This is a genomic window from uncultured Bacillus sp. (assembly GCF_958411575.1).
Taxonomy (GTDB): domain Bacteria; phylum Bacillota; class Bacilli; order Bacillales; family Bacillaceae; genus Bacillus; species Bacillus spizizenii.
Map to the genome: position 1 here is coordinate 230,687 of NZ_CATYRA010000004.1, position 84,360 is coordinate 315,046.

Sequence of the window (84,360 nt, forward strand, 5' to 3'; positions counted from 1 at the left end):
AAAGCCTGCGGGGAATCCTTGCATATCTGCTAATGATTTATTCATTGTATCACCTTTTCTTTGCAAGATACCATCAATGTATGCCGGAGGAATAATGGAAGTGCCTATCCGAATTAAAAGGGTTTGCAAGGCGATCTGTCAGGTTGCATCCTATATCCAAATGATAGAATGTTATAAAATATGACATGTTTATATGATATTGAAAAATTCTGGTGTATCCTTGATAGATTAATGAAAAAATTATAAAAACTTTTAACATTTGCGATTCCTTATGCATCAATAATGAAAGCGTATACAATATAGATTGATTAATCAAAATTGTCTAATAATTTTAAAAAATGCTGTTGACACTGCGTCCAAAGCGGCGTAATATGAGTTCAACAAAAGATAAACGCAAGCTTCACAAGCAAAAATGATCGCAATATGATTCTGAAAAGTGAAAAAACAAACGACTTCCTTGAACAGCTCTAAGCTGTTCCGGAGACTGAATATCAAAAGCGCAGATGAGGATAAGTAGCCTTGATAAAGCTTTCCACAGAGAACCGGGTTAGCTGAGAACCGGCGAAGCTTTACAAGGTGAACTCGCCTCAGAGTGCCAGTCTGAAATGATAGTAGGACTTGGCCGGGTGAACTTGATTCACTCGTTATTAAAGCGGATAGAAATATCCATGAGACGGCCGATTTAACAGGTCGTAAACAAGGGTGGTACCGCGGAAAGAAGAGCCTTTTCGCCCCTTTTAGCTATCGCATTCACTGCGCGGCTGATTGTGGGCGGAAGGGCTTTTTTTATTGAATAATCAGCTATCAAGCTAATAAAAAAGATGATCTTTAGAGGATGAAAATCCAAAAGGAGGAACTAAAATGGGGACTAATGTACAGGTGGATTCAGCATCTGCCAAATGTACACAGACGATGAGCGGAGCGTTAATGCTGATTGAATCATTAAAGAAAGAAAAAGTAGAAATGATATTCGGTTATCCGGGCGGAGCTGTACTGCCGATCTACGATAAGCTGTACAATTCAGGAATGGTACATATCCTTCCCAGACACGAGCAAGGCGCCATTCATGCAGCGGAAGGATACGCGAGAGTTTCTGGTAAACCAGGGGTCGTTATTGCGACATCAGGTCCGGGAGCGACAAACCTTGTTACTGGACTTGCGGATGCCATGATTGATTCACTGCCTTTAGTCGTCTTTACAGGACAGGTGGCAACCTCCGTTATCGGAAGCGATGCTTTTCAGGAAGCGGACATTTTAGGAATTACAATGCCGGTTACAAAACACAGCTATCAGGTCCGCCAGCCGGAAGATCTGCCGCGCATCATTAAAGAAGCATTCCATATTGCGACAACGGGAAGACCGGGACCTGTACTAATCGATATTCCAAAAGATGTTGCAGCAATTGAAGGGGAATTCAGCTATGATCATGAGATGAATCTCCCGGGATACCAGCCGACAACAGAGCCGAATTATTTGCAGATCCGCAAGCTTGTGGAAGCCGTGAGCAGCGCAAAGAAACCGGTGATCCTGGCGGGTGCGGGCGTACTGCACGGAAAAGCGTCAGAAGAATTAAAAAATTATGTCGAGCAGCAGCAGATCCCTGTGGCACACACCCTTTTGGGGCTGGGAGGCTTTCCGGCTGACCATCCGCTTTTTCTGGGGATGGCGGGGATGCACGGTACTTACACAGCCAATATGGCCCTTCATGATTGCGATCTTTTAATCAGTATCGGCGCACGTTTTGATGACCGCGTCACAGGAAACCTGAAGCACTTTGCAAGAAACGCAAAAATTGCCCACATCGATATTGATCCGGCTGAAATCGGAAAAATCATGAAAACACAGATTCCGGTTGTCGGCGACAGCAAAGTTGTCCTGCAAGAGCTGATCAAACAAAACGGCAAACAAGGCGATTCAAGCGAATGGAAAAAACAGCTCGCCGAATGGAAAGAAGAGTACCCGCTCTGGTACGTAGATAATGAAGAAGAAGGCTTTAAACCTCAGAAATTGATTGAATATATTCATCAATTTACAAAAGGCGAGGCTATTATCGCAACGGATGTCGGCCAGCATCAAATGTGGTCAGCGCAATTCTATCCGTTCCAAAAAGCAGATAAATGGGTCACATCAGGTGGACTTGGAACGATGGGATTCGGCCTTCCGGCAGCGATCGGTGCACAGCTTGCAGATAAAGATGCTACTGTAGTCGCGGTTCTCGGAGACGGTGGTTTTCAAATGACGCTCCAAGAGCTCGATGTCATTCGCGAATTGAATCTTCCGGTCAAAGTCGTGATTTTAAATAACGCTTGTCTCGGAATGGTCAGACAGTGGCAGGAAATCTTCTATGAAGAACGCTATTCAGAATCTAAATTTGCTTCTCAGCCTGACTTCGTCAAATTGTCAGAAGCATACAGCATTAAAGGCATTAGAATTTCATCAGAAGCAGAAGCGAAAGATAAGCTGGAAGAGGCATTAACATCAAAAGAACCGGTTGTCATTGACGTGCGGGTTGCCAGAGAAGAAAAAGTATTCCCGATGGTGGCTCCGGGGAAAGGGCTGCATGAAATGGTGGGGGTGAAACCTTGAAAAGAATTATCACATTGACTGTGGTGAACCGTTCCGGCGTGTTAAACCGGATCACCGGTCTATTCACTAAAAGACATTACAACATTGAAAGCATTACAGTTGGACACACAGAAACAACCGGCGTTTCCAGAATCACCTTTGTCGTTCACGTTGAAGGAGAAAATGATGTTGAACAGTTGACGAAACAGCTCAACAAACAGATTGATGTGCTAAAAGTCACCGACATCACGAATCAATCGATTGTCCAGAGGGAACTGGCCTTAATCAAGGTCGTATCTGCACCGTCAACGAGATCAGAGATTAATGGAATCATAGAACCATTCAGAGCCTCTGTCGTTGATGTCAGCAGAGACAGCATCGTTGTTCAGGTGACAGGCGAATCTAACAAAATTGAAGCGCTTATTGAATTGTTAAAACCTTATGGCATTAAAGAAATCGCGAGAACAGGTACAACGGCTTTTGCGAGGGGAACCCAGCAAAAGGCGTCATCCAATAAAACAATATCTATTGTATAAAACATAACAAGGGAGAGATTGAAATGGTAAAAGTATATTATAACGGTGATATCAAAGAGAACGTGTTGGCTGGAAAAACAGTAGCGGTTATCGGGTACGGTTCGCAAGGTCACGCACATGCCCTGAACCTTAAAGAAAGCGGAGTTGACGTAATCGTTGGTGTTAGACAAGGAAAATCTTTCACTCAAGCCCAAGAAGATGGACATAAAGTATTTTCAGTAAAAGAAGCGGCAGCTCAAGCCGAAATCATCATGGTTCTGCTTCCGGATGAACAGCAGCAAAAAGTATACGAAGCTGAAATCAAAGATGAATTGACAGCTGGAAAATCATTGGTGTTCGCTCACGGATTTAACGTTCATTTCCATCAAATTGTTCCTCCGGCAGATGTAGATGTATTCTTGGTAGCACCTAAAGGTCCGGGTCACTTGGTAAGAAGAACATATGAGCAAGGAGCTGGCGTACCGGCATTGTTCGCGATTTATCAAGATGTGACTGGAGAAGCAAGAGACAAAGCCCTTGCATATGCAAAAGGAATCGGGGGCGCAAGAGCGGGCGTTTTGGAAACGACATTTAAAGAAGAAACAGAAACAGATTTGTTCGGTGAGCAAGCAGTTCTTTGCGGCGGATTGAGCGCGCTCGTGAAAGCTGGATTCGAAACATTAACTGAAGCAGGTTATCAGCCTGAACTTGCATACTTTGAGTGTCTTCACGAGCTGAAATTAATCGTAGACCTTATGTACGAAGAAGGCTTGGCAGGAATGAGATATTCAATATCTGACACAGCACAGTGGGGAGATTTCGTATCAGGACCTCGCGTTGTTGATGCTAAAGTCAAAGAATCTATGAAAGAAGTACTAAAAGATATCCAAAACGGTACATTCGCAAAAGAGTGGATCGTCGAAAACCAAGTAAACCGTCCTCGTTTCAACGCCATCAATGCGAGCGAGAACGAACATCAAATCGAAGTTGTTGGAAGAAAGCTTCGTGAAATGATGCCATTTGTGAAACAAGGCAAGAAGAAGGAAGCGGTGGTCTCCGTTGCGCAAAATTAATTTTTTCGACACGACGCTTCGTGATGGTGAACAGTCCCCTGGCGTGAACTTAAATACTCAGGAGAAACTTGCCATAGCAAAGCAGCTCGAAAGACTCGGGGCAGATATCATTGAAGCGGGGTTTCCCGCTTCGTCCCGAGGTGACTTTTCAGCTGTTCAGGAAATTGCAAGAACCATTAAAAATTGTTCAGTAACTGGTCTTGCCCGTTGCGTAAAAGGTGATATTGATGCTGCTTGGGAAGCGTTAAAGGACGGTGCTCACCCGAGAATTCACGTATTTATCGCCACGTCGGACATTCATTTGAAACACAAGCTGAAAATGACTCGTGAACAAGTGATTGAAAGAGCAGTGGAAATGGTGAAATACGCAAAAGAACGCTTTCCGGTTGTGCAATGGTCAGCTGAAGATGCCTGCCGGACTGAACTGCCGTTTTTAGCGGAAATCGTCGAGAAAGTCATTGACGCAGGTGCCAGTGTTATCAATCTTCCGGATACGGTCGGCTACCTGGCACCAGCGGAATACGGAAATATCTTTAAATATATGAAGGAAAACGTTCCGAACATTCACAAAGCAAAGCTTTCGGCCCACTGTCATGATGATTTGGGAATGGCAGTCGCAAACTCTCTTGCTGCCATTGAAAATGGTGCTGATCAAATCGAATGTGCTGTGAACGGAATCGGTGAAAGAGCCGGAAACGCGGCATTAGAGGAAATTGCCGTTGCCCTCCATATCAGAAAAGATTTCTATCAGGTTGAAACAGGCATTACATTGAACGAGATTAAGCGAACGAGCGATTTAGTAAGCAAGCTGACAGGTATGGCTGTTCCGCGGAATAAAGCGGTTGTAGGCGATAATGCCTTTGCTCATGAATCAGGTATTCACCAGGACGGCTTCTTAAAAGAAAAGTCTACTTATGAAATTATTTCACCGGAGCTTGTCGGTGTAACAGCAGATGCGCTTGTCCTAGGGAAACATTCCGGACGCCACGCATTTAAAGACCGGCTGACTGCTTTAGGATTCCAATTTGATAGTGACGAGATTAATAAATTCTTTACGATGTTTAAAGAGTTGACTGAGAAGAAAAAAGAAATTACTGATGAGGATCTTGTTTCTCTTATTTTAGAAGAAAAAGTAACAGACCGCAAGATTGGGTATGAATTTCTTTCCCTGCAAGTGCATTACGGAACAAGTCAGGTTCCTACGGCTACACTTTCTTTGAAAAACCAAGAAAACGCAGAGCTTATTCAAGAAGCGGCAACTGGAGCCGGAAGCGTAGAAGCGATCTACAACACGCTTGAGCGCTGCATCGATAAAGACGTGGAGCTCTTGGACTACCGCATTCAGTCTAACAGAAAAGGCGAAGACGCATTTGCCCAGGTGTATGTAAGAGTTTTGGTGAACGGAAAAGAATCAGCAGGGCGGGGCATAGCGCAAGACGTATTAGAAGCATCAGCGAAAGCCTATTTGAACGCAGTCAACCGTCAATTGGTTTTCCAGTCAAATATGAGCGGACTTAAAAACCATACAGCTGTCGGATCATAAAAGAAAGGAGAACGGTTAACTTGAAGAAACGTATTGCTCTATTGCCCGGAGACGGGATCGGCCCTGAAGTATTAGAATCAGCGACAGACGTACTGAAAAGTGTTGCCGAACGCTTTAATCATGAATTTGAATTTGAATATGGCCTGATTGGAGGGGCGGCGATTGATGAACATAACAACCCCCTCCCGGAGGAAACCGTTGCCGCTTGTAAAAATGCCGACGCTATATTGCTTGGCGCTGTCGGCGGACCGAAATGGGATCAAAATCCTTCGGAGCTGAGACCGGAAAAAGGGCTGCTCAGCATCAGAAAACAGCTTGATTTGTTTGCGAATTTGCGGCCTGTGAAGGTGTTTGATAGCCTTTCTGACGCTTCACCTTTGAAAAAAGAATATATAGATAACGTTGATTTTGTTATCGTCCGTGAGCTGACAGGCGGCTTGTATTTCGGCCAGCCGAGCAAACGCTATGTAAACACTGAAGGTGAGCAGGAAGCTGTAGACACGCTGTTTTATAAGCGGACGGAAATTGAACGCGTGATCAGAGAGGGCTTTAAAATGGCGGCAGCCAGAAAAGGCAAGGTAACCTCTGTTGATAAAGCGAACGTTCTTGAATCAAGCAGACTGTGGCGTGACGTGGCTGAGGACGTTGCAAAAGACTTTCCTGATGTGAAGCTGGAGCACATGCTTGTGGATAACGCGGCCATGCAGCTGATTTATGCACCGAATCAATTTGATGTCGTGGTGACTGAAAACATGTTCGGTGATATTTTAAGCGATGAAGCGTCCATGCTTACAGGCTCACTCGGAATGCTCCCGTCAGCCAGCCTATCAAGTTCAGGTCTTCATCTGTTTGAGCCTGTTCATGGCTCCGCGCCTGACATAGCCGGCAAAGGGATGGCAAATCCATTCGCGGCCATATTGTCAGCGGCAATGCTTTTGAGAACATCTTTCGGGCTTGAAGAGGAAGCGAAAGCTGTAGAAGATGCGGTCAACAAAGTCTTAACTTCCGGAAAAAGAACAAGAGACTTGGCGCGAGGCGAAGAGTTTAGCAGCACTCAGGCCATTACAGAGGAAGTCAAGGCAGCAATAATGAGTGAAAATACAATTTCTAATATGTGACAGCTTACGTTAAGCGGTCTTAGTTCATAGGTAGAGGGAGGAAATAATAGATGATGCCTCGAACAATCATCGAAAAGATTTGGGATCAGCATATTGTAAAACATGGTGAGGGAAAACCGGATCTTCTCTATATTGATTTGCATCTTATTCATGAGGTGACGTCTCCTCAGGCATTTGAAGGGTTGAGACAAAAGGGAAGAAAGGTCAGAAGACCCCAGAACACGTTTGCGACAATGGACCACAACATCCCGACCGTCAATCGTTTTGAGATAAAGGATGAAGTGGCGAAACGCCAAGTGACGGCGCTTGAACGAAACTGTGAAGAATTTGGTGTGCGCCTTGCCGATCTTCACAGTGTGGATCAAGGGATTGTCCATGTGGTCGGTCCTGAACTGGGCTTAACGCTTCCAGGGAAAACGATTGTATGCGGCGACAGCCATACATCAACCCATGGCGCATTCGGCGCTCTTGCATTTGGAATCGGGACGAGTGAAGTTGAACATGTCCTTTCTACACAGACACTTTGGCAGCAACGTCCGAAAACACTTGAAGTGCGAGTAGACGGAACACTTCAAAAAGGGGTAACGGCAAAGGATGTCATTCTTGCTGTCATCGGCAAATACGGGGTGAAATTCGGCACTGGCTACGTCATTGAATACACTGGGGAAGTATTCAGAAATATGACGATGGATGAACGAATGACCGTTTGTAACATGTCAATCGAAGCAGGGGCAAGAGCAGGTTTGATTGCACCTGACGAGGTGACATTTGAATATTGCAAAAACCGCAAGTATACGCCAAAAGGCGAAGAATTTGACAAAGCCGTAGAGGAATGGAGGGCGCTGCGCACAGATCCGGGCGCTGCTTACGATAAATCTATCGTTCTTGACGGCAACGAAATTTCTCCGATGGTGACATGGGGCATCAACCCGGGAATGGTTCTTCCTGTCGATTCAGAAGTTCCTGCGCCGGAAAGCTTTTCCGCAGAAGATGACAAAAAAGAAGCGATTCGAGCTTATGAATATATGGGGTTGACCCCTCATCAGAAAATTGAAGACATTAAAGTGGAGCATGTATTTATCGGTTCCTGCACAAATTCCCGCATGACTGACCTTCGCCAGGCTGCTGATATGATCAAGGGGAAGAAGGTAGCTGATAGCGTAAGAGCCATCGTTGTTCCCGGATCTCAAAGCGTGAAGCTTCAGGCTGAAAAAGAAGGGCTTGACCAGATTTTCTTGGAAGCTGGATTTGAATGGAGAGAGTCAGGCTGCAGCATGTGTTTGAGCATGAATAATGATGTTGTTCCTGAGGGAGAGCGCTGTGCGTCAACCTCTAACCGCAACTTCGAGGGCAGACAAGGAAAAGGTGCAAGAACACATCTCGTCAGCCCGGCAATGGCTGCGATGGCTGCCATTCACGGACACTTCATCGATGTCAGAAAGTTTTATCAGGAAAAAACAGTTGTGTAAGGAGTGCGCGAGATGGAACCTTTGAAAACACATACGGGGAAAGCAGCCGTATTAAATCGAATCAATGTTGACACAGACCAGATTATTCCTAAACAATTTTTGAAGAGGATTGAAAGAACAGGCTACGGCCGTTTTGCATTCTTTGACTGGAGATATGATGAGAAAGGTGAGCCGAACCCTGAATTTGAATTAAACCAGCCTGCTTATCAAGGCGCTTCCATTTTAATAGCGGGAGAAAACTTCGGCTGCGGGTCATCGCGTGAACACGCTCCGTGGGCGCTTGATGATTATGGGTTTAAAATTATCATTGCACCATCATTTGCTGATATTTTCCACCAAAACTGCTTTAAAAACGGTATGCTGCCTATCCGCATGCCATATGACAATTGGAAAAAGCTTGTCGGCCAGTATGAAAACCAGTCATTGCAAATGACTGTTGACCTTGAAAATCAGCTAATTCATGAAAGTGAAGGCAATCAAATTTCATTCGAAGTTGATCCGCATTGGAAAGAGATGCTCATCAACGGCTATGATGAAATTTCATTAACGCTTTTGCTTGAAGATGAAATCAAGCAATTTGAATCACAAAGAAGCTCTTGGCTTCAAGCCTAAAAAGCAGCCGGATTTGTCCGGCGGCTTTTTTTGCCTGGTGAAACCTTTCATTTCTTGTGTTTGTTCACAGGTGTTGATACACTTGAACAAAATAAATGCCTGAAAGGAATATAGGTATGACGCATGACAAGAAGAACGCAAAAATTATTCCTTTTCCTCATCTGAAAGACCGTCTTGTGGAAAAAGGGATGGCATCACTAAAGGAAAAAAAGTATCAAGAAGCACTTGAGCTGTTTTCGGAAGCGATGAAATATGATGATACTGAATCCGATCTTCACTTAGGGATGGCCATCTGCTTTTTAGAGCTGGGTGAGTTGGAAGAGGCAAAAAGTGTCTGCGAGAAGATGCTAAAAGAAGGCTATGGCCATTATTTTACGGTTTTGCAGGTGTACATGACCATCTTAATTCAGCTCAAAAAATACGAAGAAGTCAAAAGCACCATTGAAGCCGTTTTGGAAGAAAATCAGCTCCCTGCGGAAAGTGCAGAGCAATTTTATAAACTGCTTGATTTCAGCCGGAAAATGACCGACCCGGAACGTGAGGACGAGGCTTGGGCCGAGGAATATGAGGATACAATTGATACTGAGAAAGTGCTGGCAAGCCCTGAGGAGCAAATGAATTTAATTCATTCCTTAAAAGACCGCAATATAGCGAAGTATACAGGCCTGCTCAAAACAATCCTTCAAGACCCCTTAGCTCACCCGATTATCAAAACGATGATTGTTATGCTATTGGCCGAGCACGAGTACAGCAAACCCGTGCACATTACTAAATTTGGCGAGTCTTTGACAATTGAACCGTCTGAGATTGTCCCGCCTGATGCCGCTCCGATTTTACAAAATGTTCTCCGTGTACTGGATGAGACGCTTGGAAATGAAAATCCTACATTATATGTGGCAGTAGAAGAACTGTGGAGAAGACATTTGTACGTTTTATATCCATTCCAGCCGAAATTGCTGTCGGCCGATCTTTGGGCGGCTGCCCTGCATAAAGTCGGTTACGAAATGCACGGAATTGAAATTGAAAAGGAAGAACTTCATATGATGTATGAGTTTACAGACCGAGAACTCGATGAAGCGTGCACAATGATAAAAGATATTGAAGAAATTTCTTATTTGTAAATCGCGCCATATAGTTGAAAGCGCTATGTGTTATGTTATAATATAATGGTTGTATTTGTGTATAACGGGTTATAAGAAATACGGTTGGACAGGCTTTGCAGTTCATTATTAACAGCTATACATAATGATTCTGATCTTTGGCAGCTTTGTTTTTGTTGGACGAAGCCGAATGATTGCTTTAGAATGGAAGACCGACACAACCTGAATAGATTTTTGGAGGGAAACACATGTCTGTAAAATGGGAAAAACAAGAAGGCAACGAAGGCGTTTTAACGGTTGAAGTTGATGCTGAAACGTTTAAAACAGCACTTGATGATGCATTTAAAAAAGTAGTAAAACAAGTTTCAATTCCTGGATTCCGTAAAGGTAAAATTCCTCGCGGATTATTCGAACAGCGCTTTGGCGTAGAAGCTCTTTACCAAGATGCTTTGGATATTCTTCTTCCTGTAGAATACCCTAAAGCGGTTGAAGAAGCTGGAATCGAGCCTGTAGACCGTCCTGAAATCGATGTTGAAAAAATCGAAAAAGGCGAAAGCTTAATCTTCACTGCGAAAGTAACTGTAAAACCTGAAGTGAAGCTTGGCGACTACAAAGGCCTAGGCATTGAAAAAGACGACACAGCTGTAACTGACGAAGATGTTCAAAACGAACTCAAAACGCTTCAAGAACGTCAAGCTGAGCTTGTTGTAAAAGAAGAAGGCGCTGTTGAAGAAGGAAACACAGTTGTTCTTGATTTCGAAGGATTTGTTGACGGTGAAGCATTCGAAGGCGGAAAAGCTGAGAACTACTCTCTAGAAGTAGGTTCTGGTTCATTCATCCCTGGCTTCGAAGATCAGTTAGTCGGCCTTGAAGCAGGTGCTGAGAAGGATGTTGAAGTGACATTCCCTGAAGAGTATCACGCTGAAGAGCTTGCAGGCAAACCGGCTGTGTTCAAAGTGAAAATTCACGAAATCAAAGCGAAAGAGCTTCCTGAGCTTGACGATGAATTCGCAAAAGATATCGATGAAGAAGTGGAAACACTTGCTGAACTAACTGAAAAAACAAAGAAACGTTTAGAAGAAGCAAAAGAAAACGAAGCTGATGCTAAATTGCGTGAAGAGCTTGTTCTGAAAGCTTCTGAAAATGCTGAAATCGATGTGCCTCAAGCAATGGTTGACACTGAGCTTGACCGCATGCTGAAAGAATTCGAACAGCGTCTGCAAATGCAAGGCATGAACCTTGAGCTTTACACTCAATTCTCAGGCCAAGATGAAGCTGCGTTAAAGGAGCAAATGAAAGAAGATGCTGAAAAACGCGTAAAATCTAACCTGACTCTTGAGGCGATCGCGAAAGCGGAAAACCTTGAAGTATCAGATGAGGAAGTTGATGCTGAGCTTACTAAAATGGCTGAAGCATACAACATGCCTGTTGAAAATATTAAACAAGCCATCGGTTCTACTGACGCGATGAAAGAAGATTTAAAAGTTCGCAAAGCAATTGATTTTCTTGTAGAAAACCGTTAATATGGTGCATAATAATAGTAATAATAAAACAGGGCGCGAATGATTCGTGCCTTGTTTTGTACAATTATGATTTATCTCTTTTTCTTGGGGCAAGATAGTTAATGCAGGGCTGTTTTTTGTCATACATATAGAATGTGCAAGTCAGAAACACATTGTTACCGTCTTTTTGGAAAGTATGGTAAAATGCAATACATACTCGTTCGTTTCAAGAATCATTTTCTTTTGCTCTGCCGGTAAAAGAAAAAGTGAGACAAGATTAAGGGGTGAAAGAATGTTTAAATTTAACGAGGAAAAAGGACAATTAAAATGCTCGTTCTGTGGAAAAACACAAGATCAGGTTCGTAAGCTTGTTGCCGGACCTGGTGTATATATATGTGACGAATGTATCGAACTCTGCACTGAAATTGTAGAGGAAGAACTCGGAACAGAAGAAGAAGTAGAATTTAAAGACGTACCGAAGCCTCAGGAAATCCGCGAAATTCTGAATGAATATGTTATCGGCCAGGATCAAGCGAAGAAATCACTCGCTGTTGCTGTGTATAACCACTATAAGCGCATTAACTCCAACAGCAAGGTTGATGATGTTGAGCTTTCGAAAAGTAATATTTCATTAATCGGCCCTACAGGAAGCGGTAAAACCCTTTTGGCTCAAACATTGGCTCGTATTTTAAATGTGCCGTTTGCGATTGCGGACGCTACGTCTTTGACTGAAGCTGGATACGTGGGGGAAGATGTAGAGAATATTCTCTTGAAGCTCATTCAAGCTGCTGATTATGATGTGGAAAAAGCAGAAAAAGGCATTATCTATATCGATGAAATCGATAAAGTGGCAAGAAAATCAGAAAACCCGTCTATTACACGTGACGTGTCAGGTGAAGGTGTACAGCAGGCATTGCTTAAAATTCTTGAGGGTACAGTGGCAAGCGTGCCGCCTCAAGGAGGACGTAAGCATCCTCATCAAGAATTCATCCAAATTGACACAACAAATATTTTGTTCATTTGCGGCGGTGCTTTCGATGGTATCGAACAAATCATCAAACGCCGTTTAGGCCAAAAAGTGATTGGATTCGGTGGAGACAATAAAGCTGCTGATCTTGAGAAAGAAGATCTTCTCTCAAAAGTGCTTCCTGAAGACTTGCTCCGCTTCGGGTTAATTCCTGAATTTATCGGACGTCTTCCGGTTATTGCAAGTCTTGAAAAGCTCGACGAAGAAGCGTTGGTTGCGATCTTAACAAAACCGAAAAACGCTCTTGTTAAGCAATTCAAGAAAATGCTTGAGCTTGACAATGTAGAGCTTGAGTTTGAAGAAGAAGCGCTTTCTGAAATTGCTAAAAAAGCAATTGAACGCAAGACTGGAGCACGTGGACTCCGCTCTATCATTGAAGGTATCATGCTTGATGTGATGTTTGAGTTGCCTTCTCGTGATGACATTGAAAAATGTGTGATTACTGGGGCAACTGTGACACATGGAGAGCCACCTCGCCTCTTATTAAAAGACGGCACTGAGGTAAGCCAAGATAAAACATCTGCATAAAGTTAAGCGCGAACCTCCTGAATGGTGACATTCAGGAGGTTTTTTTGTCATGCAATCTCTTCCAGAAAAACGTTTATTCCCGCCTTCTGTGGGAGATACTAGCAATCAGAGGAATGAATTGGATACATAAATTGTTTTTCAGGAGGGACCATCATGAGTTGGACAGGGATCGCGTTATTTATTCAGCTGTTTTTTGGGATCATCATTGGTTTGTATTTTTGGAATTTGCTTAAAAATCAAAGGACACAAAAGGTCACGATAGATAAGGAATCAAAGAAGGAAATGGAGCAGCTTCGGAAAATGCGCGCTATCAGCTTGTCCGAGCCATTATCTGAAAAGGTCCGCCCCAAAAGCTTTCAAGATATCGTCGGACAGGAAGATGGCATTAAAGCTTTAAAGGCGGCTTTATGCGGGCCGAATCCTCAGCATGTCATTGTCTATGGACCTCCGGGCGTCGGAAAAACAGCTGCTGCACGGCTTGTGTTAGAAGAAGCAAAAAAACATAAACAATCGCCGTTTAAAGAGCAGGCTGTTTTTGTGGAACTTGATGCGACAACAGCACGTTTTGATGAGAGAGGAATTGCCGATCCGCTCATCGGCTCTGTCCATGACCCCATATACCAAGGGGCCGGAGCAATGGGGCAGGCGGGGATTCCGCAGCCGAAGCAGGGAGCTGTTACCCATGCCCACGGCGGTGTGCTGTTTATTGATGAAATAGGGGAACTGCATCCTATTCAAATGAATAAAATGCTGAAGGTCCTTGAGGACAGAAAAGTCTTTTTAGACAGTGCGTATTACAGCGAGGAAAACACACAAATCCCGAATCATATTCACGATATTTTTCAAAATGGGCTGCCGGCAGATTTTCGCCTGATTGGCGCGACGACAAGAATGCCGAACGAAATTCCGCCAGCTATCCGATCCCGCTGTTTAGAGGTGTTTTTCCGCGAGCTTGAAAAGGATGAGCTGAAAACAGTTGCCAAAACAGCAGCGGATAAAATTGAAAAAAACATTTCTGATGAGAGTCTGGACCTGCTGACCAGCTATACGCGGAACGGGCGCGAAGCCGTTAACATGATTCAAATCGCCGCAGGGATGGCAGTGACGGAGAATCGGAAAGACATTACGATTGAAGATATTGAATGGGTTATCCATTCCAGCCAGCTTACTCCTAAGCACGAGCAGAAAATCGGCGCCGAACCGCAAGTTGGCATTGTAAATGGGCTTGCAGTATATGGGCCTAACAGCGGATCGCTTCTGGAAATCGAAGTAAGTGTAACCGCTGCTCACGATAAAGGATCAATTAATATTACAGGAATAGCTGAGGAAGAAAGCATCGGCAGCCAATCAAAATCAATCCGGCGAAAAAGCATGGCGAAGGGCTCGGTTGAAAACGTGTTAACCGTGCTCCGGACAATGGGAATGAACCCGTCTGATTATGATATTCACATCAATTTCCCAGGAGGGATTCCGATTGACGGACCGTCGGCAGGCATCGCGATGGCAGCGGGAATTTTCTCGGCGATTCACAAAATCCCAATTGACAATACCGTTGCCATGACGGGCGAAATCAGCCTGAACGGTCTTGTAAAGCCCATTGGAGGCGTCATTCCGAAAATAAAAGCGGCCAAGCAGTCCGGTGCGAAAAAAGTGATTATCCCATATGAAAATCAGCAGGCGATCTTAAAGCAGATTGACGGAATCACGATTATTGCAGTGAAGACGTTCCAGGAAGTGCTTGATGAAATTTTAGTGAACCCGCCAACAGAACAAAAACCGTTTAATATTGAAATCAATAAAGAATCCGTTTAAACCCTATTTTTATAATAGGGTTTTTTTCATGAAGGACATCTTTTCCTTTTTCATATCAGAAAGAAAGGGTATACTACGAGGAGACTGTTTTATAGAAAATGGAACCATGCCGTTTATTGTACAAGGATGAAAAAGTTGTATTATAATGGTTCATACTAAAGTCACGGAGGTGTCAGTCACATGGCAGAAGAATTAAAACGCAGCATCCCGCTCCTCCCTTTAAGAGGTTTATTAGTGTACCCGACGATGGTTTTGCACTTAGATGTAGGACGTGACAAGTCGGTTCAGGCCCTTGAACAGGCAATGATGCATGACCATATGATATTTTTAGCCACTCAGCAGGATATTTCGATAGACGAACCAGGTGAAGACGAGATTTTTACTGTCGGCACTTATACAAAAATTAAGCAAATGCTGAAGCTTCCGAACGGTACGATTCGTGTGTTGGTTGAGGGCCTCAAGCGCGCCCAAATCGTCAAATACAATGAGCATGAGGATTACACGTCGGTCGACATTCAGCTGATTCATGAAGATGATTCAAAAGATACAGAAGACGAAGCATTGATGCGGACTTTGTTAGACCACTTTGATCAGTACATAAAAATTTCTAAAAAAATCTCGGCTGAAACTTACGCTGCGGTTACTGATATCGAAGAGCCAGGGAGAATGGCAGACATCGTTGCTTCTCACCTGCCCCTTAAGCTAAAGGATAAGCAGGATATCTTAGAAACAGCTGACGTCAAAGACAGACTGAACAAGGTCATTGATTTTATCAATAATGAAAAAGAAGTGCTGGAAATCGAGAAAAAAATAGGCCAGCGCGTCAAACGTTCGATGGAGCGCACGCAGAAGGAATACTACTTGCGTGAACAAATGAAGGCGATTCAAAAAGAGCTTGGCGATAAAGAAGGTAAAACAGGCGAAGTTCAAACGCTAACGGAAAAAATTGAAGAAGCAGGCATGCCTGACCATGTGAAGGAAACCGCACTTAAGGAATTGAACAGATACGAAAAAATTCCGTCAAGTTCTGCGGAAAGCTCTGTGATACGCAACTATATCGACTGGCTAATCGCTCTCCCGTGGACGGATGAGACAGATGATAAGCTTGATTTGAAAGAGGCAGGACGTCTATTAGATGACGAGCATCACGGACTTGAAAAAGTGAAAGAACGTATCTTAGAATATTTGGCTGTCCAGAAGCTGACAAAATCCCTTAAAGGCCCGATTCTCTGCTTGGCAGGACCTCCAGGTGTCGGAAAAACATCTTTAGCCAAATCAATTGCAAAAAGTTTGGGGCGCGAATTCGTCAGAATCTCACTCGGCGGAGTGCGAGACGAATCAGAGATCCGCGGACACAGACGGACCTATGTTGGAGCAATGCCTGGACGCATTATTCAAGGGATGAAAAAAGCCGGCAAGCTGAATCCGGTCTTCTTATTAGACGAAATTGACAAAATGTCATCTGATTTCAGAGGCGACCCGTCATCTGCTATGCTTGAAGTGCTTGATCCGGAGCAAAACAGCACTTTCAGTGATCACTATATTGAAGAAACCTTTGATTTATCAAAAGTGTTGTTTATTGCAACGGCAAACAATTTGGCTACGATCCCGGGTCCGCTCAGAGACAGAATGGAAATTATTAATATTGCGGGTTACACAGAAGTAGAAAAACTCGAAATCGTGAAAGACCACCTGCTTCCAAAGCAAATCAAGGAACACGGGCTGAAGAAAAGCAACCTGCAGCTGCGTGACCAGGCGATTCTTGATATTATCCGCTACTATACGAGAGAAGCGGGTGTGAGAAGCCTTGAACGCCAGCTTGCCGCGATTTGCCGTAAGGCTGCAAAAGCCATTGTTGCTGAAGAGAGAAAACGAATTACGGTCAATGAGAAGAATCTTCAGGACTTTATCGGAAAACGCATTTTCAGATACGGACAAGCTGAAACAGAAGATCAGGTTGGTGTAGTTACAGGGCTTGCCTATACAACCGTCGGCGGAGATACGCTGTCGATTGAAGTATCGCTTTCTCCGGGGAAAGGGAAATTGATCCTGACAGGAAAGCTCGGAGATGTCATGAGAGAGTCAGCTCAGGCAGCATTCAGCTATGTGCGTTCAAAAACAGAAGAACTTGGCATTGAACCTGACTTTCATGAGAAGTATGATATTCATATACATGTACCTGAGGGTGCGGTGCCTAAAGATGGTCCGTCAGCCGGTATTACGATGGCGACAGCGCTTGTTTCTGCTTTAACGGGACGTGCCGTTTCGCGTGAGGTCGGCATGACTGGGGAAATTACGCTTCGCGGGCGCGTGCTGCCGATCGGTGGATTGAAGGAAAAAGCGCTTGGCGCACATAGAGCGGGATTAACGACCATTATTGCGCCTAAAGAGAATGAAAAAGATATAGAGGATATTCCTGAAAGCGTCAGAGAGGGGCTCACATTTATATTGGCGTCCCACTTAGACGAAGTTTTGGAACATGCCTTAGTAGGAGAGAAGAAATGAAAGTCACAAAGTCAGAAATCGTGATCAGTGCAGTTAAGCCGGAACAGTATCCTGAGGGCGGGCTTCCGGAAATTGCACTGGCCGGAAGATCGAACGTGGGAAAATCGTCTTTTATCAATTCATTAATCAATCGCAAAAATCTTGCGAGAACATCATCTAAACCGGGAAAAACACAAACGCTCAATTTCTACATTATCAATGATGCGCTGCATTTTGTGGATGTACCGGGTTACGGTTTTGCCAAAGTGTCAAAATCCGAGCGTGAAGCTTGGGGCAGAATGATTGAAACCTACATCACGACACGCGAGGAATTGAAAGCAGTGGTCCAGATCGTTGATTTGCGGCATGCGCCGTCTAATGATGATGTGCAAATGTATGAATTCTTAAAGTATTACGGCATTCCTGTTATTGTTATCGCTACAAAGGCAGATAAGATCCCGAAAGGAAAATGGGACAAACATGCGAAGGTTGTCCGACAGACATTAAATATTGATCCGGAAGACGAGCTGATTCTCTTCTCCTCAGAAACGAAAAAGGGGAAAGACGAAGCTTGGGGAGCGATCAAAAAAATGATAAACCGGTAGAGAAAACTCTCTGCCGGTTTTATTTATCGTATAGATTTTTTCCGTTTTATCAATAATAACAATAAACTGACTCCAATAAAGACAAATGGCCAATACTCTTTAAGAAGCGCAGTCGGAATACGCGCAGATTCTAGCCATGCCATAATTTGTTTGAAAAAGTACAAAAACAGGGAAAAACAAATCATCGATACAGCTTCATATACATATTCTTTTTTCTGAACGGTTGACACCAAAAGCGAGAAGCCGATTATAAATACGAGCATTTCAAAATCATCCGGCCACCATGGCCATTTCGGCTTGGCGAAAAAGTGCAAGCCGATCTCGAAAAGAACCAAACCGATAAAGAAGTGTGGTGTAACGGCTTCTTTTTTTCCTTGATATACAAAGGCTGCGCCTAACAGCATGAGGAGAACAGGCCATTGATCCTGCCCTGAAAACAGTTCGGCTTGGCCGCTTTCAAGCCATGCATATACAGAAGCGGCAAGCAGCAGACAAGGGAATAAAATTGATTTTTGTTTCATGCATATCACCTTCTTGTTTTTTAGAGCTGATGTGTAGTAAATTTCTGCTGTTTTTGGTATTGTCAATAGGAATGCTTCTATTCCGTGAAGCTTTTTCTAATATAGCATAAGAATTTTAAAATCTGTTCACAATTTGTGAAAGAAACTATGTTATAATTATTATAAATAATGAGTTCTATGTTAGAATGATTATAAATAAAGATTGGGTGTTGGGGGTGTAATTAAGGCGATGCATATACTTGTTGTGGGAGTAGATTATAAATCCGCCCCTATTGAGATACGTGAAAAAGTAAGCTTTCAGCCGAATGAGCTGGCAGAAGCGATGGTGCAGCTGAAGGAAGAGAAAAGCATTCTTGAAAACATCATTGTTTCCACATGCAATCGCACTGAAATTTATGCGGTAGTCGACCAGCTCCATACCGGCCGTTATTATATAAAAAAGTTTTTAGCTGATTGGTTTCAATTAAGCAAAGAAGAACTGTCGCCGTTTTTAACATTTTACGAAAGCGATGCGGCTGTTGAGCATTTATTCCGCGTAGCCTGCGGACTTGATTCTATGGTGATTGGTGAAACGCAGATTCTCGGCCAGGTGCGCGACAGCTTTAAAACAGCTCAGCAAGAAAAAACGATCGGGACTATTTTTAATGAGCTGTTTAAGCAGGCCGTTACAGTGGGCAAACGGACTCATGCTGAAACAGACATTGGCTCAAATGCAGTGTCAGTAAGCTATGCAGCAGTTGAACTTGCTAAAAAAATCTTCGGAAACCTTTCAAGCAAGCACATATTGATTCTTGGTGCGGGAAAAATGGGCGAGCTTGCTGCGGAAAACCTGCACGGACAGGGAATAGGCAAGGTCACTGTCATTAACCGAACATACTTGAAAGCGAAGGAGCTTGCAGACCGTTTCTCCGGTGAAGCGAGAAGCTTGAATCAGCTTGAAAGCGCGCTTGCGGAAGCTGATATCCTCATCAGTTCAACCGGTGCAAGTGATTTTGTCGTGTCCAAAGAGATGATGGAAAACGCGAATAAGCTTCGCAAGGGACGTCCGCTGTTTATGGTGGACATTGCCGTGCCTAGAGACCTTGATCCTGCGCTGAATGATCTTGAAGGTGTTTTCCTTTATGATATCGACGATCTCGAAGGCATTGTAGAAGCGAACATGAAGGAGCGGAGAGAAACCGCTGAAAAAGTTGAACTGTTAATTGAAGAAACCATTGTGGAGTTCAAACAATGGCTGAATACACTTGGTGTTGTGCCGGTTATCTCCGCATTGCGCGAAAAGGCGCTTGCGATTCAGTCAGAAACAATGGACAGCATCGAGCGGAAGCTGCCTCACTTAAGCACAAGAGAGAAAAAACTGTTGAACAAACACACCAAAAGTATCATTAACCAAATGCTGCGTGATCCGATCTTAAAGGTGAAAGAGCTTGCGGCAGATGCTGATTCTGAAGAAAAGCTGGCCTTGTTTATGCAGATTTTTGATATTGAAGAAGCTGCGGGCCGTCAAATGATGAAAACTGTTGAAAGCAGCCAAAAGGTCCATTCTTTTAAGAATGCTGAATCAAAAGCGGGCTTTGCCCCACTTGTAAGTGAGTGAATGCTGAATGATTGATACTGCAATGGCAAGACTTAATGAGGGAACAATCGTCATTTATGCATTAAGTGTACTCTTTTATTTTATAGATTTTCTTCAACACAACCGGAAGGCTGGAAAAATGGCCTTCTGGTTGCTTTCTATTGTCTGGACTCTGCAAACCGTCTATTTGGCCTATTTTATGTGGGTGACGGGGCGGTTTCCGGTATTAAATGTGACGGAGGCGCTTTATTTTTATGCCTGGGTGCTTGTCACGCTGTCACTTGTACTGACAAAGCTTTTACGAGTTGACTTTATTGTGTTTTTTACAAATGTAATAGGGTTTTCTATGATCGCCATTCATACATTTTCACCGACAGAGCAGCAGTCTGCCGCTTTTTCCGGGCAGCTTGTATCTGAGCTTTTGGTGATTCATATTACAATGGCGATTCTTTCATACGGCGCTTTTTCCCTTTCTTTCGTTTTTTCTGTGTTATATATGTTTCAATATCATTTGCTGAAAAAGAAAAAGTGGGGAAAATGGCTGTTGAGAATAGAAGATTTGTCTAAGCTTGATTATATGGCGTATGTCCTGAATGTCATCGGAGTCCCGATGCTATTGCTGAGTTTGATTCTCGGCGTCATTTGGGCGTATGTCTCACTAGAAACGCTGTATTGGTTCGACGCCAAAGTGCTTGGTTCGTTTGTCGTCCTGCTGCTGTACAGCTATTATCTTTATATCAGGCTGATTAAAGAGCTGCAAGGAAAGGTCGCAGCATTGTGGAATACGGCTTGTTTTCTCGTGCTGATGATCAATTATTTCCTGCTTGGAAGCCTGTCGCAATTCCATTGGTTTAGTTAAATGATGTCCCAAGCAGATTCGGGAGGAAAGAAAACGATGAGAACAATAAAAGTAGGTTCAAGACGGAGCAAACTCGCTATGACTCAAACAAAATGGGTTATTCAAAAACTGAAGGAAATCAATCCTTCATTTGCCTTTGAAATCAAAGAAATCGTGACAAAGGGCGACCGGATCGTCGATGTTACGCTCTCAAAAGTGGGCGGAAAAGGGCTGTTTGTCAAAGAGATTGAACAAGCGCTTTTGAACGAAGACATTGATATGGCGGTGCACAGCATGAAGGATATGCCTGCTGTTTTGCCTGAAGGCCTTGTGATCGGCTGTATTCCTGAACGGGAAGACCCGCGTGATGCCCTTATTTCAAAGAATCACGTAAAGCTTTCAGAAATGAAGGAAGGCGCTGTCATTGGCACAAGCAGTTTAAGAAGAAGCGCGCAGCTTTTGATTGAGCGCCCTGACATTACAATTAAATGGATTAGAGGTAATATAGATACGAGACTTAAAAAGCTGGAAACTGAGGATTATGACGCAATTATATTAGCTGCTGCCGGACTTTCCAGAATGGGCTGGAAGCAAGATGTTGTAACCGAATTCCTAGAGCCTGACCGCTGTTTGCCTGCTGTGGGCCAGGGAGCATTGGCGATTGAGTGCAGAGAATCGGATGAAGAGCTATTGGCGTTGTTTTCTCAGTTTACGGATGAGTATACAAAACGGACTGTGTTGGCGGAACGTGCTTATTTAAACGCGATGGAGGGAGGATGCCAGGTTCCGATTGCAGGCTACTCAGTGTTAAACGAGCAGGATGAAATTGAATTGACAGGGCTTGTCACTTCTCCTGACGGCAAGATCATTTTTAAAGAAACTGTCACCGGAAACGATCCAGAGGAAGTCGGAAAGCGTTGTGCCGCTCTTATGGCTGACAAAGGAGCCAAAGAATTAATTGATCGTGTCAAACGGGAGCTTGATGAGGATGGAAAATGATTTTCCGCTGAAAGGAAAAACAGTGCTTGTCACACGGAATAAGGCGCAGGCAAAATCGTTTCAGCAAAAAGTGGAGGCACTTGGCGGAAAAGCGGTTTTGACCTCTTTGATTACGTTTCGCCGCGCTTTGCCGAATGATCTTGCAAAACAGGTGAAAGAGGATCTTGCCGCGCCCGGCTGGCTTGTTTTTACAAGTGTGAACGGAGTAGACTTCTTTTTTTCTTATCTAAAGGAAAATCAGCTCATTCTGCCAGCGCATAAAAAAATTGCGGCTGTCGGTGAAAAAACGGCTTGCCGTTTGGAAACGCATAACGTATCGGTTGATGTGATGCCTAAGGACTATATTGCTGAACAGTTGGCGGAGGCCCTTAAGCAGCATGCTGAACAGGCGGAACGAATTACCGTGGTTAAAGGCAATTTATCACGTGATGTGATAAAACAGGAGCTTGTCCCGCTCGGTTTTGAAGTGAAGGAATGGGTTGTTTACGAAACGATTCCGGATGAAGAAGGCATCGAGGCACTGATAGAGGCCGCGAGTCAATATTCATTTGACTATGTGACATTTACGAGTTCATCAACCGTACATACGTTTATGCATGTCTTGGGAGAAGAATTGAAAAAGTGGAAGGCGAACAGAGCGGCCTGTATCAGCATCGGACCTTTAACAAGGGACGCTCTGCTGACGTATGACATCACATCGCATATGCCTGATACATTTACAATAGATGGCATGCTTGAGTTAATGTGCAGCATGTCAAGAGAGGAAGAGAGAATATGAGTCAATCATTTAACAGACACCGCCGTCTGCGGTCATCAAAAGCAATGAGAGAGATGGTGAAAGAAACGCGTTTGCATCCATCTGATTTTATTTATCCGATTTTTGTCGTTGAAGGGCTGGAAGGCAAAAAAGCTGTTCCGTCAATGCCTGATGTTTACCATGTATCATTAGATCTATTGAAGGATGAAGTGGCGGAGCTGGTTAAACTGGGCATTCAATCTGTCATCGTGTTCGGCATCCCGGAAGAAAAAGATGATTGCGGAACGCAAGCGTACCATGATCACGGCATCGTTCAAAAAGCCATCACAGAAATTAAAAAACACTTCCCTGAGATGGTTGTAGTCGCTGATACATGCTTATGCGAATATACAGACCACGGCCATTGCGGACTTGTCAAAGACGGGGTCATCCTCAATGATGCATCACTTGAGCTTTTAGCCCAGACAGCTGTCAGCCAAGCGAAAGCAGGTGCTGATATCATTGCGCCTTCAAACATGATGGACGGATTTGTTACAGTGATCAGAGAAGCGCTTGATAAAGAAGGGTTCGTCAATATTCCAATCATGTCTTATGCTGTGAAATATTCAAGTGAGTTTTACGGTCCGTTTCGTGATGCAGCAAACAGCACGCCGCAATTCGGGGACCGCAAAACATATCAGATGGACCCTGCCAACCGTATGGAAGCACTCCGCGAAGCACAATCAGATGTCGAGGAAGGCGCGGACTTTTTGATTGTCAAACCTTCGCTTTCCTATATGGATATCATGCGTGACGTGAAAAATGAGTTTACTTTGCCGCTCGTCGCTTATAATGTAAGCGGAGAGTATTCTATGGTGAAGGCTGCAGCGCAGAACGGCTGGATCAAAGAAAAAGAAATTGTGTTGGAAATTTTGACAAGCATGAAGCGTGCAGGTGCCGACCTGATTATTACGTATCATGCCAAAGACGCAGCGAAATGGCTTGCAGAGTAATTTTATTCAGTTGACAGGAGTTGAGGCAGATGAGAAGCTATGAAAAATCAAAAGTGGCTTTTAAAGAAGCGCAAAAACTCATGCCGGGCGGTGTGAACAGTCCCGTTCGCGCATTTAAATCGGTAGACATGGACCCGATTTTTATGGAGCGCGGAAAAGGCTCAAAAATCTTTGATATTGACGGGAATGAATATATTGACTACGTCTTGTCATGGGGGCCTTTAATTTTAGGGCATACAAATGACCGCGTCGTAGAGGGCCTCAAAAAAGTGGCTGAATACGGGACAAGCTTCGGTGCTCCGACTGAGGTGGAAAATGAATTGGCGAAGCTCGTCATTGACCGAGTGCCGTCAGTAGAAATTGTACGGATGGTCAGCTCGGGAACCGAGGCGACCATGAGTGCCCTCCGTTTGGCAAGAGGCTATACAGGCCGCAACAAGATTTTAAAATTTGAGGGCTGCTATCACGGGCACGGTGATTCCCTCTTGATTAAAGCCGGTTCAGGAGTGGCCACTCTCGGTCTGCCTGACAGCCCTGGTGTGCCTGAAGGCATTGCGAAAAACACCATCACCGTACCGTACAATGATTTAGAAAGTGTAAAGCTTGCTTTCCAGCAATTCGGTGAAGACATTGCGGGAGTTATTGTAGAGCCGGTTGCCGGAAATATGGGAGTTGTTCCGCCGCAAGAAGGCTTCCTGCAAGGGCTGCGTGATATCACTGAGCAATACGGTTCCCTGCTGATTTTTGATGAAGTCATGACAGGCTTCCGGGTCGATTATAATTGTGCTCAAGGGTACTTTGGCGTAACGCCTGATCTGACTTGTTTAGGAAAAGTTATCGGGGGCGGACTTCCTGTCGGTGCTTATGGCGGCAAGGCTGAAATCATGGAGCAGATCGCTCCGAGCGGTCCGATTTATCAGGCCGGCACATTGTCAGGCAACCCGCTCGCGATGACGGCTGGCTTAGAAACATTGAAGCAGCTGACACCTGAATCCTACAAGAATTTCATCAAAAAAGGCGACAGGCTGGAACAAGGCATTTCAAAGGCCGCCGAGGCTCACGGCATTCCGCATACCTTTAACCGCGCAGGTTCAATGATCGGCTTCTTCTTTACAAACGAACCTGTCATCAATTATGAAACAGCCAAAGCATCTGATTTGAAGCTGTTTGCTAACTATTATAAAGGCATGGCAAATGAAGGTGTATTCCTTCCGCCATCACAATTCGAAGGCCTTTTTCTTTCAACGGCTCACACTGAGGAAGATATTGAAAAAACAATCCAGGCAGCTGAGAAAGTATTTGCTGAGATCAGCCGCGGATAAGAGTGAAAACCGGTATCAAGGACATCCTTGTACCGGTTTTTTTCTGTGCTCGCCCACTCATAATTTCCCCAGTTCATACATACACCTTTAGTGACATCTAATTTTAAGGATTAGATGAAAGGAGGATACGAACTTGCCGCAAAATCATCGATTGCAATTTTCTGTAGAAGAATCGATCTGTTTCCAAAAAGGACAGGAAGTTTCTGAACTGCTTTCTATTTCATTAGATCCTGACATTAGGGTTCAGGAAGTAAATGATTATGTATCAATCAGAGGATCGCTTGAACTTACAGGTGAGTACAACATAGATCAAAACAAACATATCGAAGAGTTTTATACTGATAAGCGGTTTGTTGAAGAAGTCAGAAAGAGAGAGGATGGAAGCGCAGAACTGACTCACTGTTTTCCTGTGGATATTACCATTCCGAAAAATAAAGTGAGTCATTTACAGGATGTCTTCGTCTTTATTGACGCATTTGACTATCAATTAACGGATTCTCGCATTTTAACGATTCAAGCTGATTTAGCGATCGAAGGGCTTTTGGATGATACGGCAGACAAAGAACCGGAGATTCCTCTATATGAGGCTCCTGCGGCATTCAGAGAGGAAGAGATTTCAGAGCCGCCGATACAAAGTGCAGCAGAAACGGGTTTACCTTCGGCAGCGGAAGCAGTTTTGCAGGATGAACCTCCAGCCGAACCGCCAGAACTTTTTGTCTCGAAAGCGGGCCTCCGTGAAGAACTGGAAACAGAAAAAGCAGAATCTGCGCCGCCGGAATCAGTCGCTTTAGAATCAGAGGCGCGAAAAAATCTGAAAGAGGAAGCCGAGCCGCCAGAGCTTCTGGTGCAGGAAGCAGAGAGTCGTGAAGAATCGGAAACAGAAGAAGCTGAGCCAGAAGCTGATGCTTCAGAAATAGAGAATCAAGAGATCGTTAAAGCAGAAAATGAAACGCCAGAGCCAGCAGCTGCAATAGCAGATGTTCGTGAAGAAGCGGACCCTCCAGCGGAGGCTGATCTTCGTAAAGATTCTGGAGCAGAAGGATCGCCTGCTTTGGAAGCTGAACTACATGCAGAGACTGTGATTGCAGAGGAGAAAGCAGAAACTCCAGTGTCTCCTATTCTTGAATATGCGTTGCGCCAAGAGGCTCAAAATGAGGAAGCGGCTCAACCGGAGCACGCTGAGCCTGCATTCCGTCAAGAAGAGAAAGAAGCAGCTCAACCGGAAGACGCTGAGCCTGCATTCCGTCAAGAAGAGAAAGAAGCAGCTCAACCGGAGCACGCTGAGCCTGCATTCCGTCAAGAAGCAGAAGAAGCGGCTCAACCGGAGCACGCTGAGCCCGCACTCCGTCAAGAAGCAGAAGAAGCGGCTCAACCGGAGCACGCTGAGCCCGCACTCCGTCAAGAAGAGAAAGAAGCGGCTCAACCGGAGCACGCTGAGCCCGCACTCCGTCATGAAGCGGAAGAAGCGGCTCAATCGGAGCATGCCGAGCCTGCACTACGTCATGAAGAGAAAGAAGCGGCTCAACCGGAAGACGCTGAGCCCGCACTCCGTCAAGAAGCGGAAGAAACGGCTCAACCGAAACACACTGAGCCTGCGTTTCGTCAAAAAGAGAAAGAAGCGCCTCAACTGGAGCACGCTGAGCCTGCACTACGTCAAGAAGAGAAAGAAACAGCTCAACCAGAACATGCTGAACCTGCGCTTCGTCAAGAAGCGGAAGAAGCTCTGGAGGCTGAATCTCAGGCCATTCTAGAGAAGAAAACAGCCCCAGCTCCATATATGGAGAATGACGAAACCGCTTTACAGCTTCATTTCAAGCAAAAAGCAAGCTCGGAGGAGGCACCTCAAGAAGAGTCTGCACCGGCATACCGCACCTTCCTGCCCGAACATGAAGAGGAGGATTCTTTTTATTCAGCGCCTAAGCTGCTGGAAGAGGAAGAACAAGGGGAAGAAAGCTTTGAAATTGAAGTGAGAAAAATACCACCGGCTGAAGAGCCTGAGGAAGAAACAGCTCTTCAATCCTTCCAGCTGCCTGATACCTCAGAGACTGAAAGGAAGGAAGCGAATGCTGTTCCTAGGGTTGCTCCTGCTGCTGAAACGAAAGAACCTCAAACAAAGGAAAGTGATAATTCTCTTTATTTAACAAAACTTTTTACGAGAGAAGAGGATGAGTTTTCGAGAATGAAAATATGCATTGTTCAGCAGGAAGATACGATCGAACGTTTATGCGAACGGTATGAAATCACATCCCAGCAGCTGATCAGAATGAATTCTTTAGCCTTGGACGATGAATTGAAAGCAGGGCAGATCCTCTATATTCCTCAATATAACAACAGCCATGCATAAGCCGTAAGCGATCGGAAAATGTGGTGAATGGAATGGAAGATACCCAATCGGTTCTTCAGAAATACGGACTGACTGCTCAATTTATTGAGCCTGTCAGTCCTCGTGTGTGGAAAGTGTATACAGACTATGGTGTATTTGCCCTGAAAAAATTGAAATCGGTTCGCAGCAAACAGTTTACAGATCATATGGTGGCGATTGAGGAAAAAGGTTTTCGTTCATTTGTTCCCGTTTACAGAACAAATAGCGGTGAGTTTTTCTCAGAAGGTATACAATCCGGAGATTCCTATTATTTAATGCCTTGGCTTCAATTTGACCAGGAGGAAGAACGGGATCAGAAACATGCTTATTTATTTAGAGAAACAGCCCGCCTTCACGAGAGAACCGCGCAGGAAATAAAGATCAGACGTGATGATATTGAACGTTATTACGGACAAACGAAAAAAAAGTGGGAACATGATAAAATTTTTTATGAACAGTTTGTAGACAGAGCGGAGAAGGAATGGTACCTTTCCCCTTTTGGACTTCAGGCCGTAACCTATTTTTCAGAAACCATTTCGGCGGTGAATTTTGCGCTGGAGCGCTTGGAGGACTGGTATGAGTCGGCAAAAGAGAAGGGTGACTCAAGGGTTGTGATGAACCACGGCAGCCTGTCCATTCACCATTTTCTGTATAATGATACAGGGACCGGGTATTTCACAAACTTCGAAAGAGCGTCTGTCGGCCCGCCGCAAAACGACTTACTCGGCTTTTATACAAAAATGTTCAGAGGCATTCCGAAAGCTTGTCCGGAATGCGTTGAATGGTTTTATGCATACACGAAATCATTCCCTTTGCGTGAAGCGGAAGTCAGTCTTTTTCTCGGCTATATGGCATTTCCGGCAGCCATGTACAAGGTGCTGAACCGTTATCAAACCGGGAAAAGACAGGATGAAAAAAATGAATGTACGCAATTATTAAAGGCTTATTGGCAAATGAAAAATATAGAGCCGTTTGTGATGAAAATTCATCAGACTGAACAAGAGAAAAAATTCCAGGCTGAAAACGAGTCCACGTCTTAATGGCGCGGACTTGTTTGTTTATATCCATTCTAAATGAAGAGCACAAGCTAAAAAGATTAGGATTGCGAGCAGCAAAACATCAAAGGTTGTCGGAAAGAAAATGGTTCTGATTCCTTGAAAAATCGTAATGGGAATAATCACTTGTGCGGATACAAGCCGAATTTGCCTGACCCACGGCGGCAGGGAATAAGAGCTGAAACGTTTCTTCACGGTGCATCCTCCTCTACGCATTTACAAGCATCATATGTATACTTGGTCAATAGGTGCCTGCCCATCTTGTATAGGAAGCAGTATTTTTGGAAAAGATGATTGACGAATCAAAAACACTTTTACTATAATAAAGAACATAAATAAAGTATATAATGAGCTGATAGATACACCGCTTAGAACGGGAAGAGTACAAGAAAGACGCATGCAGAGAGAGAAGCCGCTTGCTGAAAGGCTTCTTATGTTGTCTGATTGGAAGGTCGCCCGGGAGCATAATTTCTTGAAAGAAGAGTAGAGAAATTCGGGAAACACCCGTTATCCGTTATAAGTGCATGAACTGATAAAGTTCGTGAAAAAAGGTGGTACCGCGAAAGAGCTTTTTCGTCCTTTTCCCAAGGATGAAGAGCTCTTTTTTCGTTCTCAGCCATTTTTAAACATGTTGGAGGGTTATGATGGAAACGAATGAACAAACAATGCCGACGAAATACGATCCGGCAGCTGTTGAGAAAGACCGATATGATTTTTGGCTAAAAGGCAAATTTTTCGAAGCGGGCAGTGACCAGACAAAAGAGCCGTACTCTGTTGTTATTCCGCCGCCAAACGTAACAGGAAGACTTCACCTTGGCCACGCGTGGGACACAACGCTGCAAGACATTGTAACAAGAATGAAACGCATGCAGGGCTATGATGTGCTGTGGCTTCCGGGTATGGACCACGCCGGCATTGCGACACAGGCTAAAGTGGAAGCGAAACTTCGTGAAGAAGGCAAATCCCGCTATGATCTTGGCCGCGAGAAATTCCTCGAAGAAACGTGGAAGTGGAAGGAAGAGTATGCGGACTTTATTCGCAGCCAGTGGGCGAAATTAGGGCTTGGCCTTGATTATTCCCGTGAACGTTTTACACTGGATGAGGGCTTAAGCAAAGCAGTTCGCGAAGTATTCGTTAAGCTTTATGAAAAAGGCCTGATTTACAGAGGTGAATATATTATTAACTGGGACCCTGCGACAAAAACAGCTTTATCTGACATTGAGGTCATTTACAAGGATGTTCAGGGCGCGTTCTATCATATGAGCTATCCGCTCGCTGACGGTTCAGGTTCAATTGAAATTGCAACGACACGTCCTGAAACGATGCTCGGTGATACAGCGGTTGCAGTTCATCCTGAAGATGAGCGCTATAAGCATCTTATCGGAAAAACGGTGATCCTGCCGATTGTAAATCGTGAAATTCCGATTGTCGGTGATGACTACGTTGATATGGAATTTGGTTCAGGTGCGGTGAAAATTACGCCTGCTCATGATCCGAACGACTTCGAGCTTGGCAACCGCCATAACTTAGAACGCATTCTTGTCATGAATGAAGACGGCACAATGAACGAAAATGCGCTGCAATATCAAGGCATGGATCGCTTCGAATGCCGCAAAAAGCTTGTTAAAGATTTACAGGAGGCAGGCGTTCTCTTCAAAATCGAGGATCATATGCATTCTGTCGGCCATAGTGAACGAAGCGGGGCTGTAGTTGAGCCTTATCTTTCTACCCAATGGTTTGTGCGCATGCAGCCGCTTGCTGATGAAGCGATTGAGTTGCAAAAGAAAGAAGAAAAAGTCAACTTTGTGCCTGACCGTTTCGAAAAAACGTATTTACACTGGATGGAAAACATCCGCGACTGGTGTATTTCCCGTCAGTTGTGGTGGGGCCACCGTATTCCTGCTTGGTATCATAAAGAAACAGGTGAGCTATATGTCGGGCTTGAAGCGCCTGAGGACAGCGAAAATTGGGAACAGGATTCAGACGTACTGGATACATGGTTCAGTTCTGCGCTCTGGCCTTTCTCCACTATGGGCTGGCCTGATATAACGGCTGAAGACTTTAAACGCTACTATCCGACTGACGTTCTCGTGACAGGGTACGACATCATTTTCTTCTGGGTGTCACGCATGATTTTCCAAGGCATTGAATTTACAGGCGAGCGCCCGTTCAAAGATGTTTTAATCCATGGCTTAATCCGTGACGAGCAAGGCCGAAAAATGAGTAAATCTCTTGGCAACGGTGTCGATCCAATGGATGTCATTGACAAGTACGGAGCCGATTCTCTACGTTATTTCCTTGCGACTGGAAGCTCTCCTGGCCAAGATCTGCGCTTCAGCTATGAAAAAGTGGAATCGACTTGGAATTTTGCCAATAAAATTTGGAATGCCTCCCGTTTTGCATTAATGAACATGGACGGCATGACATACGATGAACTTGATCTGTCAGGCGAAAAATCAGTAGCTGACAAGTGGATTTTAACGCGATTAAATGAAACGATTGAGCATGTGACTCAGCTTGCTGATCGATATGAATTTGGTGAAGTCGGACGCCATTTATATAACTTTATTTGGGACGATTTCTGTGATTGGTATATTGAAATGGCGAAGCTTCCGCTTTACGGAGAAGACGAAGCGGCTAAGAAAACAACTCGTTCCATCCTTGCTTACGTACTGGATCAAACGATGCGCCTGCTCCATCCGTTTATGCCATTCTTAACGGAGGAAATTTGGCAGCACCTTCCTCATCAAGGGGAATCGATTACAGTAAGTCAATGGCCTGTTGTAGTACCGGAGCATACCGATACTGAAGCGGCAACTGACATGAAGCTTCTTGTTGAGCTGATCCGTTCTGTGCGTAATATCCGCAGTGAAGTCAATACGCCAATGAGCAAGCAGGTTGAACTGTATATTAAAACAAGCACAGACGAAATAGCAGCCCGTCTCGAAGCGAACCGTTCATATGTTGAACGCTTTACGAATCCGAGCGTGCTAAAAATCGGCACGGGTATCGAGACTGTTGATAAAGCGATGACGGCTGTTGTCTCAGGAGCAGAGGTTATTCTTCCGCTTGAAGGCTTAATTAATATTGATGAAGAAATTGCCCGTCTGCAAAAAGAATTCGATAAGCTGACGAAAGAAGTCGAGCGCGTCCAAAAGAAACTTGGAAATGAAGGATTTATAAAAAAAGCGCCTGCGCACGTAATTGATGAAGAACGTGAAAAAGAAAAAGATTATGTGGCAAAGCGTGACGCTGTTCAAAAACGAATGGCTGAGCTGAAGGGCTAATGAAAAGCCGGGGCGGTTTCTAGAGGAAACCGCCTTGTCTTATAAAAGAGGGGATTATCATTGTTTACTGCATATGAAGAAGCGCGCAGCTGGATTCACGGGCGGCTGAAATTCGGAGTCAAGCCCGGACTCGGCCGAATGGAGCAGCTGATGGCGCGGTTAGGGCATCCTGAAAAGAAAATCCGTGCGTTCCACGTCGCAGGAACAAACGGTAAAGGATCAACTGTCGCTTTTATCCGTTCTATGGTGCAAGAAGCCGGATATACGGTTGGAACGTTTACGTCACCTTATATCATTACGTTTAATGAACGGATCAGTGTTAACGGGACACCGATTTCAGATGAGGAATGGACAGCACTCGTCAATCAGATTAAACCGCACGTTGAAGCGCTTGATCAAACGGAATACGGACAGCCGACAGAATTTGAAATTATGACGGCATGTGCATTTTTATATTTTGCAGAGTTTCATAAGGTCGACTTTGTTATTTTTGAAACAGGTCTGGGGGGGAGATTTGACTCTACGAATGTAGTTGAACCGCTTTTAACTGTGATCACAAGCATTGGACACGACCATATGAACATTTTGGGAAACACCATTGAAGAAATTGCTGGGGAAAAGGCCGGAATTATTAAAGAAGGTATACCAATTGTTACAGCTGTTACTCAGCCGGAAGCCTTACAGGTTATTCGTCATGAAGCTGAACGACATGCTGCGCCGTTCCAGTCACTACATGATACATGTGTTATTTTCAATGAAGAGGCTCTGCCTGCGGGAGAACAGTTTTCATTCAAAACGGCTGAGAAGTGTTATGAAGATATTCGGACATCTCTGATCGGCACACATCAAAGACAAAATGCGGCTTTGTCCATTTTGGCTGCCGAGTGGCTTAATAGAGAGAACATTGCCCGTATCAGTGATGAGGCGTTAAGAAGCGGGCTTGTAAAGGCTGCTTGGCCGGGGCGGTTAGAGCTTGTTCAGGAACATCCACCGGTATACTTAGACGGTGCGCATAACGAAGAAGGTGTTGAGAAGTTAGCGGAAACGATGAAACAGCGTTTCCCTGATTCCCGCATTTCTGTGGTGTTTAGCGCGTTAAAGGACAAACCGTATCAAAACATGATTAAGAGACTGGAAACCATAGCGCATGCGATTCATTTTGCTTCTTTTGATTTCCCGCGTGCTTCTCTTGCAAAAGATCTCTATGATGCAAGTAAAATCAGCAATAAAAGCTGGAGTGAAGATCCGGGTGATGTGCTCGAATTCATAGAAAACAAAAAGGACTCAAATGAAATTGTGCTGATTACCGGATCACTTTATTTTATTTCTGACATTCGCAAAAGGTTGAAATAAAGGCGTCCAGCCCCGGCAGTATCGAAAATGAGATTCTGCCGGGGTTTTTATGTGTAAAATTGAATATTCCCGATTAGAGTTCAGCCCGCTCACTTTGCTACAATCCATACCAGTATCTTGTAAAGGTGTGTTGTCTATGCTTCTCATTCTTTTTCTCCTCGGGCTGATTCTTGGTTCATTTTATTATACGGCCGGGTGCCGTATCCCCGTACATATATCCATTATCACGCCCCGTTCGGCATGCTCGTTTTGTCGGCGGACATTAACCGCGGCAGAATTAATTCCCATCCTGTCATTCCTTTTCCAAAGGGGCAAATGTAAAAGCTGCGGACATAGAATTTCTTTTATGTATCCCGCGGCAGAGCTTGTGACAGCGTGTTTATTTGCCGCTGCAGAAATACGCTTTGGCTCATCTCCGGAACTATTTCCTGCTGTTGTGTTTATCTCTCTTCTCATCATTGTTGCAGTGACAGATATTCATTTTATGCTGATTCCAAATCGAATCTTGATTTTCTTTCTTCCCTTTTTGGCGGCAGCAAGATTGATTTCTCCGCTTGATTCCTGGTATGTCAGCCTGTTAGGTGCGGCCGCCGGATTTCTTTTCCTGACCTTAATTGCCGCAATCACCCATGGAGGAATAGGGGGAGGAGATATTAAATTGTTTGCGGTGATTGGCTTTATGCTTGGTGTGAAAATGCTGGCAGCTGCCTTTTTCTTTTCTGTTTTGATAGGTGCATTGTATGGAGCGGCAACTGTCCTGACTGGAAGACTCGCCAAAAGGCAGCCGCTTCCCTTTGCCCCCGCAATTGCGGCAGGGAGCATTTTAGCCTATTTATACGGTGACTCTATCATTTCTTTTTATATGAAAATGGCATTGGGCTGACCGCTGAAAAATTTGACGAACGTTTTTTGGACAAGACGACAAAAGTCTTGTTCTTTTTTTTTTCGCCTGTGCTAAAGTGTGTAGCATGAAAAGCCGACAAGAACGGTCAAGCAAATGAAGGGAGGAAGCGGAATTGAAAAAAAGGAAGAATAAAAAAAACAGTAAAGCCGCAGAAAAAGCCCTCAAGGTGACGATTAATGGAAAAGAAGAGACGGTTTACGAACAAGAAACGCCTGAGAATGAGACGGATAAAAACATGACATTTTCAAATTGGGAGGAAAAGAGAAGGGCAGAACAGGAGGTCGCAGCATCCCATGAACATCCCGATGAAGATGAATTTAACTGGGATTCAGAAGAGGACAAGGTGTTTAAAGAGGATCCAAAAGTCGTTCCGCCTTATCAAAAGAAAAAAACAAAGCTGTATGCAAAAGGAAAGGCCGGGGCGGCCAAACCGGTAAAAAGAGTGGCGGCGACGATTGCCTTTGCAGCTGTCATAGGTACCGGATTAGGCTTATTCGCGTTGAACATCTCGGGCAATAAAGAAGCGTCAGCACCAGCCTCTTTAGATGATTCCCTGGGCAGCCAAACGGCAAAAGCCGGAGATACTTCTGCTGATAAACAAAGCTCAGGCGCAGAAAAACAGGCGGCACCAGCTGAAGGTACATATAAAACGTACGCTGTACAAGCCGGAAAATTCTCAAATGAAAAGGGTGCCGAAACGTTAACAGAACAACTGACCGAAAAAGGTTATTCCGCCGTGTCACTGTCAAAGGATGACGGGTATACGTATGTCATCGCAGGCTTAGCCAGTGATAAGGACGTGTCACAGCAGTTAGGGCAGCTTTTAATCGACAGCGATTTTGAAGCCTGGGGCGGCAAGGAGCTTTCCTTATCAATAGAGTCAGATATGACAGATTCCTTCAAGGAAACAGCGGAGCTTGCAGCAAAGGCGATTCTCGGCGAAGACATTACAAAAGCGAGTGTAGAGAAAATAGAAAAGTCGCTTGGTGAAACAAAAGCATCAGAAGCAGGAGAGAAAAAAGCGATTTTGCAGGCATTAAAGGAATTAGAGGACCCAAATGCTGAAGCTGGATGGAAGGCTCAGCAGCAGCTATTAGCCGTCATTAAATAAGAGAAAGTGCCTGAGCCTTCGTCCTTTAGTGACAGGCTTTTTTTATTTTGTCATGAAAAAGTTATTTTTCTGAAATTGTGACAAGCCTCGTGATTTGGTAGGATAAACGAGTATCTTTTTTTCTTAAGCAAACCCTGAAAGGATGACGAACATGACTAAGCCGCTAATACTTGCATCACAATCTCCGCGCAGGAAAGAACTCCTCGATCTTCTCCAGCTGCCCTACTCCATTATTGTCAGTGAAGTAGAGGAAAAATTAAATCGAAACTTTTCACCTGAAGAAAACGTCCAATGGTTGGCAAAACAAAAAGCTAAGGCTGTAGCTGATCTCCACCCGCATGCAATTGTTATCGGCGCTGATACAATGGTATGCCTGGACGGCGAATGCCTCGGTAAACCGAAAGATCAAGAAGAAACTGCTTCTATGCTGCGGAGGCTTTCAGGCCGAAGTCATTCAGTAGTTACCGCGGTCAGCATACAAGCCGAAAATCACAGCGAGACTTTTTATGATAAGACAGAAGTTACGTTTTGGCCCCTCAATGAAGAAGAGATTTGGACTTATATAGAAACAAAAGAGCCGATGGATAAAGCAGGTGCATACGGCATCCAAGGAAGAGGCGCGCTTTTTGTAAAGAAAATAGACGGAGATTATTATTCAGTCATGGGCCTTCCTATATCAAAAACGGTGAGAGTTCTTCGCCATTTTAATATAAAGGCATGACGGTTCTATAAACGGGAAGGGAAAGAAAAGGAGTGCTTGATCATACACGATCTGCCATTAAAACTCAGAGATTTCCCAACGAAAGAAAAGCCAAGAGAGCGGCTCCTGAAAGTCGGAGCCGAGAACTTAGCGAATCATGAACTATTGGCTATATTGTTACGGACAGGCACTAAACACGAATCTGTTATGGATCTGTCAAACCGGTTGCTTCGCTCTTTTGACGGACTTCGATTGCTGAAAGAAGCATCGGTTGAAGAGCTGTCGAGCATCCGGGGAATCGGTATGGTAAAAGCGGTTCAAATACTGGCGGCAGTTGAGCTTGGAAGCCGTATTCATAAATTAGCCAACGAAGAACATTTCGTCATTCGCTCCCCGGAAGACGGCGCAAATCTTGTCATGGAGGATATGCGCTTTTTAACCCAGGAGCATTTTGTCTGTTTATACTTAAATACAAAAAACCAAGTCATCCATAAACGCACCGTATTTATCGGAAGTCTGAATTCATCTATTGTCCATCCGCGAGAGGTGTTTAAAGAAGCATTTAAACGATCTGCCGCTTCCTTTATCTGTGTTCATAATCATCCTTCTGGAGATCCGACGCCGAGCAGGGAAGATATTGAAGTGACAAGACGGCTGTTTGAATGCGGAAACTTGATTGGCATCGAGCTGCTTGACCATTTGGTGATCGGGGACAAAAAATTTGTGAGTTTAAAGGAAAAAGGATATTTGTAACACTTTTTTTTTCGTCGAATTAAGCTATAATAGAGTTTATGAGTTTTTCCCTTTAGGGTATTTTTGCTTTAAGAAAGGAAGATACATACATATGTTTGGAATTGGTGCAAGAGACCTTGGTATAGATCTTGGAACTGCGAATACGCTTGTTTTTGTAAAAGGAAAAGGAATTGTTGTGAGAGAGCCGTCAGTTGTCGCTTTGCAAACGGATACGAAGTCGATTGTTGCTGTCGGAAATGATGCGAAAAATATGATCGGACGGACACCGGGCAACGTGGTGGCACTTCGCCCGATGAAAGACGGCGTTATCGCTGATTATGAAACAACGGCGACGATGATGAAATATTACATCAATCAGGCCATTAAAAATAAAGGCATGTTTGCCAGAAAACCATATGTGATGGTTTGTGTGCCTTCAGGCATTACGGCTGTTGAGGAACGCGCTGTCATTGATGCGACAAGACAGGCAGGAGCGCGTGACGCGTATCCGATTGAAGAGCCGTTTGCCGCAGCAATAGGAGCCAATCTGCCAGTTTGGGAACCGACTGGAAGCATGGTTGTCGATATCGGAGGCGGTACGACAGAGGTTGCGATTATTTCCCTCGGAGGCATTGTAACGTCTCAATCGATCCGCGTAGCCGGTGATGAGATGGATGATGCGATTATCAACTACATCAGAAAAACGTACAACCTGATGATCGGTGACCGTACGGCTGAAGCGATTAAAATGGAGATCGGATCTGCAGAAGCTCCTGAAGAATCTGATAAAATGGAAATCCGCGGACGCGATTTACTGACAGGTCTGCCGAAAACAATCGAAATTACAGGAAAAGAAATTTCTAACGCTCTGCGCGACACTGTATCTACGATTGTTGAAGCAGTGAAGAGCACACTTGAAAAAACACCGCCTGAGCTTGCAGCAGATATTATGGACAGAGGTATTGTGTTAACCGGCGGGGGAGCGCTTCTTCGCAATTTGGATAAAGTCATCAGTGAAGAAACGAAAATGCCGGTCCTTATCGCCGAAGACCCGCTTGATTGTGTAGCGATCGGAACAGGGAAAGCACTGGAGCACATCCATCTTTTCAAAGGGAAAACTAGATAATCGGGAGTTCAATAGAAGAGGTGTAACACGATGCCGAATAAACGGTTAATGCTATTACTTCTGTGTATTATCATATTGGTGGCTATGATTGGATTTTCGCTGAAGGGCGGCCGCAATACCACCTGGCCTGAGAAAGTGATCGGCGATACGACGGGAGTATTTCAAAATATTTTTCATACACCTGCCGAATTTTTTGCAGGGATATTTGAGAACATTAATGATTTAAAAAACACATACAAAGAAAACGAACGTCTGAGAGAAAAGCTTGACGGACAGACACAATATGAAGCCAAGCTTCAAGAACTTGAAGAAGAAAACAAATCCTTGCGTGACGAGCTTGGTCATGTCAAATCGATTAAAGATTACAAGCCAATTTTAGCGACAGTCATTGCCAGAAGCCCTGATAATTGGGCGAAACAGGTCACCATTAATAAGGGGACTCAGCAAAACGTAGCGAAAGATATGGCTGTAACAAACGAAAAAGGCGCATTAATCGGCAAGATCAAAAGCTCCGGCCTTAACAATTTTACGTCTACTGTTCAGCTTTTAAGTGATACTGACCGCAATAACAGAGTCGCGACGAAAATTTCCGGGAAAAAAGGCAGCAAAGGCTACGGCTTGATCGAAGGATATGATAAAGAGAAAAAACGTCTTAAGATGACAATTATTGAGCGTAAGGATAAACAAGACGTGAAAAAAGGCGATCTAATTGAAACATCAGGCACAGGCGGTGTTTTCCCAGAGGGGCTGACAATCGGTGAAGTGACTGATATCGAGTCAGATTCCTATGGATTAACGAAAGTTGCTTATGTAAAACCTGCTGCTGACCTTACCGATTTAAATAATGTGATCGTTGTTAACCGTGATGTGCCGACTGTCGATACAGAGGAGGAAGGATCGTGAAACGTTTCCTTCTCCCTTTCGTTATGATGCTTGTTTTTTCTGCGGAAAGCATTTTTACCGATCTGGTGCATTTTCCGTTCGTTACTGATGATCAGGTGCTTGTCCCGCGTTTTCTGATGCTTGTGCTGATATTTATGTCGGCTTTCATCAACCAAAAACACGCGATGATTTACGGATTTATTTTTGGGCTTCTATATGACATGAACTATACAAGTCTATTAGGCGTTTATATGTTTGGTTTTGCAGGGTTATGCTATTTGGCTTCAAAAGCGTTTAAAGTGCTGCATACAAACGCATTTGTGGTGATATTAATAGCAGTTCTCGCTGTCAGCGTGCTCGAATTTTACGTATTCGGCATTCAGTCGTTGATTCATAAAGATATCATGACGTTTAACGGGTTTGTGCTTGACCGGTTTATACCGACAATTTTATTAAATATTGCAGCCGCTCTTATTCTGGTTCTGCCATTTAGATTGTTTTTTATGAGTCTAAAGAAAGAATTGAGAGATGAGTAAAAAGGATTTTATCTTTTTTTGACGAAATGAGTATGTTGTTGAGGTGAATATTGTGAAGACCAAAAAGCAGCAATATGTAACAATAAAAGGAACAAAGAATGGATTAACATTGCATCTGGATGATGCGTGTTCTTTTGATGAGCTTCTCGATGGTCTTCAGAATATGCTGTCAATCGAACAATATACGGATGGAAAAGGCCAGAAAATCAGCGTTCATGTTAAGCTGGGGAATCGCTTTTTATATAAGGAGCAAGAGGAACAGCTGACCGAATTGATTGCGTCAAAGAAAGATTTGTTTGTTCATTCTATTGACAGCGAAGTCATTACTAAAAAAGAAGCACAGCGTATGAAAGAGGAAGCTGAAATTATTTCTGTTTCAAAAATTGTCCGTTCAGGCCAAGTGCTGCAGGTGAAAGGCGACTTGCTCCTGATCGGTGACGTGAATCCCGGCGGAACAGTTATGGCCGGAGGGAACATTTTTGTTCTGGGTTCACTGAAAGGAATCGCGCACGCCGGATTCAACGGAAATAATCAAGCGGTCATCGCCGCCTCTGAAATGCTGCCGACACAATTAAGAATCAATCACGTGTTAAATCGCTCCCCAGACCACATTCAAAAAGGGAACGAAATGGAATGTGCTTATTTAGATACAGACGGAAATATGGTCATTGAACGCCTTCAACATTTGGCTCATTTAAGACCTGATCTAACAAGGCTTGAGGGAGGAATGTGAATTGGGTGAGGCTATCGTAATAACTTCGGGAAAAGGCGGAGTAGGTAAAACGACAACATCTGCTAACCTCGGTACCGCCTTAGCCATTTTAGGGAAGCGTGTATGCTTATTAGATACTGATATAGGGCTGCGCAACCTTGATGTTGTAATGGGTCTTGAAAATAGAATTATTTACGATCTTGTAGACGTTGTAGAGGGAAGATGCAAAATGCATCAGGCGCTCGTAAAAGACAAACGTTTCGATGATCTGCTCTATTTAATGCCCGCTGCTCAAACGAGTGATAAGACAGCCGTTGTTCCTGAACAAATTAAAAATATGGTCCAACAGCTCAAACAGGAATTTGACTATGTCATCATAGACTGCCCTGCCGGAATTGAGCAAGGATACAAAAATGCCGTTTCCGGAGCTGATAAAGCGATTGTGGTCACAACGCCTGAAATCTCAGCTGTTCGTGATGCTGACCGTATTATAGGGCTGCTGGAGCAAGAGGAAAATATTGAACCGCCGCGGCTCGTTGTAAACAGAATCAGAAATCACCTGATGAAAAACGGTGACACGATGGATATCGACGAAATCGTACAGCATTTGTCGATCGATTTGCTCGGAATCGTGGCTGATGATGATGAAGTCATAAAAGCTTCCAACCATGGCGAACCGATTGCAATGGACCCGAAAAACCGTGCTTCCATCGCATATCGCAATATTGCCCGCCGCATCTTAGGTGAATCGGTTCCTTTACAGTTGCTTGAAGAGCAAAACAAAGGAATGATGGCCAAGATTAAATCATTTTTCGGAGTAAGGTCTTAATGTGATAGAATCAAAGAGAAGAATCTGACAAAGCAATTGCTGTGTCAGGTTTTTTTGTTTTTGTCTGCTTTGTTCCTGACTAAATCGAATAATTGCCATGGACAAGACATATGATGTACAAACCCAACGAATGCAAAGGATGATGGCAATGAGTCACAGAGCAGATGAAATCAGAAAACGATTAGAGAAAAGAAGAAAACAGCTTTCCGGCTCAAAACGTTTCTCTCAGACAGTTTCTGAAAAGCAAAAACCCCCGTCTTGGGTAATGGTAACGGACCAGGAAAAGCACGGAACTCTTCCGGTCTATGAAGATAACATTTCAACATTCAATGGAAAACACCCTTTGGTTAAAACAGATTCAATTATCCTGAAATGTCTTCTGTCGGCCTGCCTTGTTCTCGTTTCCGCCATAGCCTATAAAACAAACATTGGGCCTGTCAGTCAGATGAAACCCATTGTTGCCAAAACCTTCGAAACTGAATTTCAATTTGCCTCAGCAAGCCATTGGTTTGAAACGAAATTTGGCAATCCGCTCGCTTTTCTGGCTCCTGAACATAAAAATAAGGAACAGCAGGTTGAAGTGGGCCAAGACCTGGTCGCGCCTGCATCCGGGAAAGTACAGCAGGATTTTCAGGACAACGGGGAAGGGATTAAAGTCGAAACAAGCAGCGATACAATTGATAGCATAAAAGAAGGCTATGTAGTTGAAGTCAGCAAAGACAGCTTGACGGGACTGACAGTTAAGGTGCAGCATGCTGACAATACCTATAGTATTTATGGCGAGCTCAAAAATGTGGATGTTGCTTTATATGATTTTGTAGATAAAGGAAAAAAGCTCGGCTCAATTAAACTTGATGATCATAATAAAGGGGTCTATTATTTTGCCATGAAAGACGGCGATAAATTTATTGATCCGATACAGGTGATTTCATTTGAATAAATGGCTTGACCTTATCTTAAAGATTCATGTGCATCCTTTTCTTTGGATTATCGCGGCGCTCGGGTTGCTCACAGGCCATATAAAAGCATTATTATGTCTGCTCCTGATTGTGCTGGTCCATGAGCTGGGGCATGCTGCTCTGGCCGTGTTTTTTTCCTGGAGAATCAAGCGTGTTTTTTTGCTGCCGTTTGGCGGAACGGTGGAAGTGGAAGAACACGGGAATCGGCCGTTAAAGGAAGAGTTTGCGGTGATTATTGCCGGCCCTCTTCAGCACATCTGGCTTCAGCTTGCTGCCTGGATGCTAGCAGAATTCTCAGTGATTCATCAGCACACCTTTGAACTCTTCACCTTTTATAATCTTTCTATTTTATTTGTGAATCTGCTGCCGATCTGGCCGCTTGATGGCGGAAAACTGTTGTTTTTGCTGTTTTCCAAGCAGTTGCCTTTTCAAAAGGCTCACCGGCTCAATTTAAAAACGTCGCTCTGCTTCTGTCTGCTGCTCGGGTGCTGGGTTTTATTTGTGATTCCTCTGCAAATCAGCGCATGGGTTTTGTTTGTCTTTCTGGCTGTTTCTTTGTTTGAGGAATACAGACAAAGGCATTATATCCATGTGAGATTTCTCCTTGAAAGGTATTACGGAAAAAACCGTGAGCTTGAAAAACTGTTGCCGTTGACAGTAAAGGCAGAGGATAAAGTCTATCATGTGATGGCCGAGTTCAAACGCGGCTGTAAACACCCGATTATCATAGAGAAATCAGGCGAAAAGCTCAGCCAGCTTGACGAGAATGAAGTGCTCCATGCTTACTTTGCCGATAAGCGGACGAATTCCTCCATGGAGGAATTGCTGCTGCCTTACTAAAATTGATTGACAAACACCTTGTATTTTGGTATATTTTTTAATGTTATGGATGTAGCACCATTGCTACAACCGCTCAGTACAGGTGTTAAGAGCTTTTACAGCCCCCTGGTATCTGGCGAGTCTTAGTCTAATAGGAGGTGCAGAGAATGTACGCAATCATTAAAACAGGCGGTAAACAAATTAAAGTTGAAGAAGGCCAAACTGTTTACATCGAGAAACTTGCTGCTGAAGCAGGCGAAACAGTTACTTTTGAAGACGTTTTGTTTGTTGGCGGAGACAATGTGAAAGTCGGCAACCCTACAGTTGAAGGCGCAACAGTAACGGCTAAAGTTGAAAAACAAGGCCGCGCGAAAAAAATCACTGTTTTCAGATACAAAGCAAAGAAAAACGTTCATAAAAAACAAGGTCATCGTCAGCCTTACACTAAAGTGACGATCGAAAAAATCAACGCGTAAGCATGATTCAGGCAACAATCAGAAGGTCCCGTACTGACAAAAGCTTATTGTCTTTTGAAATGACGGGCCACGCCGACTTTGCTGAACATGGACAAGATCTTGTTTGTGCCGGAGTGACAGCCGTTGTGTTTGGAGCCGTTAACGCGGTTATTGTGCTCGCGGGCTTCGAGCCGCTTCTTGATATAGGGGAGGACGGGGGTTATTTTTACTTTGAATTCCCTGAATCTCTTGATCCGGAGGCGCGTCAAAAAGCTCAGCTGCTGATTGAAGGCATGATTGTTTCGCTTGAGACAATCGAACGGGATTACAAAGATAACTTGCGTGTGACCACAAACATAATATAGGAGGTGAGCTACATGCTTAGATTAGATCTTCAGTTTTTCGCTTCTAAAAAAGGAGTAGGTTCTACAAAGAACGGACGTGACTCTGAGGCTAAACGTTTAGGTGCTAAACGTGCTGACGGTCAATTCGTAACAGGCGGTTCTATCCTTTACCGTCAACGCGGAACAAAAATTTACCCAGGTGAAAACGTGGGCCGCGGCGGAGATGACACTCTATTTGCGAAAATCGACGGAACTGTTAAATTCGAACGTTTTGGTCGTGACCGCAAAAAAGTGAGCGTATATCCTGTAGCTCAATAATGATTCAAAAACTCCGGTCGATGATGACTGGAGTTTTTTTTGCAATATGCGGAGTAAACACCAAGAATGAAATGCAGAGTATGTGCGAGCAGACCCCGCCAAGAATGAGAAGAAACATCTCAAACCCACTGGATATGTTCCCCAAGCAGTAATACATAAAATGTTCTGCCTGGCTGCAAATCAACCATAGTCAGAAAAAAGGAACATGATATTTCTGGGAAAAACATTTGTTTTTCTAACAAAGCCTTCTCTGTTATAATTCATAATACACACTTATACAGACTCCTAAATAAGAAATTAAATGATTGGGAGTGCGAAAATGAAGGATGTTTCAAAAAATCAAGAAGAAAATATAAGCGACACGGCATTAACAAACGAACTGATTCATCTGCTCGGCCATTCCCGGCATGACTGGATGAATAAGCTGCAGCTGATTAAAGGAAACTTAAGCTTGCAGAAGTATGACCGCGTCTTTGAAATGATTGAAGAAATGGTTATAGACGCAAAGCACGAATCAAAGCTCTCAAACCTGAAAACACCGCATTTGGCGTTTGATTTTCTTACGTTTAATTGGAAAACCCATTATATGACGCTTGAATATGAAGTTCTTGGAGAAATTAAGGATTTGTCGGCTTATGATCAAAAGCTGGCGAAACTGATGAGAAAGCTGTTTTATCTGTTTGATCAAGCAGTCAGCAGAGAGAGCGAAAATCATTTAACGGTTTCGCTACAAACGGATCATCCTGACAGACAGCTGATTCTGTACCTTGATTTTCACGGCGCCTTTGCCGATCCATCTGCTTTTGATGATATTCGGCAGAATGGATATGAGGGCGTTGATATCATGCGTTTTGAGATCACAAGTCACGAATGTCTGATTGAAATTGGGTTGGACTAGCGGAGTTTTTAACGGTTTAGAACGGAGGACATTATGTTTGTAGATCAGGTCAAAGTATATGTAAAAGGCGGCGACGGAGGCAACGGGATGGTTGCGTTTCGCCGTGAAAAATATGTGCCGAAAGGCGGCCCTGCCGGCGGTGACGGAGGAAAGGGAGGAGACGTCGTTTTTGAAGTGGATGAAGGTCTCCGCACCCTGATGGATTTTAGATACAAAAAACATTTTAAAGCGATTCGCGGCGAGCATGGCATGTCCAAAAACCAGCACGGGCGAAATGCTGATGATATGGTCATTAAAGTTCCGCCAGGCACCGTTGTGACAGACGATGATACAAAGCAGGTCATCGCTGATTTAACAGAGCACGGACAGCAGGCTGTCATTGCAAGGGGCGGAAGAGGCGGAAGAGGTAATTCCCGCTTTGCTACACCGGCTAATCCCGCACCTCAGCTTTCAGAAAACGGCGAGCCGGGAAAAGAGCGCTACGTTGTTCTTGAATTAAAAGTGCTTGCGGATGTCGGACTTGTCGGATTCCCGAGTGTTGGAAAATCCACTTTACTGTCTGTTGTCTCATCTGCAAAGCCGAAAATTGCGGATTATCACTTTACAACGCTTGTCCCGAATCTCGGAATGGTTGAAACGGATGATGGACGCAGCTTTGTTATGGCCGATTTACCGGGACTGATTGAAGGCGCACACCAAGGCGTCGGACTTGGCCACCAGTTTTTGCGCCATATCGAACGGACACGGGTTATCGTTCACGTCATTGACATGTCGGGCTTAGAAGGCCGCGATCCGTATGAGGATTATGTGACGATTAACGAGGAGCTAAGCGAGTACAATCTGCGTCTCACGGAGCGTCCGCAAATTATCGTTGCAAATAAAATGGACATGCCGCAGGCTGCGGAAAATCTTGAAGCCTTTAAAGAAAAGCTGACAGATGATTACCCGGTATTCCCGATCAGTGCGGTGACAAGAGAAGGCCTTCGTGAGCTTCTGTTTGAAGTCGCCAATCAGCTTGAGAACACGCCGGAATTCCCGCTGTATGACGAGGAAGAGCTTACACAAAACCGTGTCATGTACACGATCGAAAATGAAGAAGTGCCGTTTAACATTACACGCGATCCAGACGGTGTATTTGTGCTCTCAGGAGACAGCCTTGAGCGGTTATTCAAGATGACTGATTTCTCACGTGATGAATCGGTTAAACGGTTTGCAAGACAAATGCGCGGAATGGGTGTTGATGAAGCACTCAGAGAACGCGGAGCCAAGGATGGAGATATTATCAGGCTTCTGGAGTTCGAATTTGAATTTATTGATTAATGATGGCAGAAAGGAGAGCCTGGATGTCAGGCTCTCTATTTTAAAGGGGGGGTGCAAATGAAAGAGGAGACATTTTATCTTGTCCGTGAAGATGTATTGCCCGATGCGATGAGAAAAACATTGGAAGTCAAAAAGCTGCTTGATCGAAAAAAAGCAGATTCAGTAGCAGATGCCGTTCAAAAGGTCGATTTAAGCAGAAGTGCGTTTTATAAATACAGAGATGCTGTTTTTCCATTCTACACTATGGTTAAAGAACAAATTATCACACTTTTCTTTCATTTGGAGGATAGGTCAGGTGCGTTATCCCAGCTCCTGCAGGCGGTAGCGGATTCTGGAAGCAACGTTCTTTCCATTCACCAGACCATTCCGCTTCAAGGGAGAGCAAATGTGACACTGTCTATCAGTACGTCTGCCATGGAAGAGGACATTCATACGTTAATGAATAAGCTCAGGAAGTTTGATTTTGTAGAAAAGGTTGAAATATTAGGTTCAGGTGCATAAGGGAGAGAATATCGTCATGAAAGTCGGTTACTTAGGTCCAGCAGCTACATTCACACATCTAGCAGTCAGTTCTTGTTTTCAAAACGGCGCCGAACATGTTGCTTACCGAACCATACCGGAGTGTATAGATGCGGCAGTTGCAGGCGAAGTTGATTTCGCTTTTGTTCCTTTAGAGAATGCATTAGAAGGATCAGTAAATTTAACGATAGACTATTTAATACATGAACAGCCCTTGCCAATCGTGGGTGAAATGACATTGCCGATTCATCAGCACTTGCTTGTCCATCCTTCAAGAGAGAGTGCATGGAAAGAGCTTGACAAAATTTACTCGCACTCACACGCGATTGCGCAATGCCATAAATTTCTCCATCGTCAATTTCCTTCTGTTCCATATGAATACGCCAATTCAACCGGGGCGGCAGCAAAATTTGTCAGTGACCATCCCGAGCTGAATATCGGGGTAATTGCCAATGACATGGCAGCTTCTACATACGAATTAAAAATTGTGAAACGAGATATACAGGATTATAGGGATAATCATACGAGATTTGTTATCCTGTCTCCTGATGAAAACATTTCATTTGAAGTGAATTCAAAATTGAGTTCAAGGCCCAAAACGACCCTGATGGTAATGCTTCCGCAGGATGAATCAGGGGCGCTGCACAGAGTGCTGTCTGCTTTTTCTTGGAGAAACTTAAACTTGTCAAAGATTGAGTCACGTCCGACTAAAACCGGATTAGGCCATTATTTCTTTATTATTGATATTGAGAAAGCGTTTGATGAGGTATTGATTCCAGGCGCCATGCAGGAGCTCGAAGCACTCGGCTGCAAAGTAAAGCTTCTAGGTGCATATCAGTCCTACCAATTATAAAAAAGCCCAATAAGGGCTTTTTTTAGTCTTTAATTAAAATACCTGCTTCCTCGAGTGCTTGACAGGCTTGGTCGATGCGGTGTTCATCGGGTGCTGTCAGTGTATGGAGATGCACGCCATCAGTCAGCTGTGATAAATAGGCGGCATTTGTTGAATTGATTTTTTCAATGAAATTGCTAACTTCTTTCCGGGTGCCTACTTGGATGGCTGCAGTTAAATCTCCGTATACGGGATGCTCGATTTTTACGTTTTTTACTGTAACACCTTCGTCCACGATGAGCTGCAGTTCCTCTTCTGTCCGTTCAGGACTGTGCAGACAAGCAATGATTCTTTCGGCCTGCTGATGCTGCTGAGTGGCTGCATCCATGTATACATATCCTTGGCTTGTGGCGATAATCGGTTCATTTTTCGCTTTCAAGAGAGATATGTCCTGTACAATAACCTGTCTTGAAACGTTCGCTTTTTTTGCGAGTTCTCCTCCTGTCAGCGGTGATGTGGATTCCTTCAGCCACAGAAGAAGCTGGTCACGCCTGTTGGCGCCCATAAGCTTTAATTCTTCGGTCAATATCGAATTCTCCTTTCTTTTGTTCCCAAAGCGCTGTAAACGTATGTAATAACTTATCCAGCTGTTCAGCTGTTGTATGCCTTCCAAAAGAGATGCGGATAAATTGCAGGGCTTCTTGTTCTGTTTTTCTTAATGCTTTCATCGTTGCAGACGGGCCGTGATAACCGGCAGAACAAGCGCTGCCCGTTGAAATGCAGATATTACTCCGATTACATTCTAACATAACATATTGTCCTTCATATGAGTGAAAAAAACACCCAACAATATGCGGAAGACATTCCGTTTGTGCAGCGTCTGCCGCAAGGGTTACAGGGAGAGAGCGAATACTGATTTGGTCTAAAAAGTATGTTCTTAATGTCTTATTGCGGGATATCTGTTTATCCATTTCGCTTATGATTAGCTCCGCAGCGGCAGTAAAGGCTCCGATTCCGGGGACATTCACGGTGCCGGCTCTGAATCCATGTTCGTGAGTGATGAGAGGATAAACGGGTTTCCAAGGGACATTTGGCCGAATATAGACTGCACCAACTCCTTTAGGGCCGTGGACTTTATGGCTGGACACTGAGAGTGCATCCACCCCTAGCTCTTCTGTATTGATCGGGATTTTTCCAAACGTTTGAACAGCGTCGCAATGAAGAAGAATATCTCTATTGTGGAGGTATGAAGACAGACGTTGGATGGGCTGAATAATCCCGGTTTCAGAATTTGCATGCTGAATAGATACCAGGCCCGTTTCCGGACGGATATGAGCTGCCAATATTTCCTCGGTAATAAGCCCGTATTCATCCGGTTCAATGATTGTTACATCAAATCCATGCTGTTCCAGAAAAGCAGCACAGCTATGAATGGACTGATGCTCCATGGCAGTCGTAATGAAATGTCTTTTTGTTTTTGGCAGGCCGTTTAGCAATGATTGAATGGCCAGAAAATTGGATTCAGTGCCGCCGCTTGTAAAATAAATACCGCTTGCTTCTCCGCCAATGATATTGGCGATTTTTTCACGGCAGTACTCCAGTATGTGCTTTGCTTTTCCACCTGCATCATGCAGGCTGCTGGCATTTCCGTACATATCCATGCTGAGCTTCTGATATACGTTAAGGGCTTCCTTACAAATAGGCGTTGTCGCTGCATAATCTAAATAAATCATCCGGTCTTCCTCCATCCGTTCTCCATAAAAAACTCTTGAGTTTATTTTATCCTTGTGTAAATATAGGTGTCAAGACAGGTGTAAACAACAGGAGGGTTGACATATGTCTAAAAAGACGATTGCAGTCATCGGTTCAGGGGCGGCGGCACTTTCTTTAGCGTCAGCTTTCCCGCCCTCATATGAAGTGACTGTCATCACTAAAAAAAGCGTCAAAAATAGCAACTCTGTCTATGCGCAAGGCGGCATTGCTGCCGCTTATGCAAAAGGTGACTCGATTGAAGCCCATTTGGAGGATACGTTATATGCAGGATGCGGACATAACGATCTTGGTATTGCAGCAGACGTTTTACATGATGGAAAAATCATGATTCAAAGCCTATTGGAGAGTGAATTTCCATTCGACCGCAATGAACAAGGCGATGTTTGTCTTGGCAGAGAAGGAGCTCACTCATACAACCGTATTTTTCATGCAGGCGGAGACGCAACAGGCAGACTGCTTGTTGATTATTTGCTGAAACAGATCGACAGCAAAATCGAGTTAATCGAGCATGAAACAGCGGCAGATTTGCTTGTTGAAAATGGACGCTGTATCGGCGTCATGACAAAAGACAGTCAGGGGCAGATCAAGGTAAGACATGCGGATGAAGTTGTGCTGGCGGCTGGCGGATGCGGGAGCCTGTTTCTTCACCATACGAACGATTCATCTGTCACAGGTGACGGCCTTTCTTTAGCTTACCGGGCCGGAGCGGAATTAACTGATTTAGAGTTTACCCAGTTTCACCCGACACTGCTTGTGAAAAATGGTGTTTCTTATGGGCTTGTTTCAGAAGCAGTCAGAGGGGAAGGCGGATGTTTAGTTGACGAAAATGGCCGCCGCGTTATGGCTGGACGACATCCTTTAGGTGACTTGGCTCCAAGGGACATCGTCTCACGGGTTATTCATGAAGAAATGGCAAAAGGAAACCGCGTTTACATCGACTGCAGTGCGATTTCTTATTTCGAAGCACGTTTCCCTACCATCACCGCTATTTGTGAAAAAGCAGGGGTTGATATAAAAAGTGGAAAAATACCTGTTGCTCCGGGAATGCACTTCTTGATGGGAGGGGTTTTGGTTAATTGCTGGGGGGAAACGACAGTGCCGGGGCTTTATGCGATTGGAGAGACCGCATGTACTGGTTTACATGGAGCCAACCGGCTTGCGAGCAATTCCTTGTTGGAGGCGCTGGTGTTTGGAAAAAGAGCAGCAGAGCATATTATGCAAAAACCGGTTTATAACAGGCAATATCAAACATCGTCGGAAATCAGCGTAATCTACAAGGTGCCGAATATAGAGGTGTACGAATTGCAAAGCAGAATGACAAGCCACATGTCTATCTTGAGGGAACAAGGCAGTCTGATTGAGCTGAGCAACTGGCTTCATATGCTGCCGTATCAGGAAATAAATGTGAAGGATATCACAATACCTCAGCTGGAGCTTTCTCATTTATGGCAGGCTGCAAAGCTGATGACATCTTCTGCGCTTTTGCGGGAGGAAAGCAGAGGGGCTCACTTCCGCACCGATTTTCCTCAAGCTGATGTCCGCTGGCAAGGAAGACAAATTGTCCATACAAAAAAGGGAACGAAGATAAGAAAAAAAGAGGGGATTTGGAAAAATGAATCATTTACAGCTAAAAAAATTGCTGAATCACTTTTTTCTTGAGGATATAGGAATGGGGGATCTTACATCGCAGTCTATCTTTGGAGAACAGAGCTGTGAAGCTGAGATTGTTGCAAAGTCAGACGGTATCTTTGCAGGAGCTTCGGTGATAAAAGAAGGCTTTGCTTTATTAGATGAAAATGTTCAAATCATTTTACACAAAACAGATGGGGACATGTTGCGAAAAGGTGAAGTGATTGCCGTGTTACGCGGTCCGGCGGCTGCGCTTCTGTCAGGAGAGCGGGTCGTATTAAATCTTATTCAGAGGCTGTCAGGAATTGCGACGATGACAAGGGAGGCAGTCCGTAGGCTGGATGATGAACAGATTAAGATTTGTGACACGAGAAAAACAACACCGGGGCTGAGAATGCTGGAAAAATACGCTGTCAGAGCGGGTGGCGGATATAATCATCGGTTCGGCTTGTATGACGGCATCATGATTAAAGACAATCATATTGCAGCATGCGGCTCTATTTTAAAGGCATGCCAAAAAGCTCGTCAGGCCGTGGGGCATATGGTAAATATCGAGGTGGAAATTGAAACGGAGGAACAACTGCGGGAAGCAATTGAAGCAGGCGCAGATGTTATTATGTTTGACAACTGCCCGCCTGAGACGGTCCGTCATTTTGCAACTCTCACACCGGACCATATAAAAACTGAAGCTTCGGGCGGGATTACGTTAAAATCTTTGCCTGCTTTTAAAGGGACGGGCGTGAATTATATTTCATTAGGGTTTTTGACTCATTCCGTCAAAAGTTTAGATATCAGCATGGATGTTACATTATCAAATGAATCTGCGGAGGAATGCCGTTATGTCAATTCTTGATGTGATAAAACGATCGAATGATATGATGCCTGAAGGTTACAAAGGAATGTCGAGAAAGGATATGGAAACTCGTGTTGCCGCGATTAAGAAAAAGTTCGGCCGCAGGCTCTTTATACCGGGCCATCATTATCAAAAAGATGAAGTGATACAATTTGCTGACCAAACAGGCGATTCCCTGCAACTGGCCCAAATTGCGGAAAAAAACAAAGAAGCGGATTATATTGTTTTTTGTGGCGTGCACTTTATGGCAGAGACCGCTGATATGCTGACAGGCAAGGAACAAACGGTCATCCTGCCTGATATGAGAGCAGGGTGTTCTATGGCCGACATGGCTGACATGCAGCAGACCAATAGGGCGTGGGAGAAGCTTCAGCATATATTTGGAGATACGATCATACCTTTAACTTATGTGAACTCCACTGCGGAGATCAAGGCTTTTGTCGGTAAGCATGGAGGAGCGACTGTGACTTCTTCGAATGCGAAAAAAGTGCTTACATGGGCGTTTACACAGAAAAAACGAATTTTATTTTTGCCTGATCAGCATTTAGGGAGAAATACGGCTTATGATCTGGATATCGCGCTTGAGGATATGGCTGTGTGGGATCCGATAAAAGATGAATTAGTAGCTGAATCTGAGCATAAGAATGTGAAAGTGATTTTGTGGAAAGGGCACTGCTCTGTTCACGAAAAATTCACCGCAAAAAATATCCAAGATGTGAGGGACCGTGATCCTGACATTCGGATCATTGTGCATCCGGAGTGTTCACATGAAGTCGTGACACTAAGTGACGACAGCGGATCAACAAAATATATTATTGATACAATCAACCAGGCTCCGGCGGGAAGCAAGTGGGCAATCGGAACAGAAATGAATCTTGTCCAGCGGATTATTCACGATCACCCTGATAAACAAATCGAATCACTCAATCCTGACATGTGCCCGTGTCTGACAATGAACCGAATTGATTTGCCGCATTTGCTGTGGTCTTTGGATCAAATAGATAAAGGAGAACCTTCGGGCGTGATCAAGGTGCCAAAAGCCATTCAGCAAGATGCCCTCCTTGCCCTGAATCGAATGCTTTCGATCACGTAAATCAGAAATATTTCCCCTCCTGTACTCATAACTTCTTTTGTTCAGGCATATGTTGTGAAGAAACATATTGTAATCACAGCTGAACTGTTCACGTTTTGCATAGGAGGGGAAAACGTTGAAAATCCATATCGTTCAAAAAGGCGATTCGCTCTTGAAAATAGCTGAAAAGTACGGAGTTGATATTGAGGAAGTGAAGAAGCTTAATACACAGCTCAGCAATCCAGACTTAATCATGCCTGGAATGAAAATAAAAGTGCCGTCTGAAGGTGTCCCGGTCAGAAAAGAGCCAAAAGCGGGCAAAAGTCCGGCGCCCGGGAATGTGAAGCAAGATCATCCATATGCGAAAGAGAAGCCTAAATCCGTTGTCGATGTAGAGGACACAAAGCCGAAAGAAAAGAAGTCTGTGCCGTATGTCCCGCCGATGCCTAATTTGCAGGAAGATGTGTATCCTGAAGCTGATGTGAACGATTATTATGATATGAAACAGCTTTTCCAGCCTTGGTCGCCCCCTAAACCGGAGGAGCCGAAAAAACATCATGACGGAAATATGGATCATATGTATCACATGCAAGACCAAGATCAATTTCCACAACAGGAGGCTATGAGTAATATGGAAAATGCAAATTATCCGAATATGCCTAATATGCCAAAGGCGCCAGAGGTAGGCGGTATGGAAGAAGAAAACGTTCATCACACAGTTCCGAATATGCCGGCTGTTCAGCCTTATCATCATTATCCGGCTCATTTCGTGCCATGTCCGGTTCCTGTTTCACCAATTCTTCCAGGGTCAGGATTATGCTACCCGTACTATCCGGCACAAGCTTATCCAATGTATCAGCCACATGGATACCAGCCAAGCTTTGTATCGCCTCAGTATGATCCGGGTCAATATGATAACCAGTATCATGAAAACAGCCATCACGGACATTTCGGTTCATACGGAGCGCCTCAATACGCATCTCCGGCTTATGGATCTCCGTATGGACATATGCCGTATGGCCCTTATTATGGCACTCCTCAAGTGATGGGTGCATACCAGCCGGCTGCAGCCCCAGGATACATGCCATACAAAGATCATGACGACTGCGGCTGTGACGATGATCATCAGCCATATTACTCCGCACCTGGCTATTCCGGACACGGAGCTTATGGAACCCCTAATATCCCATACGGCGGAGCGAATCCAAATCCGTATGCGGCCGGAGCTTCTATGCCAATGGCGAATCAGCCTTCTGTAAATCAAATGTTTGGCCGGCCGGAAGAAGAAAATGAGTGATTGTTCGGAACGATGTAAATCGTTCCTTTTTTTTGTTTAGGCGCAGATCACTGTCAAATGGACAGAACTGACACGCTTAACATTCCCCTCAACCGCACAAGATAAAAACGAGCAAACATGCTCAATTCGTCCACGGGGGGTTTTTCCATTGGGTAAAAAAATGATGATCGCAAGCTTGATTCTAATGACAGCAGGCTTAACAGCATGCGGAGCAAACGATAATGCTCAGAATGATACACGCAATAACGGCAATACCCGTCCAATCGGATATTATACAAATGAAAACGATGCTGACAGACAGGGAGAAGGAATGGTCGACAATGACGGTCCTGTTACTGAATTAATGGAGGACCAGAACGGCGGTAACCAAAACACCACGAATGTGAATAACCGTGACCGTGTTACTGCTGACGATCGCGTTCCTTTGGCAACCGATGGAACATATAACAACACGAATAACAGAAACATGAATCGGAACGCGACGAACAACGGATATGATAACCAAGAAAACAGAAGACTGGCTGCAAAAATTGCCAACCGTGTGAAACAAGTGAAAAACGTCAATGACACACAAGTGATGGTAACGGATGACCGAGTAGTCGTCGCAGTCAGAAGCCATACAGATTTCACAAAGTCCGACAGGGGTAACGTTGCAAAAGCGGCGCGCAACTATGCGAATGGCCGTGACGTCCAAGTGTCCACAGATAAAGGACTGTTCAGAAGACTTCATAAAATGAACGCCCGCTAAGGATGAAGGCTGCCGGAAGTGATGTTCGGCAGCCTTTTTCATTGCATCAGCGAACAATACCCATTAAAGTGTACATAGAAAATGTAAAAGAAGGTGAAAACATGGCAGGCCATTCTAAGTGGAAAAACATCCAAAAAAGAAAAAATGCGCAGGATGCAAAGCGCGGAAAAATATTTATGAAGCTTGCGAAAGAAATCTATGTGGCAGCGAAAGAAGGCGGAGCTGATCCTGAAGCAAATTCAGCATTGCGTCTTGTCATCGAAAAAGCAAAAGGCGCCAATATGCCGAATGAAAATATAGACCGTGCCATTAAAAAAGCTGCGGGGAGCTTAGATGGAAGCAGCTATGAGGAAATCACCTATGAAGGCTATGGCCCATCAGGGATTGCCGTGATGGTTGAATGTGTTACAGATAACAAAAACCGAACGGCCTCAAATGTGCGGACAGCGTTTAATAAAAATGGCGGAAGTCTGGGAGAAAGCGGATGTGTTGCCTTTTTATTTGAACGGAAAGGATTCATTGCAATCGACCGTACAGATCGGCAAATAGAAGAAGATGAGCTCATGCTTGATGTGCTGGAAGCAGGGGGAGAAGAGCTGCAGACTGAAGAAGACCAATATGAGGTATTAACAGAGCCCGATCGTTTTGAAGAGGTAAAAACAGCTCTCAAATCGAAATATCCAATTTCTTCGGCAGAGGTGACCATGCTTCCGAAAACCTATGCAGATGCCGATGATCAGGCTGTTGAGAAGCTGGAAAAATTGATCAGCATCCTTGAGGATGACGATGATGTTCAAGAAGTGTATACCAATTATCGCTCATAAAAAACCGGCACGATGTCATATCGGGCCGGTTTTTGTATATTCAAGAGACACGCTCATTTTCATGTGTGTATTCTTTCTCCCAGAAATCAGCGTTTTTGATCCCCAGCGCTTTCGGATCAAAGACCGGGTCTAAGCCCTGCTTCTTTTGGCGCTCGTAATCCTTTAAAGCGAGAAGCGCCGGTTTGGCTAGCAGCACAATTGCAATGACATTCAGCCATACCATAATGCCGAGCCCTGCATCGCCTAATGCCCAAGCAAGAGAAGCGGTTTTCACAGTTCCATAGAACGTCGCGGCTAAAATAATCAGTTTTAAGCCAAGCATTGCCCATTTGCTTTCTCTGCCTCGGGCTAAATAAGCGATATTTGTTTCTGCGATGTAGTAATACGCCATAATTGTTGTAAATGCGAAGAAGAATAATGCGATGGCAACAAAGCCTGCACCGAATCCGGGAAGAACATTGTCAATGGCCGCTTGTGTGAAACCTGGCCCCGCCTCTACGCCTTTAAGTTGATGGACGATAAAGGAACCATCTGCAGCCTGAGTATTGTACATGCCTGTAAACAAGATCATGAAAGCTGTAGCGGAACATACAAATAACGTGTCAATATAAACAGAAAATGCCTGAACCAGCCCCTGCTTGACCGGGTGGGAAACTTCTGCAGCGGCCGCCGGATGCGGGCCTGTTCCCTGGCCGGCTTCATTTGAGTAAATGCCTCGTTTGACACCCCAAGAAATTGCCATGCCGATTAGGCCGCCAAAAGCGGAATCTAAAGCAAAAGCGCTTTTGAAAATCAATGAGATCACAGCAGGCAATTCAGAAACATTCATGACAATAATGATCAAAGACAGCAGGATATAGCCAATGGCCATAAACGGAACAATCATCTGCGCGGCACTGGCAATTCGTTTGACGCCGCCAAAAATGATAAACCCTAGTAATAAAACGAGAACACAGCCCGTAATGGCAGGAGAGATGCCGAATGCATTTTTGACGCCAGCCGCAATGGAGTTGGACTGTACGCCCGGCATCAGAAGGGCCATTGCAATAAGGGCAGCAGCGGCAAAAAAGACGGCAAACCACTTAATGCCTAAGCCTTTTTCAATATAATAAGCTGGACCGCCTCGATATTGGCCGCCTTGTTTCACTTTGTAAATTTGGGCAAGAGTGGACTCAACAAAGGCACTCGCCGCACCGATAAAGGCAATCGCCCACATCCAGAACACCGCACCGGGTCCGCCGAATGCAATTGCTGTCGCCACACCCGCAATGTTTCCTGTCCCTACTCGTCCGGACAGCGCAATCGATAATGCTTGAAAAGAAGAAACGCCGGCTTCAGAGCTCTTTCCTTTGAACATCAGAACAATCATTTCTTTCAAATGTCTGACTTGTAAAAAACGGGTCATAATAGAAAAGATTAATCCAATTCCCAATAAAATATAAATGACGGGGGTACTCCATAAGACCGCGTTTAAACTAGCAACAAAATCTGCCATCAAGCTTCCTCCTCACTTCATTTCGAATACATGTATAAAAAGGATTTTGGGCTAATCGAACTATTTCTACAATCGATTTGTCACATTATATGACCGGTAATTATCAATAAGAAGAGGAAGGAAAAAAGAAAAAACGCCGCGTATTGATTACGCTGCGTTGTTCTAAATTTCACCACATATCAGGTTTATACTATCTTTACATTTCCTTAAAATTCCCTCAATAAAGCGGTGGTATGATGAAATAAAACAAATAAAGGGTGAGGGGAGACAGAAATGGAGAAAACGTATTGTCATTCCAGCGAGAAAGGCACAGAAGCGGTCTATTTAACTGTGAGAGGCTATCGAATTAAGCTGTCGCCTGAACAAATGAAACTGATTTCTGCCGTCAGAAAGTAAAAATATATGAACGAAGGCAGCCGCTTGTGCGGCTGCCTTTTTAATTTAAGAATATTTTCTTTTCCGCTGTGCGAAATGTTTTTGGAACCAATCTTTCTTATATAAAAATGCGATGATCTCCAGCCAAAAACCCGGAATCTTTTTAGGGAATATCGGTTTTTTGTAGAGTGCGTGATAAGCTGATTTTAAATCGTCCCACTGGGTGCACGTTTTTGTTTGTTCGAATCTTGCAACATCAATCACCCGCACTGCCCCGGTTTCTGTCAGAATCAGATTCCGCAAATGAATGTCTGACGGGTTCAGGCCGGCTGCCCGGGCATCAGAAAGTGCTTCTTCAACCTGCTGAATCATGTCATCACTGATCGCAATGCCTTTCTTCAGACAGTTATAAAAGGTTTCGCCTTTAATATATTCCATGAGAATAAATGAATCACCAGTTTCGTAAATGTCAGGGTAGAATGCGGACCCGGCTAATTTTTCATAGATCGCGGCTTCTTTGACGGCTGTCGCTTGATACTCCGGAAAAAATACTTTCAGCGCCATTTTTCGATCGCCTTCTGTTAAGGCAAACACATAGGCGCTTCTTCCCTTGCCGATTAGTGTTAATTCCTCAGATTTTTCTTTGACTTTATCAAATCTGCTGTTCTTGCGGTATATGACTGAATGGGCCAGTGCCTCTGCTTTTGTCAGCATTTCATTCACCTTCTTTGCTCTATTTTATGCAGTTGTTTATAGGAAAATCATAAACTGTTCAGGAAAAAGAGCCTAATTCTAGTGTATCTGGTCTTGAAGAAGAAGGCTACCTATAAGCATTAATTGTGATAAAAGAGACATAGAGCGATCATTTCCATTCTTGAAAAGCGCTTACAAATGGGATAGTATTAATTTAAAATAAAGCGCTTTCGTGAATATTCAAGGGGGAACTAGCCATGACAAAACAGATTGTGACAGGGATTATCGGTGCAGGGCGCATCGGCAAACTTCATGTTCAAAATATACGCCGGATTCCTCATATGAAAATAAAAGCAGTCTCTGATATTCAGGTAAGCCGTATAAAAAGCTGGGCCGACAGTCATCAGATTGAATACATAACCTCTGATTATCGTGAGTTATTACATGACCCGGATATTGACGCTGTTTTTATTTGCTCACCGACAGCCGTACATGCACAGATGATAAGAGAAGCAGCCGAGGCAAAAAAGCATATTTTTTGTGAGAAGCCCGTCAGTTTCTGTCTCGACGAAACAAAAGAAGCGCTTGCGGCTGTCCGGAAACACGGGGTTGCACTCCAAGTCGGATTCAACCGCCGTTTTGATCCTCATTTTAAGAAAATCAAAACAATTGTTGAAAATGGTGAAATCGGTACGCCTCATTTATTAAAAATCACGTCGCGGGACCCAGAGCCCCCGAATATAGATTATGTCCGTACTTCAGGCGGCTTGTTTATGGATATGTCGATCCATGATTTTGATATGGCCAGGTATATTATGGGAAATGAAGTGACGGAAGTGTATGCAAAAGGGGCGGCTCTGGTGAATCCCTCTTTTGCAGAGCTGGGCGATATTGATACGGCTGTCATTACACTGACTTTTGAAAACGGTGCCATGGCTGTGATTGACAACAGCCGCCAAGCTGTGTATGGATATGACCAGCGGGTCGAGGTTTTCGGAACGAAAGGCTCTGCAGCGGCGGACAACAGCAGGCCGACGACGGTTGAAGTGTCAACTGCTGATTTTGTGATGAAGGATAAACCGCATTTCTTTTTCCTTGAACGTTATAAGGATGCGTATGAGGAGGAGATTCTTCGGTTTGCAGAAGCGATCGAAACAAACCGGGAAACTGCCTGCACCGGCAATGACGGTTTTCAGGCGGAACGGATCGCCAGAGCGGCACAGCAATCGCTTGCTTTTGGCATGCCTGTCAGTATTGAGCATACTGAAAAAAAGTCGCATTTTGACCAAACGGGATTACAATTCAGCAAGCTTGGGTATAGAACCTCCATTGATACTTTAGAAAAAAAGTAGGCGGTGGAGAAAATGAATACAGGACATGCTAAAGGAAATGTTTTGAATAAAATCGGAATTCCTTCTCACATGGTTTGGGGTTATATTGGCGTTGTCATCTTTATGGTTGGAGACGGGCTCGAACAAGGCTGGCTGTCTCCTTTTCTCGTTGATCATGGTCTCAGCATGCAGCAATCCGCATCGTTATTTACCATGTACGGCATTGCTGTCACCATCTCGGCTTGGCTTTCAGGCACGTTTGTCCAAACTTGGGGGCCAAGAAAAACGATGACTGTCGGCTTGCTTGCATTTATCCTCGGTTCGGCCGCTTTTATCGGCTGGGCGATTCCTCATATGCATTATCCGGCACTCTTAGGCAGCTATGCACTTAGAGGCTTAGGATATCCGCTGTTTGCATACTCTTTTCTCGTGTGGGTGTCATACAGCACCTCTCATCATATTCTCGGAAAAGCCGTCGGCTGGTTTTGGTTTATGTTTACGTGCGGCCTTAACGTGCTCGGGCCGTTCTATTCCAGCTATGCGGTTCCGGTCTTTGGAGAAATCAATACGCTTTGGAGCGCTTTACTGTTTGTGGCGGCAGGCGGATTCCTCGCCCTGTTTTTTAACAAAGATAAATTTACACCGGTACAAAAACAAGATCAGCCGAAATGGAAAGAACTGTCGAAGGCATTTACAATTATGTTTGAAAACCCTAAAGTCGGCATCGGCGGTGTGGTCAAGACGATTAATGCTATAGGACAATTCGGATTTGCCATCTTTCTCCCTACTTATTTAGCGCGTTACGGGTATTCCGTTTCGGAATGGCTGCAAATATGGGGGACGCTGTTTTTTGTGAATATTGTGTTTAATCTCATTTTCGGTGCAGTCGGAGATAAACTTGGCTGGCGCAATACCGTGATGTGGTTTGGCGGTGTCGGGTGCGGGATTTTTACTCTGGCGCTTTATTACACGCCTCAGTTGATCGGGCATCAGTATTGGGTGCTGATGATTATCGCTTGCTGTTACGGTGCGGCATTGGCTGGCTACGTGCCATTAAGCGCGCTTTTGCCGACGCTTGCACCTGATAATAAAGGTGCTGCCATGTCAGTGTTGAATCTGGGATCTGGTTTATGTGCGTTTATCGCGCCGGGCATCGTAAGTCTTTTCATTGGACCGCTCGGTGCAGGCGGGGTTATTTGGATCTTTGCGTTATTGTATTTTTTCAGCGCTTTTCTGACACAATTCTTGACGATTTCTGAGAAAAGTGCCGATATGTATACGGAGGAACGGTTTGTCAGAGAAAACGTGCAAACAAATTTTGAGAAAACGGTTAAGCAGTAGCCTCTTTGGTCAAACTAGTCATAAACGTGTGCAAAGAGGTGTAGAGGGTGAAACGATTCAGCACGGCGTATCTTTTGCTGGGCATTCTTTGCTCAGTAGTAGCATTTCTAATAGGTGCTCCTCCCCGCGCGCTTGGGGCGGAAGTGGAGCACTATGAACCGCTGCAGGTGCATGTGCAGCTTGAGAAAGTGTACTTGGACGGAGATGTCAGCATTGAACATAAACGTGAAAAAGTGCTTTCTATGGATGATTTTTGGGCAGCCTATGCCGGCTGGACGCTTGTCGAACAAAAAAAGGGATATGTGCTCTTCAGGAAGCAAATGGACGATATTTCTCCGCTCAGTAAGGTAAATGGGTATATCGGTGTATCGGACAATGGAGTGATCTCCACTTTTCATGGTCGGCCTGAGTCAGCTTCCGAACCGATTCAGTCTTTTTTTCAAATTGATCTAGAAAGGCTGGAAAGCCATATGCAAAAAAATCTGCTGAAAGGCATTCCATTTCGGACAAAAGCGGAGTTTGAGGATGTCATAGAACATATAAAGACATACAGCGGATAACGTCCGCTGATTGAAGACATGTAATCATGTCTTTTTTTTCGTGGGAGAATGAGAGAGAAGCGAACGTATGTTAACTTTTCTATAAGACTTTGGCTGTTTTTATGGTACAATGAAGAACAGTCAAAGAGGTGAATTTGCGTGATCGAATTTGTTAAAGGCACGATTGATTATGTATCTCCCCAATATATTGTGATAGAGAACGGCGGCATTGGCTATCAGATTTTCACGCCGAATCCGTTTATATATAAGGAGAGAAACCAAGAAACGATTTTTACGTACCATCATATCAGAGAGGATGCTTTTTCGCTCTACGGTTTTTCAACAAGAGAGGAGAAGGCGCTCTTTACAAAACTTTTAAACGTGACCGGAATCGGTCCAAAAGGCGCACTCGCCATCTTGGGCTCAGGTGATCCGGGAGCGGTAATCCAAGCGATTGAAAATGAAGATGAAGCCTTTTTGGTCAAGTTTCCTGGTGTAGGAAAGAAAACCGCGCGCCAGATTATTCTTGACTTAAAAGGAAAACTCGCTGATGTTGTGCCTGAAATGATTGAAAATCTGTTTAATCATGAAGAAAGGCTTGAAAAACAAACAGCAGAAACAGCTCTCGAAGAAGCGCTAGAGGCCCTCAGGGTTCTCGGATATGCTGAAAAAGAAATTAAAAAGGTGCTTCCTCACTTAAAAGAAGATACTGGACTCACAACAGACCAATATGTGAAAAAAGCATTACAAAAACTATTGAAGTAAGGTGATGTTCATGGATGAACGGCTCGTCTCAAGTGAAGCAGACAACCATGAATCAGTGATAGAGCAAAGCCTGAGGCCGCAAAATTTGGCGCAGTATATTGGGCAGCATAAGGTGAAAGAAAATTTGCGAGTGTTTATAGATGCGGCAAAAATGAGACAGGAGACGCTTGATCATGTTCTTCTGTACGGGCCGCCCGGACTCGGGAAAACAACTCTTGCTTCCATCGTTGCCAATGAAATGGGAGTGGAATTGCGTACGACATCTGGGCCTGCGATTGAAAGGCCTGGTGATCTGGCTGCCATATTAACGGCGCTGGAGCCGGGAGATGTATTATTTATTGATGAAATACATAGGCTTCATAGATCGATTGAAGAGGTGCTATATCCTGCGATGGAAGACTTTTGTCTGGATATTGTGATCGGTAAAGGCCCTTCTGCCCGCTCGGTCCGGCTCGATCTTCCTCCTTTTACGCTGGTAGGCGCAACGACGAGGGTAGGGCTTTTGACGTCGCCGTTAAGAGATCGATTCGGCGTAATGTCTCGCCTTGAGTACTATACGCAAGAAGAGCTGGCGGACATTGTCACAAGAACTGCTGATGTATTCGAAGTTGAAATTGATAAACCGTCTGCTCTCGAAATCGCGAGGCGATCAAGAGGGACGCCCCGCGTAGCGAACCGCCTGCTGAGAAGGGTCCGGGATTTCGCTCAGGTACTGGGTGACAGCCGGATCACGGAAGAGATTTCACAGGATGCGCTGGAACGGCTGCAGGTTGACCGTCTCGGTTTGGATCATATTGATCACAAGCTGCTGATGGGCATGATCGAAAAATTTAACGGCGGCCCGGTGGGTCTCGATACCATTTCAGCCACGATTGGCGAAGAACCGCATACGATTGAAGACGTGTACGAACCGTACCTCCTGCAAATCGGATTTATTCAAAGAACGCCGCGGGGAAGGATCGTGACACCGGCCGTTTATCATCATTTCCAAATGGAGGCTCCCCGATATGACTGAATTCCCTAAGATCATTATGATTCTTGGAGCTGTTTTGCTTATCATCGGAGCAGTATTGCATTTTGTCGGCAAGATGCCGGGAGATATTTTTGTGAAAAAAGGAAATGTCACGTTTTTCTTCCCGGTTGTCACTTGTATCATCATAAGTGTGGTATTATCAATTTTGCTTAATCTTTTCGGCAGAATGAAATAACAAAAGACTAGAATAAAGGTGAAATTATCATGAAAGTCGATTTATTTGATTTTGAATTACCGGAACGTTTAATTGCACAAGTGCCGTTGGAGCAGCGTGATGCTTCAAGGCTGATGGTGCTTGATAAACATACAGGAGAGCTGACTGACAGCTCGTTTAAACACATTATCAGCTTCTTTAAAGAAGGAGATTGTCTTGTACTGAACAATACCCGTGTGCTGCCTGCACGGTTATTCGGCACAAAAGAGGATACCGGCGCGAAAGTGGAACTGCTTTTGCTGAAACAGGAAGCTGGTGACAGGTGGGAAACACTTGCCAAACCGGCGAAACGAGTAAAAAAAGGAACCGTTGTGACATTTGGAGACGGAAGGTTGAAGGCTGTCTGCACGGAAGAGCTTGAGCATGGCGGCAGAAGAATGGAATTCCAGTATGACGGTATTTTCTACGAAGTGCTGGAATCCCTTGGAGAGATGCCGCTCCCGCCATATATTAAAGAACAGCTTGATGACAGAGAGCGCTACCAGACCGTGTATTCTAAAGAAATCGGCTCTGCGGCCGCGCCTACTGCAGGCCTTCACTTCACGGAAGAAATCTTGCAGCAATTGAAAGACAAAGGTGTGCAAATCGAGTTCATCACTCTGCACGTAGGCCTTGGAACGTTTCGCCCTGTGAGTGCCGATGATGTTGAAGAGCATAATATGCATGCGGAGTTTTATCAAATGTCAGAAGAAACGGCTGCAGCCTTAAACAAAGTAAGGGAAAATGGCGGCCGGATTATTTCCGTCGGCACGACATCGACACGCACGCTTGAAACGATTGCCGGGGAACATGACGGGCAATTTAAAGCTTCAAGCGGCTGGACATCTATTTTTATATATCCGGGCTATGAATTTAAAGCCATTGACGGAATGATTACAAACTTCCATTTGCCGAAATCGTCATTGATTATGCTGGTGAGCGCGCTTGCTGGTAGAGAAAACGTTCTGCGCGCTTATAATCATGCGGTGGAAGAGGAATACCGTTTCTTCAGCTTCGGAGACGCGATGCTGATTTTATAATTTAAGAACAGGAGGCCTCATCAAAAGTGGCTGAACAACCAATACGCTATGAATTTATAAAAGAATGTAAACAAACAGGAGCGCGGCTGGGCATAGTGCATACTCCACACGGCTCCTTTGAAACACCAGTTTTTATGCCGGTTGGCACACTGGCGACAGTCAAAACGATGTCACCTGAAGAGCTGAAAGCAATGGATGCGGGCATTATTTTAAGCAACACTTATCACCTATGGCTCCGCCCGGGTCACGATATTGTCAAAGAAGCGGGCGGGCTCCATAAATTTATGAACTGGGACCGCGCGATTTTAACAGATTCAGGCGGTTTTCAGGTCTTTTCTCTAAGCAAGTTTCGTAATATAGAGGAAGAGGGCGTTCATTTCCGCAATCATTTAAATGGAGACAAGCTGTTTTTATCTCCGGAAAAAGCGATGGAGATCCAAAACACACTCGGCTCTGATATTATGATGGCGTTTGACGAATGCCCGCCATATCCGGCAGAGTACGATTATATGAAGCGGTCAGTTGAACGGACAAGCCGCTGGGCGGAACGCTGCCTGAATGCCCACAACCGTCAGGATGAACAGGGGCTGTTTGGTATTGTACAAGGCGGAGAATATGAAGATCTGCGCACACAAAGCGCGAAGGACTTGATTTCTCTTGATTTCCCGGGATATGCTATAGGCGGATTATCTGTCGGTGAACCGAAGGATGTCATGAACCGTGTGCTCGAGTTTACAACACCGCTTTTGCCGAAGGATAAACCGAGATATCTGATGGGCGTCGGTTCTCCGGACGCGCTGATCGACGGAGCGATCCGCGGGGTCGACATGTTTGACTGTGTGCTGCCTACCCGGATTGCAAGAAACGGCACTGTGTTTACAGCTGAAGGCCGTCTCAATATGAAAAATGCGAAATTTGAAAGAGACTTCCGTCCGATTGATGAAGAGTGCGGTTGCTATACATGTAAAAACTATACTCGCGCGTATATCAGACACTTGATCCGCTGCAATGAGACATTCGGCCTTCGATTAACAACTTACCATAACCTTCATTTTCTGTTACACTTAATGGAGCAGGTAAGACAGGCTATTCGCGAGGATCGTCTGGGTGATTTCCGAGAAGAGTTCTTTGAGCGTTACGGCTACAACAAGCCAAATGCGAAAAGCTTCTAAATAAAAATGAAAAACAAGCTTACAGAAAGGGGTGAAAATCATGACAGGCACTTTAGGTACATTGGTTCCTATTATTTTAATGTTTGCGGTCCTTTACTTCTTGCTGATTCGTCCTCAGCAAAAACAGCAAAAGGCAGTACGCCGAATGCAGGAGGAACTGAAAAAAGGCGATTCAGTAGTGACAATCGGGGGATTGCACGGTACTGTTGACTCTATCGACGAAAGCAAAGTCGTAATTAAGACTGGTGAAAACACACGTCTTACGTTCGACCGCCGCGCGATCAGAGAAGTTTCTGCTGCTGAATAACAGCAGGAGCTATACATAGCAAACAAAAAAGAGCGGGTGAGTGAGCCCGCTCTTTTTTATGTGGAAGATCTGTTTCCCCTCATGTTCACGCCGAAAATCCCGCCCAGCATGCACACCCCTAAAAATCCAAGATGGAAGAGCAGCTGTTCCGCTGTAAATGTCTTTCCGAATCCTAAATACTGAAACAATAAAATAATCAGAGAAAAGCTTAAGGCAGTCAATGCCCCGATCATCCAGCCTCTTTCCTTCCCTTTACCGCCAGAAATGAACCCGCCGATGAACAAAGAAAGAAATGAGATGGCGGTAATCAGCCAGTTAAATGATGACTCTTCCAGCGAGGTTGCCGTCAGTAAAAGTGAAACGGCTAAACTCGTCAGGAGCATGGCTGAGAAAATGGCGATTAAGCCGTAAAGAATGCCTTTTCCAACTTGTTTCGTTTCCTCCATGAATGTCTCCTCTCTGCCTGTATTAAAAGGCTTCTGTTCTTTTTGAACAAAGCCGCCAGACATGCTGGTGGCTCGTCTTTGTAAAAATGTATTCCCCTATCCCATGAATTAGACGTAAAAGCTTTATGAAATACGATCGGTTTTCCTTACATAAATTGTTCGTTTTGTTGCAACCTATAATGAGTTGGAGGTGCATGATGGAAGAGCTTCTCACTATTACGTTTCGCACAGTCATATTGTATTTTGTGATATTGGTCATTTTTCGTTTCATGGGCAAACGGGAGATCGGGGAGCTTAGCATTTTAGATCTCGTTGTCTTTATCATGATGGCTGAAATTGCCGTTTTAGCCATAGAAAACGTAGAAGATCATCTATTTCATACCATTTTGCCAATGCTTGTATTAATGATCATCCAAGTGACTTTGGCATACTTTTCTTTAAAAAACCGAAAAGTCCGCCAGCTTCTTGACGGAAAGCCGACCATTATTATTAAATATGGGAAAATTGACGAAGACGCCATGAAATCACAGCGTTATAATTTTGATGATTTAATGGTTCAGCTCAGAGAAAATAATATCGACAGAGTAACTGATGTATCATTTGCTATTTTAGAGCCGTCAGGCAAACTGACTGTTGTAAAGAAAGAAAACAGCGGAGAGCATCGGCAGCTCGAAATGCCGCTTATTATAGACGGCTCTATTCAAACAGAAAACCTGTCCAGAATTGACAAAGACAAACAGTGGTTGCTTGAATCACTAAGAAAACACGGACATGCAAATCCTTCAGATATTTCATTTTGCTCGTTTACTGACGGTGAGTTATTTATAGATGAAAAAGATGGGCACCGCACATGACCTTTAGCGGACGATCAGACGTCCGATAATAGGAATGCGGCGAAGCTCATCTTTTTTAATTAAACGGAAAACGAGCAGGAGGATGATATAGATGGCAGCACTTATCGCAATCCATCCGGCGACATTCACAGCCTCGGACGATCCAAAGCTTACATATTGTTTGATGGCGGAGCTGGTGAATCCGCAAATTACAATAACAGCGAAGCTGAGCGCGTACTCCTTGATTTTGATACTGATCGGCAGCACCTTGCTTACGGTCGCCGCGTGCAAAAGCGTGACGAGCACCATGCCTGTCACAATGGCTAATGCCGCGCCCATAATGCCGAGAGACGGCCTAGTGGCGAGGGCAAAAATAAGACCGGTTTTGACAAGCGCTCCGATTAAGCTGTTCATCATCGCAGCCCCTGCTAAATTAAGCGCCTGCAGCACAGCTTGAAGAGGACCCTGGAAATAATAAAGCAGAAAAAACGGGGCCATCACTTTTATAAATACAGCTGCGCCAGAGGAACCGTACATCACCTTCATCAGCTCATCCGCAAATACAAATAAAATGACAACTGAAATGCCTCCGCTAAGCAGACACAGACGCATGGCCTGTTCCAAGCGGTATTCCACCACCTGCAATTTTTTCTGCTCCATTCCTTCACTGATCGCAGGAACAAGCGCGGTCGATAAAGAATATGTAATAAAGCTGGGCAGAGTCAGCAGGGTCATGGCAAAGCCGGTCAGCTCCCCGTATTGCTTTGTAGCGGCAACTGTCGCCACACCGGCGATAGCAAGGCTTTGAGCGACGACAATCGGCTCGAAAAACCAAGAGAGATTGCCGATAAAGCGGCTTCCGGTCGTCGGAAGGGACACGCTCATTAATTGGGAAAATGTTTGTTTTCCGTTTTTAATCGACTGGAAAAAGTGCTTTCTGATTTTAATTGTCTTTTTATATTTAAAACAAACAAATAAATACAGAAGTGACGCCAGCTCCCCTGCGACCGAGGATAGCATTGCCCCCGCTGCGGCGTATTCAATTCCGTAAGGGAGAAAAATCGTCGTACAGACAGCGACGAGTGAAATGCGGACGACCTGTTCAAGGACTTGGGACACAGCAAGCGGGTTCATATTCTGTTTTCCTTGAAAGTATCCCCTCAGCACACTTGATATGGCGATAATCGGCACAACCGGCGTAATGGCCAGAAGCGGATACAGTGTTCTTTTATCTGTCAGCATCGTTTCAGCCATAACCGGGGCGAAAAACAGAAACAGCGGTGTGAAAATCAGGCTGAGCACTCCTGTGATGGTCAGAGACATGACTAAAATATTTTTTGTTTTTTGATGGTCTCCGCGCGCGCTGGCTTCAGCGACAAGCTTGCTGATCGCGACCGGCAGACCGAATTGAGTTAATGTAGTGGCCAAGAAGAAGGTAGGCGCCGCCATCATGTAAAGCCCGACTCCTTCTTCACCGATAAAACGGGCGATAACCACCCGGTTGACAAACCCGAGCATTCTTGTAACCATTCCTGCTGCGATAAGAATAAGAGTGCCCCTTAAAAACGTCTGTTTCGCCATTTTTACCCCCTGCCTTCTCAAACTACCTGTAATCATATACAATAAAGATATGCGTATATATCGTCCAAGCATGACAAGTCTTCTTGAAAAACAATAAAAAAGGAGCGTGGAAATACATGGAGAAGCATCCTGCTGATCTATATAAAGACCACGTCAGGCCGTTTCTTTACAGCAAACTGGAAGAGTTTAAGATTCTCGGGTATGATGATGTTGAACTCGAAAGTTTGTGGTCATACTTAACAGGTAAGAAGTGGAAAAAGAAAACGGAACTGCACATTTATGAAATGACGAGCGATATTTTATCAGTAAAAATTGGCGAATTTATGAACTATGCAACTGTTGAGTCATTTAAAACGTCTAATTGGCTGGGCAGTGAAGAAGGCCAGGAAGCATTGGAAGAACTGCTGAGATAGCAGGTTGATTCGCACAGGTTTAAGGGAGGATATACATAATGAAAAAAGGACGCTTGATTGCGTTTTTCCTTTTCGTTTTATTGATCGGCACGGGCTTGGGCTACTTTACGAAGCCCGCCGCGAACAATATTACATTAGGATTGGATTTGCAAGGCGGATTTGAGGTGCTGTATGATGTACAGCCCGTAAAAAAAGGTGACAAAATCACAAAAGACGTTCTGGTCAGCACAGTAGAGGCATTGAACCGCAGGGCCAATGTTCTCGGTGTCAGCGAACCGAACATCCAAATTGAAGGAAATGACCGGATTCGCGTTCAGCTCGCTGGGGTGACAAACCAAAACAGAGCGCGTGAAATCTTAGCCACTGAAGCGCAGCTTTCTTTCAGAGATACAAATGATAAGGAATTGCTGAATGGCTCTGACCTCGTCGAAAACGGGGCTAAACAAACATATGACGCCAAAACAAATGAACCGATTGTCAGCATTAAATTGAAGGATGCTGATAAATTCGGCGAAGTGACCAAAAAGGTCATGAAAATGGCGCCAAATAACCAGCTTGTCATTTGGATGGATTACGAAAAAGGGGACTCCTTTAAAAAAGAAGTTCAAAAAGAACATCCTAAATATGTATCAGCTCCAAATGTAAGTCAGGAATTGAACACAACAGACGTTACAATTGAAGGACAGTTTACTGTTCAAGAAGCAAAAGATTTAGCCAGCATTTTAAACGCCGGCGCGCTTCCTGTGAAACTGACTGAAAAATATTCAACATCAGTAGGTGCACAATTCGGCCAGCAGGCGCTCCATGAGACGGTGTTTGCCGGTATTGTCGGTATCGCAATTATTTTCTTATTTATGCTTTTCTATTACCGCCTGCCGGGATTTATTGCGGTAATTACACTATCGGTTTATATCTATATTACACTCCAGGTCTTTGACTGGATGAATGCTGTGCTCACGCTTCCGGGAATTGCCGCCCTCATTTTAGGTGTCGGGATGGCTGTCGATGCCAACATCATCACCTATGAGCGGATTAAAGAAGAGCTCAAGCTAGGAAAGTCAGTTCGCTCTGCCTTTCGTTCAGGAAACAGACGGTCATTCGCGACGATTCTTGATGCGAATGTTACAACGATTATTGCGGCCGTTGTGCTCTTCATCTTTGGGACAAGCTCTGTAAAAGGGTTTGCGACGATGCTGATTCTGTCGATTTTGACAAGCTTTATCACTGCCGTTTTCTTATCAAGATTTCTCCTTGCTCTCCTTGTGGAAAGCAGATGGCTTGATCGGAAAAAAGGCTGGTTCGGCGTCAACAAGAAATACATTATGAATATTCAGGATACAGATGAAAATACAGAGCCGCATACGCCGTTCCAAAAATGGGACTTCACGAGCAAACGCAAATATTTCTTTATCATCTCGAGTGCAATCACAATTGCTGGGATTATTATCCTGCTTGTGTTTAAATTGAATCTGGGAATTGACTTTGCGAGCGGTGCACGGATTGAAGTCCAAAGTGACCATAAGCTGACAACAGAGCAGGTGGAGAAAGATTTTGAATCCCTTGGCATGGACCCTGACACCATTGTTCTGTCAGGCGAAAAGAAAAATATCGGTGTTGCCCGTTTTGTTGGAGTGCCAGATAAAGAGACGATTGCCAAAGTAAAAACGCACTTTAAAGACAAATACGGGACAGAGCCAAATGTCAGCACAGTTTCACCGACAGTCGGTAAAGAGCTGGCGAGAAATGCTCTGTACGCACTTGCTATAGCTTCTATTGGAATCATTATTTACGTTTCGATCCGATTCGAATATAGAATGGCGATCGCCGCGATAGCTTCACTGCTATATGACGCATTCTTTATTGTCACGGTTTTCAGTATTACTAGGCTGGAGGTAGATGTTACGTTCATCGCTGCTATACTGACGATTATCGGGTATTCGATTAACGATACAATCGTTACCTTTGATAGGATTCGCGAGCATATGAAGAAGCGCAAGCCGAAAACATTTGCCGACCTCAACCATATTGTAAACCTGAGTCTGCAGCAAACCTTTACACGTTCAATTAATACTGTATTAACTGTCGTGATTGTTGTAGTGACACTGCTCATCTTTGGAGCATCTTCGATTACAAACTTCTCAGTCGCTTTATTGGTTGGACTGTTAACAGGCGTTTATTCCTCTCTCTACATTGCCGCACAAATTTGGCTTGTATGGAAAGGAAAAGAACTGAAAAAAGATTCGGTGCAATAAAAAATTCAGGCTGTCCTTTGCAGGGCAGCCTGTTTTTTGAAGTTTCGTTGAACTTAAAATAGACATTTGCTATAATGACATACACTTACATTTACACATATAAATGGTATTAAGCGTGTTTGTGACTGGTTTTCAGATATGTAGGAGGGTTTATATTATGAAGGTTCGCGAATCGCAGCTGCCGGGCATAGGGCATAAAGTTGAGATCATTACTAGAAATCGCGATAAAATTTCAATTATCATTCATCATGACGGCCGGAGGGAGCTGTACTATTTTGATGAAAATGATCATGAAGAATGTGTTGCCTCCGTGCAGTTTGATGACGCTGAAGCGAGGCAGATTTCTGCAATTCTCGGCGGAATGGCATATAAACCGAAAGTATTAGAAAGGGTCGAGGCAGCTCTTGATGATTTAATCATAGAGTGGTGTAAAGCAGAGACGGGCGCGCCTGCCATTCATCATACAATTGGTGATTTGGATGCGAGGCAGGAGTATCATGTGACGGTCATCGCGATTATTAAGAAGAACCAGGATAAACAACTAAATCCGGGATCTGAAACAGTCATTGATGAAGGTGATACACTTGTGATGTCCGGTGATGGAAACGGACTGAAGAGACTAATCCGGGAAAAATTAACCGCAAAAGAGGCTTGAACGACGTCAAGTCATGTTTAAAATCAGTTCTGACAGGGAAAGTTACCTCAGGTAAATAAACTTTGGGGGATAGAAAATGAATAAACAATGGACAATCATTTTCGCACTTATTTTTACCTTAATTGTCGCTATTTTTGCAGTCATTAATGTAAGATCCGTAGAAGTTGATTACCTGTTTGGCAGATCGGAGTGGCCGCTCATTCTTGTCATTTTAGGCTCAGTTTTAATGGGCGCGCTGATCGTATTTTCTGCCGGCATTTTTCAGGTGATGAAATTAAAGCGGGAAATAAAAGCGTTGCGGAAAGAAAACAAAACAGCACAAGAGACGATACATAAACAAGAAGATACACTGTATGCTGAACAGAACGACATGCAGGATGCATCAACCGGACTTGAGAAAAAAGACTAGTTTTCGAATAATATTTGAAACCCCTCAGCCTGCTCTAGTATAATAGGGTGGTTGAGGGGTGAATTTATGTTAGCGTCAAAAATGCGATGGGAAATCCAGCGACCAGATCAGGATAAGGTCAAATCACTCACAGAACAATTGCATATAACACCTCTTGTTGCGTCCCTGCTTGTAAAAAGAGGCTTTGATACGGCAGAAAGCGCAAGGCTGTTTTTACATACAAAGGATGCCGATTTTTATGATCCTTTCGAAATGAAGGGCATGAAAGAAGCGGTTGATCGTATAAAACAAGCGATTTCACAACAAGAACAGATTATGATATATGGCGATTATGACGCCGATGGGGTTACCAGTACGTCAGTGATGCTTCACACACTGCAAAAGCTGTCGGCTCAAGTTGATTTTTATATACCTGACCGCTTTAAAGAAGGATATGGCCCTAATGAACAGGCGTTTCGTTCGATTAAAGAACGGGGCTTCTCTCTGATTATTACAGTTGATACAGGGATTGCCGCTGTACATGAAGCGAAGGTGGCAAAGGAACTTGGGCTGGATGTCATTATTACCGATCACCATGAGCCGGGACCGGAGCTTCCGAATGTCCATGCGATCGTCCACCCGAAGCAGCCTGGCTGCACCTACCCGTTTAAAGAACTTGCCGGAGTTGGGGTCGCGTTTAAGCTCGCCCACGCTTTATTGGGCGAACTCCCGGATGAACTGCTTGACTTGGCGGCAATCGGCACCATTGCCGATCTTGTCCCGTTGCATGACGAAAATAGATTAATTGCAACACTAGGACTTGAAAGGCTTCGTCGGACGAATCGACTGGGCTTAAAAGAGCTGGTCAAGCTGTCAGGCGGAGACATCGGAGAAGCGAACGAAGAAACTGTCGGGTTCCAGATAGCACCAAGGCTGAATGCCGTCGGACGAATCGAACAAGCGGATCCCGCTGTTCATTTGCTCATGTCAGAGGATTCGTTTGAAGCGGAAGAGCTTGCCGCTGAAATTGACCAGCTGAACAAAGAGCGCCAAAAAATGGTCAGTAAAATGACGGATGAAGCGATTGAAATGGTTGAGCAGCAAGGTCTCGATCAAACTGCAATCGTCGTGGCCAAATCCGGGTGGAATCCAGGAGTTGTGGGGATTGTGGCTTCAAAGCTTGTGGACCGTTTCTACCGTCCGGCCATTGTGCTTGGCATTGATGAAGAAAAAGGGATCGCTAAAGGCTCGGCCCGAAGCATTAGAGGCTTTAACTTATTCGAGAGCCTTTCAGAGTGCAGAGATATTCTTCCTCATTTCGGGGGCCACCCAATGGCTGCGGGGATGACGCTGAATGCCGAAGATGTGCCGGATTTGCGGAACAGGCTGAATGAAATAGCAGACAACACGCTTACGGAAGAAGATTTTATTCCTGTACAGGAAGTCGATCTTGTCTGCGGTGTCGAGGACATTACAGTTGAAAGCATCACAGAAATGAACCTGCTGTCCCCATTTGGCATGCTGAACCCAAAACCGCACGTTCTCGTAGAAAACGCTGTGCTGGAAGATGTCCGCAAGATCGGCGCTAATAAAAATCATGTGAAAATGACGGTCAGAAACGAGTCGTCTCAGCTTGATTGCGTCGGTTTTAATAAAGGTGAGCTCGAAGAAGGCATTGTCCCGGGTTCAAGAATTTCAATTGTCGGTGAGATGTCTATCAACGAATGGAACAATAGAAAAAAACCGCAGCTAATGATTAAGGATGCCGCTGTTTCTGAATGGCAGCTGTTTGATTTAAGGGGAAAACGGATGTGGGAAGACACAGTTTCCGTCCTTCCATCTGCTAAACGGGCCATTGTCTCTTTCAAAGAAGACTCAACAACACTTCTTCAGACTGAAGACCTTCGCCGTGAAGTGCACGTCATCAGCTCTGAAGATCAAGCGAAGGCGTTTGACCTTGATGGTGCATATATTGTATTGCTGGATCCGCCGCCTTCGTTGGACATGCTCGCACGTTTGCTGGAAGGCAAGGCGCCTGAGCGGATATATTTCATTTTTCTCAATCAAGAGGACCACTTTTTATCAACATTTCCTGCAAGGGACCACTTTAAGTGGTATTATGCGTTCTTGCTGAAAAGAGGCGCTTTTGACGTAAAAAAACACGGTTCAGAGCTTGCGAGACATAAAGGCTGGTCCGTTGAAACAATCAATTTCATGACAAAGGTGTTTTTTGATCTAGGTTTTGTTAAAATAGAGAATGGTGTGCTGTCTGTGGTTAGCGGAGTAAAGAAACGCGACTTAACAGACTCACAAACATATCAGGCGAAACAGCAGCTGATGGAACTGGATCAAAAGCTGAATTATTCTTCTGCTGAAGAGCTGAAGGAATGGCTGAATAAGCTGATGAAACAAGATTCAGAGGCTTATGAAAGTACGAGGAGGACATAAAACAGATGGATTTAAAACAATACGTAACAATTGTACCGGATTACCCGAAAGAGGGCGTGCAATTTAAAGATATTACGACATTGATGGATAAAGGCGACGTATACCGCTATGCCACAGACCAAATTGTTGAATATGCGAAAGAAAAGCAAATTGATTTGGTCGTCGGCCCTGAAGCGCGCGGCTTTATTATCGGCTGTCCCGTTGCTTACGCGCTTGGCGTAGGTTTTGCGCCGGTCCGCAAAGAAGGCAAATTGCCTCGTGAAGTGATCAAAGTGGACTATGGCTTGGAATACGGAAAAGACGTATTAACGATCCACAAAGATGCGATTAAACCGGGTCAGCGTGTGCTTATTACAGATGACTTGCTTGCGACAGGCGGCACAATTGAAGCAACAATCAAACTTGTTGAAGAGCTTGGCGGCATTGTTGCTGGTATCGCTTTCTTAATCGAGCTTTCTTACCTTGACGGCAGAAAGAAGCTTGAAGATTATGACATATTAACATTGATGAAATACTAAAGGTAATCGCATAACGAAAAAAGCACTCCATGTCAGGGTGCTTTTTTCCTATTGTTTTGCAATTATTTTATATAATATTTGGCTATTTGAACTTCTGCTCTTTACATCTTTCGTTTTTTTCTTGATAATAAACTACAATACAGTTTACATTCTAAAAAAGGTGATTCCATGGCGAACGAACAAGTATTGACTGCCGAGCAAGTTATAGATAAAGCGCGTAGCTATCTATCTGATGAGCATATCGCATTTGTCGAAAAAGCATATCTGTACGCTGAAGATGCTCATCGCGAGCAATACCGCAAATCGGGCGAGCCATATATTATTCATCCGATTCAGGTTGCGGGGATTCTCGTTGATCTTGAAATGGACCCTTCCACAATCGCGGGGGGATTTCTGCACGATGTCGTGGAAGATACAGATGTGACGCTCGATGACCTGAAAGAAGCATTTTCCGAAGAAGTGGCAATGCTTGTGGACGGCGTAACGAAACTCGGTAAAATTAAATATAAATCTCAAGAGGAACAACAGGCGGAAAATCATCGCAAAATGTTTGTCGCTATGGCTCAAGATATCCGGGTCATACTGATCAAGCTGGCCGATCGTCTCCACAATATGCGGACGCTGAAACATCTGCCTCAGGAAAAACAGCGGAGAATTTCCAATGAAACACTGGAGATTTTTGCTCCATTGGCGCATCGTCTCGGGATTTCAAAAATTAAGTGGGAATTGGAAGATACGGCGCTCCGTTATTTGAATCCTCAGCAATATTACAGAATTGTCAACCTCATGAAGAAAAAACGCGCAGAACGTGAGCTTTATGTCGATGAGGTTGTCAATGAAGTGAAGAAACGTGTCGAAGAAGTGAACATCAAGGCTGACTTCTCGGGACGTCCGAAACATATTTACAGCATCTATCGAAAAATGGTGCTGCAAAATAAGCAATTCAACGAAATTTACGATTTGCTGGCTGTCCGCATTCTTGTGAATAGCATAAAGGACTGCTACGCGGTGCTCGGCATCATTCACACATGCTGGAAGCCGATGCCCGGCAGATTCAAAGATTATATCGCAATGCCGAAGCCGAATATGTATCAATCGCTTCATACAACGGTTATCGGGCCTAAAGGCGATCCGCTGGAAGTGCAGATCCGCACCTTTGAAATGCATGAAATTGCGGAATACGGGGTTGCGGCTCACTGGGCTTATAAAGAAGGGAAAGCGGCCAATGAAGGCGCAACCTTTGAGAAAAAGCTTTCTTGGTTCCGTGAAATTTTGGAATTCCAAAATGAATCAACAGATGCAGAAGAATTTATGGAATCGCTCAAAATCGATTTGTTTTCTGACATGGTGTATGTTTTTACGCCGAAAGGAGATGTAATCGAGCTTCCGTCCGGTTCTGTTCCGATTGATTTTTCTTACCGGATTCACTCGGAAATCGGCAATAAAACAATCGGTGCCAAAGTAAACGGAAAAATGGTAACGCTGGACCATAAGCTTCGGACAGGTGATATCGTTGAAATTCTCACTTCTAAGCATTCCTACGGTCCGAGCCAGGATTGGGTGAAGCTTGCCCAAACATCCCAGGCGAAGCATAAGATCCGTCAATTCTTTAAGAAACAGCGGCGCGAAGAAAATGTCGAAAAAGGCCGTGAACTGGTCGAAAAAGAAATTAAAAATTTGGATTTTGAAGTGAAGGATGTCTTAACGCCGGAAAATATCCAGAAGGTTGCTGACAAGTTTAATTTCTCAAATGAAGAGGATATGTACGCAGCGGTCGGCTACAACGGCATTACAGCCTTACAGGTGGCAAACCGCCTGACGGAAAAAGAGAGAAAGCAGCGCGATCAGGAAGAGCAGGAAAAGATCGTTCAAGAAGTCAATGCGGAACCTAAACCATATCCGCAGGGCAGAAAACGGGAAGCGGGCGTTCGTGTCAAGGGCATCGACAATCTTCTTGTCCGTTTATCAAAATGCTGTAATCCTGTACCGGGTGACGATATTGTCGGATTTATCACAAAAGGCAGAGGGGTTTCGGTCCATCGTGAAGACTGTCCGAATGTCAAAACGAATGAAGCCCAGGAGCGGCTGATCCCGGTAGAGTGGGAACATGAGTCACAGGTTCAAAAGCGCAAGGAATACAATGTTGAGATAGAGATTCTTGGATATGACCGCCGCGGATTGCTGAACGAGGTGCTTCAGGCTGTAAATGAAACGAAAACAAATATTTCATCTGTTTCTGGCAAATCGGATCGCAATAAAGTGGCAACCATTCATATGGCGATTTTTATTCAGAACATTAATCACTTGCACAAAGTCGTCGAGCGTATTAAACAGATTAGAGATATCTATTCTGTGCGCCGCGTCATGAACTAAAGGGGTTAGAAAATGAAATTAGTTGTTCAGCGAGTAACAGAAGCAAGCGTTACAGTGGATGAAGAGGTCGTCGGCCAAATTGGACAAGGCATCATGGTGCTGGTCGGCATCACTCACGATGATACAGAAGAGGATGCAGCTTATTTAGCCGATAAAGTTGTACATCTTCGTATTTTCGATGACAGTGAAGGAAAAATGAATCTGTCTCTTTTAGATATAGGAGGAGAGATTTTATCTGTCTCACAGTTTACGCTTTACGGAGATACGAGAAAAGGGCGCCGTCCGAACTACATGAACGCCGCCAAACCTGATAAAGCTTTAGGTCTTTATGAAAAATGGAACGACCTGCTTCGCGAAAAAGGAATCAAAGTCGAGACCGGAACGTTTGGAGCGATGATGGATGTTCAGCTTACAAACTCCGGACCCGTCACGCTCATTATGGATTCAAAATAAAAAGCTGCCAAAAGGCAGCTTTTTTTATTGGAAATATTTCTCTAGTCCGCTTTCAATCCCGTCTGTAACTTTTTCTTGGTATGAATTGCTATGTACAATGGCTTCTTCCTGCGGATGGCTTACATATCCCAGCTCATACAGCATAGCGGGCTGTCTATTTTCCCGAAGCACATAATAATCTCCGAATAATACGCCGCGGTCAGGAATGGAAGAACGCTTCACCACTTCAGAGTGTACATCTGATGCCAGTTCCTCATCTTTGGCAGGACTGTAGTAGTAAGCAGTGCTGCCTCTCGTGGAAGTATCCGCATAGCTGTCATAGTGAATGCTGATAAATGCGTCAGCGTTGCGATAGTGAGACGTAGAGACACGTGACTGTAAGCTGACAAAGGTATCATCCTGGCGTGTCACATACACATCGGCTCCAGCTGATCTGAGTTTGCTGGCGAGCAGTTTTGCCGTTTTGATCGTCAGGTTTTTCTCGAATTTACCCGAATAGCCGATTGTTCCGCTGTCTTTTCCTCCGTGTCCCGGGTCAACAATAATCGTTTTATTGTTCAGAGAACCGTTTCCGGACGGGGAATCAGAGACAGGGGATTCACCTGCTTCTTCTGCGCTTTTAGACGTTTGGACCACCCAATTGGCTACATAACCAGTCTGCCCGTTATCAAGCTTAATCTCATACCAGCTGCCCTTTGAACCTGTAATGGTGAACGAATCGCCTTTGGCAGCACGTTCAACGATCGAAGCTGATGTAGATGCATCACTTCTTACATTCGTTCCTCCGTATACAATATAGGCTTTTTTAGCGGGGGATGAACTGCCGGCATTAGCCGAACTTTCAGCTGGATCAGAACTAGTTAAAAGGTAATGGCTTGCAACCCAGCCTTTCAGCCCATTCACCTCGATGTGAGCCCAGCCGTTTTTCTCGTTGAGAACCGTAAGCTTCATTCCACGATCGAGTTTCGTTATAATCGCTGCGTCATGTGAGGCGGAGGCTCTTACATTTAGTGAAGATACACCGACCGTGCCCGTTGAAGCACCGGAAGATTCGGTTTGGGCACTCTTTGAAGACGCTGAACTGCTGCGGCCTGATGTAACATATTCAGATGAAACCCATCCGGTGGCATTTTGATAGGATATCTTGATCCATCCCGAATCTTTATCAATGACAGACGCTTGGCTGCCTTGCGGGAATTTGCCGATGACTTCGTATGAAGTGCCCGGTCCGGTTCTCATCCGCAGATCGGGGTCTGTTGATGTTACAGTATCACTGCTTTCCGAGGAGCTTGTGCCGGCTTGGTCTTCCTTTGTAATAAGCCAGGAGACCACCCATCCTTTTTCTCCGGAACCAAGTTGTATCTGCACCCAGTCTCCATCTTCCTTTAAAATCGGATAGCGCTCTCCTTTTTTCGCTTCCGCTGTAATCCCGTAGCTAAGCCCCGGACCGCTTCTGACGTTCATTTCATCTGTTGCAATGACCGCTTCTCCTTGAGCGGCTGTAACGGAGGAAAGTGGCGGGAAAAGCGCCCCCGCGAAAATAATAGATACAATAAGAACAAAGTATTTCTTGCTCATTGTGTCCTCCTTTCTGATGATCATTAAAAAAGCATTCTTGCTTATTATCGTAAAGTCCTTTCTGATTTTTAAATAAAAATAAAATGATTTGTTTATACTAGGCATAAATACAATCAAAAAGGTGTGCAAATCATGAAATATCATCCAAAAATGGGACGTGCATTTCACGACGGTGAAGCAAATCTGCATTACAGCGATCACGCAGATCCCGAAACGACCGGTTATCTTACTGAAACAGCATCTGAATTTGGTCTTATGTCTAAAGAAGCAGCGATGAGGAAAAACAACCGGAATAAAGCTTGACAGAGAACCCCAATCCCATTATTATAATAGAAATTGAGTACATAGCAAATGATGAAAGATTTGAACCAATAATGGAGAAGAGTAGGTCAGATTGCATGGCTAGAGAGGAACCGCCCCAGGCTGAAAGCGGATCCCATTGCGTCTTTCTCGAAACAACACTCCGGAGGTTTCCTGCTGAACGCGTTAATCCCGTCATTAGGCAGTGAACGTGAACCTGCGTTAAAGGATCGAGCGGGAATATGAACATATTCCAACTAGGGTGGCACCACGGGTATAACTCTCGTCCCTACTATACATGTATAGTAGGGACGAGAGTTTTTTTCATTTTCATCATGAACGATCATTGTATATTTTATAAGGAATACATAAGGAGGTCTACATATGGGATATAGCATTCCTAGAGGAACACAGGATATTCTGCCTGGAGAATCAGATCGCTGGCAGTTTGTTGAACAAATTATGAGAGACACTTGCCGCACTTATCAATATAAAGAAATTCGCACACCGATTTTTGAGCATACAGAACTGTTTGCCAGAGGTGTCGGTGAATCGACGGATATCGTGCAAAAAGAAATGTATACCTTTCAGGACCGAAAAGGCAGAAGCCTGACGCTTCGGCCAGAGGGAACAGCAGCCGCGGTTCGTGCTTTTAATGAAAACAAGCTATTCGCAAATCCTGTACAGCCGACAAAGCTTTATTATGTCGGACCGATGTTCCGTTACGAACGTCCGCAGACGGGCCGCTACCGCCAGTTTTATCAGTTTGGAATTGAAGCGATCGGCTCGAAAGACCCTGCAATCGATGCCGAAGTAATGGCGCTTGCGATGAGTATTTATCAAAAAGCAGGTTTGCAAAACGTTAAGCTTGTCATAAACAGCCTCGGCGACCAAGAAAGCCGCAAAAGCTACAGAGAAGCGCTCGTAAAACATTTTGAGCCTCGCATTGAAGAGTTTTGTTCAGACTGCCAGTCACGGCTGCACACAAACCCGCTCAGAATCTTGGACTGCAAAAAAGATCGCGATCATGAGCTGATGAAAACGGCACCTTCAATTCTGACATATTTAAATGAAGAATCAGCCGCTTATTTTGAGAAAGTGAAACAATACTTAAACGATCTTGGCATTTCGTATGAAATTGACCCTAACCTTGTGAGAGGGCTGGATTATTACAACCATACCGCATTTGAAATTATGAGCAATGCGGAGGGCTTTGGCGCGATTACGACACTTGCCGGCGGCGGACGCTACGACGGACTTGTCGAACAAATCGGCGGTCCTGAAGCGCCGGGCATCGGATTTGCGATGAGCATTGAACGCCTGCTTGCCGCAATTGATGCTGAAAAAAGAGAGCTGCCTGTTGATCAGGGAATCGACTGCTATATCGTCACACTCGGCGAAAAAGCCAAGGATTATTCTGTTTCATTGGTGTACAAACTGAGAGAAGCAGGCATTTCCAGCGAAATCGATTATGAAAATAAGAAAATGAAAGGCCAGTTTAAAACAGCTGACCGCCTGAATGCCAGATTTATTGCGATTTTGGGTGAAGATGAGCTGGCCCAAAATAAAATCAATGTTAAGGATGCACAGACGGGCGAACAGATTGAAGTGGCACTTGATGAATTTATACATGTGATGAAGGCAAACCAAAAGGGATAAGGAGTGGAATGTATTGTTTGGAAGAACATATTATTGCGGCGATATAACTGAAAAAGCAATCGGTGAATCTGTAACGCTAAAAGGCTGGGTCCAAAAAAGACGGGATCTCGGCGGATTGATTTTTATTGACTTGCGTGACCGTACAGGAATTGTTCAAGTCGTGTTTAACCCTGATGTGTCAAAAGAAGCACTAGCTATTGCGGAAGGCATCAGAAACGAATACGTGCTTGATATTCAAGGAAAAGTGGTGGCGCGTGAAGAAGGCACAGTCAATACGAATTTGAAAACAGGCGCGATCGAAATTCACGCCGATGGAGTGACCGTATTAAGTGCTGCAAAGACACCTCCGTTTGCGATTTCTGATCAAGCTGAAGACGTATCAGAGGACGTCCGTTTAAAACACCGTTACTTAGATTTGCGCAGACCGGCTATGTTTCAAACGATGCAGATGCGACATAACGTGACGAAAGCTGTCCGCAGCTTTTTAGATGATAACGGGTTCCTTGATATTGAAACACCGATTTTAACAAAAAGCACACCTGAGGGCGCACGTGACTACTTGGTGCCGAGCCGTGTGCACGAAGGTGAATTCTATGCGCTGCCTCAGTCTCCGCAGCTATTTAAACAGCTTCTGATGGTTTCCGGCATTGAACGCTATTATCAGATTGCCCGCTGTTTCCGCGATGAAGACTTGCGTGCAGACCGCCAGCCTGAGTTTACGCAGATCGATATTGAAATGTCCTTTATGAGCCAGGAAGACATTATGTCATTGGCTGAGGATATGATGGCAAAGATTATGCGTGAAACAAAAGGTGTGGAACTCAAGCTTCCTCTTCCTCGTATGACGTATGACGAGGCGATGAACAGTTATGGTTCGGATAAACCGGATACGCGTTTTGACATGCTTTTGACAGATGTATCTGACATTGTGAAGGACACAGAATTTAAAGTATTCTCATCAGCTGTGGCAAACGGCGGTGTGGTAAAAGCCATCAATGTAAAAGGCGGAGCTGGCGATTACTCCAGAAAAGACATCGACGCTCTTGGCGCTTTTGCAGCTAACTACGGGGCGAAAGGACTTGCCTGGGTGAAAGTTGAGGCAGACGGAGTGAAAGGCCCGATCGCCAAATTCTTTGATGAAGAAAAGCAGTCTAAGCTGATTGAAGCACTTGATGCTGCTGAAGGTGATTTGCTGCTGTTCGGAGCGGATAAATTCGAAGTTGTAGCCGCATCACTCGGCGCCCTGCGCTTAAAACTCGGGAAAGAACGAGGGCTGATTGACGAAAACCTGTTCAATTTCTTATGGGTCATCGACTGGCCGCTCTTAGAGCATGATCCGGAGGAAGGCCGTTTTTACGCAGCCCACCATCCGTTCACAATGCCTGTCCGTGAAGACCTTGAGTTGATTGAAACAGCGCCTGAAGACATGAAAGCACAAGCCTATGACCTCGTCTTAAACGGCTATGAGCTTGGCGGCGGTTCGATTCGTATTTTCGAAAAGGATATTCAGGAAAAAATGTTTGCGCTTCTCGGCTTCTCACAAGAAGAAGCAGCTGAGCAGTTCGGATTCTTACTGGAAGCATTTGAATACGGTGCTCCTCCGCATGGCGGAATCGCGCTCGGCTTAGACCGTCTCGTCATGCTTCTCGCAGGACGTACGAACCTAAGAGATACGATCGCATTCCCGAAAACCGCAAGCGCAAGCTGCCTGATGACAGAAGCGCCAGGGGAAGTAAGCGACGCCCAGCTTGATGAGCTTCATCTTTCAATCAAGAAAAAAGTTAAGAACTGAATGAGCAGTTCGATTCTTGAAAATCAAAATCGTCTGTGATATGATTTTGACAAGTTAAATAAAGTCCTGATGTGTTAGTTGTACACCTAGTTTTGACCGAACATTTTTTTGATTTGGGAGCCCGCATTTTTAAATGGCGTACATGCCTCTTTTCATTCGGTAAAGAGGACTTACAAGATTTAAAAGAGGGCACCCACCTGCTGAGAGCGGGTTCAAAACAAAGGAAAGCTGCAACGGCACTATTGGGACTTTATTTTTTGTGCGCAGAAAAAACGGCTGCTCATGGATCAGCCATGTTATAGATGAAACCCAGAATACGAATGTGGAGTGAGGTTCTTGTTACACCAGTTTTCACGCAATGAATTAGCTATCGGAAAAGAAGGCCTTGAAACGCTGAAAAACAGCACGGTTGCTGTGCTTGGGGTCGGCGGAGTCGGATCGTTCGCAGCGGAAGCTCTCGCGCGGTCAGGCGTCGGCCGCATTCTGCTTGTCGACAAAGATGATGTGGACATTACAAATGTAAACCGTCAGCTTCACGCGCTTCTTTCAACTGTCGGACAGCCGAAAGTTGATTTAATGAAAGCGCGGATCGCAGACATTAACCCTGAGTGTGAAGTGATCGCGTTAAAAATGTTCTATACGGAAGAAACGTATGAGCAATTTTTTGAATATAATCTTGACTATGTCATTGATGCGTCAGACACTATCCATTACAAAATCCATTTAATGAAAGAATGTTTGAAACGGGATATTCCGCTCATCTCCAGCATGGGTGCCGCAAATAAAACGGATCCGACACGCTTCCAAATCGCTGATATTTCAAAAACGCACACTGATCCAATTGCGAAGGTCGTCCGTACGAGATTACGCAAAGAGGGCATCAAAAAGGGCGTTCAAGTGATTTTCTCTGACGAAAGCCCGATTGTCATTCGGGAAGACGTCAGAAAAGAAGTGGGGAATGACGAAGCGGAAATCCGTAAAGCAAAAATGCCGCCGTCCTCTAATGCTTTTGTGCCGTCAGTGGCCGGTTTGATTATGGGCGGACATGTTGTCATGGATCTTTTGAAAGACATTGAAATCAAACGCGTGAAGGATAAATAACGCATAAAAACAGCCTTGATTATAGGGACTGACCCCATAATATGAGACAAATAAAAAACACCTTCTAGTTTGAAAACGG

At 44.5% G+C, this 84,360-nt stretch carries 81 protein-coding genes, 1 other RNA gene and 4 other annotated features (1 of these 86 running past the window's edge); of the genes, 71 read left to right on the forward strand and 11 right to left on the reverse strand.

From position 1 onward, the window contains the following. Nucleotides 1–45: the 5' portion of a hypothetical protein gene (locus Q5C82_RS08940; RefSeq protein WP_032727404.1), read on the reverse strand. Its footprint begins 279 nt before the window's first position; the window shows 45 of its 324 coding nt (coding positions 1–45); it begins with the start codon at nucleotides 43–45; its stop codon lies beyond the left edge, outside the window. A 446-nt stretch (nucleotides 46–491) separates the two neighbouring features. Then, nucleotides 492–739 (forward strand) — a binding site (T-box leader). Between the two features lie 122 nt (nucleotides 740–861). Between Q5C82_RS08940 and ilvB the strand changes: the two genes are divergently transcribed. The 13 genes from ilvB to yihA all read left to right on the forward strand — a co-directional run bounded on the left by ilvB (nucleotide 862) and on the right by yihA (nucleotide 17,953). Beyond that, nucleotides 862–2,586 (forward strand): acetolactate synthase large subunit, encoded by a 1,725-nt coding sequence (gene ilvB / locus Q5C82_RS08945; protein WP_003222541.1) that lies wholly within the window; start codon nucleotides 862–864, stop codon nucleotides 2,584–2,586. Continuing rightward, nucleotides 2,583–3,101, forward strand: a complete 519-nt coding sequence (ilvN, locus tag Q5C82_RS08950) for an acetolactate synthase small subunit (protein ID WP_003222543.1) — start codon at nucleotides 2,583–2,585, stop codon at nucleotides 3,099–3,101. Before ilvB ends, ilvN begins: the two co-directional genes overlap by 4 nt. 23 nt (nucleotides 3,102–3,124) lie before the next feature. Further along, a complete protein-coding gene (ilvC, locus tag Q5C82_RS08955; RefSeq protein WP_003222549.1) occupies nucleotides 3,125–4,153 on the forward strand; it encodes a ketol-acid reductoisomerase in 1,029 nt (342 codons plus the stop codon). Beyond that, the gene (locus tag Q5C82_RS08960) at nucleotides 4,140–5,696 is read left to right on the forward strand and encodes a 2-isopropylmalate synthase (protein ID WP_003222551.1); all 1,557 of its coding nucleotides are present in this window, start codon (nucleotides 4,140–4,142) and stop codon (nucleotides 5,694–5,696) included. The genes ilvC and Q5C82_RS08960 overlap by 14 nt, the downstream gene beginning before the upstream one ends. A 20-nt stretch (nucleotides 5,697–5,716) precedes the next feature. Then, nucleotides 5,717–6,814, forward strand: a complete 1,098-nt coding sequence (gene leuB / locus Q5C82_RS08965; protein ID WP_003222552.1) for a 3-isopropylmalate dehydrogenase — start codon at nucleotides 5,717–5,719, stop codon at nucleotides 6,812–6,814. Nucleotides 6,815–6,864: 50 nt separating this feature from the next. Next, the gene (gene leuC / locus Q5C82_RS08970; RefSeq protein WP_003222554.1) at nucleotides 6,865–8,283 is read left to right on the forward strand and encodes a 3-isopropylmalate dehydratase large subunit; all 1,419 of its coding nucleotides are present in this window, start codon (nucleotides 6,865–6,867) and stop codon (nucleotides 8,281–8,283) included. Nucleotides 8,284–8,295: 12 nt separating this feature from the next. Beyond that, on the forward strand, nucleotides 8,296–8,895 hold the full coding sequence (gene leuD / locus Q5C82_RS08975) for a 3-isopropylmalate dehydratase small subunit (protein ID WP_003222556.1): 600 nt from the start codon (nucleotides 8,296–8,298) through the stop codon (nucleotides 8,893–8,895). A gap of 116 nt (nucleotides 8,896–9,011) precedes the next feature. Next, on the forward strand, nucleotides 9,012–10,016 hold the full coding sequence (gene ddcA / locus Q5C82_RS08980; RefSeq protein WP_003222557.1) for a DNA damage checkpoint antagonist DdcA: 1,005 nt from the start codon (nucleotides 9,012–9,014) through the stop codon (nucleotides 10,014–10,016). A gap of 227 nt (nucleotides 10,017–10,243) precedes the next feature. Next, entirely contained in the window at nucleotides 10,244–11,518 is a 1,275-nt protein-coding gene (tig, locus tag Q5C82_RS08985; RefSeq protein WP_003222559.1) for a trigger factor, read from the forward strand. A gap of 271 nt (nucleotides 11,519–11,789) precedes the next feature. Continuing rightward, a complete protein-coding gene (gene clpX, locus Q5C82_RS08990) occupies nucleotides 11,790–13,052 on the forward strand; it encodes an ATP-dependent protease ATP-binding subunit ClpX (protein WP_003222561.1) in 1,263 nt (420 codons plus the stop codon). A gap of 153 nt (nucleotides 13,053–13,205) precedes the next feature. Further along, complete coding sequence (gene lonB, locus Q5C82_RS08995) at nucleotides 13,206–14,864, forward strand: ATP-dependent protease LonB (RefSeq protein ID WP_003222563.1); 1,659 nt, start codon at nucleotides 13,206–13,208, stop codon at nucleotides 14,862–14,864. A 180-nt stretch (nucleotides 14,865–15,044) separates the two neighbouring features. Then, complete coding sequence (gene lon, locus Q5C82_RS09000) at nucleotides 15,045–17,369, forward strand: endopeptidase La (protein ID WP_003222565.1); 2,325 nt, start codon at nucleotides 15,045–15,047, stop codon at nucleotides 17,367–17,369. Beyond that, nucleotides 17,366–17,953, forward strand: a complete 588-nt coding sequence (yihA, locus tag Q5C82_RS09005; RefSeq protein ID WP_003222567.1) for a ribosome biogenesis GTP-binding protein YihA/YsxC — start codon at nucleotides 17,366–17,368, stop codon at nucleotides 17,951–17,953. The genes lon and yihA overlap by 4 nt, the downstream gene beginning before the upstream one ends. 23 nt (nucleotides 17,954–17,976) lie before the next feature. Here the strand turns inward: yihA and Q5C82_RS09010 are convergent, their stop codons facing one another. After that, nucleotides 17,977–18,474, reverse strand: a complete 498-nt coding sequence (locus Q5C82_RS09010; RefSeq protein ID WP_003222569.1) for a hypothetical protein — start codon at nucleotides 18,472–18,474, stop codon at nucleotides 17,977–17,979. Between the two features lie 229 nt (nucleotides 18,475–18,703). On the opposite strand from Q5C82_RS09010, the gene hemA reads away from it, so the two are divergent. From hemA to cotN, 8 genes are all read left to right on the forward strand, one after another. Further along, on the forward strand, nucleotides 18,704–20,071 hold the full coding sequence (gene hemA / locus Q5C82_RS09015) for a glutamyl-tRNA reductase (RefSeq protein ID WP_003222571.1): 1,368 nt from the start codon (nucleotides 18,704–18,706) through the stop codon (nucleotides 20,069–20,071). Nucleotides 20,072–20,078: 7 nt separating this feature from the next. After that, a complete protein-coding gene (locus Q5C82_RS09020; RefSeq protein ID WP_003222575.1) occupies nucleotides 20,079–20,909 on the forward strand; it encodes a cytochrome c biogenesis protein in 831 nt (276 codons plus the stop codon). Between the two features lie 36 nt (nucleotides 20,910–20,945). Further along, nucleotides 20,946–21,887, forward strand: a complete 942-nt coding sequence (gene hemC, locus Q5C82_RS09025) for a hydroxymethylbilane synthase (RefSeq protein WP_003222577.1) — start codon at nucleotides 20,946–20,948, stop codon at nucleotides 21,885–21,887. After that, nucleotides 21,877–22,665 (forward strand): uroporphyrinogen-III synthase, encoded by a 789-nt coding sequence (hemD, locus tag Q5C82_RS09030; protein ID WP_003222580.1) that lies wholly within the window; start codon nucleotides 21,877–21,879, stop codon nucleotides 22,663–22,665. Before hemC ends, hemD begins: the two co-directional genes overlap by 11 nt. Beyond that, nucleotides 22,662–23,636, forward strand: a complete 975-nt coding sequence (gene hemB, locus Q5C82_RS09035) for a porphobilinogen synthase (protein WP_003222581.1) — start codon at nucleotides 22,662–22,664, stop codon at nucleotides 23,634–23,636. The genes hemD and hemB overlap by 4 nt, the downstream gene beginning before the upstream one ends. 29 nt (nucleotides 23,637–23,665) lie before the next feature. After that, nucleotides 23,666–24,958 carry a glutamate-1-semialdehyde 2,1-aminomutase gene (gene hemL, locus Q5C82_RS09040; RefSeq protein ID WP_003222583.1) on the forward strand — a complete coding sequence of 431 codons (1,293 nt, stop codon included), beginning with the start codon at nucleotides 23,666–23,668 and terminating at the stop codon, nucleotides 24,956–24,958. Nucleotides 24,959–25,091: 133 nt separating this feature from the next. Beyond that, a complete protein-coding gene (locus tag Q5C82_RS09045; protein WP_302267278.1) occupies nucleotides 25,092–27,302 on the forward strand; it encodes a LysM peptidoglycan-binding domain-containing protein in 2,211 nt (736 codons plus the stop codon). A 32-nt stretch (nucleotides 27,303–27,334) separates the two neighbouring features. Continuing rightward, nucleotides 27,335–28,360, forward strand: coding sequence for a spore coat protein CotN (gene cotN, locus Q5C82_RS09050; RefSeq protein WP_003222587.1), 1,026 nt, complete (start codon nucleotides 27,335–27,337; stop codon nucleotides 28,358–28,360). An 18-nt stretch (nucleotides 28,361–28,378) separates the two neighbouring features. On the opposite strand, the gene Q5C82_RS09055 is transcribed toward cotN, so the two are convergent. Next, entirely contained in the window at nucleotides 28,379–28,570 is a 192-nt protein-coding gene (locus Q5C82_RS09055; RefSeq protein ID WP_003222590.1) for a hypothetical protein, read from the reverse strand. 165 nt (nucleotides 28,571–28,735) lie between these two features. Then, nucleotides 28,736–28,959: a binding site (T-box leader), on the forward strand. A 60-nt stretch (nucleotides 28,960–29,019) separates the two neighbouring features. Between Q5C82_RS09055 and valS the strand changes: the two genes are divergently transcribed. The 16 genes from valS (at nucleotide 29,020) to rpmA (ending at nucleotide 43,442) form a co-directional block, all read left to right on the forward strand. After that, nucleotides 29,020–31,662 carry a valine--tRNA ligase gene (gene valS / locus Q5C82_RS09060; protein WP_003222594.1) on the forward strand — a complete coding sequence of 881 codons (2,643 nt, stop codon included), beginning with the start codon at nucleotides 29,020–29,022 and terminating at the stop codon, nucleotides 31,660–31,662. A 60-nt stretch (nucleotides 31,663–31,722) separates the two neighbouring features. Next, nucleotides 31,723–33,015 (forward strand): folylpolyglutamate synthase/dihydrofolate synthase family protein, encoded by a 1,293-nt coding sequence (locus Q5C82_RS09065; protein ID WP_003222596.1) that lies wholly within the window; start codon nucleotides 31,723–31,725, stop codon nucleotides 33,013–33,015. Between the two features lie 136 nt (nucleotides 33,016–33,151). Then, the gene (locus Q5C82_RS09070; protein WP_003222598.1) at nucleotides 33,152–33,898 is read left to right on the forward strand and encodes an A24 family peptidase; all 747 of its coding nucleotides are present in this window, start codon (nucleotides 33,152–33,154) and stop codon (nucleotides 33,896–33,898) included. Nucleotides 33,899–34,031: 133 nt separating this feature from the next. Then, nucleotides 34,032–35,030, forward strand: coding sequence for an SPOR domain-containing protein (locus Q5C82_RS09075; RefSeq protein WP_003222600.1), 999 nt, complete (start codon nucleotides 34,032–34,034; stop codon nucleotides 35,028–35,030). Between the two features lie 151 nt (nucleotides 35,031–35,181). After that, nucleotides 35,182–35,751: a Maf family nucleotide pyrophosphatase gene (locus tag Q5C82_RS09080; protein WP_003222602.1), complete on the forward strand. Its 570-nt coding sequence runs from the start codon at nucleotides 35,182–35,184 to the stop codon at nucleotides 35,749–35,751. Nucleotides 35,752–35,787: 36 nt separating this feature from the next. Next, on the forward strand, nucleotides 35,788–36,483 hold the full coding sequence (radC, locus tag Q5C82_RS09085) for a DNA repair protein RadC (RefSeq protein ID WP_003222604.1): 696 nt from the start codon (nucleotides 35,788–35,790) through the stop codon (nucleotides 36,481–36,483). A gap of 91 nt (nucleotides 36,484–36,574) precedes the next feature. Then, the gene (mreB, locus tag Q5C82_RS09090; protein ID WP_003222607.1) at nucleotides 36,575–37,588 is read left to right on the forward strand and encodes a cell shape-determining protein MreB; all 1,014 of its coding nucleotides are present in this window, start codon (nucleotides 36,575–36,577) and stop codon (nucleotides 37,586–37,588) included. A 30-nt stretch (nucleotides 37,589–37,618) separates the two neighbouring features. Next, nucleotides 37,619–38,491: a rod shape-determining protein MreC gene (gene mreC, locus Q5C82_RS09095; RefSeq protein ID WP_003222609.1), complete on the forward strand. Its 873-nt coding sequence runs from the start codon at nucleotides 37,619–37,621 to the stop codon at nucleotides 38,489–38,491. Beyond that, the gene (gene mreD, locus Q5C82_RS09100; RefSeq protein WP_003222611.1) at nucleotides 38,488–39,006 is read left to right on the forward strand and encodes a rod shape-determining protein MreD; all 519 of its coding nucleotides are present in this window, start codon (nucleotides 38,488–38,490) and stop codon (nucleotides 39,004–39,006) included. Before mreC ends, mreD begins: the two co-directional genes overlap by 4 nt. Before the next feature lie 52 nt (nucleotides 39,007–39,058). Continuing rightward, entirely contained in the window at nucleotides 39,059–39,739 is a 681-nt protein-coding gene (minC, locus tag Q5C82_RS09105) for a septum site-determining protein MinC (RefSeq protein ID WP_003222613.1), read from the forward strand. 1 nt (nucleotide 39,740) lies between these two features. After that, nucleotides 39,741–40,547 (forward strand): septum site-determining protein MinD, encoded by an 807-nt coding sequence (gene minD, locus Q5C82_RS09110; RefSeq protein WP_003222614.1) that lies wholly within the window; start codon nucleotides 39,741–39,743, stop codon nucleotides 40,545–40,547. Between the two features lie 148 nt (nucleotides 40,548–40,695). Further along, complete coding sequence (spoIVFA, locus tag Q5C82_RS09115; protein ID WP_003222616.1) at nucleotides 40,696–41,487, forward strand: stage IV sporulation protein SpoIVFA; 792 nt, start codon at nucleotides 40,696–40,698, stop codon at nucleotides 41,485–41,487. Further along, nucleotides 41,480–42,346, forward strand: a complete 867-nt coding sequence (gene spoIVFB, locus Q5C82_RS09120) for a stage IV sporulation intramembrane metalloprotease SpoIVFB (protein ID WP_003222618.1) — start codon at nucleotides 41,480–41,482, stop codon at nucleotides 42,344–42,346. Before spoIVFA ends, spoIVFB begins: the two co-directional genes overlap by 8 nt. Nucleotides 42,347–42,403: 57 nt before the next feature. After that, nucleotides 42,404–42,479: a sequence feature (ribosomal protein L21 leader region), on the forward strand. A 13-nt stretch (nucleotides 42,480–42,492) separates the two neighbouring features. Next, nucleotides 42,493–42,801 (forward strand): 50S ribosomal protein L21, encoded by a 309-nt coding sequence (gene rplU / locus Q5C82_RS09125; RefSeq protein WP_003222620.1) that lies wholly within the window; start codon nucleotides 42,493–42,495, stop codon nucleotides 42,799–42,801. Nucleotides 42,802–42,803: 2 nt separating this feature from the next. After that, complete coding sequence (locus Q5C82_RS09130) at nucleotides 42,804–43,145, forward strand: ribosomal-processing cysteine protease Prp (protein WP_032727298.1); 342 nt, start codon at nucleotides 42,804–42,806, stop codon at nucleotides 43,143–43,145. Nucleotides 43,146–43,157: 12 nt separating this feature from the next. Next, the gene (gene rpmA / locus Q5C82_RS09135) at nucleotides 43,158–43,442 is read left to right on the forward strand and encodes a 50S ribosomal protein L27 (RefSeq protein ID WP_003222623.1); all 285 of its coding nucleotides are present in this window, start codon (nucleotides 43,158–43,160) and stop codon (nucleotides 43,440–43,442) included. A 119-nt stretch (nucleotides 43,443–43,561) separates the two neighbouring features. Here rpmA and Q5C82_RS09140 read toward each other — a convergent pair whose 3' ends face one another. After that, entirely contained in the window at nucleotides 43,562–43,684 is a 123-nt protein-coding gene (locus Q5C82_RS09140) for a hypothetical protein (protein WP_136975867.1), read from the reverse strand. A gap of 77 nt (nucleotides 43,685–43,761) precedes the next feature. On the opposite strand from Q5C82_RS09140, the gene spo0B reads away from it, so the two are divergent. The 4 genes from spo0B to pheA are packed head-to-tail and all read left to right on the forward strand — an operon-like array spanning nucleotide 43,762 to nucleotide 47,032. After that, the gene (gene spo0B, locus Q5C82_RS09145; RefSeq protein ID WP_003222627.1) at nucleotides 43,762–44,340 is read left to right on the forward strand and encodes a sporulation initiation phosphotransferase Sop0B; all 579 of its coding nucleotides are present in this window, start codon (nucleotides 43,762–43,764) and stop codon (nucleotides 44,338–44,340) included. A 33-nt stretch (nucleotides 44,341–44,373) separates the two neighbouring features. Further along, nucleotides 44,374–45,660 (forward strand): GTPase ObgE, encoded by a 1,287-nt coding sequence (gene obgE / locus Q5C82_RS09150; protein ID WP_003222628.1) that lies wholly within the window; start codon nucleotides 44,374–44,376, stop codon nucleotides 45,658–45,660. Nucleotides 45,661–45,717: 57 nt separating this feature from the next. Continuing rightward, on the forward strand, nucleotides 45,718–46,161 hold the full coding sequence (gene thrR / locus Q5C82_RS09155) for a transcriptional regulator ThrR (RefSeq protein WP_003222630.1): 444 nt from the start codon (nucleotides 45,718–45,720) through the stop codon (nucleotides 46,159–46,161). Nucleotides 46,162–46,177: 16 nt separating this feature from the next. After that, nucleotides 46,178–47,032 carry a prephenate dehydratase gene (gene pheA / locus Q5C82_RS09160; protein WP_003222633.1) on the forward strand — a complete coding sequence of 285 codons (855 nt, stop codon included), beginning with the start codon at nucleotides 46,178–46,180 and terminating at the stop codon, nucleotides 47,030–47,032. A 22-nt stretch (nucleotides 47,033–47,054) separates the two neighbouring features. Here the strand turns inward: pheA and Q5C82_RS09165 are convergent, their stop codons facing one another. Next, nucleotides 47,055–47,597 (reverse strand): transcription repressor NadR, encoded by a 543-nt coding sequence (locus tag Q5C82_RS09165; RefSeq protein WP_003222637.1) that lies wholly within the window; start codon nucleotides 47,595–47,597, stop codon nucleotides 47,055–47,057. Then, entirely contained in the window at nucleotides 47,557–48,744 is a 1,188-nt protein-coding gene (locus tag Q5C82_RS09170; RefSeq protein ID WP_003222638.1) for an IscS subfamily cysteine desulfurase, read from the reverse strand. The genes Q5C82_RS09165 and Q5C82_RS09170 overlap by 41 nt, the downstream gene beginning before the upstream one ends. Before the next feature lie 103 nt (nucleotides 48,745–48,847). Between Q5C82_RS09170 and nadB the strand changes: the two genes are divergently transcribed. The 6 genes from nadB (at nucleotide 48,848) to Q5C82_RS09200 (ending at nucleotide 55,207) form a co-directional block, all read left to right on the forward strand. After that, nucleotides 48,848–50,443, forward strand: coding sequence for an L-aspartate oxidase (gene nadB, locus Q5C82_RS09175; RefSeq protein ID WP_003222640.1), 1,596 nt, complete (start codon nucleotides 48,848–48,850; stop codon nucleotides 50,441–50,443). Next, the gene (gene nadC, locus Q5C82_RS09180; protein ID WP_003222641.1) at nucleotides 50,397–51,266 is read left to right on the forward strand and encodes a carboxylating nicotinate-nucleotide diphosphorylase; all 870 of its coding nucleotides are present in this window, start codon (nucleotides 50,397–50,399) and stop codon (nucleotides 51,264–51,266) included. The genes nadB and nadC overlap by 47 nt, the downstream gene beginning before the upstream one ends. Further along, entirely contained in the window at nucleotides 51,253–52,359 is a 1,107-nt protein-coding gene (nadA, locus tag Q5C82_RS09185) for a quinolinate synthase NadA (protein WP_003222642.1), read from the forward strand. Before nadC ends, nadA begins: the two co-directional genes overlap by 14 nt. A gap of 115 nt (nucleotides 52,360–52,474) precedes the next feature. Further along, nucleotides 52,475–53,635, forward strand: coding sequence for a spore coat assembly protein SafA (safA, locus tag Q5C82_RS09190; protein ID WP_003222644.1), 1,161 nt, complete (start codon nucleotides 52,475–52,477; stop codon nucleotides 53,633–53,635). A gap of 148 nt (nucleotides 53,636–53,783) precedes the next feature. Next, complete coding sequence (locus Q5C82_RS09195) at nucleotides 53,784–54,383, forward strand: YhcN/YlaJ family sporulation lipoprotein (RefSeq protein WP_003222646.1); 600 nt, start codon at nucleotides 53,784–53,786, stop codon at nucleotides 54,381–54,383. A 101-nt stretch (nucleotides 54,384–54,484) separates the two neighbouring features. Next, entirely contained in the window at nucleotides 54,485–55,207 is a 723-nt protein-coding gene (locus Q5C82_RS09200; RefSeq protein ID WP_003222648.1) for a YebC/PmpR family DNA-binding transcriptional regulator, read from the forward strand. A 40-nt stretch (nucleotides 55,208–55,247) separates the two neighbouring features. Here Q5C82_RS09200 and Q5C82_RS09205 read toward each other — a convergent pair whose 3' ends face one another. Beyond that, the gene (locus Q5C82_RS09205) at nucleotides 55,248–56,702 is read right to left on the reverse strand and encodes a sodium:alanine symporter family protein (protein ID WP_003222650.1); all 1,455 of its coding nucleotides are present in this window, start codon (nucleotides 56,700–56,702) and stop codon (nucleotides 55,248–55,250) included. A 273-nt stretch (nucleotides 56,703–56,975) separates the two neighbouring features. On the opposite strand from Q5C82_RS09205, the gene Q5C82_RS09210 reads away from it, so the two are divergent. Continuing rightward, nucleotides 56,976–57,098, forward strand: a complete 123-nt coding sequence (locus tag Q5C82_RS09210) for a hypothetical protein (RefSeq protein WP_003222653.1) — start codon at nucleotides 56,976–56,978, stop codon at nucleotides 57,096–57,098. 45 nt (nucleotides 57,099–57,143) lie between these two features. On the opposite strand, the gene Q5C82_RS09215 is transcribed toward Q5C82_RS09210, so the two are convergent. Then, nucleotides 57,144–57,791, reverse strand: coding sequence for a phosphotransferase (locus Q5C82_RS09215; protein WP_003222655.1), 648 nt, complete (start codon nucleotides 57,789–57,791; stop codon nucleotides 57,144–57,146). A 236-nt stretch (nucleotides 57,792–58,027) separates the two neighbouring features. On the opposite strand from Q5C82_RS09215, the gene iolG reads away from it, so the two are divergent. The 9 genes from iolG (at nucleotide 58,028) to yajC (ending at nucleotide 65,491) form a co-directional block, all read left to right on the forward strand. Then, nucleotides 58,028–59,122: an inositol 2-dehydrogenase gene (gene iolG, locus Q5C82_RS09220; protein WP_003222657.1), complete on the forward strand. Its 1,095-nt coding sequence runs from the start codon at nucleotides 58,028–58,030 to the stop codon at nucleotides 59,120–59,122. Between the two features lie 12 nt (nucleotides 59,123–59,134). Beyond that, entirely contained in the window at nucleotides 59,135–60,442 is a 1,308-nt protein-coding gene (locus Q5C82_RS09225) for an MFS transporter (RefSeq protein ID WP_003222660.1), read from the forward strand. A gap of 47 nt (nucleotides 60,443–60,489) precedes the next feature. Then, on the forward strand, nucleotides 60,490–61,002 hold the full coding sequence (gene bofC, locus Q5C82_RS09230; protein ID WP_003222663.1) for a sporulation cell-cell signaling protein BofC: 513 nt from the start codon (nucleotides 60,490–60,492) through the stop codon (nucleotides 61,000–61,002). Between the two features lie 138 nt (nucleotides 61,003–61,140). Further along, nucleotides 61,141–61,746 (forward strand): Holliday junction branch migration protein RuvA, encoded by a 606-nt coding sequence (gene ruvA, locus Q5C82_RS09235; RefSeq protein WP_003222665.1) that lies wholly within the window; start codon nucleotides 61,141–61,143, stop codon nucleotides 61,744–61,746. Between the two features lie 10 nt (nucleotides 61,747–61,756). Next, nucleotides 61,757–62,761, forward strand: a complete 1,005-nt coding sequence (ruvB, locus tag Q5C82_RS09240) for a Holliday junction branch migration DNA helicase RuvB (RefSeq protein ID WP_003222667.1) — start codon at nucleotides 61,757–61,759, stop codon at nucleotides 62,759–62,761. Next, on the forward strand, nucleotides 62,754–62,954 hold the full coding sequence (locus Q5C82_RS09245) for a DUF2905 domain-containing protein (protein WP_003222669.1): 201 nt from the start codon (nucleotides 62,754–62,756) through the stop codon (nucleotides 62,952–62,954). Before ruvB ends, Q5C82_RS09245 begins: the two co-directional genes overlap by 8 nt. Nucleotides 62,955–62,983: 29 nt before the next feature. Continuing rightward, nucleotides 62,984–64,012, forward strand: coding sequence for a tRNA preQ1(34) S-adenosylmethionine ribosyltransferase-isomerase QueA (gene queA / locus Q5C82_RS09250; protein WP_003222672.1), 1,029 nt, complete (start codon nucleotides 62,984–62,986; stop codon nucleotides 64,010–64,012). Nucleotides 64,013–64,038: 26 nt separating this feature from the next. Next, on the forward strand, nucleotides 64,039–65,184 hold the full coding sequence (gene tgt / locus Q5C82_RS09255; RefSeq protein WP_003222675.1) for a tRNA guanosine(34) transglycosylase Tgt: 1,146 nt from the start codon (nucleotides 64,039–64,041) through the stop codon (nucleotides 65,182–65,184). Between the two features lie 40 nt (nucleotides 65,185–65,224). After that, a complete protein-coding gene (yajC, locus tag Q5C82_RS09260) occupies nucleotides 65,225–65,491 on the forward strand; it encodes a preprotein translocase subunit YajC (RefSeq protein ID WP_003222677.1) in 267 nt (88 codons plus the stop codon). A gap of 56 nt (nucleotides 65,492–65,547) precedes the next feature. On the opposite strand, the gene Q5C82_RS09265 is transcribed toward yajC, so the two are convergent. Beyond that, a complete protein-coding gene (locus tag Q5C82_RS09265; protein ID WP_032727405.1) occupies nucleotides 65,548–65,937 on the reverse strand; it encodes a TIGR04086 family membrane protein in 390 nt (129 codons plus the stop codon). Nucleotides 65,938–66,134: 197 nt separating this feature from the next. On the opposite strand from Q5C82_RS09265, the gene Q5C82_RS09270 reads away from it, so the two are divergent. Further along, complete coding sequence (locus Q5C82_RS09270; protein WP_003222681.1) at nucleotides 66,135–66,791, forward strand: DUF421 domain-containing protein; 657 nt, start codon at nucleotides 66,135–66,137, stop codon at nucleotides 66,789–66,791. A gap of 3 nt (nucleotides 66,792–66,794) precedes the next feature. On the opposite strand, the gene spoVB is transcribed toward Q5C82_RS09270, so the two are convergent. Further along, a complete protein-coding gene (gene spoVB / locus Q5C82_RS09275) occupies nucleotides 66,795–68,351 on the reverse strand; it encodes a stage V sporulation protein B (protein WP_003222683.1) in 1,557 nt (518 codons plus the stop codon). A 116-nt stretch (nucleotides 68,352–68,467) separates the two neighbouring features. Between spoVB and comN the strand changes: the two genes are divergently transcribed. The 8 genes from comN to dtd all read left to right on the forward strand — a co-directional run bounded on the left by comN (nucleotide 68,468) and on the right by dtd (nucleotide 77,851). Beyond that, the gene (gene comN, locus Q5C82_RS09280; protein ID WP_003222684.1) at nucleotides 68,468–68,764 is read left to right on the forward strand and encodes a post-transcriptional regulator ComN; all 297 of its coding nucleotides are present in this window, start codon (nucleotides 68,468–68,470) and stop codon (nucleotides 68,762–68,764) included. Between the two features lie 38 nt (nucleotides 68,765–68,802). Continuing rightward, nucleotides 68,803–71,016, forward strand: coding sequence for a protein translocase subunit SecDF (gene secDF / locus Q5C82_RS09285; protein ID WP_003222686.1), 2,214 nt, complete (start codon nucleotides 68,803–68,805; stop codon nucleotides 71,014–71,016). 157 nt (nucleotides 71,017–71,173) lie between these two features. Further along, nucleotides 71,174–71,671 carry a cation:proton antiporter regulatory subunit gene (locus tag Q5C82_RS09290; protein ID WP_003222688.1) on the forward strand — a complete coding sequence of 166 codons (498 nt, stop codon included), beginning with the start codon at nucleotides 71,174–71,176 and terminating at the stop codon, nucleotides 71,669–71,671. A gap of 76 nt (nucleotides 71,672–71,747) precedes the next feature. After that, entirely contained in the window at nucleotides 71,748–72,080 is a 333-nt protein-coding gene (locus Q5C82_RS09295) for a lipopolysaccharide assembly LapA domain-containing protein (protein WP_003222691.1), read from the forward strand. 66 nt (nucleotides 72,081–72,146) lie between these two features. Next, entirely contained in the window at nucleotides 72,147–74,507 is a 2,361-nt protein-coding gene (gene recJ / locus Q5C82_RS09300) for a single-stranded-DNA-specific exonuclease RecJ (RefSeq protein ID WP_003222692.1), read from the forward strand. A gap of 5 nt (nucleotides 74,508–74,512) precedes the next feature. Then, nucleotides 74,513–75,025, forward strand: a complete 513-nt coding sequence (locus Q5C82_RS09305; protein WP_003222694.1) for an adenine phosphoribosyltransferase — start codon at nucleotides 74,513–74,515, stop codon at nucleotides 75,023–75,025. Between the two features lie 168 nt (nucleotides 75,026–75,193). Continuing rightward, nucleotides 75,194–77,398, forward strand: coding sequence for a GTP diphosphokinase (gene relA, locus Q5C82_RS09310; RefSeq protein WP_003222696.1), 2,205 nt, complete (start codon nucleotides 75,194–75,196; stop codon nucleotides 77,396–77,398). Nucleotides 77,399–77,410: 12 nt separating this feature from the next. Next, nucleotides 77,411–77,851 carry a D-aminoacyl-tRNA deacylase gene (dtd, locus tag Q5C82_RS09315; RefSeq protein WP_003222698.1) on the forward strand — a complete coding sequence of 147 codons (441 nt, stop codon included), beginning with the start codon at nucleotides 77,411–77,413 and terminating at the stop codon, nucleotides 77,849–77,851. 24 nt (nucleotides 77,852–77,875) lie between these two features. Here the strand turns inward: dtd and Q5C82_RS09320 are convergent, their stop codons facing one another. After that, nucleotides 77,876–79,429: an SH3 domain-containing protein gene (locus tag Q5C82_RS09320; RefSeq protein WP_003222700.1), complete on the reverse strand. Its 1,554-nt coding sequence runs from the start codon at nucleotides 79,427–79,429 to the stop codon at nucleotides 77,876–77,878. Between the two features lie 132 nt (nucleotides 79,430–79,561). Between Q5C82_RS09320 and Q5C82_RS09325 the strand changes: the two genes are divergently transcribed. The 5 genes from Q5C82_RS09325 to Q5C82_RS09345 all read left to right on the forward strand — a co-directional run bounded on the left by Q5C82_RS09325 (nucleotide 79,562) and on the right by Q5C82_RS09345 (nucleotide 84,281). Next, nucleotides 79,562–79,732 carry a YrzK family protein gene (locus tag Q5C82_RS09325; protein WP_003222701.1) on the forward strand — a complete coding sequence of 57 codons (171 nt, stop codon included), beginning with the start codon at nucleotides 79,562–79,564 and terminating at the stop codon, nucleotides 79,730–79,732. A 59-nt stretch (nucleotides 79,733–79,791) separates the two neighbouring features. Next, nucleotides 79,792–80,023: a binding site (T-box leader), on the forward strand. Between the two features lie 90 nt (nucleotides 80,024–80,113). Next, nucleotides 80,114–81,388 carry a histidine--tRNA ligase gene (hisS, locus tag Q5C82_RS09330; RefSeq protein ID WP_003222705.1) on the forward strand — a complete coding sequence of 425 codons (1,275 nt, stop codon included), beginning with the start codon at nucleotides 80,114–80,116 and terminating at the stop codon, nucleotides 81,386–81,388. Between the two features lie 13 nt (nucleotides 81,389–81,401). Next, nucleotides 81,402–83,180: an aspartate--tRNA ligase gene (gene aspS / locus Q5C82_RS09335; protein WP_003222706.1), complete on the forward strand. Its 1,779-nt coding sequence runs from the start codon at nucleotides 81,402–81,404 to the stop codon at nucleotides 83,178–83,180. Nucleotides 83,181–83,240: 60 nt separating this feature from the next. Further along, nucleotides 83,241–83,433, forward strand: a non-coding RNA gene (gene ssrS, locus Q5C82_RS09340) — 6S RNA. A gap of 83 nt (nucleotides 83,434–83,516) precedes the next feature. Next, nucleotides 83,517–84,281 carry a ThiF family adenylyltransferase gene (locus tag Q5C82_RS09345; protein ID WP_003222707.1) on the forward strand — a complete coding sequence of 255 codons (765 nt, stop codon included), beginning with the start codon at nucleotides 83,517–83,519 and terminating at the stop codon, nucleotides 84,279–84,281. The last annotated feature ends 79 nt before the right edge of the window (nucleotides 84,282–84,360 follow it).

Coding starts and splice junctions, on each gene's coding strand:
- ilvB (WP_003222541.1), top strand. CDS start 862: ATGGGGACTAATGTACAGGTGGATTCAGCATCTGCCAAATGTACACAG.
- ilvC (WP_003222549.1), top strand. CDS start 3,125: ATGGTAAAAGTATATTATAACGGTGATATCAAAGAGAACGTGTTGGCT.
- leuC (WP_003222554.1), top strand. CDS start 6,865: ATGATGCCTCGAACAATCATCGAAAAGATTTGGGATCAGCATATTGTA.
- leuD (WP_003222556.1), top strand. CDS start 8,296: ATGGAACCTTTGAAAACACATACGGGGAAAGCAGCCGTATTAAATCGA.
- ddcA (WP_003222557.1), top strand. CDS start 9,012: ATGACGCATGACAAGAAGAACGCAAAAATTATTCCTTTTCCTCATCTG.
- tig (WP_003222559.1), top strand. CDS start 10,244: ATGTCTGTAAAATGGGAAAAACAAGAAGGCAACGAAGGCGTTTTAACG.
- clpX (WP_003222561.1), top strand. CDS start 11,790: ATGTTTAAATTTAACGAGGAAAAAGGACAATTAAAATGCTCGTTCTGT.
- lonB (WP_003222563.1), top strand. CDS start 13,206: ATGAGTTGGACAGGGATCGCGTTATTTATTCAGCTGTTTTTTGGGATC.
- lon (WP_003222565.1), top strand. CDS start 15,045: ATGGCAGAAGAATTAAAACGCAGCATCCCGCTCCTCCCTTTAAGAGGT.
- yihA (WP_003222567.1), top strand. CDS start 17,366: ATGAAAGTCACAAAGTCAGAAATCGTGATCAGTGCAGTTAAGCCGGAA.
- Q5C82_RS09010 (WP_003222569.1), bottom strand. CDS start 18,474: ATGAAACAAAAATCAATTTTATTCCCTTGTCTGCTGCTTGCCGCTTCT.
- hemA (WP_003222571.1), top strand. CDS start 18,704: ATGCATATACTTGTTGTGGGAGTAGATTATAAATCCGCCCCTATTGAG.
- Q5C82_RS09020 (WP_003222575.1), top strand. CDS start 20,079: ATGATTGATACTGCAATGGCAAGACTTAATGAGGGAACAATCGTCATT.
- hemC (WP_003222577.1), top strand. CDS start 20,946: ATGAGAACAATAAAAGTAGGTTCAAGACGGAGCAAACTCGCTATGACT.
- hemD (WP_003222580.1), top strand. CDS start 21,877: ATGGAAAATGATTTTCCGCTGAAAGGAAAAACAGTGCTTGTCACACGG.
- hemB (WP_003222581.1), top strand. CDS start 22,662: ATGAGTCAATCATTTAACAGACACCGCCGTCTGCGGTCATCAAAAGCA.
- hemL (WP_003222583.1), top strand. CDS start 23,666: ATGAGAAGCTATGAAAAATCAAAAGTGGCTTTTAAAGAAGCGCAAAAA.
- cotN (WP_003222587.1), top strand. CDS start 27,335: ATGGAAGATACCCAATCGGTTCTTCAGAAATACGGACTGACTGCTCAA.
- valS (WP_003222594.1), top strand. CDS start 29,020: ATGGAAACGAATGAACAAACAATGCCGACGAAATACGATCCGGCAGCT.
- Q5C82_RS09070 (WP_003222598.1), top strand. CDS start 33,152: ATGCTTCTCATTCTTTTTCTCCTCGGGCTGATTCTTGGTTCATTTTAT.
- Q5C82_RS09080 (WP_003222602.1), top strand. CDS start 35,182: ATGACTAAGCCGCTAATACTTGCATCACAATCTCCGCGCAGGAAAGAA.
- mreB (WP_003222607.1), top strand. CDS start 36,575: ATGTTTGGAATTGGTGCAAGAGACCTTGGTATAGATCTTGGAACTGCG.
- mreC (WP_003222609.1), top strand. CDS start 37,619: ATGCCGAATAAACGGTTAATGCTATTACTTCTGTGTATTATCATATTG.
- spoIVFA (WP_003222616.1), top strand. CDS start 40,696: ATGAGTCACAGAGCAGATGAAATCAGAAAACGATTAGAGAAAAGAAGA.
- rplU (WP_003222620.1), top strand. CDS start 42,493: ATGTACGCAATCATTAAAACAGGCGGTAAACAAATTAAAGTTGAAGAA.
- Q5C82_RS09130 (WP_032727298.1), top strand. CDS start 42,804: ATGATTCAGGCAACAATCAGAAGGTCCCGTACTGACAAAAGCTTATTG.
- rpmA (WP_003222623.1), top strand. CDS start 43,158: ATGCTTAGATTAGATCTTCAGTTTTTCGCTTCTAAAAAAGGAGTAGGT.
- spo0B (WP_003222627.1), top strand. CDS start 43,762: ATGAAGGATGTTTCAAAAAATCAAGAAGAAAATATAAGCGACACGGCA.
- obgE (WP_003222628.1), top strand. CDS start 44,374: ATGTTTGTAGATCAGGTCAAAGTATATGTAAAAGGCGGCGACGGAGGC.
- thrR (WP_003222630.1), top strand. CDS start 45,718: ATGAAAGAGGAGACATTTTATCTTGTCCGTGAAGATGTATTGCCCGAT.
- pheA (WP_003222633.1), top strand. CDS start 46,178: ATGAAAGTCGGTTACTTAGGTCCAGCAGCTACATTCACACATCTAGCA.
- Q5C82_RS09170 (WP_003222638.1), bottom strand. CDS start 48,744: ATGATTTATTTAGATTATGCAGCGACAACGCCTATTTGTAAGGAAGCC.
- nadB (WP_003222640.1), top strand. CDS start 48,848: ATGTCTAAAAAGACGATTGCAGTCATCGGTTCAGGGGCGGCGGCACTT.
- nadC (WP_003222641.1), top strand. CDS start 50,397: ATGAATCATTTACAGCTAAAAAAATTGCTGAATCACTTTTTTCTTGAG.
- nadA (WP_003222642.1), top strand. CDS start 51,253: ATGTCAATTCTTGATGTGATAAAACGATCGAATGATATGATGCCTGAA.
- Q5C82_RS09200 (WP_003222648.1), top strand. CDS start 54,485: ATGGCAGGCCATTCTAAGTGGAAAAACATCCAAAAAAGAAAAAATGCG.
- Q5C82_RS09205 (WP_003222650.1), bottom strand. CDS start 56,702: ATGGCAGATTTTGTTGCTAGTTTAAACGCGGTCTTATGGAGTACCCCC.
- Q5C82_RS09210 (WP_003222653.1), top strand. CDS start 56,976: ATGGAGAAAACGTATTGTCATTCCAGCGAGAAAGGCACAGAAGCGGTC.
- Q5C82_RS09215 (WP_003222655.1), bottom strand. CDS start 57,791: ATGCTGACAAAAGCAGAGGCACTGGCCCATTCAGTCATATACCGCAAG.
- iolG (WP_003222657.1), top strand. CDS start 58,028: ATGACAAAACAGATTGTGACAGGGATTATCGGTGCAGGGCGCATCGGC.
- Q5C82_RS09225 (WP_003222660.1), top strand. CDS start 59,135: ATGAATACAGGACATGCTAAAGGAAATGTTTTGAATAAAATCGGAATT.
- ruvB (WP_003222667.1), top strand. CDS start 61,757: ATGGATGAACGGCTCGTCTCAAGTGAAGCAGACAACCATGAATCAGTG.
- Q5C82_RS09245 (WP_003222669.1), top strand. CDS start 62,754: ATGACTGAATTCCCTAAGATCATTATGATTCTTGGAGCTGTTTTGCTT.
- queA (WP_003222672.1), top strand. CDS start 62,984: ATGAAAGTCGATTTATTTGATTTTGAATTACCGGAACGTTTAATTGCA.
- yajC (WP_003222677.1), top strand. CDS start 65,225: ATGACAGGCACTTTAGGTACATTGGTTCCTATTATTTTAATGTTTGCG.
- Q5C82_RS09265 (WP_032727405.1), bottom strand. CDS start 65,937: ATGGAGGAAACGAAACAAGTTGGAAAAGGCATTCTTTACGGCTTAATC.
- Q5C82_RS09270 (WP_003222681.1), top strand. CDS start 66,135: ATGGAAGAGCTTCTCACTATTACGTTTCGCACAGTCATATTGTATTTT.
- spoVB (WP_003222683.1), bottom strand. CDS start 68,351: ATGGCGAAACAGACGTTTTTAAGGGGCACTCTTATTCTTATCGCAGCA.
- comN (WP_003222684.1), top strand. CDS start 68,468: ATGGAGAAGCATCCTGCTGATCTATATAAAGACCACGTCAGGCCGTTT.
- secDF (WP_003222686.1), top strand. CDS start 68,803: ATGAAAAAAGGACGCTTGATTGCGTTTTTCCTTTTCGTTTTATTGATC.
- Q5C82_RS09290 (WP_003222688.1), top strand. CDS start 71,174: ATGAAGGTTCGCGAATCGCAGCTGCCGGGCATAGGGCATAAAGTTGAG.
- Q5C82_RS09295 (WP_003222691.1), top strand. CDS start 71,748: ATGAATAAACAATGGACAATCATTTTCGCACTTATTTTTACCTTAATT.
- recJ (WP_003222692.1), top strand. CDS start 72,147: ATGTTAGCGTCAAAAATGCGATGGGAAATCCAGCGACCAGATCAGGAT.
- Q5C82_RS09305 (WP_003222694.1), top strand. CDS start 74,513: ATGGATTTAAAACAATACGTAACAATTGTACCGGATTACCCGAAAGAG.
- relA (WP_003222696.1), top strand. CDS start 75,194: ATGGCGAACGAACAAGTATTGACTGCCGAGCAAGTTATAGATAAAGCG.
- dtd (WP_003222698.1), top strand. CDS start 77,411: ATGAAATTAGTTGTTCAGCGAGTAACAGAAGCAAGCGTTACAGTGGAT.
- Q5C82_RS09320 (WP_003222700.1), bottom strand. CDS start 79,429: ATGAGCAAGAAATACTTTGTTCTTATTGTATCTATTATTTTCGCGGGG.
- Q5C82_RS09325 (WP_003222701.1), top strand. CDS start 79,562: ATGAAATATCATCCAAAAATGGGACGTGCATTTCACGACGGTGAAGCA.
- hisS (WP_003222705.1), top strand. CDS start 80,114: ATGGGATATAGCATTCCTAGAGGAACACAGGATATTCTGCCTGGAGAA.